Here is an 84,985-nt window from a genome sequence, read left to right on the forward strand (position 1 = left end):
CGACCATCAGCAGGCTGTGGTCGCCGTCCAGGAACTCCTTCTCGATGCCCGCGGCGTCGAAGCCGGTCATCGGGCCGGCGGCCAGGCCGGCGGCGCGGACGCCGACGATGAAGTACGCGGCCTGCAGGGCGGCGTTCAGCGCGGCGGACGACTCGCGGACCGGGCGCTCGGAGAAGAACGCGTCCTTGGCCTGCGGGAAGTGCGGCATCAGGGCCGGGAGCTCCTCGTGGAACTCGTTGTCGGCGGCCAGGATCGCGATCAGCGGAGCGGTGGAGGTCTTCGGCTGGTTGCCCTCGGCCATGTGCTTCACGAGGCGCGCGCGGGCGTCGTCGGAGCGGACCAGGACGACGCGCAGCGGCGACTGGTTGAAGGCGGTCGGGCCGTACTTGACCAGATCGTAGATCGCCTGGACCTGCTCGTCGGAGACCGGCTCGTCGGTGAAGGTGTTGGCGGTGCGGGCCTCGCGGAAGAGGAGGTCCTGGGCGGCGGGGTCAAGAACGAGGGACATCTTGCGGAATACCTTCCGGACGAATACGGGTCGAGCGACATGGCGACCGTAAGCGATAGGTAGGTTAACGTTCAACTAAAACCGGACCGGAGTGAGCCACTCCACAAACCTGTGAGAAGTGCGCCAGGCCGCCCCGGCTTCTGACGAGGCGCACAACCACCGGGCGCGCCGGCCCTATTCCGGGCCAGGGCTCAGCCTGCGTCGCCCTGCCTGTCCGGCTGCTCATTCCCGGGCTGGGCGAGCGCCTCGTCCAGCCGGGCCCGGGCGCCCTGAAGCCAGTGCCGGCACACCTTGGCCAGCTCCTCGCCGCGCTCCCACAGCGCGAGCGACTCCTCCAGCGTCGTGCCGCCCGCCTCCAGGCGCCGCACGACCTCGATCAGCTCGTCGCGCGCCTGCTCGTACCCGAGCGTGTCCGTGGCGGCAGGTGCCTTTGTCGCGTCGTCCGTCATGTGATCCACCCTATGTGTGAGGTACGACAACCAGGTCCGAGCCGAAACGGCGGGGCGGCGCGTCCGTCACTCGGCCACCCGCACGGTGAACTCGCCCTCCGACACCCGCGCCCGCAGCTCGTCGCCCGGCGCCCCGGCGTCCGCGGGGGAGCGGACCACATGACCGTCCGGCCGCTGCAGCACCGCGTACCCGCGCTCAAGCGTCGCCGCGGGCGACAGCGCGACCACCCGTGCCCGGGTGTGGGCGAGCTCCGAGTCCGCCCGGTCCAGCAGATGGCCCAGCACCCGGCGGCTCCGCCCGATGAGCGCGTCGACCTCCGCCGCACGCTCGTCCACCATCCGCTGCGGCTGCTGCATGGAGGGCCGGCCCAGCGCATGGGCCAGTCCCCGCTCCTCCCGGTCAAGCAGCCCTCGCACGGTCCGCAGGGCCCGGTCCCGCAGCTGCTGCACCCGGTCCAGCTCCTCGCCCACGTCCGGCACGACCTTCTTCGCCGCGTCCGTCGGCGTGGACGCCCGCAGATCCGCGACCAGGTCAAGCAGCGGGGAGTCCGGCTCGTGCCCGATCGCGGACACCACCGGCTTGCGGCACTCGGCGACCGTACGGATGAGCTGCTCGTCCGAGAACGGCAGCAGGTCCTCCACACTGCCGCCGCCGCGCGCCACGATGATCACATCGACACCGGGCAGGTCGTCCAGCTCCTTCACCGCCTGGACCACCTGGTTCACCGCGTGCACGCCCTGCACCGCGGTGTTGCGCACCTCGAACCGGACCGCGGGCCAGCGCCGCCGCGCGTTCTCCAGCACGTCGCGCTCGGCCGCCGACGCCCGACCGCAGACCAGACCGATCAGCTGCGGCAGGAACGGCAGCGGTTTCTTCCGGTCCAGGGCGAAGAGTCCCTCCGCGGCCAGGGACTTCTTCAGCCGCTCCAGCCGGACCAGCAGTTCGCCGATGCCGACCGGCCGTATCTCGGTGGCCCGCAGGGACAGCTGGCCGCGGGGTGCGTACCACTCGGGCTTGGCGAGGATGACGACCCGCGCACCCTCCGTCACCACATCCGCGATCCGGTCGAAGACCTGACGAAAGCAGGTCACGCTCACGGAGATGTCGTGCGACGGGTCGCGCAGGGTCAGGAACACCACCCCGGCACCCGGCCGTCGCGACAACTGCGTGATCTGCCCCTCGACCCAGACGGCGCCGAGCCGGTCGATCCATCCCCCGATCAGCCGTGACACCTCGCCGACGGGCAGCGGAGCTTCCGCGGACGTATTGAGAGCCATGCGAGCGAGCGTATCCGCCACCACGGACAACGAGGCAGCCCCACGACACGCGAGAGGAGTGCGGGGAGGCCGTCATACAGCCGGGCGCCGCCCGAACTGCAACGCCAGCACCACCAGCCCCACCGCCAGCCAGAAGACCCCCACCACCTGAGCGCTTGCCGTCGCCTCCGCGATCACCGCGACCAGCACCCCCGCACCCACCACCGGCACCAGCACGTGCCGCCACCAGCTGGGCGGCCCATTCATCCAGCGTACGGCGAACCAGCCGATCACCGACGCGTGCAGCAGGACGAACGCCGTCAGCGCCCCGATGTCGACCACCGAGACCAGACGGTCGAGGCCGTCGGCGCGCCGGGCCGCCCACACCGCCGCCACCAGCGTCACGCCCGCGGCGATCAGGATCGCGGTCCGCGGCACCCCGGACCGCGGGTCGACCCGGGCCAGCAGCGTGGGCAGCCGCCGCTCCCTGGCCATCGCGAACAGCAGCCGCCCCGCCGCCGCCTGCCCGGCCAGCGCCGCGAACGCCGCCCCGATCGCCTTGCTGACCGCCACCAGGTCGTGAAGCCAGGTGCCGACGGCGAAGTCCACCGTGTCGTAGAAGGCGGACCCCTGCCTCGCCGGAGCGGCGGCCAGCTCCGCCGACGTCATCGGTTCCAGCAGGGCCGCCAGATAGCCCTGCGCCACGAACAGCGCCCCCGCGAGCACCAGACAGAACAGCACCGCCCGCGCCACTTTCTCCGAGCCGCCGGTGGCCTCCTCCGCGAACGAGGCGATGGCGTCGAAGCCCAGGTACGAGAGCACGGCCACCGATACCGCGCCCAGCACCGCCGTCGTCGAAAAGCCGGAGTCCCCGGTGAGCGGCGTCCACCAGCCGCGTTGCGCCCCGTCCCGCACGAGAACGACCACCGCCGACACCAGGAACAACGCCAGCACCACGATCTCCATCGCGAGCACCGCGAAGCCGACCCGGGCGGCAGCCCGCACCCCCCACAGGTTGAGCAGCGTGGTGACGACCACCGCGAGCGCCGTCCAGACCCACCGTGACACCGACGGCACCAGTGCGTTCATCGCGATCCCGGAGAAGAGATAGGCGACCGCCGGGATCAGCAGATAGTCCAGCATCGCCATCCACCCGGCGATGAACCCGGGCCCTTCCCCGAGCCCCTTGCGCGCGTACGCGAAGACCGAACCGGCCAGCGGCACGACCCGCACCATCTGGGCGTAGCTGAAGGCGGTGAACGCCATGACGACGGTCGCCACGACGTACACGAGCGCGACCGCACCGCCCGATTTCGCGTCGAGCGTGCCGAAGATCCCGACGGGCGCCATGGGCGCGATGAACAGCAGCCCGTACACCACCAGATCCCGGAACCCGAGCGTCCGGTGCAGTCCCGCCCGGTCCGTGCTACTGCCGGCCATGAGCCCTCCGTAGATCGCGCGGACACGGTCGCGTACGGGGCGTACGGGGCGTACGTCGCGTATGGGTAAGTCTCCCGACCCAGCTGATCCCGCGCCTGTTCGGCACGGCCTTACGATGGGACGCATGACTGCTACGCCCAGCCCGTCACCCGCCACCGACCCGAGTGCGGGCGCCACGCGCCGCGTCCTGCTCGCCGCGCCCCGTGGCTACTGCGCGGGCGTGGACCGTGCCGTGATCGCCGTCGAGAAGGCCCTGGAGCAGTACGGGGCCCCGATCTACGTCCGCCACGAGATCGTGCACAACAAGTACGTCGTGCAGACGCTGGAGAAAAAGGGCGCGATCTTCGTCGACGTCACCGCGGAGGTCCCCGAGGGCTCCATCGTGATGTTCTCCGCGCACGGCGTCGCACCGACCGTCCACGCCGAGGCCGCCGAGCGGGGGCTCGCCACGATCGACGCGACGTGCCCGCTGGTCACCAAGGTCCACAAGGAAGCGGTCCGGTTCGCCAAGGAGGACTACGACATCCTCCTGATCGGCCACGAGGGCCACGAGGAAGTCATCGGCACGAGTGGCGAGGCGCCCGACCACATCACCCTGGTCGACGGCCCCGAGGACGTCGCCCATGTCTCCGTGCGCGACGAGTCGAAGGTCGTCTGGCTCTCCCAGACCACGCTCTCGGTCGACGAGACGATGGAGACGGTGGACGCGCTGAAGGAGAAATTCCCCCAGCTCCTCTCGCCGCCGAGCGACGACATCTGCTACGCCACGCAGAACCGCCAGATCGCGGTGAAGAAGCTGGCCGAGGACGCCGAGCTGGTCATCGTCGTCGGCTCCAAGAACTCCTCGAACTCGATCCGCATGGTCGAGGTCGCCCTCGACGCGGGTGCCCCCGCCGCCCATCTGGTGGACTTCGCGCACGAGATCGACGAGGCCTGGCTGGAGGGCGTCACCACGGTCGGCCTCACCTCCGGCGCCTCCGTCCCCGACGTGCTGGTTGACGGCGTCCTGGAGTGGCTGGCCGAGCGTGGCTACGCAGACGTGGAGACGGTGAAGACGGCCGAGGAGTCGATCACCTTCTCGCTGCCCAAGGAGCTCCGCCGGGACCTGCGCGCAGAGGCCGAAGCACTCTCCGCGAAGTAACGGCTTCCCCCGCGACAGGGAGTGGGCTCTCGATCGCGGGGGAGACCGTAGGAGGCCCCGGGGACGCGGGTCCGTGCCCCGGGAAGTGGGGCGCGGCGCGGCGCGGGCCCGTACCGTGGGTCGCATGCAGATCTTCGGCGTGGACATCGGCGGATCCGGGATCAAGGGTGCTCCCGTGGACCTGGACCGCGGAGACCTGGCGCAGGAGCGCCACAAAGTACTGACACCGCAGCCGGCCACGCCCGAGGACGTGGCCGACAGCGTGGCCGAGGTGGTCGGCCACTTCGGCTGGTCGGGACCGGTCGGCATCACCTTCCCGGGCGTTGTCACCGGCGGTGTCACCCGCACAGCGGCCAATGTCGACAAGGGCTGGATCGACACCGACGCCCGCACCCTCCTCAGCAACAAGCTGAGCCTTCCGGTGACCGTCCTCAACGACGCCGACGCGGCGGGAATCGCCGAGATGGCGTTCGGCGCCGGGCGCGGCCGCAAGGGGACCGTGATCATGCTGACGTTCGGTACGGGGATCGGCAGCGCTGTCTTCATCGACGGGCAGCTCGTGCCCAACACCGAACTCGGCCATCTGGAGCTGAACGGACACGACGCCGAGAAGCACGCCTCCACGAAGGCCAAGGAGGACGAGGACCTGAGCTGGCACCACTGGGCGCACCGGGTGCAGAGGTACCTGACCCACGTGGAGATGCTGTTCTCGCCCGAGCTCTTCATCATCGGCGGCGGAGTCAGCCGCAAGGCGGACAGGTTCCTGCCGCTGATCGACCACGTCCGGGCCGAGATGATCCCCGCGGAGCTGCAGAACAACGCGGGCATCGTCGGCGCGGCCATGGCCGCGGCAGACAGCTAACCCTTCGGACGCCGGGTCCGCGCCGCCCGCGCGGCCAGCAGCATCCGCCGCCGGCGCTGCCGCATCAGCCGGACCTTGCGCACGGTGGCGATGAGCCCCGCGACGAGCGTGCCGCCGTACAGCCAGCCGGCATGGACGGCGAGCGCGGTGACGACCGCCATCGCCTGCCCGCCGAAGCCGCCCGTGCCGCCGGAGATCGGAATCACACCGAGGGCGAACGCGATCGGCACGCTGATCGGTGCGGTCACCAGGTCGGCCGGCCGTACCCACAGTGCGGTCAGCGCGCTGACCGGCAGGAACAGCACCCCGTACACCACCGGTGAACCGTCGAACAGCAGCCAGTCGAGGCACGCCAGCGAGAACATGGCGGCGGCGGCGAACAAGGCGGCACCGATGCCGGTGAGCCGAGGACTGGGCAGCCGGCGCAGCGCGAGCACGGCGGGCGGCACCGGGCGTGCCCGCGGGCCGGGCGAGCCCACAGCCCGATAGACGGTGTCGGCCTCGTCGAGGGTGCCCTGCGGGAACTGCTGCGACGACTGCCGGTGCCGAGGGGGACGTGTTCTGGGCTGCTCCACCGGGACAACGTAGGTCGCGAAGCGGGAGGACAGACGCGTGGGACACGCCCTTTGGGTGACCTTGGCGATGAGTTCGATGCCACATGGCCGAACGGGAACCGGATCGCCCTCGCGCCAGACCTGTGACTACCCGCTTGCCCCCGCCCGTAAACTGGAGAATCGGCCCATCCATCCTTACTGCAGGAAGTCGCCAACGTGTCGCTCACGATCGGAATCGTCGGTCTGCCGAATGTCGGCAAGTCGACCCTGTTCAACGCCCTGACCAAGAACGACGTGCTGGCGGCCAACTACCCGTTCGCCACGATCGAGCCGAACGTCGGCGTGGTCGGCGTCCCCGACGCGCGTCTGAACAAGCTCGCGGAGATCTTCAACTCCCAGAAGCTGCTCCCGGCCACCGTCGACTTCGTGGACATCGCCGGCATCGTGCGCGGCGCGAGCGAGGGCGAGGGCCTCGGTAATAAGTTCCTCGCGAACATCCGCGAGTCCGACGCGATCTGCCAGGTCATCCGTGCCTTCAAGGACGAGAACGTCGTCCACGTCGACGGCAAGGTCTCGCCCAAGGACGACATCGAGACGATCCACACCGAGCTGATCCTCGCCGACCTCCAGTCCGTCGAGAAGGCCGTCCCGCGCCTCACCAAGGAGTCCCGCCTCCAGAAGGAGAAGGTCGCGGTCCTCGCCGCGGTCGAGGAGGCCCAGAAGATCCTGGAGTCCGGCCAGACCCTCTTCCACGCGGGCATCACGGCAGGCACCGAGAAGGGCAAGCTCCTCCACGAGCTGCACCTCCTCACCACCAAGCCCTTCCTCTACGTCTTCAACGTCGACGAGGACGAGCTGGTCGACGAGGACTTCAAGAACGATCAGCGCGCCCTGGTCGCCCCCGCCGAGGCGATCTTCCTCAACGCCAAGATCGAGTCCGAGCTCATCGAACTCGACGACGACGAGGCCCTCGAACTCCTCCAGTCCATGGGCCAGGACGAGCCCGGCCTGGCCACCCTCGGCCGCGTCGGCTTCGACACCCTGGGCCTCCAGACCTACCTCACGGCAGGTCCGAAGGAAGCCCGCGCCTGGACGATCAAGAAGGGGGCCACGGCCCCCGAGGCGGCCGGTGTCATCCACACCGACTTCCAGAAGGGCTTCATCAAGGCGGAGATCATCTCCTTCGAGGACCTGGTCGAGACGGGCTCGGTCGCCGAAGCCCGCGCGAAGGGCAAGGCCCGCATGGAGGGCAAGGAGTACGTGATGCAGGACGGCGACGTGGTGGAGTTCCGCTTCAATGTGTAGCGCCTGATTCCTTGATCGCCGGAAGTGGCTGGTCGGGGTAGGAAACCCCAGGTCAGGGGCCAGATCTTCGGGTCTGGCCCTTCCTGTTTTCTCCTGCGGATTCGGGCCGTTTCCGGGTCGTGTGCTGACTTGGTGCTGACCCTCTGGCAGGGTGTCGGCCGGGGATCACGGGAGGTCAGACGGTGCGGATGACGGGGGCGGGCTTGATGTCCTGGGCGTCGATGAGGGTGCGGACGTCGTCCGGGTCGGAGGTCCAGATGATGGCGCCGAGGGTGGCGGCCATGACGACGACGGTGGCGTCGACGACGTCGGCAGTGCCTGCCTTGCCGCACAGGATGCCCGCAGCCTTGGCGGTCTCCAGGCCCACGGGCGCGACATCGCATCCGGCGAGGAACTTGCCGAGCCGGACCTGGCGCCGGGCGTCCCGCCACGCTTGGCTCACGACGACAGAGGGGACGTGGATGTCCCGGCCGTCCTCCAGAGCCAGATGGTGGCGGGCCCACATGTGCCGGTCGCCGTTGTCGATGGCGATGAGCGCACCGGCGTCGTACAGGTAGGGGATGTTCACGCGGCCGAGGCCCTCGAGCTGCTGAGGTACTCGGCGTCGGCGTCGGCCATCTCGGAGCGGGCGGCGGCGAGCTCTTCGGGGGTGAAGCCTCCGTGCTCCGCCTGCCACTCCTGGACCACGGCCCGTCCGGCTCGCAGCCGCAACTCTCGCTCAGCTGCTCCGGCGACGAGCCGGGACAGCGGGATGCCTTCTTCCTCGGCGGCGCCCGCCAGGGCCGCGACCAAGGATTCATCGAGGGTGATCGTCACCTTCTTGGTAGCCATACCAACACCATACCCCTGTATGGCGTCGATGTGGGGCGGGTTTCGAGGGGGCCTGGCCGACGCCGAGCAGGTGGCGGGCTTCGGCGAAGGTCACCTCGATCGACCAGCGCCATGCAACCGGGTCCCCTTGAGGGCGGGGCGGCCGCGCTTTCCGGTGCGGGGTGGGGCGAGGTCGTAGAGGACGGCGGTGGCCGACAGGCGGGTGGTGAAGGTGACGTTGCGGGGCAGATCGCGCAGGGATTTGCCGTGGTAAGCGGCGTCCGCGACGACGTGCAGGCGCCGGCCGTGGTGGCAGGCAGCCAGGAAGCGGAGCATCGAGGCGGCGATGTCGACCTTGGACTTCTTCTGTTTCGGGCGCCACGGCCGGGCCATCACCGGCAGGCACACCGGCCGCTCCAGCATGGGCAGTTCGACGACCAGGCCGACCACGACGAAGCAGGTCCCGCGCCCGACCGGCTTGGGCCCCGTCGCGGCGCCGTCGCGCTGCCAGGCCGCACCGAATACCTTCTTCCCGCGCCGCTTGAACAGTGTGTCGTCCACCGCCACCGTCAGCACCGCGCCCTCGGGCAGCAGCCGGCGCACGATCAGGTGGGACAGGGAGATGCCCAGGATGTCAGGGTTCCAGCGGGCCCGGGAGAAGAACGCGTGCGCCCGGTCATGCGACCAGAGCCGCGTCAAGCCGGCGCCGCTGAGCATCCCGGTCACCGTCCCCCTGCCGGTCTGCGCGGTCAGCCCGGTGACCAGCGCGACGAACGTACGGAACGTCGGCGTCGTGAAGCTGCCCCCGACCAACTCCAGGACAGCGAGCAGCGAAGTGGGTACGGTCGGATCCGGAAGCATCGGCGGGTCCCTCCTCGGAGGTGGCGTAAGCACCGCCGATGCTTCTCTGCTGTCTCCGGCCCGCGGGCCCAGACGCCCCCACATCACCCCACCGAGCGACCCACACGACGATCAGCGAAAACGTCGAAAGTCGAGGGGTTCGGGTGTGTCAATTTAACGGCCATGTCTCACATGCGGTGGTAACGGAAAGTCATTGCTGATGTGCCTGGTCCGAGCTTCAAGGGGAGCAGTCGCAGACGCGCCATCGAGCAGGACCAGCACGGTGCCGACGGTCGGTCGTTCGCGCGGGAGCGGTGCCCGCTGTCACTACGATGGTCAGGGAAGCCGGGGTGTCCCCCGGTGGCACGAAGCGGGGCGTGGACGTGAAAAGGGGACGGGGCATGGCGATCTCGGCACGGGAGCGGCTGGCGCGACTGCTCGGTGGCTCGGACCCGGGCGGCTCGTTCGCCGCCCGGATGAACGCGCCGGCCGACGCGCTCCGGCTGGACGTGGAGGGTGTTGGGCCGGTGGCGCTTCCGCTGCGCGCGCCGCGTACGAAGAAGCTGATCGAGGTGGCGCGGCCGGCGAAGTTCGGGCGTGGTGAGGAGACGTTGAGCGACCCCGGTGTCCGCGACACCTGGGAGATCGCTCCGGACCGGTTCGAGCTGGGCGGGACAGGGTGGGTGCCGATGCTGGACGCCGCCCTGGAGTACTTCCGTGACGAGCTCGGGCTGTCGGCGAAGACCCGGCTGCGGGCAGAGCCGCACGCGCTCCTCGTGTACGGCAAGGGCCAGTTCTTCCTCCCCCACCAGGACTCCGAGAAGGACGACGCGATGGTGGGCACGCTGGTGGTGTCGCTGCCTTCGGCGCACACCGGCGGCGAATTGGTGGTGGAGCACGGCGGTGAGAGCAGGGTCTACCAGGCGTCGAAGGAGCGGCTGACCTTCGTCGCCTTCTACGCCGACTGCCGGCACGAGGTCAAGCCGGTGAAGTCGGGCTATCGGGTGACCCTCACCTTCAATCTGCTCGCCGAAGCCGAGGACGAGGACGCGTCCGGGGACGTCGGCCCGGTCGCCGACCTCGCGGATTGCCTGACCGAACACTTCGCCGAGCCGGCCCTCCCGCGCTGGGGAGGCCGGGAACTGCCTCCGCCCAACCGGCTGGTCTACCTGCTCGACCACGAGTACACCCAGCGCGGACTGTCCTGGAGCCGCCTCAAGGGTGCGGACGCCGAGCGCGCCGCGCTGCTGCGTGCCGCCGCGGCGCGGGCCGGCTGCGAGGCGGTGCTCGCGCTTGCCGAGGTGAAGGAAACCTGGGACGCCTACCCGCCCGGCGGCGGTGACCCGTGGGACCGCGACTACTACGACGACTCCTATGACGAGGAGGACGAGGAGGACCTGGCCCCCGGCACCGGGAGCGGCGCCCACGACGACTATGCGGACTACGAGCTCAACGACCTGATCGACGACGAGATCACTCTCGGCTGGTGGACCCGGCCGGGCGGCGGGGGCGGCGAGGCGATCTGTCTGCCCGTCTCCTACGAGGAGCGGTGTGCCTCCACGCCGAACAAGAACCTGGAGCCCTTCCGGTCGGAGTACGAGGGCTACATGGGTAACTACGGCAACACCCTTGACCGTTGGTACCGACGTTCCGCGGTCCTGCTGTGGCCGCGCGAGCGGGCGTTCGCGGCCCGGGCCGAGGCCGGATCCGAAGGCGCGCTGGCCGAGCTGCGCGACCGGATCGCGGCTGGGGAGCTGGACAGGGTCCGGGCCGATGCGGCCTCGCTGGCGTCGTTCTGGCCGCAGACCGCGCCGCGGGCCGAAGCGCTGGGTACGGCCCTTGAGGTCGCGGCCGGCCTGGGCGTGCCCGGGACGGCGGCGATGCTGCTGGAGCCGTTTCGCGCGGAGGCGCTCACTCCGGACCACGCGGATGCGCTGGCCGCGGTGGCCGGGGCGTACGGCAGAAAGTGGACACGCGAACTCGTCGGGGGATGGTTCCCCGCACAGCGCGTCTGGCGCGTGTCCGGGGCCGACCGTGGAGAGTGGGTGCAGGGCTTGCCCCAGCTGTGCGACGCACTGCGCGCCGCTGGGGACTCGTACACGGCGCGGCTGTTCGCGGACGCTGCCTGGCGCTGGCTGGAGGAAGAGCTGGGCCCGTGGTGCGCCCGGGCGCGGGCCGAGGAGCGCGGGCCGCGCCTGGCCGAACTCGGCCTGCCCTTGGCGCGCGTCTGGCAGGCGGCCGAGGACGAGCGGCGGGCCGCGATTGCGCAGGCGCTGCGCGGATACCCGGACACCGTCCTGGAGTGCGTGGTCCCGGCCCTGCGCGCGGCGGCGAAGCTGCCGGCACAAGTGCGCGGGGCGGCGGGGGTCGCGTTGCTCGCGCGGGACTGCGTCGGGCGTCTCGAGGCGTTCCTCGCCACCCCGCAGCGCGCCGAGGGCGACTGGTCGATCACCTGGGCGGGCCGTGGGCCCGTCGCCGGGAGAGGGCGGACGCACGCGGGCGGGTGCGAGCTGTGCGACACGTTGGCCGCGTTCCTCGCTTCCTCCACCGAGCGGGTTCGGGAGTGGCCGCTGGCCAAGGACGGACGGCGGCACGTGCACAGTGCCATCGACCTGGCGGGCCTTCCGGTGAGCCACTCGACCCGGCGCCAGGGCCGCCCGTACACGCTTGTCCTGACCAAGACCGATGCACTGTTCACGCGCGAGCGGCAGACTCGGCGCACTGCGGGCACGGACCTGACCTGGCTGAAGGCGACCTGGGCGTAGGCCGGAAGGCAAAGGTGGGGAGGGCGCGAGCACGCAGGCGTCTGCCGGCGGATCCGCCATGTATTTCCAGGCAGGTGGAGGACCAGCCAGTCCGCACACAGTCCGCAGGACGCTCGTAAACGTCCGTCGGAGGCCAACGCAACCAAACGGCGAAACCGCAGGTCAGCGCCCTGGTTTGGACTCCGCCGCAGGTCAGGCTCGGCCCTCAGGCATTCCGCTTCAACGTGTGACCGCATACCCGGAGGCGGGCTGACCTGCGACGATGTAGGTCAGCCCGCTTCGCTGTCCGCAGCAGTCCGCAGAACTCCAACGTGCAGCGCAACGCTGCGGCAACTTGGCCGTCAGTCACCGCAGCCTACCGAGATGATCAGTGCGTAGGGGAGTCATTCTCAGACGTGCGGATCGTGAGCGGCGGCCAGGGTGGCGGAGGCGGAGAGTACTCGCCAAAAGCTGGCTACAGCCGCCTTGTCCAAGTGCTCAATCACCCCACGGAGGCGCTCCTCCCAGTCGAGGTGGAACTCGTACGCGAGCAGGTGTCCCTCTCGGTGGGTGGCCGGCTGATGCCGAGCAGAGCGTCCAACGCGGCTGCCGGGAAGACTAGTTGATCGATTCCAAGGGGTTTAGTGGTCGTAGGCGGTCAGTGCGCGCAGGACCGGCCGGCCGGTGTGGTCGTTGTGCCAGATGGCGGCGGTGAGTGCGAGGATGCGTTGCAGGACGCGGACCGCCACGCCTGCGGGTGTGCGACCGCGGTGGCGTTCGAGGTCGAGCTGGCCCTTGAAGGTCTCGTTGATCGATTCGATGACTTGCCGCAGCGGCTTGAACAGCTGTGATCCGGCCCGTTCGGCTTCACCTTTACGGGCCGGCCGCAGCAGCCGGATGTCCAGCTCGGCCAGCTGCTGCTCGAACTCGCGGCCGAAGTAGTTCTTGTCGCCGATCAGTGTCTGGCCCGGGCGGCCGGCGGTGAGCTGGGGTTCGACGGCGAGCAGGTCCAGCAGGGTCTCGCGTTCGTCTGCCTTGGCGCCGGTCAGGGCGAAGGCGACGGGCAGGCCGCGCAGGGTGCACACCAGGTGCAGCCGCAGTCCCCAGAAGAACCGGCTGTGGCTGGCGCAGTAGCCGTACTGGGCCCATCCGGCCAGGTCGGAGCGTTTGACGGTCTCGCGGGAGCGCCCGCACTCGACGGGCGTGGAGTCCACCACCCACACGTCGTCGGTCCACAACGTGGTGTCGACGGCCAGCGCGCGGGTGACGCGCCGGATGAGCTCGGCGGCCTTGCGCAGCCGCTTGTTGTAGCCGGGTTGCTGAGGCAGGTAGGGGAACAGGTGCCGCAGGTGGGCGCGGGCGTGCCGCAGCCACCGGGCCTCGGAGGTGAAGCCGAGCATGGCCTGCATCATCGCCAAAGTCACCAGCTCGGCGTCGCTGAGCTGCGGTGCAATGCCCACGGCCGGCCGCCACGGGGCAAACTGCGGCGAATCCTTCAACAGGTCGTCGGTCTTCACATAGAGTGCGGTCGCGAGGGAGTCCAACTCTGTCTTCACACACTGACGTTGGACTCCCTCCTCCTATGCGCGCAGGCGAGCCCTTGGAATCGATCATCCTAGCCTGGGCGGGCGGCGGCGGATGTCGGTGTGGAGAGGTGGAGGGGTGGGCGTGGGGCCGGGTGGGGAGTGGGGATGGCCGAGTCGGAGTCTACTCGGGGTGTTGTCCGCTCCCGCGCGGGCCGAATTGCTGGGGTTGGGGTCGGAGTTGACGCTCGGGTCCGGGGGTGTGCTGCTCACCGAGGGCGCCACGGATCGGCATCTGTACGTGATTCTCGGCGGGTTCGCCAAGGTCACCGCGACTGTGGAGAACGGGCAGGAGTCGCTGCTCGCCGTCCGGGTCGGGGGTGACAGTGTGGGAGAGATGGCCGCGCTCGACGGCGCGCCGCGGTCGGCTGGGGTGGTGGCCTGTGGGCCGTTGCGGGCGCGGGTGATCGGACCCGGGGCCCTGCACGGGCTCATGGTGCGGCGGCCCGAGGTGGCGATGGCGCTGACCCGAATCGTGGCCGACCGGCTGCGCTGGGCCAACCGGCGGCGGCTCGAGTTCCGGGGCTATCCGGTCAAGGTGCGCCTCGCCCGGCTTCTGGTGGAGCTCGCCGTGGCGTACGGGCGGCCCGAGTCGGGCGGTGGTCATGTGATCGGCTTCCAGCTCACCCAGCCCGAACTCGCCGCGCTCACCGGCGCCGCCGAGACCACCGTGCACAAGGGGTTGCGCGAGCTACGGGACGAGGGGCTGCTCGGCACCGGATACCGGACGACCACCGTGCACGACCTCGCCCGGCTCGCCCGGGTGGCCGAACTGGCCGAGCTCGTGGTGCCGCCCGCCCCGCGCCGGCCCCGGAGGTCAGCCGAGGAGCGGCCGTAGCAGCAGACAGAGCCCGGCGGTGGTTCCCATCACCGCGGTGCACACCACGGCGGCCGTCACACAGCGGTACTTCCGCAGGGCCACGTCGGAGAGGAAGCGGATCATCGCGCGCAGCTGCCGCTCGTCCTCGTCGGACGGCGTGGGTACGGGAGTGGTGGGCGGCGACGGGTCGGAGGCGGCGGCCAGCCGGACGAAGCTGTAGTCGTTGGGGCCGGTGGGCCGCCAGACGCGCGGCCGGAGCGCCAGCGCGAGCGAGGCCGCGCCGCCGAAGAGGCCGCAGGCGAAGAGGATCAGCAGCACCCCCGCCATCCAGCCGAGCGGGCCGCCGCGCCGCCAGCCGTCGAGCGCCGCCTCGCTCCACGCGCCTGCTGTCCCCACGAGCGCCGCCTGCACGGCGGAGAGGATGCCGGCCTTGGCGTCGGCGTGCTGGTGCGCCGTCTGCAGGACGGGCAGCATCGTGTGCGAGGTGGGGACGAGCGCACCCTCGGAGGGGGCGGGCGCCGCCGTGGGTGCAGTGGGTGGGGAGGATGTCACGGAACCTCCAACGCGGCTCGGATGGACTTCCATTGAGCCGCCGACGCGCCGGGCGGACCAGGCACTTCTACGGGATTGGGCGACTGCGCGAGATCCCATACTTCCACGGGGTGCGGGTGCCCGGTTCCGGTGTACGACTGGCAGGGCGACCGGTGCTCCACGGGGGTGGGCAACGGTCCGGGAGCAGCATGCCGCATCGCCTTGCACCTTCTAACTCTCCTGATTCGCAAGTGAGTTGGAGGTGCGGCATGCTGTCCTTCCCGATGTGACGGACGAGGAGGACGAGATGTCCGTAGGTGCGATGGGCGTGTTCGACAGGCGGCTTCTGCTCGCCATCGACGCGCGAGGATACGGCAGCGCGGACACCGCGCGACAGCGCGAGATTCAGACAGTATTGCCCCGGCTCCTCTCCGAGGCGGCCGAGGCGGCCGGGCTGGACCGCGCCTCCTGGGTACGGCAGCCTGCCGGAGACTCCGAGTTCGCCGTGCTCCCGGCCGGTTCCGACGAGCAGGCGCTCGTCGAACCGTTCATGCGCCGGCTGGACGCCGGGTTGCGCGCCCACAACCGCGACCGGGTGCCCGGCGCGCGGCTCGCGCTGCGCGCCGCCGTGCACTTCGGTCCGGCCTCCGAGGCCCCGAATGGCTTCGTGGGCCCCGGGCCTGTCGAGGTCTCCCGCATCCTGGAGAGCGACCACCTACACCGGGCCCTCGCCGAGGCCCCGGACGCCGGGCTCGCCGTCGCGCTGACCGCGCCGGTCTTCACGGAGCTCGTCGCCCAGGGGTACACCAACTTCCGGCCGGAGGAGTTCCGCGAGGTCGTCGTTGAGAAAAAGGAGTACCGGGGCCGAGCCTGGCTGTGGGTGCCGGGGTACGACGTCCACGCTCTGGACCTCGGCGATGTCAACTCCAGTTCCGGCGCGGACTCCGGCTCCGGCTCCGGTTCTGGTTCCGCTGCGGGCTCCGGTGAGCCCGCAGCGCCCGCAGCGCCCGCAGCGCCCGCAGCGCCCGCAGCGCCCGCAGCGCCCGCTGCGAGCGGAGGCGACTCCGCCACCAACAACCTGTACGGAACCGTCATCAACGGGAACGTCGTCTTCGGCATCTCCAAGTGAGCGGAGTGGACGGGGTGACGGGGTGCACACGTGAGGTCCACGGATCGGCCGACGGAGAGTCACGGAAGCGGTGGGGAAGGAGGCGGCGTGTCCGGCGAGCCCCGACAGTTGACCGATGAGGCGAAAACCGCCGATCCCCGCCCCGCCCCCGAGTCGCCCACGACCCCGTCCACGCCCGCGTCCTCCTCCGGAGCGAACTCCGGAGCCGGTTCCTCCGACGGCGACTACCGCGTCTACAACAACTTCTACGGCCCTCAGTACCACGGCCGCGCCCACTTCGGCATCGCCACCGCCACCGAGCGGTCCGGGCGGGCCCGCGCCACCGGCCTCCTCGAAGGCGACGAGATCGACGCGCTGCTGCGCTCGTACATCCGCCCCGACTGCTTCGACGACGCGGCCCGCGAGCTGTCCCGTACCGGCGTCGTCGTCCTGACCGGCCCCCAGGGCACGGGCAAGCGCTCCGGCGCGGTCGCCCTGCTCCGGGAGACCGTCGGACCCTCCGCCGACTACGTGGTGCTCTCACCCGACATCGGCCTCGACCAGCTCGCGGAGCGCACCTTCGACGCGGGCGTCGGCTATGTCGTCCTCGACCGCACCGGGACCGCTGGGACCGCCGGAGGTGCCGCCGGTCCGTCCTCGGACTTCGACTGGCGCCGGGTGCGCGACCAGCTGCGCCACCACCGCGCCCATCTGGTGATCACCACCGTGCACGGCGTGGCCGGGCGCCCCCCGGAGGCCGTACGCCATCTGCCGTGGCGGCCCCCGGCCCTGGACAAGGTGGTTCGGGCCCGGCTGGTCCAGGCCCGTACCCCGCAGGAGACCGTCGACCGGGCCGTGGCCGGCATCCCGCCCCACTGCCCCATCGCGGTCGTCGCCGATGCGGCGCAGCGGATCGCGGCGGGCGCCAACCCCGACCAGGCGTGGAAGGAGCACAGCGGCAGCGCGCCGCAGGCGGTCCAGGAGTGGTTCGGCGTAGAGGAGGAGCGGAGCCTGCGCGAGATCGCCGAGGTCACCACCCTCGCCTTCGCTCCCGGCATCGGACGGCGCGCCTTCGAATCGCTCCAGGAACTTCTCGAGCGGCTCCTCGAACCCGTCTATTTCACGCCGGAGGCCGCGCCGGCCTCTGCCGACAGCGCAGCCCCTGACACCACGGGGCAGGCCGCCACCCCGAACGGCCAGGACCCGCAGCAGCGCTGCCGCGCCCGCCCGGTGGACCGGCGCCGCTCACTCGCCCGCAACACCCTGATCACCACCGAGATGCAGATCTATGGCGCGACCACCCGTGAGGTCATGGTCTTCGCCGACGCCGAGCTGCGCCGCTGGGTGCTGCAGGCGCTGTGGCGCGATCACCCCACCGAGTACTGGGACGCGGTCCGCCACTGGCTGGGGGCGGTCGTCGACGCCGACCCCGACCCCGTCCTCCAGCTCTCCATCGCCTCCGGACTCACACTGCTCGGGCACATCGCCTTCGACGAGGTCGTGCAGAGCTACCTTGATCCGTGGGCGCGCGGGGAGAGCGGCGAGATCGGGCAGACCCTCGCGGTGTACGTGCTGTGGTACATGTGCCTGGAGGAGACCCAGGCGGCCGCCGCGCTCACGCTGGCCCGCACCTGGGCGCAGTCCACCCACCCCGCCCTGCGGGGCACCGCGCTCGACGCCTTCAGCGGCCAGCTCGGCGTCACCTTTCCCACCGACGCGGTGAAGTGGATCTGGGCGGTGCTCCGCAGCGGCGTGCTCGACAAGCGGGAGGAGCGCGAACTCGGGCTGCAGGCGTGGGTGCAGCTGTTCCTGACGCTCGTCGACTGCCAGGAGGACGCCAGCATCGTGCTCGACGCCCTGGCGCACCAGATCAGGAAGGAACAGCGCACCCGGTCCGCCGCCTACTCGGCGACCGGCCTGCTCGTTCTTGAAACCACCCTGTGGGTCTTCACCGCCACCGAGCGGCTCTCGGGCCGCCCCGCCGTCGCACGATACGTCGCCGACCGGCCCAAGGAGGCCGACGTCGTCGCCGAGCTGTGGGCGGCGATCCTCTGCTACCGGCCGCTGCGCCGGAACGCCCTGTCCGCTCTGCTCGTCACGGCCCGTGCCCTGCCCGCCGTGACCTCCGACCCCACCGCGGCGGCCGCGCGACTCGGTCACGCCCTCGCCGCCGCGCTTCCGCAGGTCGAAAACCCCTTGCTGGCAAGTGAGTTGGGCCGACTCGCGGTCTCCCGTCCCGCTCGCGCCACGGGTCCCGACTACATCGCGATCCTGCTCGGCGCCCTGAACTGTGTGAAGGACAGTCACCCACGATGACCACGATCCGCAGGACCTATCCCCTGGTCGAGGAGCGCGTGCTCGCCCCCGCGCCCCGCACTGGTCGCCGCTTCTGGAACCGGCCGACCCGCTCCCACGACGAGCTGCCCCGCGTCGCCGCCCACCAGGTGCTCGTCTACCGCACCGGCGACCAGTACCTCACCGACCACGGCGTCCGCGGGCCCCAGGACGAGGCCGTCCTGAACGCCGGCTCGGTCACGGTCGTCGACTGCCGTACCGCCGTGCTCGTCACCGTCGGCACCGACGTGCCGTCCGCTGAGACCGACGGCTTCACCGTCCAGGTCGCCTTCCACTGCACGGTCACCGACCCCGTGGCCGTGGTCCGCGAGGGCGTCACCGACGTGGAGTCCCGGCTGCTCGGCTACCTCCGAGCGCTGCCCGGACTCACTGACGTCACCCAGGAATGGCCGCTCGAAGCGGGCAAGGAGGTGTCCCGGCGGCTGACCGCCCGCCTGATCTCGTACCTGGAGATGGAACCGCCGCGGATCGCCGGGCTCTCCGTCGGCGACCCGTACCTGACGGTGCTCACCCCGGAGGAGTTCGCCGCCCAGCAGCGCCGTGCCGACGAGGAGCGGCGCGAACGCGAGCAGGACCGCGTGAAGGAGGCGGTGCGCCGCGAGCGCGAGCTGATGGAGCACGAGCGCGAGAAGGAGCTGGAGCGGATGGACGCCGAGCGCAAGGCGCTCGAAATGCGGCACCAGCAGGAACTCGAGGACCTCAGGCGGGCGTACACCCACCGGACCGACGCCGAGGACCAGCACTACACCCAGAACCTCAAGCGCAAGGACAACGAGTTCGAGCGCACCGAGGTGCTCAAGGACATCGACGACTTCGGCACCGACCCGGCCAACACCGACATCCTCGCCCAGCGCAGGGGCGAGATCGCGTACTCCGAGCTGGCCGAGCGGCAGCGCGAGACCGACCGGCTGCGGCGCGAGCGGCAGCGCGAAGACGAGGAGCGACACTGGGAGTACGCCGAGCGGCGGCGCCACGCCGAACGGGAGGACCTCCGCTACAGCCTGGAGCGCGAGGACAGGCACCGGGAGGTCGACCGCCAGGATCAACGTGCCGCGCTCGACGCCGCCCGGGAGGAGCAGCGCGAGCAGCGGGCCGCGGACCGCGAAGACCGGCTCCGGCGGCGCGCGGAGCAGCGCGAGGACGTGCTGGCTGACCGGGCCGAGCGGCATCACCGGGCCGACCGGCGCGACAGCATCAACCAGGAGCTGGGCCGCCAGATGATCAACCGTGGCCTCCTCGACAACGCGCCGCTCGACGCCCGTGCCTTCGTCGAGCGCCTCAGTTCCGGGCAGGGTCTCCTCGACCAGGACCCGCGCGCCGCCGCGCAGGTGGCCGGCGCCGCCGACGCCCCGCAGCTGGAGGAGGGCGAGGGCGCGTCGTCCCCGGACCGCTCGAACGAGCGCCGCCGGTCAGACGACGAGGAGGCGTCGTACGAGGAGGCGTCGTACGAGAAAGGGGAGTACGCCCCGCGCGACGGCCGGCGTGACGATCCGTACGGGGGTGACCGGTACGGCGATGGGTACGACCGCACCGACCGGCCCGCTCGCGACGGCGACACCGACCGGGACCGCGACCGGGATCGCCACCGCGACCGCGACCGCGACTGGGACCGCGACGGCGACATCGACGCCGACCGCCCCACGCGCCGGCCGCTGATCGCCGACGACGACCTCGGTGAAGCGGGGAGGGAGGAGCGTGGCCGCTGAGACGCCGGTACGCCCGCCCGAGGGGAGTTATGACGCGTGGGCGGCCGAGACCGGGCCCGCCCACCGTCCCCGGGGCGGCCGCCGGAGCGGTCGCGGCCCCGCCGCGCTCCTGCGCCGTCTGATCGGCATCCGCGAGGAGATCCTCGACCGCGAGAGCGCCGAGCGCGCCCGCTACACCTGGTACGGCGCCATCGTCCTCAACACCGCGCTGCTCGGCGGGGCCTCCATGGCCATGGCGATCAGCACGATCCGCGAGGGCACGCCGGTCGCGGTGGCGGTCGTCGTCGGCGTGGTGTGGGCGTGGATTGTGCTGGCCCTGGACAGCTGGCTGGTCTCCAGCACCCACGGCTACACGGGCGGGCGGGCGGTCCGCATGCTGGTGCCCCGGCTGTTCCTCTCCGTGGTGCTCGGGCTCACGATCGCCGAGCCGCTGCTGTTCCAGATCTTCGACCGGGAGATACGCCAGGAGATGGCGGTCACCAGGGAACGCGACCTCGCCGACTTCCGGGGCAGCCTCACCGCCTGCAACCCCCTCGACGGCAAGGACACGACGAGCCGCGCGGAGTGCGGCGACTTCCATCTGACGGTGAAGGGCGCGCCGGCATCGATCAAGGAGGACATTGCCGACAACACCGCCGCCGTCGCCCGCCTCGACCAGCAGATCAAGACCTACAACGACGCCCTCGACAAGAAACTGGCCACCGAGCGCCGCGAGTGCGCCAAGGACCGGTGGATCTGGCGCGGCAACGGCTGGGACACCACCGAGACCTGCGAGCGCGCCCGCGCCGACACCAGCGCGTACAAGCGGACGAGCAAGGTCGCCGAGTACGAGGTGAAGCGCGCCGAACTCGTCGCCAAGGGCAACGTCCTGTCCGAGCAGCTGATCAACACCGGCACCGCCTACCGCACGGACGTCAAGAAGGCGATCGACGCCAAGGTCGCCGAGCGGGGGAAGTCGCAGCAGCACGACGGGCTGCTGCTGCGCGCCGACGCCCTGTCCACGGTGGCCTGGTCCGACGGTTTCGCGCTCTTCATGATGTTCCTGCTGCACGCCGTGCTGCTCCTGGTCGACGCCATGCCGGTGCTCGCCAAGCTGATGAGCGGCCCGTCCGAGTACGATCGCAGGCTCGGCGAGCGGCGCAAGGCCAACCAACGCATCCACCTGGAGGACCAGGACGTGCAGCGCCAGGTCGCCGCCATCGACCACGAGGTCCGGCGGTACGCGGCCGAGGTACGGGCCGAGGAGGACAAGGCCCGGCTGGGTCACGCCCGCTACAAGGCGCGCGCCGAGCACGCCCGCATAGTCCGCGAGGAACTCGACGCCCGTACCACCCGGCTCCTGGGCGAGTGACGCCCAGACCTGCGGGGGACCCGGCAGTCCGCAGACAGTCCGCAGGACGCTCGTGAGCACCCATCGGAGGCCAACGCAACCAAACGTAGAAAGTGCTGGTCAGAGCCATGGGCGGGGTTCCGCCGCAGGTCAGGATCGGGGCTCAGACATTCCGCTTCAACGTGTGATCAGCTCGTTACTGCACGCTAGGTGATCCGTCAAGCGCGCAGGTCAGAAGGGGTCGACTCCTCCGGGAGTCGGCCCCTTCGTTGTCACCGTGCTGGATGGGTGCTGGATGTTCTGACGTGATGTCAGCGGCGGTCGGGCCTGGCCCTGCTCAGTAGACCCTTCGAGCATCGGCTCGAAGGCGGACCCTTCCTCATCGGGAACGTGCGGGAGGAATCCGTGGGAGACGGTGCGGGCGGCGGTGGTGAGTAGGTGGTCCAGGACCTCGCGGTCGGTGGCCGGGGGGAGTCGAAGTGCGGCGAGGAGACGGTCGCGGACGGCGGGGTGGTCCGGGTGGTCGTCGAGGTAGTCGGCGTTGAGGGCGGGGGGTCGGAAGCCGGCCAGGGCGTCGTGCCAGGACGGGAGGGCGATGGCGAGGGTCAGGGCCTCGGCGAGGGACTCGGCGATGAGGGAGGCCCGGCCCTCGGAGTCGGTGTAGAGGACGGGGCGGGGGCCGTCTGGGACGGCCGGGCCGCAGAGGTAGTGGGTGCCTCCCGCGTTGCAGCCGGCGACGGGCTCCACCGAGAGGCCGTTGGGCAGAGCGATCGACTCGATCGGGTCGGTGCGGGCGAGGTCGAACTCGCCGTCGCAGGACAGGTAGGAGGCGACCTCGGGATGTGCGGCGATCCTGTGGAGCAGTGCGCTGTCCGAGAGGACGGCCGGGTTGAGGGCCCCGGCGATCGCTGGGGCGAGGGGGTGTCCGGCCAGGATGTGGCGGATGGCGTCGATGGGGACGGGGCGCTCGTAGTAGTCCTCGAAGTGGGCCTGGACGGCCTCGGGGGACCGGTCGGTGAGGAGGTGGAAGAGGAAGCCGGAGCCGTCCGGGTCCTCGCTGTCGGCGGGGAAGGCGATGGTCGAGCCGGTGTGCCAGACAGTGTCGCCGGTCTCCCGCCACAGGCAGGCGGTGACCCGAGGGGCGTCGATGCCCTCATCGCGGAAGGCGGGCTCGTCCAGGAGCGGGCGCAGCGCGGCGGGCACGTCATCGATGACGCCGGGCCAGACCCGCTCGTCGTCCGTCCCGTACGGACTCATCTGCGACTCGTGGTCGAAGCCGCGTATGAGCACGCCGGCCGGGGTGAAGAAGACGGAGAAGTCGTCCCCTGAGCCGGTCTCCATCAGGGCCGCCTCCGTGCCGGGGCCCCAGGCGGTGTCGAAGGTGTACTGGCAGAACCGCGGATCGCCGCCGATCCCGGTGTCCAGGACGGCCAGTGCGTGCAGATGGGCACGGAGTTGGGCCGGGTCGGGGAGAAGGGCGGCGGTCTCGTACACAGTGCTCATGGCGCTATGGAAGCAGCCGCCACTGACAGTCCGGCGCGGCCGGTCCGGACGCTGGTGCCGCTGCCTTCAGCGGCTTCCAGTCGGCTGCATGTGTTCCTGGCGCAGGGTCAGGTGTCGTAAATGGTGGAGCGATGCCCGACGTGCACGACCCACACCACCAGCTCGCCGTTGTCGATCGTGTAGACGACGCGATAGTCGCCCACTCGTAGGCGGCGGCGTTCGGGCTGGGACACGAGTGCGGTGGTGTTGAAGCCGAGTGGGTCACTCTCCAACTCGGTCAGCTTGGCCAGGATGCGGAGCGCCATATCGCGAGGGACCTTACGAAGCTCCGCCTGCGCCTCGGGTCGGAAGACGGTTCGGTACTCACTCACCGCGCGCCAGCGTCTCCCTCATGATGTCCTCGATCGGGATACCAGGTGCCGGATTGGCCATGCGCTCGTCGATGATTCGGTTGATTTCGCGCTCTTCCCATTCCTGGTACTTGCGCAGCACCTCAATGGACACCACGGCGGCGACTTCCTTGCCTCGGCGTGTGATCACGGTGGGCACGTCGTCGCGGTCTGCGCGTTCCACGACCTCGGCCAGGTGAGCGCGCACATCACGGATGGACTCTATGGGCAGTGGCTGTGTCATGCGCTCAAGAGTACCGAGTGTCTCATGTGTACACAATGCCGGAAGGTGGACGGGCTTCGCTCCCTGCCGGTTGTGCGTGCCGGATGTGCTGGATGTATTCGCACCGTGCTGGACAGGTGCTGGATAAGATCGCCGGAAATCGCGTTTTCGCAGGTCACGGCTCTGTGTCGAACGTTCCGCTTCAGCGTGTAGCCATCACGTTGCTGTGTGTGAGGTGATTTCGTCACATGCGCAGGTCAGAAGGGGTCGGACTTCGGCGGCGAGTCCGACCCCTTCTGTGTTCCCGTGCTGACGTGGTGCTGACTTCTCAGCTGCTTCGGGGCGGTGTGAGCTTGTCGAGGTCCAGGCTGATGGCGAAGGGCACCGGGCGTTGGAGGGTGCCCCGGAAGATACCGGCGGGCGCGTAGGCGCCGGTGGGTTCGTCGAGCTCGTAGACGTGGACGACGGGTGCCCCGTCCTCATCCTCGATGCACCAGTAGTGCGGGATGCCGGCCTCTGCGTACTTGCGAAGCTTTACGGTGCGATCGCGGTGGGCGGATTCGGGGGATACGGCCTCGACGACGAGTTTCACGTCCTCTGGGGCGTACCAGGTGCGGTCGGGGTCGTAGGGCAGGCCCGTCAGCAAAAGGTCCGGCTCGGGGCGGTTGCGGGCATCGAGGCGGATCGTCATCTCCCGCTCGACCTCGAAGCCGGCTGGCGCCTGCGCCATGAGTGTGGTGGTCAGGGCGGTGACGAGGCGGCCATGCCAGGACCGCTGGGGCGACATCATGAAGACGAGTGCTCCGTCGATGAGCTCGGTGTGGCGTGGTGCCTCGGGGAGACGGTCCAGGTCCTCCGCGAACCAGCCTTCCGCGCGCGGCGGGCGCATCCAGTCGGGCAGTGCGGTCATGAACCAACCCTAGCGATTGTGCCGTCAAGAGGGGTGTTGTGCTGCTGATCCATCATCGGCACGTGGATGTCGTCGGGATACTTGAGGCCGCCTCGCTGCTGGTGCCCGAAGGCGTTGCCACCGACAACGACGTCACCGTTTCCGATGTCTGGGACTACCTCGCACGCGACGAGTGGGAAGTGGCGCTCGACCTGCTCGAGGAACTGGGTGAGGGATGGGCGGCACCGAAGGGCTTCTGGGGGCAGCTGGAACGCGTGGCGGTGATGCTGGGGCTCGAATGGAGCGGGGGGGTGATCGCCCCTGCTCACCTCCACCGTGCCGGGTCGGTGGGGCTGCGACGGTGCATCACACGGCGCCCAGGGCGCCACAGCGGAAGATGCGGCGGTCCACGGGATTGTCCCGCAGGATCGCCTCCCGCAGATCCTGCAGCTCGCGGCTCAGATCCAACCCCAGCCGCGCGGTCATTCGTGCTCGCGCCGAGGACAGCACTCGCAGCGCATCCGCGCGACGGCCGCACTCGTAGAGCGTGGCCGCACGGAAGGCCAAGAGCATCTCGTGTTCCGGATAGTCCTCGGTGAGCCGCGCGAGCTCCGCGGCGAGCGACCAGTAGTTACGCAGCTTGAACTCCGCCGCCACACGCAGCAGTTGCGCCGAGATCAGTAATTCGTCGAAAGTGGTGCCGACACCTCGGCGGGTCCGCTCGGTTGCGACGTCCTGCAGCACCGACCCCCGCCACTCGGCCAGGGCGGACGAGGCGAGTCGTGAAACCTCCTGCGGCTCGGTGCACTGCTGAGCCCGGTTGACCAGCCGAGTGAAGCGGTGCAGATCCACCAGTTGCGGATCGCCGGTCAGGGCGTACGTCGAACCGCTCCGCACCAGCCGCACCGACCCGTCGCACCCGCCCTGGCGAAGGCTCGCCCGCAGCCGGCAGACATCCACATACAGATCGGCCCGGGACCGCGGCCGTTCGTCCTCGTCCGACAGCAGATCGACCAGCCGGTCCATCGGGAGCGGCCGGCCCATCTCCAGCAGGAGTAAACCCAGCAGCAGACGCTCGCGGCGGCGACCGATGGTTCTGGGGCGTCCGTCGACGGTCCACTCAACTCTGCCGAGCACTCGAAAATGCGACCCCGTGGCGAGCATGGTGGCAATGATGCTCAGCTCGTCATGTTCCTGGCAAGATCTTGGCATCCTCGCGACAGGCCTCATGTATCACACTGCTCCCCCGTGCAACCGCGCCAGGGGGTCGAAACGTGCCTTACGTCATTGCCGGTCTGGTGCTCGTCGGAGCCGCCGCCCTGCTCAACCTCGTCCTGCTCATGGTCATCCTGCGCCGCTGGCAGGAGCTCGAAGTCGTACGCCGACGCGACGACTTCGCAGCCCAGGGGCCGCAACCCGGAGACGGGCTCCCGGACTTCACCGCCACCGCGCTCAGCGGCCGGACCCTGACCCAGGACGACTTCCGCTCCGGGGAACTGCTGCTGGGCGTCTTCGCCCACGACTGCCCGTCCTGCACCGACAGCCTCCCCGGCTTCGCCGAACGGGCCGACCGGACCCGGGCAACAGGCGGCCGGGTCCTGGCCCTGGTGATCGGCGCCGAAGCCGGCGAGAGCAGCCTGACCGCCCAACTCGTCGGGCCGGCGGACGAGGTGGTACTGGAGCCCGAGGCGTCACCACTGTTCCGCGCCCTGCGCGTCCCTGCCTTCCCCACGATCCTCAGCTACCAGGACGGCGTCGTCGCCGCTCCCTCCGCCGCCGGCCGCGAGCCGGTATCGGCGGCCTCCTGAACCCCGGTGCGACCGCGGACCGCGGTCGCACCGCGGAGTACGCATTTCCCATCCACACAGGAAGAGGAGAACCATGCGCACACTCAAAGCCGGTGCGGGCCGCCTGATCGCGCGGATTCTGCCCAAGGCCGAAGCCGAGGCGGGCTGCGCGCCGGACTGCTGGACCGAGTGGAGCACCAGCGCCCAGCGGTGCCGCCGCTGCTGCTACACCGGCGCGTGCGGGGTCAGCTGCGGCAGCTGGAACTACTGCTGAACGACCACGGGGCGGGCCGCGTGCGGCTCGCCCCGTGCCCGCCGGCCCAGGACCCATTCCTTCGGAGTCATCCTTGTCCGACCTGCTGCTCGTCTGCCGCCTGACCCTGATCTGCGTGCCGGCCGTGGCCGGCCTCGCCAAGCTGTGCGACCGCCGCCGATTCGCCACGCTCGCACCGGCGAACGCTGAAAGGACGATCACAGAGTGAGCTACGCCATCACCGGCCTCGCCCTTGTCGCCGCGGTCACCCTCGTCAACGCCCTCCTCACCTTTGCGGTCATCAAACGCTGGCGCGCCACGATGGCCGCCCCCGCCTCGGCCGCCGCGACCTCGGGCCCTCCAGCCCTTGCCGTACACGAAGGTGACCGCACCCCTGCTTTCACCGTGCACACTCCCCGAGGCGAAGTCACCGAATCCGCCCTGGCCGGGCACCCCGCCCTCATCTGCTTCCTCCGTCCCGACTGCGGGCCCACCAGGGAAAGCCTCCCCGAGATCCAGCGGTGGGCCGAGGCGAACACCCCGTCAGGCGCGCATCTCGTCGCCGTCATCAGTGGGCAGCCCGCCGAAGCCGGCCCCCTGCTCGAAGCAGTCGGACCGCTCACCGAACTCACCGCCACCGAACCGCCGAACGGTCCCGTCGCCGGCACCTTCGGCGTGCGTCACCACCCCACCTTCGTCCTCCTCGACGCCGACGGGACCATCACAGAGACAGGCATCGGCCAAGGTTCCCTGCCCGCGCTCAACCTCCTCACCGCATGAGCGGGCAGTCCACCTCCCGCACGGCCGAATTCCTGCGGGGCCTCACCGCCGTACTCGCCCTCACGCTGCGGTCCTGCCCCGGGGCCCTCGCCGTCCGATGCGCCACCGTCGTCATCGCGGGGACAGCCCCCATAGCCGCCTCCTGGCTGCTCAAGTACGTGGTCGACAGCCTCACCGCGGATGAATTCCGCGCCTCGGACCTCAACTGGGCCGCGGCCGGCATCGGCCTGCTCAGTGTCCTCCTCGCTGCTGCCTCAGCCATCTCCTCCTACGCAGACGGCCGCATCCGCCGCGCCACCTCCACCCGGGCCCAGAGCGACCTGCTCACGGCTGTCAACCGACTCAGCGGCCTGTCCAAGCTTGAACAGCCCGCCTTCCACGACCGTGTCCAACTCGCCATCCAGAGCGCGCAGGGGGCCGAGCGACTCGTCGGTGCAGCACTCCAGGGCGCCCAGGGAGTCCTCACCCTGGCGGGCTTCCTGGGAAGTCTCCTGCTCATCAGCCCCACCCTGGCCGCCATCCTCATCGCCGCGGCCGTTCCGGCCCTCTTCGCCCACCTGGCCAACAGCCGGCATCGCGCGGACATGTTCTGGCGCACCAGTAACCTCGCCCGCCGCCAGATCTTCTACCGAGGGCTGCTCACCGGCACGCAAGCGGCGAAAGAGATCCGCCTCTACGGCCTCGGCGGCTACTTCGCGCAGCGCATGCGTACCGATCTCGACAGCATCAACCAGCAGGAGGAACGGCTCGACCGCCGCCTCGCCACCTACGAGACGGCCCTCGCTGCCCTCGGAGCCGGCGTCTCCACCGGCGCACTCGTCTGGGGCGTGCACCAGGCCGCCGCCCACGCCCTCACCGTTGGTGACGTGTCCCTCCTCGTCGCCGCCCTCGCCGGCATGCAGACGGCACTCATCGGCCTGGTGGGGTGCATCGCCCAAAGCCACCAGACGGCCCTGCTGTTCAGCCACTACCTGCATGTCACCCAGGTCCGGGACGACCTCCCCGCCCCGGCCGCCCCGATCGCCCCACCGCCCCTGAGCCACGGCATCGAACTCCGGGACGTCTGGTTCCGCTACACCGCCGACGGACCGTGGATCCTCCGCGGAATCAGCCTGACCATCCCGCATGGCACCAGCCTGGCCATCGTCGGTCTCAACGGGGCAGGCAAGAGTACCCTCGTCAAACTGCTGTGCCGCCTCTACGACCCGCAGCGGGGCAGCATCCACTGGGACGGCATCGACCTCAAGGCCTTCCCTGCGGACCAGTTGCGCAGGCGAGTCAGCGTTGTCTTCCAGGACCCGATGGAGTACGACCTCACCGCCGGGGAGAACATCGGCCTCGGTGACCTCGGCTCTCTCCACGACCATGGGCGCATCCATGCCGCCGCCACCGCCGCGGACATCCACACCGCCCTCGCCCGCCTCCCGCAGGGGTACGACACCATGCTCAGCCGGATGTTCTTCCCCGACGACACCGAAGACACCAGCCCTGGCGTCCAGCTGTCGGGCGGCCAGTGGCAGCGCCTCGCCCTCGCCCGGGCCCTGATGCGTTCCGAACGGGATCTCATGATCCTCGACGAACCCAGTACCGGCCTCGACGCGGTCGCCGAACGCCACGTCCACGACCGGCTCACCTCACTCCGTCAGGGCGCGACGAGCGTCCTCGTCTCCCACCGCCTCAACACCGTCCGCGCCGCAGACGCCATCGTCGTCATCGCCGACGGAACCGTGCAGGAGGCAGGCACCCACGAACAGCTCATGACCGCCCACGGCACCTATGCCGAGCTCTTCACCACGCAAGCCGAGGGCTACGAGGAGACCGTCCGGTGACCGCCACAGCCCTGGTGCTCCTCGCCGTCGCAGGACTGTTCGTCCTCGCCGCAGCCCTGTTGCTGGCGCGTGGGCGGCTGGTGGCCGTGACCGTACGCGGACACAGCATGTCGCCGATCCTCATGCCCGGCGACCGGATCCTCATGCTCCGCGGCAGACGCCGTGTCGCCACGGGCCGGGTGGCCGTCGTCGTCGCACCCCACCCCGAGCACGGCTGGCACGCCCCCACGGGCACCACGCCCGAATCGTGGTACGTCAAACGCATCGTCGCCGTCGCCGGAGAGCCCGTACCGCACTGGGCCGGCCGATGTCCCGGTACCCACGTGCCGCCGGGCATGCTTGTCCTCCTGGGCGAGAAGCCGGGCTCGACGGACTCCAAACAGTGGGGCTACTGCCCCGAGGACAAGCTCATCGGAACGGTCCTGTTCCGCCTGCGGGCCGCTGCGCCTTCTGGTGAGTCTGCTTCGCTTCCTTCCTGAGGCCGGGACGTACCGTACCGGGACGGTGCTGGGACGGCCCACGTCAGAACGACACCGTGACCGGCAAGAGACGAAAAACACCTCTGCCCGACGGCTCGAGCCGTCGGGCAGAGGTGTTTCGGCGCTGCTGCCCCGAGCTCAGAACAGTGAGTTGTTGCCCTTGAGCCGGCGGCGCAGGAAGGTGGCGAAGGTCTGGTCCTCCAGGTGCGTGAGCGCGGTGCCGTCCGGCTCGATATAGGCGACGCGCCAGTCCTGGGGATCGCTCTTCACGGTGAGCCAGCCGAACGCCTTGCCCTCCAGCTCTCCCCACTGCAGGAACAGCCGTGTTGGTGAGGGTGAGGTCCACCGTGTAGGTGGTGTTCGGGGTCATCCGCGCCGGGGTTTGCGGCGCGTAGTACGTCGACTCGGTGGTGGAGTCGATGTACGTGACCACGATGCGCGGACGCAGCCGCTCCTCGGTCGCCTCCGAGGAGAGGAAGATGCTCCGCTCCTGGGAGGCGGCCTCGTCGGCCATCTTGATGACGACGCCCTGCTGGGAGGCCGGGGTGGTGACCCAGCCCTGGGCGAGGGAGGTGACGTTCCAGTCGTGGCGGGCCGGGTCGTTGGACATGGCCGGGGCCGTGTCGGCCACCGCCGTGCCGTAGTCGCCTCCTGCCGTGGTCCAGTTGGTGGTGGCGTTGGCCTTGACCCAGGTGGCTGTGGCCTCGTCGAAGTCCTTCGTCAACGGCCGCAGCTCGTAGCTGGCCCCGGCGTTGGAGAAGGTGGTCTGCGTGCCCCAGAGCCGCACCTTGGCGGCCAGGACGCGGGCGGTCGACGGAATGCCCAGGTCGGGGAACTTCAGCAGGGTGCGGGTCTTGCCATAGGTGGCCGAGTTGTTGCCGACCGTGACCCAGTTCTGCGGAAGCCCGTCCTGCACGGTGTCATGCGGAAGCGTCGACTCGGTCGAGGACAGCGTGGTGTCCTGCGCGGCTTCGAACACCTTGGTGGTGCGTCCGGCCTTCGGTAGGCGCACCAGCTGGGTCGGTGCCGGGGTGACCTTTCCGTCCTTGGTCTTGACCGCGATCATGTAGTAGTACGCGCGGCCGAAGGGGTCCGCGTCGTCGGCCTTGGTCGGTACCGCCGTGGTGTCCGTGAACTTTGTCGTACCCGGGGTGACCGGGGCCACGAGGGTGGACGCGGACGGGGTGAAGGTCTGGTAGACCGACCGGTGGACCTGGTACTCCACGAGGTTGTCGCCGGAGGCGATCGGGTCCGGGTCCTGGTACGCGGACCAGTTCAGCTCGGCACCGGTGTCGTGGATCACCGAGGGGGCGTCCAGGGTCACGCCCGGGCGGCCGTAGGTGAGGACCAGCTTGGGGTAGTTGACGGTCTCGCCGCCGTAGCCGAACTCCGAGGCCTCGTAGCGCGGGCCGCCCTTGGGGGCGCCTGCTGCCTCGTTGGTGGCCTTGATGACGAAGCCGTTGTTGGTGCTGGTGCCGTCGAGCCAGGACTGGACGGTGTCCTTCACCGAGAAGGAGTGCCACGTGTTGTACGTGTTCGCCGGCATCGAGACGGTGCCCGGCTTGGTGAAGCGCACGGCGTCCGCGATCACCGCGGTGGAGGTGGAGGCGGGTCCGTCACCGAGGACGATCTTGCCCGCGGTACCGGCCTTGAAGGGGTGGGCGCCCAGCGGCTTCCAGATCCCGCCGGTGCCGGTCTGCTGGTCGACCGTGTAGGCCTTGGTGCCGCCGCTGTAGGTGACGGTGTACGGCACCGCGGTGGAACGGTCGTTGGCCGGGACGGAGTGGACGTCGACCTGATAGGTGCCGTCCTCCGGCAGCTTGGGCTGCCAGGTGTAGGTGTCACCCGCGACCGAGTCCTTGTTGTACAGGTAGTCCCGGTTGATCGCGTACTGCGTGAACGCCGTGTTTCCGGAGGCGGGTCAGGCACCCACCGCCGCGGTCGTGCCCTCATCCCCGTCGTCCAGCTCGGCGAAGGCGCGGCCGACATCTCCTACCGCGGGTCCGGCGGCGACAAGGCGGACGTCGTGACCAATGTCGGCCTGCCGTGGAAGAAGACCGTGAGCGTTCCGCTCGGTGCTTCCCCGATCGTCAACGTCACCCTCGGCAAAAAGGGCGGCACGGCCAGCTGCACCCTGACCGTACGTGGCAAGCACGTCCAACGCGCCACCGCCACCGGCGCCTTCGGCCGGACCACGTGCAGCAGTGAGCTCCCGACCCCCGAAGCGTCCGCAGCCCTTGGAGGAGCCCAGTGAACCCACACCTCTTCCGCCGTACCACCAGGGTCGTGGCGGACCGCCCTCACCCTCGCGACCCTCGGTCTCACCGCCCCGGCGACTGAGAGGTGCTCACAAAATGGGCGCCCGGCTCGCGGACCCGCGCGCCGAGCTAGGCGGCACGGCACAGGTCCGTACAAGCGACAGTGTGACCGGTGTCTGGTCCGGCCGGCGTGACCTCGAACTCGACGCGCGTACGCCCGAGATCGGGGCCGACACCGGAGCCGGCGAGGTGCGCGCCGGCATCCAGCCGCTGTGGACGGGGCCGTCCGACGGTGTGCAGGTCAGGGTGACTGGCTGAGCGTGTCCCCGCCGGTGTCAGTGGGTTTAAGATGCTGCGCGAGGCGGGCCTGATCTGGCAGTACTACGTCGGGACCTCGCGCATGAACACCCTGCGTCGCACCGAGATGAGCGAAGCGTTCCCCGGACTGCCCGACGCCCTCAGTGCGCACCGGCGCAGCGGGCGTTGATTCCGAGTCTCGGCAAAACGACCGTTTGCCTCTGGCGCCGACTCGGCCACGTCGAACGCGACCGCTGCCTCTCGGGGTGCCCTGGGCTTCCGGAGCGTGCCCGACCCGTGGACAATCGCCTTCGTGGATCAGCCCAGGGCGTCCGGATCAGAGGCCAGGCCCGTCTTGAGTCCAGCCCCGCAGAGGGGTACGACCACACTGCGGTCCGTCCAGTCGCCGACCGCTGCCCAGCAGGCGACCCCGGTCGTCTCGACGTAGAAACCGCGGGCCGCCAGGTCCCTTTGCGCGGTACGGATCTGATCCTCCGTCACGGTGAGGAAGGTGCCGCCCGACTCCCGCACCGCCGCCAGGATCTGGCGGGCGCGCGGCGGGCGGGGGATGGCGATGCCCTCGGCGAGCGTGGGGGCGGCGGAGGCGGCCCGGCCGGACTGACCGTCCGCGCCCCGGTGGAACGCGGTGGCCAGCGGCGACACGGCCTCGGCCTGTACGGCGATCAGGGCGGGAGGCGCGTCGATCAGGCCCTGGGCGAGGAGTTCCGCGGTGGCCAGCGCCGCGCCGAGCAGCAGCGTGCCGTTGCCGACCGGTACGGCGATGGCGTCGGGGAGTTTTCCGCCGAGGTCTTCCCACATCTCGTACACGTACGTCTTCGTGCCGTGCAGGAAGTACGGGTTGAAAACGTGCGAGGCGTAGAAGGTGCCAGGGGAGTCGGCGGCGGCCCTGGCAGCCTGCGCGGTGGCCTCGCGGTCGCCGGGGACGATCTCCAGGCGGGCGCCGTGGGCCCGGATCTGCTCGGTCTTCTTGGGGGAGGTGCCCTCGGGGACATACACCGTGCAGGGCAGTCCGGCCCGCGCGCAGTACGCGGCGACGGCCGTTCCCGCGTTGCCGCTGCTGTCCGCGACGACGCGATCGGGGGAGAGACGGCGGGCCAGCTCGGCGAGCATCACGGCGCCGCGGTCCTTGAAGGAGAGAGTCGGCATCAGGAAGTCGAGCTTGGCGGAGACCGTGCCGGTGAGCGGCACGAGCGGTGTGCGGCCCTCGCCGAGGCTGGTGGTGGGCGAGGAGAGGGGCAGCACCTCTTCGTAACGCCACAGTGAATTGACGCGCCCGGCAAGCGCGTTGACGGAGAGCGGCGCGTCCGGCTCGAAGTCGAGATCCCAGGGACCGCGGCAGACCGGACAGCACCAGGTCAGGGATGTGGCGTCGGCGCGGGTGCCGTCCTGCGGGCAGAGATACGTGGCCATGCCCGCCAGGATGTCAGCCGTGCGGCGGGTGAATGGCGAAGATCGCCGGACCGCCCCTCACCAAGATCTTCATCGGTCTTCTGGTCATCACTTCGGGTGAAACTTTGGCCCGTGCTTGCGGTCCACAACCGACGGTTGCAAGGCTGTTGCAGACTGTCAACCTGTTGGGAGTGCCTTGTGACTTTCGGTGAGCAGCCGGCCTATCTGCGCGTTGCGAGCGATCTGAGAGAGAAGATCGCCAATGGTTCGCTGCCGCCGCATACGCGCCTGCCGTCGCAGGCCCGTATCCGTGAGGAGTACGGAGTCTCCGACACGGTCGCGCTGGAGGCGCGCAAGGTGCTGATGGCCGAAGGGCTGGTCGAGGGACGCTCCGGTTCCGGTACGTATGTGCGCGAGCGCCCGGTCCCGCGTCGCATCGCCCGTTCCGGATACCGTCCGGGCGCCGGTGCCAGCCCGTTCCGCCAGGAACAGACGGCGGACGGGGCGCGGGGGACGTGGGAGTCCCGCAGCGAGCAGGAAGGAGCGAGTCCGGAGATCGCCGAACGGCTCGGTATCGAGGCGGGTGACCGGGTGATGCGTACGAGATACATCTTCCGGGAAGCGGGGGAGCCGATGATGCTTTCCACCTCCTGGGAGCCCCTCGCCGTCACGGGGCGCACGCCGGTGATGCTGCCGGAGGAGGGCCCGTTGGGCGGCTGTGGGGTGGTCGAGCGGATGGCCGCGATCGATGTCGTCGTGGACAACGTGGCCGAGCAGGTGGGCGCGCGCCCGGGGCTGGCGGAGGAGCTCCTGGCGCTGGGCGGTGTGCCGGGGCATGTGGTGATGGTGATCGGGCGTACGTACTACGCATCGGGGCGGGCGGTCGAGACGGCGGACGTGGTGGTGCCCGCCGACCGCTACCGGATCGCCTACCACCTTCCTGTCAGGTGAGCGGCGGTTCGGCGCGCTGGCGGGCTTCGTCGCGCGCCCGCTGCCGAGCTCGGCGCCGGTCTCTTTGCGCAGCGCTCCCGAGGGACTTTTCCGGGTCCCGGCGGGCTCGCGGCCGGGATTTCTGCCGAGTGACCGATACCCGGACGGACTGCCCTGGGGCTGTGACGACGGGTTAAGACCGACCGGTACATGGGGGGGCGGTGCCCAAGCTCACTTGGTTCCCGTAACCGAGAGGTCATCACTGACCGTAACGAGTTGTCATGTCCCGCTCCTGGCTTCCCGTTCGTTTCCGCACGCCGGGCGGACGAACGGGAAGCCGGCGATGACGGACCCAGCCCCCACGCCGGCGGGGCTCAGGAGGCGCAGCCCGACGGGGCCTCGGGTTCCGACGGGGCCCCCGGGGCGCCGGTCGCCGACCCGCCGCCTCCCGGACGCGGCTGTGCCGAACGCCGATCTGCGAGGCACTGGGGCGTATCCGAGTGGGTGCGCGCCTTCGCGCTGGCCGGATCGGTATCTCTTTGTGTCATTACTTATCCGTTGCGTAAAGGTCAGGCGTACGCTCGGGCATATGCGTACCGCGGTTTCGTGGGGGATCCTTAGAAACGTGCACGCCGTTCAGGGGAGGGGTTCAATGCTCGGGAGGGACACGATGAGCGACGGCGGTGCCGTGCTCCCTTGGCTGGTGATACGGCAGGACGACAACGGCAATCGGTATCGCGTCGGCAGGTATGCCACGCAGGACGAGGCGCAGAAGATCGCCGACAATCTCGACGACCGCGGACACAAGCAGCTCTATTGGGTGGAGCGCATCGGGCAGAGCGCCCGGCCGTGACCGGCGGCCGACTGCGGGGGTGGTACGGGGCGGGGCGGGGCCCGTGAGGGGTGGAGCCGGGGACTACGCTCCGGGCTATGAGTGATCGCGTGGTGGTGGCCGGAGCCGTCTATGACCAGGGGCGCCTGCTGGCCGCGCGTCGCAGTGCCCCGCCCGAGCTGGCCGGCCGCTGGGAGCTGCCCGGTGGAAAGCTGGAGCCGGGGGAGAGTGGCGAACAGGCGCTCGTACGTGAACTCCGCGAGGAACTCGGCGTCGAGGCCGAGCCGCTGGAGCGCATCCCCGGCGAGTGGCCGCTGGGGCCCGGATACGTACTCCGGGTGTGGACCGCTCGAGTGGTGTCCGGAGTGCCGGCGCCGCTCCAGGACCACGACGAGCTGCGCTGGCTCGGGCCCGGCGAGGACGACGAGGTCGACTGGCTGGAGCAGGACCGGCCCGCGGTTGCCGAAGCCATGCGCCGCCTCCCGACAGGATCCGCGTCGACCGGGACCGCGCCGACTGGATCCGCGCCGACCCGGGGCCTGCCGGGCGGCGCGTGCCGCTGACCGGGCGCACCCCCTCTGGCGCGCGGTGCGCGCACGTCGCCGTACGCCCGTACGCCCTACGCGTCGATTCCGGCGATAGGCCGCCCTGAATATCGGGTATGTGCTGATTAGCCCCCCATAAACAGGACGTTCCTCGCTGCTGGTCTTGGGAAGTGATCGGCGTGATCGATACCGAAGGCGACTGCGCCGAGTGGACCTTTCCGGCAGTGCCCGGCGCCGTGCGTACTGCTCGGCATGCGGTCCACGAGACGCTGCGGGGGTGGGGGCTCGACGCGGCCGTGGGTGATGTGACCGTCCTGCTGGTCAGCGAGCTGGTGACCAATTCCTTGCGCTACGCCTCGGGCCCCATCGGGGTGCGGCTGGTGCGCCCCCGCCTCGATGGCGAAGCTCCGGACACCCGCCCCGGACTGCTGGTGGAAGTTTCCGATCCGCTTCCGGATCCGCCCACCGAACGTGCTGCCGCACCTGACGACGAAGGTGGCCGAGGGCTGCAGCTGGTGGCCTGTTCCGCACGCCGCTGGGGGACCCGCCGCGGAAAGAGTGGCAAGACGGTGTGGTTCGAGCTCGCTCTCCCTGGTTAGAAGTGGGGTGGGACGCACAGCGATCACCAGAGGTCGCGCAGATCCTGGCTGGAAGGGACTGTGGCCGTGCTGTGATCGTGAACGCCGTGTCGGTAAGCGCCGTAGTGCTGAATACTGCGGGCAGGACCGGTCCGGTGTGTGAGCTGGAGGGGACGGTCGCGTGAGCGAAATACCTGGGACGGCGGGCGATGTCGTGTGGCAGAGCAGCCCGCCTGGCTCGATCTATGACTACATCAGGGTCGCCTCCTTCTCGATCGGCCCCGACGGGCTGATCGAGCAGTGGAGCCGCCGGGCCGCCGGCCTCTTCGGCATTGCCGCGCACGAGGCGGTGGGCAGGGACCCGGTCGAGACCTTCATGCCCGCAGAGCTGCGCACCGGCGGTCATCGCCGGGTCGGCGAGATACTCGACGGCAAGGAGTGGACGGGCCTCGTCCCCTTCCGGATGCCGGGCGAGGACGCCGTGCACGGTCTCGCCGAGGTCTATGTCATGCCCAGCGAGACGGAGAGCGGGGAACCGGCCGCTCTCTGCATCGTCGTGGACGTCCGCGCCTTGCGGTGCATCGAGACGGACCTTGCGGCATCGCAGGCCATTTTCGGTCAATCTCCCTTCGGTTTCGTGCTGTTCGGCACAGACTTCACGGTCGTACGCGCCAACCAGCGCTTCGCCACCGTCTTCGGCGGCCAGGCCGCCGACCACCGCGGCCGCACGGTCGACGACTATCTCGCCCGCCCCGAGGCCGAGCGGCTCACCGCCACGCTCAGGCGGGTTCTGGAGACCGGGGACTCCGTCACCGATCTCCAACTCGTCGGCACCGCACCGGGTGACACCGAGAACCACCACTGGTCGATGAACCTCTACCGCGTGCACAGCGGAGCAGGCCGCCCCATCGGCATAGCCGGACTGGCCACCGATGTCACCCGCCGACACATCGCCGCCCGAGAGGCCGCCAGCGCCCGCCGCAACCTTGCCCTGCTCAACGAGGCCGGCGCCCGTATCGGCAACTCCCTGGACCTGGAGACCACCGCCCGCGAACTCCTCGGCGTCGCTGTACCCGGCTTCTGTGACCTCGCCTCGGTCGACCTCTACCAGGGGCTGCTCACCGGTGACGAGGCACCGCCCGGCAGTTGGGGCTCGCTCCACCACGAGTCCGTCGGCGGATCCGCGGAACTGCGCCGTGTCGCCTTCGCCAGCGCCGTGTCGGATGTCCTGCCGGCCACTGCCTCGGACAGCACCTCGACCGACGGTGCCACCGACCCGCCCGCCCTGGGCGCCGTCCACCGCTACTCCTTCAACTCCCCCTGCTCCATGGCCCTGCGGACCGGCCACATCGAGGTCGTCCCCGGCGACGACTGCGGCTTCGTCCAGTCCACCCTTGCCGTTCCGATGGTCGCCCATGACACCGTCGTCGGCCTCGTCCAGTTCTCCCGTACCAAGGGCAGCGAACCCTTCGGCGAACGCGACCGGGCCCTCGCCACCGAGCTCGCCGCCCGCGCCGCCGTCTGTATCGACAACGCCCGCCTCTACCGGCGCGAGCACGAACGCGCGCTCATCCTCCAGCGCAGCCTGCTGCCACCGGGCGATCCCGAGGCCGCCGGTCTCGACATCGCCTGCCGTTATCTCCCCGGCAACACCGCGACCGAGGTCGGCGGCGACTGGTTCGACGTGATCGAACTCCCCGGACACCGCACCGCCCTGGTGGTCGGCGACGTCATGGGCCGTGGACTGCGAGCCGCCGTCGCGATGGGTGAACTGCGCACCGCAGTAAGGACCCTGGCCCTCCTCGACCTGGAACCCGCCGAGGTGCTCTCCGCGCTCGACGAGGTTGCCCGCGGTCTGGGCACCCCCGGTGTCAGCACCCCCTCCGACGGCCTCGGCGGCGCCCAGTGGCCGTCACGGGCGTCCCACAAGGCCCGGGATGCAGATCTCTCCGAGGTCTACCTGGCGACCTGTGTCTATGCGGTCTATGACCCGGTCACCCGGCGGTGCACCTTCGCCAACGCCGGACACCTCCCCCCTGTTGTGGTCGAGCCGGGCGAACCTGCCCTGCTGCTCGACGTCCCACCCGGGATGCCGCTCGGCGTCGGCGGCGAACCCTTCGAGGAAGTCGAGGTCGAACTGAAGGAGGGCGCCCTCCTCGCCCTCTACACCGATGGCCTCGTCGAGTCCCGCGACCACCCGCTCGACGAAGGACTGCAGGCACTGCGCAACGCCCTCATCGAACCCGAGCTCCCGCTCGAGGACGTCTGCGACCACGTACTGACCACCCTCGACACCCGGCACGGTGAGGACGACATCGCCCTGCTGATGGCCCGCATCCAGGGGCTGCCGGTCGACGCGGTCGGCGACTGGCGGCTGCCGCGCGAACCCCGCTCCGTCGCCCGTGCCCGCGAACTGGCCCGTCGACAACTGCTCGCCTGGGAACTCGATGACCTGGTGGACACCACCGAACTGCTCGTCAGTGAGCTGGTCACCAACGCTTTGCGCTACGGCGAGGGCGAGATCCGGCTCAGGCTGCTGCGTGACCGTACGCTCGTGTGCGAGGTATGGGACGCAGGCCTCGTCCAGCCGCGGCGACGCCGAGCACGCGACACGGACGAGGGCGGGCGCGGGCTGCAGCTGGTCGGACTGCTGAGTGCGGCTTGGGGTTCGAGGCGGACTCCGCGCGGCAAGACCGTCTGGTTCGAACTGCCGCTGCCCGACGGGGAACCGGCCGCAGAGCGCACGGTCGAGCAGCTGCTGAGCATGTTCTGAACGCGGGACCGGGACGTGGGCAGTACGGGCGCTGCTCCGGGTGCGGCGGTCATGATGCCGTATTCGGAGCGGCGAGCCGGGCCTCGGCCTCGGCGCTGTCGCCCAGGCTGTCCAGCCGCTCGAACTGGGCGGGGGAGTCGCGACGAGCATCGGCGTCGGGTCCACCGCCCGGAACGCAGACGAGCACGGCTGCAACGTCACCGTCGTCACGGACGCGGTCACCGACAAGGACGGCGGCTCCCACACCGACAGCATCAGGAAGATCTTCCCGAGGCTCGGCGACACGGACACCACCGAGGCGATCGTCAAGCTGCTCGGCTGACCGGTCTCAGCGAGCCTCCCGCCGACGGATCCTGTTCCCCAGCCACACCAGGGGGTCGTACGTGCGGTCCACCGCCCGCTCCTTCAGCGGGATCAGCGCGTTGTCCGTGATCTTGATGTGCTCGGGGCAGACCTCCGTACAGCATTTCGTGATGTTGCAGTAGCCCAGCCCGTGCTCCTCCTGCGCCGTCGCCTTCCGGTCGAGTCCCGACTCGGCGGCGGCGTCCAAGGGGTGCATGTCCAGCTCGGCGACCCGCATCAGGAAGCGCGGTCCGGCGAACGCCGCCTTGTTCTCCTCGTGGTCGCGGACCACATGGCAGGTGTCCTGGCAGAGAAAGCACTCGATGCATTTTCGGAACTCCTGCGAACGCTCCACATCGACCTGCTGCATCCGGTAGTCGCCCGCCTTCACCCCTTCCGGCGGTACGAAGGCGGGCACTTCCCGCGCCTTGGTGTAGTTGAAGGTCGCGTCCGTCACCAGATCGCGGATCACCGGGAACGCCCGCAGCGGAGTGACAGTGATCGTCTCGTCCCGGTCGAACACCGACATGCGGGTCATGCACATCAGTCGCGGCCGTCCGTTGATCTCCGCGCTGCACGACCCGCACTTGCCCGCCTTGCAGTTCCAGCGCACCGCCAGATCGCCCGCCTGGCCGGACTGGATCCGGTGGATGATGTCGAGGACGACCTCGCCGTCGTTCACCTCGACCGAGAAGTCCTGCAGGTCACCGCCGTCGGTGTCGCCGCGCCAGACCCTGAACCGGGCTTCGTAGCTGCTCACTCGTACAGCTCCTCTTCGGCGAGGTACTTGACCAGCTCCTCCTTGTCGAAGAGGGAGAGCAGGTCCGGTCGGATGGGTTCGGTCGTCTTCCGTACGAGTTCGATCCGGCCGCCCAGCGGCTGGGCGCCGTCGTCGGACAGTCGGCAGAGCAGATTGACCGGCCGCCAGGAGCGCTCCATCGTCGGACAGTCCTCGCGGGTGTGGCCGCCGCGGCTCTCCGTGCGTTCCAGGGCGGCCCGGGCGATGCACTCGCTGACCAGCAGCATGTTCCGCAGGTCCAGGGCGAGGTGCCAGCCCGGGTTGAACTGGCGGTGGCCCTCGACCCCGGCGCGGCGCGCCCGCTTCCGCAGCTCGGCGAGGGTCTCCAGCGCCTGTTCCATCTCGGGTGCCCGCCGGATGATGCCGACCAGGTCGTTCATCGTCTGCTGGAGTTCCTGGTGGAGGGTGTACGGATTCTCCGTGGGCCCCCCGGCGGCGTCAGGCTCCTCGGTGCTGAACGGACGCAGGGCCTCCGCCGCCGCCGCGTCGATCTGTTCCTCGTCCACCACCGGCGGGTCACCGATCCCGCTCGCGTACTCGGCGGCGTGCAGCCCGGCGCGTCGGCCGAAGACCAGCAGGTCGGAGAGGGAGTTCCCGCCGAGCCGGTTGGAGCCGTGCATGCCGCCCGCGACCTCGCCCGCCGCGAACAGACCGGGCACGGCGACGGTTGCCGCGGTGTCCGAGTCGACGGCGATTCCCCCCATCACGTAGTGGCAGGTCGGGCCGACCTCCATCGCCTCCGCCGTGATGTCGACATCCGCCAGCTCCTTGAACTGGTGGTACATCGACGGCAGCCGCCGCCTGATCGTCTCGGCCGGCATCCGGGTGGACACGTCCAGGAAGACGCCACCGTGCGGTGAGCCGCGGCCCGCCTTCACCTCGGAGTTGATGGCGCGGGCGACCTCGTCGCGCGGCAGCAGCTCGGGCGGGCGGCGGTTGTGGTCCGGGTCCTCGTACCAGCGGTCGCCCTCCTCCTCCGACTGCGCGTACTTCTCCTTGAACACATCGGGGACGTAGTCGAACATGAACCGCTTGCCGTCGGAGTTGCGCAGCACCCCGCCGTCGCCGCGCACCGACTCGGTGACGAGGATCCCCTTCACCGACGGGGGCCAGACCATGCCGGTCGGATGGAACTGTACGAACTCCATGTTCAGCAGAGGCGCGCCCGCCAGCAGCGCGAGGGCGTGGCCGTCGCCGGTGTACTCCCAGGAGTTCGACGTGACCTTGAAGGACTTGCCGATGCCGCCGGTGGCGAGGACGACCGCGGGCGCCTCGAGGACGAAGAAGCGGCCGGACTCGCGCTCGTAGCAGAAGGTCCCGCTGACCCTCTCGCCGTCCTTGAGCACCCGCGTGACGGTGCACTCCTGGAAGACCTTCAACCGGGCTTCGTAGTCGCCGTGCTCGCGGTGGTCCTCCTGCTGCAGCGAGACGATCTTCTGCTGGAGGGTGCGGATCAGTTCGAGGCCGGTACGGTCACCGACGTGGGCGAGCCGAGGGTACTCATGGCCGCCGAAGTTGCGCTGGGAGATCCTTCCGTCCGGCGTACGGTCGAAGAGCGCCCCCCAGGTCTCCAGCTCCCAGACCCGGTCCGGCGCCTCCTTGGCGTGCAGCTCCGCCATCCGCCACTGGTTGAGGAACTTCCCGCCGCGCATGGTGTCGCGGAAGTGCACCTGCCAGTTGTCCCCGGAGTTCACGTTGCCCATGGAGGCGGCAATTCCGCCTTCCGCCATGACCGTGTGTGCCTTGCCGAAGAGCGATTTGCAGATGACCGCGGTACGGGCCCCGCGCTCCCGCGCCTCGATGGCGGCGCGCAGCCCGGCGCCACCGGCACCGACCACGACGACGTCCCACTTCTGCCGTTCGAGCTCAGTCATTCAGAAAAACCTCGGATCGTCGAAGGCGCCGGAGGCGACGAGATACACGTAGAAGTCGGCGAGCGCCACGCTGATCAGGGAGGCCCAGGCGAGGAGCATGTGCCGGGCGTTCAGCCGGCCCACCCAGCCCCACAGCCGGTAGCGCACGGGGTGCTTGGAGAAGTGCCGCAGCCGGCCGCCGATGATGTGCCGGCAGGAGTGGCAGGACAGGGTGTACGCCCAGATCAGCGTGATGTTGATCAGGAAGATCAAGGAGCCGAGGCCCATGTGGCCCCAGGCGTAGTGCTCGTCGCGGAAGGAGAGCACGGTGTCGTACGTGAGGATCCCGGCGACCGGCATCGCGGCGTAGAAGAAGTACCGGTGGATGTTCTGCATGATCAGCGGGAAGCGGGTCTCGCCGGTGTACGTCGTGTGCGGCTCGGCGACCGCGCAGGCCGGGGGTGAGGCCCAGAAGCCCCGGTAGTAGGCCTTGCGGTAGTAGTAGCAGGTCAGCCGGAAGCCGAGCGGGAAGACCAAGATCAGCAGGGCGGGGGAGAGGCCCCACCAGCTGCCGAGGATTTCCCAGTTCGGGCCGTGCCGCATGGGCGCGCAGTTCTCCGCCAGACAGGGCGAGTAGAACGGCGACACATAGGGGGCGGCGTAGTAGTCGGCGTTCGAGAAGGCCCGCCAGGTCGAGTAGACGATGAAGGCGAGGAGCCCGCCCGCGGTGACCGCGGGGGCCAGCCACCAGCGGTCGGTCCGCAGATGGCGGGCGGCGATGGCGGCCCGCGAGGCGTCGTGCACGCCGGACGGCCGGGTGGTGCGTGCGCCGTGCCGCGCGGGGGCCTTGCGCCGGGATGGTTCCGTACCTGGTTCTGTGCCGGTGGCCAAGGAACCCTCCTGGGGCGCGTTTCGAAAGGAGCGTCGTCCGGCCGTAGTGCGAGCCGGGCGGCGTCTGAGCGTGCGGGCCAGGCGTCGCCTGGCAGGCGGGACTTTCGCAACACGCCCTAGGGGGCGTGCCTGCCGCGGACGCCCAGACCCTCGTCGTCCGAGTCCGTCCACAGGGTGGCGTCGTACGGCGCTTCGGTGATCGTGATGACGCCGTCGACGGGGTGGGTGCCGGCGGCGGGCCCGGGTGGCTGCGGACCGGTGTCGGCCGTGCGCAGCCGCGCAAGGCTCCGCTCCAGCCGTCCGACGGTGCGGACCAGGTCGTCGAGGCAGTGCTGAACAGCAGTCAACTCGTCCTGCAGTGACATGACTTGCTCTCACCTCCGCAGTAGCGGGTGGCAATGCTCATGCGCATGCGAGTGTCGCGCGTCACATCCCCTTTGGGAAGGGAGCGGGCCGCCCCGTCTTTGCCCAGTGCTCCGCCGCACAGGTGAGGTTCGCGGGCCGTGCGCCGTGTCTGCGCCGTCTCGCGCGCGTGGGCACCTTCATTGGATGAGCGGAACCAGTGTGATCAGCAGCCAATGCCACCAACATACGCATCATCTGGTCCATTCGAGTACGGGTGGGCCGGGCCGGCCCCGGAGGTATCAGCCATGTCCCACGTCGGCGTCCCGCGCGGGATGGTCCGAAAGCGCCGCCCGCTCGCACTCCTTGTCGCGGGTGTGCTCACGATGCCTGCGCTCGCCGGGTGCGGCAGCTCGGACGAGGAGGGCACCGCAGCCGTCGCCGTTCCGCAGGACGTAGCCCCCGCGGGCCGGGGCCAGATCGCCGAGGGCGGCACGGTCAACTGGGCGATCGACGCGATGCCCGCGACCTTCAACGCCTTCCAGGCGGACGCCGACGCCACCACCACACGCATCACCGGGGCACTGCTGCCGACGCTCTTCCCGCTCGACGCCAAGGGCACCCCGCAGATGAACCGGGACTATCTGAAATCGGCAGAGGTTGTCGAGCGCGAGCCCAAGCAGGTCGTGCTCTACCGGCTCAACCAGCAGGCGGTCTGGAGCGACGGCCGGGAGATCGGAGCTCCCGACTTCGTCGCCCAGTGGCGGGCGCTGAGCGGCAAGGACTCGGCGTTCTGGACCGCCCGCAATGCCGGCTACGAGCGGATCGAACGGATCGAGCGAGGCGCCAACGACCTGGAGGTCCGGGTCACCTTCGCCAAGCCGTACGCGGACTGGCGCGCCCTCTTCTCCCCGCTGTACCCCAAGGAGGTGACCGGCTCCCCGAAGGCCTTCAACGACGGAGCGCGGACCATGCTGAAGGCCACCTCCGGACCCTTCCGGCTGCGCAGCGTGGACCAGGAGAAGGGCGCCATCACCCTGGTCCGCGACCCGCGCTGGTGGGGCGGCCAGGCGAAGCTCGACTCGATCGTTTTCCGTGCGGTCAAGCCGCAGGACCGCACCGCGGCGCTGGTCGAGGGCAAGATCGACGTCGCCGATGTCGACGCGGCGGCGGCGCACCGGATCGTGGCGGCGGGACGGGACAAGGGGGGCAACGGGCAACCGCTCACCCACGGCCCCGGCTGGGAGAGCGGCCCGGCCGCGGCGATGCGCTCCTGGGCCGTGGCGCATGGCTCGGACGAGAAAGCGGCGGCGGTCGCCCGGGCGGCCAGGGAGAAGGTCAGGGCGGCCGCCGAGGTGTACGCCTCCGAGCAGGACAGGCTGCGCGCCTACGTTCTGCGCAAGTCGCTGGAGCCCGCCTACACCCAGCTCGCGCTGAACGGCGAGTCCAGGCCACTGGCCGACAATCGGGTGCGCCGCGCGGTCGCCCGGGCCCTGAACCGCCAGGAGCTCGCCGACGTCGTACTGAGTCCGCTCGGCCTGCCCGCTGCCCCGCTCGGCAGCCACCTGGCAGTGGCCGGACAGCGCGGCTACCACGACAGCAGTGGGGCGCTCGGCGACCAGGACACCGGGGCGGCGCAGGCGCTGCTGGCGGACGCCGGCTGGACCCGGGACGGCGCGGCGAAGAAGCCCGGCGGCACGAAGGCGGGCAGCGCGGGCGAGAAGACTAAGGGCAAGGCAGCTGAGGAGAAGGCGGGCGAGGCCACGAAGGAAGCGAAGGCCACGAAGGAAGGGAAGGCCGCGAAGGAAGGGAAGGCCGCGAAGACCGACGGCGACAACAAGCCGGGTGACGGTGAAGGAATCAGCCGCGTCCTCGCCCCCGCTCCGGCCGCCGCCGTCCAGAGCGCCGCGCTGCTGCGCCAGGCCGGAACCTTCTCGGACGCGTACGCCGAGGCCCGTACCGTCACCGATACCCGTCCTGCCGAGGGCACCCGGGAGAAGGTCACCGCCCAGGAGCGCGGGCCGGGCGGCGCCGTCGGCGCCTACGCCCCCGAGGGGACTGCGGCACCGGCGGCCCCGGCCAAGGGGGGCGCCGAGTCCGTCCGCGGCCCCCTCGGCAAGGACGGTAAGTTGCTGACCTTGCGTTTCGTCCTGCCGTCCGGACCCGGCTCGGAGTCGCTGCGGACCGTGGGGGACAAGATTTCGGCCATGCTCGATTCGGTCGGCATCCGCACCGAGATCATCAAGGTCTCGGACGCCAGCTACTTCAAGGACCATGTCGCCTCCGGCGACTACGACCTGGCGCTGTACTCCTGGCCCGCCACCGCCTACCCGGCCACCGACGACCGGCCGATCTTCGCCAAGCCGGTCCCTGCCACCGACGGTTCGCTGCTCGTCGAGCAGAACTACACCCGCGTCGGTACGGACCACATCGACCAGCTCTTCGACCAGGCGGTCTCCGAACTCGACGAGGGGGCTGCCGAGGACCTGATGAAGCAGGCGGACGCCCGGATCTGGGCGGCCGCAGGGTCGATTCCGCTGTATCAGCGCCCACAGCTCGTGGCCACCGACAAGAAGCTTGTGAATGTCGGCGCCTTCGGCTTCGGATTCCCGCACTACCAGGACATCGGTTTCAAGAAGCCGCAAGCGGCAGGATCTCCCGCGAATCGTAAGAAGTAGCAGGTCAGGGCCGCAGTAGAAGCTCAGAAGTGACTCAATTCCCTTGCCCGCCGAGGCACTCGGCGGGCAAGGTCGTGGCTACCTGTTGACCCGGGCGCCCCATGCGCGGACACCCCCCACACCGCGCATCCCCTCTCCCTCCGAAGTCGCTCAACTGCCGCGTTGAGGCGCTCCCCGGCCGGGGAGTCCGTGGCCGCCGGTGAAATTCGCCGGAAGACACGACGACGGGGGCAGAAACACGAAGCGCGAGGGCGATGGGCTGCCATCGCGTCCGAAGGGCGGGGGAGGCGGCTCCGGTCCGGGAGGCGGCAGACAGGGGCCCCGGCCGCGCGGCCGGACGGCCGGTATGTGGCGTACAGCACCCTCCGGCCGGTCGAGGCCGATTTCCGCTTCTTCGCAGCGGGGGGAGCGAAGGGCGAGCAGACCGTCGGACATGTGGCGAACTGAACGGTTTCGGGTGCCTGAGCAGTCGGCTGTGACGAGGCGTTCGGCGGGAACGGCCCGGCCGCGGCCCGCGCAGCCGACGGCGCCGGTCGCCGTCTGTGAGCGGCCGGTAACCCTTGCCCAGGAAGCCGCTACGGCGCCAGCCCCGTACCATGGGGGGTAGCCGTGGCGTGTCCGCCCGGCGGGCGTACGAGGACTTGAGACCGACTAAGACGCCTGATCCCACGATCCGAGAGAAGCGCAAGCCACCCATGCCCACGCGCCACGACATCCGTAACGTAGCCATCGTCGCCCACGTCGACCACGGCAAGACCACGCTGGTCGACGCCATGCTCAAGCAGGCCGGCGCCTTCGCCGCGCACGCCGCCGAGCACCTCGACGACCGCATGATGGACTCGAACGACCTGGAGCGTGAGAAGGGCATCACGATCCTCGCCAAGAACACGGCGGTGAAGTATCACCCCAAGGACGGCGGGGAACCGATCACGATCAACATCATCGACACCCCCGGCCACGCCGACTTCGGCGGCGAGGTCGAGCGCGGTCTCTCGATGGTGGACGCGGTCGTGCTGCTCGTCGATGCCTCCGAGGGCCCGCTCCCGCAGACCCGCTTCGTGCTGCGCAAGGCGCTCGCCGCGAAGATGCCGGTCATCCTCTGCATCAACAAGACGGACCGTCCGGACTCGCGGATCGCCGAGGTCGTCGACGAGACGTACGACCTGTTCCTGGACCTGGACGCGGACGAGGACCAGATCGAGTTCCCGATCGTCTACGCCTGCGCCCGTGACGGCGTCGCCTCGCTGACCAAGCCGGAGGACGGCACCGTCCCGGCCGACAGCGAGAACCTGGAGCCGTTCTTCAGCACGATCCTGGCGCACGTCCCGGCTCCGGAGTACGACGACGAGGCGCCGCTGCAGGCCCACGTCACCAACCTGGACGCCGACAACTTCCTCGGTCGTATCGCGCTCTGCCGCGTCGAGCAGGGCGAGCTGCGCAAGGGCCAGACCGTCACCTGGATCAAGCGCGACGGCACGATGTCCAACGTCCGCATCACCGAGCTGCTGATGACCGAGGCGCTCACCCGCAAGCCGGCCGAGAAGGCGGGCCCGGGCGACATCTGCGCCATCGCCGGTATCCCGGACATCATGATCGGCGAGACGCTGGCCGACCCCGAGAACCCGGTCGCGCTTCCGTTGATCACGGTCGACGAGCCGGCCATCTCGATGACCATCGGTACGAACACCTCGCCGCTCGTCGGCAAGGGGGGCAAGGGCCACAAGGTCACCGCCCGCCAGGTGAAGGACCGCCTCGACCGCGAGCTGATCGGTAACGTGTCGCTCCGCGTCCTGGACACCGAGCGCCCCGACGCCTGGGAGGTCCAGGGCCGCGGCGAGCTCGCGCTGGCCATCCTCGTCGAGCAGATGCGCCGCGAGGGCTTCGAGCTCACGGTCGGCAAGCCGGAGGTCGTCACCAAGCAGATCGACGGCAAGACGTACGAGCCGATCGAGCGCATGACGATCGACTCCCCCGAGGAGCACCTCGGTGCGATCACGCAGCTGATGGCGACCCGCAAGGGCCGCATGGAGACGATGACGAACCACGGTTCGGGCTGGGTCCGCATGGAGTGGATTGTCCCGTCCCGCGGCCTCATCGGCTTCCGTACGGAGTTCCTGACGCAGACCCGCGGTACGGGCATCGCGCACTCCATCTTCGAGGGCCACGAGCCGTGGTTCGGCGAGCTGCGCACCCGTCACAACGGCTCGCTGGTCGCCGACCGCGCGGGTTCCGTGACGCCGTTCGCGATGGTCAACCTCCAGGAGCGCGGTGTCATCTTCACCGAGGCCGGCACGGAGGTGTACGAGGGCATGATCATCGGCGAGAACTCCCGCGCCGACGACATGGACGTGAACATCACCAAGGAGAAGAAGCTCACCAACATGCGTGCCGCCTCCGCGGACACCACGGAGAACGTGGTGCCGGCCCGGAAGCTGTCGCTGGAGCAGTCCCTGGAGTTCTGCCGCGAGGACGAGTGCATCGAGGTGACTCCGGAGACCGTGCGTATCCGCAAGGTCGTCCTGGACCAGAAGGAGCGCGGCCGCGCCGCGTCGCGCGCCAAGCGCTGACCTGACGCACGTCCGGTTCGAGACCCGGCCCCCCGCACGCTGTGCGGGGGGCCGGGTCTTTTCTTGCCACTTCAGCACTTGTGTGCGACAGGGAATGTTCTTTCGGCTCCATGTTCCCGATCGTGATGTGTGCACTCGTCCCCCATGACGCCCGGGAGTCCCTCAACTCGGCGTCCTGGGTCGTCTCCAGCCTCGACGTGAACGTCAGCGGCACGCCGGCAAAGGCCGGCGAGAAGACCGGGGAGAAGAGCGAGAGCGTCACCCTGAACCTGAACAAGTCGGGTACCTGTGTGGCCTTCCATGCCGCGTACAAGGCCTCCGGCTACTACAAGGCCAAGACCTGCAACGGCCGTCGCACGGGATTCAGCACGATGGGATACGGCAAGGTGGTCAGCTGAAGCAAGTCGGCGGAGGGCGCCATCAATTGCGTCACGAAGACCAAGTCCGGCACGGTGCAGCGCGCGGTCAAGGCGTACTGCCCGTAGCGGCTCCGGGTTGAGCGGACCGTAGTTGACGGCCCGGCGTCCGTCCCTGTGAGGGAGGGGGGCCGGGCCGGTGTCCTGTGCTCGGCGAGGCCGTACGGGCACTTCCGGGCGTGGTCGGTCAACTCGGTTTCGTGGCTCGATCGTCCGGTTATCGACCGTCGCTCTCCGAATCGCGTATTAACAGTCCGTTTCAGGGGTGTCTGTCTGGGATTACTTTGTCCGGATTTCGAGCCGCACGCACGACTGATGTTGTCAAACCGAGACCCTTTAAGTGTGGTTTACAGCCTGGCTGTACTCAATAGTTGGCTCCATTGAGCTCGGGTCAATGGGTCACGCGCCTTGGGGAGCGCCGACTCACGAGCACACTGGGGTAACGGATCTTCGCCGTCAGGGGTGTCGGCGCGGCATCGGTTGCCCCCTCTTGCAGTGAACAAGTGGACTCATGAGGAGGAAACCCATGCGTGGTGCCAACAGCGCCAAGTGGGTCGCGGGGGCGATTGTTATCGCGCTGGCCGCGACCGCCTGTGGTGGCAGCGACAGCGGTGACAAGAAGAACGAGGGTTCCAGCAAGTCTGGCGGCACCTTCAAGCTCGGCATCACCGAGCCGGTCGCGATCGACCCGTACAACGCGCAGGAGTCCGAGGGCATCCTCGTCACGGACAACCTCTTCACCGGCCTGTACGAGCCCACGGCCGACGGCAAGGTCATCCCGGCGCTCGCCGAGTCGAAGGAAGTCAGCGACGACGGCAAGACCTGGACTTTCAAGATCAAGGCCGGCACCAAGTTCACCAATGGTGAGCCGGTGAACGCCGAGGCGTTCATCCGTGGTTGGAACCGTGTGGCGCAGAAGAAGTCCGCCTCGGACGTGGCCTACCACCTCGGCGGCATCGATGGCTTCGCCGATGTCCAGGCCGGCAAGTCCGACGCCCTCTCCGGTCTGAAGGCCGTGGACGAGAACACCCTTCAGGTGAAGCTCTCCGCTCCGGACTTCGAGTTCGACACCAAGACCACCCACACTGTGTTCAGCCCCGTGCCGAAGGTGGCGGGTGACGGCAAGAACGCGGCGTTCAACGTGGCCCCGATCGGCAACGGCCCCTTCAAGCTGCAGGGCAAGTGGGAGCACAACAAGAAGATCACGCTCGTTCGTAACGACGACTACGGTCTGACCAAGGCGAAGATCGACAAGGTCGAGGTCAGCATTCTGAACTCGAGCAACGGCGTGACCCTTGAGTACCAGGGCTTCCAGTCCGGCCAGTTCGACTGGGCCCGGATGCCGGTTCCGCAGATGCCGGCCGCCAAGGCCAAGTACGAGCCCCAGGGCGAGTGGATCGCGGTTGACGCCAATGGCATGAACTATCTCCTCCCGATCGCCGACAACGGTCCGCTGAAGTCGGCGAAGGCGCGTGAGGCCGTCTCGTACGCGATCGACCGGGACGCCATCATCAAGGGCGTCTTCCAGGGCACGATGACCAAGTCGACGACGATCCTGCCGCCGGCCTTCGCGGACGTCTACACCAAGGACCTCTGCAAGTCCTGCATCCAGCAGGACAAGGTGAAGGCCAAGGCGCTCGCCGCCGAGGCCGGCCTGAAGCCGGGCACCACGGTCGACATCGGCTACAACACGGGCGCGGGCCACGAAGAGTGGATCCAGGCCGTTGCGCAGCAACTGAAGGACGTCCTCGGCCTCAAGGTCAACGCGCAGGGCAAGCCCTTCGCCGAGCTCCTGAGCGACCAGCAGAAGCCGAAGGCGACCGGCATGTACCGCTTCGCCTGGGGCGCGGACTACCCGACGCCGGACAACTTCCTGTTCCCGCTGCTCGACACCGCGTCCATCAACAAGGACGCGTCGGGCAAGGTCACCGGTGACAACCGCGCCCGCTACAGCAACAAGAAGTTCGACGCCCTGCTGACCAAGGCCCGTGGCGAGAAGGACCTGGCGGCCCGCAACGTGATCTACAAGGAGGCCGAGAAGGTCGCCATGGACGACGTTGCGCTGATTCCGCTGTGGAACCGCACTCAGCTCCGTCTCGCCAACACCAAGAAGTGGGCGAACCTCAAGATGGACTTCCACGAGGACCCGAACCTCGCTGAGATCAGCCTGAAGTGATCAACCGCCGCTTGTGAATGCGGCGTAACCGGGGGCCGTGGCGTCAAGCTCGAGTTCGGGCTCGCTCGCCACGGCCCCCGACGACCGTCGGGAGCGGTGCGATCCGCCCTCCCGTCCCGACCCCGTCCCCACCCGGGGCGCGGATGGCTGCTCAGGTGTGGCAGTGAGGTAGAAAGGCAAGTCATGGGTAGGTATGTGGCGCGTCGGCTGGGCCAGTTGGTTGTGGTCGTGCTCGGCGCGACGATGGTCCTGTTCGTGTGCCTGTTCGTGCTCCCCGGAGACCCCGTGGGTCAGATCGCGGGCAGCGACAAGGCGCGCGACCCGGCCGTGATCAAGGAGCTGCACGAGCGGTACGGGCTCGACAAACCCTTGGTCGTGCAGTACGGCAATTACGTGACCAAGCTGGCAAAGGGTGACCTCGGCGAGGACTTCACGCAGGGCCGCCCGGTCACGGAGATCCTGCAGCCGAAGCTGGTGAACACGGGCAAGCTCGCCGTCACGGCGATCGTGTTCGACATCGTCATCGGCATGGCCGCCGGCATCGTCGCGGCGATGCGGAGATACTCGGTCTGGGATGTGTCGGTGACGTTCTTCACCACCGCCGCCATCGGTATCCCCACGTTCGTTCTGGGTATGCTGATGCAGAGCATCTTCGTGATCAAGCTGGGCTGGTTCGAGCTCCTCGCCGACGGCAGCTTCAAATCGATGATCCTTCCCGCGATGACGCTGGCCATCATCGACGCCGCACTGGTGGCGCAGCTGGCCCGGAGCTCCATGCTCGAAGTGCTGCGCGCCGACTACGTCAAGACGGCCGTGGCCAAGGGCCTTCCCCGCCGGACCATTCTCACTCGGCACATCCTGCGGAATTCGGTCATCCCGGTCATCACCTATCTGGGCATCTCCTTCGGAACCCTGCTCGGTGGCGCGATCCTCACCGAAACGATCTTCAACTGGGACGGAATCGGGCTCGCGCTGATCCAGGCGATCCAGCAGAACAACAACCCCATCATCGTGGGGGTGGTGACGATCAGTGTGGCGATCTTCGTCGTGCTGAACCTGATCGTCGACCTGCTGTATGCAGCCCTCGACCCGCGCATCCGCCTCTCCTGACCCGGCAGGGTCGTCCCGAACTAGGAGTCACACCATGACTGAGCTCGTCACGGGCACGGAGGAGCCGACGGCGGCCGATCCCGCCGCGGCGGCACAGGGTGCCGAGCCGAATGTCGCGAAGGTCAGCCAGTGGGCCGACATCCGCGCCCGGTTCTTCGCCAACAAGCTGGCAGTTGTCGGCCTGGGCATCCTGACCGTCCTGATACTGGTGGCGATATTCGCGCCACTTCTCGCCCCCCACGATCCGCTGAAGCAGGACCTGACAGCAACCCTGCAGTCCCCCGGCGGCGCACATCTTCTCGGTACCGATTCCCTCGGCCGGGACCAGTTGTCCCGTCTGATCTACGGAAGCCGCATCGCGGTGATCGTCGGCGTCACGTCGATCCTGGTCGCCGCCGGGCTCGGCATCATTTTCGGCGCCCTGGCCGGCTACTTCGGCCGGATCACGGACTCGATCATCATGCGCGTCGCAGACGTCTTCTTCGCCTTCCCGCTGCTCATCGGCGCCATCGTCATCATCCTGCTGATGGGACGCGGCGTGCTCCCCGTCGTGCTCTCGCTGGGCATCTTCTCCTGGGCCACCTACGCCCGACTGGTGCGCAGCCAGATCCTCTCGGTGCGCGAGATGGACTATGTCCATGCCGCCGCCGCGCTGGGGGCCGGCAAGGCGAGGATCATCCGTAAGCACGTCCTGCCCAACTCGCTGACTGCTGTACTGGTCTACGCGACCAGCAACGTCGGTATCGCGATCGTCGCGGAGGCCTCGCTCTCCTACCTGGGCGTCGGCGTCAGCCCCGAGGTCGCGGAGTGGGGCAACATGATCGCCTCCGGCAAGGACTTCATGGGCGTCAAGGACTTCATGTGGACCTACCCGAGCATCGCGATCGTGGTCACGTGCCTCGGCTTCATCCTCCTCGGCAACGGTCTGCGCGACGCGCTCGACCCGAAGCTCCGGTGAGGTCCCCCCATGAGTCGAACCAATGTGAGCAAGCAGGACGAAGGTGACGGCATGACCACGGTCGACATGGCCACCTCGAGCACCGGGGCGGCCGGCACCGCGCCCCTGCTCGAAGTGCGCGATCTGCATGTGGAATTCAAGGTCCGTGACGACATAGCCAAGGCCGTCAACGGAGTCAGCTACAGCGTCAACGCCGGTGAGACGCTCGCCGTGCTCGGCGAGTCGGGTTCCGGCAAGTCCGTGACCGCGCAGGCGATCATGGGCATCCTGGACAGCCCGCCCGGACGTATCTCGCGCGGCGAGGTGCTCTTCCATGGCGAGGACATCCTCAAGCTGCCGGAGAACGAGCGGCGCAAGCTGCGCGGCGCGAAGATGGCGATGATCTTCCAGGACGCGCTGTCCTCGCTGAACCCGGTCCTCTCCGTCGGCTTCCAGCTCGGCGAGATGTTCCGGGCGCACCAGGGGCTCTCCCGCAAGGACGCCAAGATCAAGGCGATCGAGCTCATGGAACGGGTCCGCATCCCCGCCGCCAAGCAGCGGGTGGGCGACTACCCGCACCAGTTCTCCGGTGGTATGCGCCAGCGCATCATGATCGCTATGGCGCTGGCCCTGGAACCGGACCTGATCATCGCGGACGAGCCCACCACGGCCCTGGACGTCACCGTTCAGGCCCAGGTCATGGACCTGCTGGCGGAGCTGCAGCGTGAGTACAACATGGGTCTCATCCTGATCACCCACGACCTCGGTGTGGTTGCCGATGTCGCGGACAAGATCGCGGTGATGTACGCGGGCCGGATCGTCGAGACCGCGCCGATCGGCGAGCTGTACAAGCGGCCGGCCCACCCGTACACGCGTGGTCTGCTCGACTCGATCCCGCGCCTGGACCAGAAGGGGCAGGAGCTCTACGCGATCAAGGGCCTGCCCCCCAACCTGCTGAAGATTCCGACCGGTTGCGCGTTCAACCCGCGGTGCCCCAAGGCGCAGGACATCTGCCGCACCGATGTTCCGGACCTGCTGCCGGTCACCGAGCTCGACGGTGGCGAGCTGGTCGGCCGCGGCAGCGCGTGCCACTTCTGGAAGGAGCAGCTCCATGGCTGACCTCAACAAGGCCGATGCGCCCATGGACGCCACGCCGAACGTCACCGAGGTCGAGACGGTGGATGCCGCGACGGCCGAGGAGGCCGTGGCCGCCATCAACGCTCCGGTCGAGCGCGGCGAGCCGATCCTGCAGGTGCGCAACCTGGTCAAGCACTTCCCGCTGACCCAGGGCATCCTGCTCAAGCGGCAGATCGGCGCGGTCAAGGCGGTCGACGGCATCTCCTTCGACCTGCACCAGGGCGAGACTCTCGGCATCGTGGGTGAGTCCGGCTGTGGCAAGTCCACCGTCGCCAAGGTGCTGATGATGCTGGAGACGGCGACCGCGGGCGAGGTCTTCTTCAAGGGCCAGGACATCACCAAGCTGTCCGGGCGCGCGCTCAAGGCCGTACGCCGCAACATCCAGATGGTGTTCCAGGACCCGTACACGTCGCTGAACCCGCGCATGACGGTCGGCGACATCATCGGGGAGCCCTTCGACATCCACCCCGAGGTGGCCCCGAAGGGCGACCGTCGGCGCAGGGTCCAGGACCTGCTGGATGTCGTCGGCCTCAACCCGGAGTACATCAACCGGTACCCGCACCAGTTCTCCGGCGGCCAGCGCCAGCGCATCGGCATCGCCCGCGGCCTTGCGCTCAATCCGGAGATCATCATCTGCGACGAGCCGGTCTCGGCTCTGGACGTCTCCGTCCAGGCGCAGGTCATCAACCTGATGGAGAAGCTGCAGGACGAGTTCAACCTCTCCTACATCTTCATCGCGCACGATCTGTCGATCGTCCGGCACATCTCCGACCGGGTCGGCGTCATGTACCTCGGCAAGATGGCCGAGATCGGTACGGAGACGCAGATCTACGACCACCCGACGCACCCCTACACTCAGGCGCTGCTGTCGGCGGTCCCGGTTCCGGACCCGGAGGCCCGCGAGAGCCGCGAGCGGATCATTCTGACCGGTGACGTCCCGTCACCGGCGAACCCGCCGTCGGGCTGCCGCTTCCGCACCCGCTGCTGGAAGGCCGAGGACAAGTGCGCGACGGAGGAGCCGCTGCTGGCGATCCCCGAGCGCTTCAAGGCCTCGGAGACCGCGGCCGCGCATGAGTCGGCCTGCCACTTCGCCGAGGAGAAGAACGTCGTCGGCGCGGCATGATGCTGCCTCGACAGGCATAACAACGACAGGGCGCCCGGAACACGGTTCCGGGCGCCCTGTCGTGTGCCCGCGCAGTCACTCCGGGCGGTCCCGGCAGGCGTATGTCCAGGTGCCGGACTTCGACCGGGTTGCTGCGGCCGTTCCGGTGACGGGGCAACACAGACGGCTGTCGTGCTGATGCGTTGATCTTTTGATGAGGTGATATTTGGCGCTACATGCGATGTGGACCGATAAGGAGGCTTTCCATGCGCGGAGCCACACAAGCCAAGTGGGCCGCCTGCGCGGTTGCCGTCGCCCTGACGGCGACGGCCTGCGGCGGGGGCGGCGGTGGTGGCGGGGGTGGTGGCGCCCATGGGATTGTGAGCTCCTCCTGGGGTGACCCGCAGAACCCTCTGGAGCCCGCCAACACCAACGAGGTGCAGGGCGGCAAAGTCCTCGACATGGTCTTCCGTGGGCTGAAGAAGTACGACCCGAAGACCGGTGCGGCCACGAACATGCTGGCCGAAAAGATCGAGTCCACCGACTCGCAGAACTTCACCATCACAGTGAAGGACGGCTGGACCTTCAGCAACGGCGAGAAGGTCACGGCGAACTCTTTCGTGGACGCCTGGAACTACGGTGCCCTGCTGAAGAACAATCAGAAGAACGCCTACTTCTTCGGCTACATCGACGGCTACGACAAGGTCCACCCGAACACCGGCAATGCCTCCGCGGCCACGCTGTCCGGCCTCAAGGTCGTCAACCCCAGGACCTTCACCGTCAAGCTGTCGCAGAAGTTCTCGCTCTGGCCGGACACCCTCGGCTACCCGGCCTTCGCGCCCCTGCCGAAGAGCTTCTTCACCGACCACGCCGCCTGGCTGTCCAAGCCCGTCGGCAACGGCCCTTACACCATTGAGTCGTACACCAAGGGCTCCGTGATGAGCCTGCGCAAGTGGGACGGTTACCCCGGGGACGACAAGGCGCGGAACGGCGGCATCGACCTCAAGGTCTACACGGACAGCAACACCGCCTACACCGACCTGGTCGCGGGCAATCTCGACCTCGTCGACGACGTACCGGCCTCGCAGCTGAAGAACGTCAAGGCGGACCTGGGCGACCGCTACATCAACACCCCGGCAGGCATCATCCAGACGATCGCCTTCCCCTTCTACGACAAGAAGTGGGACACCCCCGCGGGCATCAAGGTCCGGCAGGGCCTGTCGATGGCGATCAACCGGGACCAGATCACCAGCCAGATCTTCCAGAAGACCCGCACTCCCGCCTCCGACTGGACCTCCCCGGTCCTCGGCGAGGGGGGCGGCTTCAAGAAGGGGCTGTGCGGTGCCCCGTGCGAGTACAACGCGGCGGACGCCAAGAAGCTGGTCCAGGAGGGCGGCGGGATCCCCGGCGGCCAGCTGAAGATCTCGTACAACGCGGACACCGGCTCGCACAAGGAGTGGGTCGACGCCGTCTGCAACAGCATCAACAACGCGCTGGGCAACAACAAGGCCTGCGTCGGCGCCCCGATCGGCACCTTCGCCGACTTCCGCAGCCAGGTCTCCCAGCAGAAGCTGACCGGCCCCTGGCGTGCGGGCTGGCAGATGGACTACCCGCTGATCCAGAACTTCCTGCAGCCGACCTACTACACGAACGCCTCGTCCAACGACGGCAAGTGGAGCAGCAAGCAGTTCGACTCGCTGATCGACAAGGCCAACGCCGAGTCCGACAAGGCCAAGGCCGTCTCCACGTTCCAGGACGCGGAGAGAGTCCTCGCCGAACAGATGCCCGTCATCCCGCTCTGGTACCAGAACGGCAGCGCCGGCTACTCGGACCGGATCACCAACGTCTCCCTGAACCAGTTCAGCGTCCCGGTGTACGAGCAGATCACGGTCAAGTAGGACCCGGAAGCCGGGTGGCCGGTGCACCCCCGCACCGGCCACCCGGCTTCCCCATCCCGAGCAACTGCCCCCGCGACCCCCGGAGCCCCTCATGGGACGTTATGTGATCCGGCGGCTGCTGCAGATGATCCCGGTCTTCTTCGGCACCACGCTGTTGATCTTCCTCATGGTGAACGTGATGGGTGACCCCATTGCGGGTCTCTGCGGCGAGCGCCAGTGCGATCCTGCGACCGCCGCCCGACTCCGCGCGGAATTCGGCCTCGATAAGCCGGTCTGGCAGCAGTACGTCACCTACATGGGCAATGTCTTCACCGGCGACTTCGGCACCGCGTTCAACGGCCAGAAGGTCACTGAGCTGATGGCCACCGCCTTCCCCATCACCCTCAGGCTCACCATCGTCGCGATCGTTTTCGAGATCGTCATCGGCATCAGCCTCGGCGTCGTCACCGGCCTGCGGCGCGGCCGGCCCGCCGACACCACCGCGCTGGTCCTGACCCTCGTCGTGATCTCCGTCCCGACGTTCGTCACCGGTTTGCTGCTCCAGCTCCTCCTCGGTATCCAGTGGGGCATCGTCAAGCCGTCCGTCTCCCCACAGGCGCCGGTCAACGAGCTGCTCGTCCCCGGATTCGTTCTCGCCTCCGTCTCCCTGGCGTACGTCACCCGGCTCACCCGGACCTCGATCGCCGAGAACGCCCGCGCCGACTATGTCCGTACCGCCGTCGCCAAGGGTCTCCCCAGGCGCCGGGTCGTCGTCCGGCACCTGCTGCGCAACTCGCTGATCCCCGTCGTCACCTTCATCGGTACGGACGTGGGCGCCCTGATGGGAGGGGCGATCGTCACCGAGCGCATCTTCAACATCCACGGCGTCGGCTACCAGCTCTACCAGGGCATCCTGCGCCAGAACTCCCAGACCGTCGTCGGGTTCGTCACCATCCTGGTCCTCGTCTTCCTGGCGGCCAACCTGGTCGTCGACCTCCTGTACGCCGTACTCGACCCGAGGATCCGCTATGCCTGAGCAGACGCCGGACGAAGCGATCTCCGCGGGAGGAGCGGGTGCGGGGATGGGCCTTGCGGTCGAGGAAGGGGAGACGCTGGAGAAGACCCCGGGCGGCCCCGAGGGGACGGGACCCGCGGAGAAGCCGCGCAGTCTCTGGTCGGACGCCTGGCGCGACCTGCGCCGCAACCCGGTCTTCATCATCTCCGCCCTGATCATCCTCTTCCTGGTGATCATCTCGATCTGGCCGTCGCTGATCGCGGACCAGGACCCCCTCAACTGCGATCTGGGCAAGGCCCAGGAAGGCTCCCAGCCCGGCCATCCGTTCGGCTTCGACGGACAGGGCTGCGACGTCTACACCCGTACCGTCCACGGAGCCAGGGCCTCGGTCACCGTGGGCGTCTGCGCCACCCTCGGGGTCTCGCTCCTCGGCGGCATCCTGGGCGGGCTGGCCGGCTTCTTCGGCGGCTGGTGGGACTCGGTCCTCTCCCGTATCACCGACGTCTTCTTCGGCATCCCGGTCGTCCTCGGCGGTCTGGTCTTCCTCTCCGTGGTGACCGGCTCCACCGTGTGGCCGGTGATCGGCTTCATCGTCCTGCTGGGCTGGCCGCAGATCGCCCGTATCGCCCGCGGCTCGGTCATCACCGCCAAGCAGAACGACTACGTGCAGGCGGCCCGCGCGCTCGGCGCCTCCAACAGCCGGATGATGCTCCGCCACATCACCCCGAACGCCATCGCTCCGGTCATCGTCGTCGCGACCATCGCCCTCGGTACGTACATCTCGCTGGAGGCGACCCTCTCGTACCTCGGTGTCGGACTGAAACCACCGGCGGTCTCCTGGGGCATCGACATCTCCGCAGCCTCCCCGTACATCCGCAACGCCCCGCACATGCTGCTCTGGCCCGCCGGGGCGCTGGCGATCACCGTGCTCGCGTTCATCATGCTCGGCGACGCGGTCCGCGACGCCCTCGACCCCAAGCTGCGCTGAGGAGCCCGCCGCGATGTTGCTCGAAGTGCGCGATCTGCACGTGGAGTTCCACACCCGGGACGGGGTGGCCAAGGCTGTCAACGGGGTCAACTACTCGGTGGCCGAAGGTGAGACGCTCGCCGTGCTCGGCGAGTCCGGCTCCGGCAAGTCGGTCACCGCGCAGGCGATCATGGGGATCCTCGACATGCCGCCCGGGAAGATCAGCGGCGGCGAGATCGTCTTCAAGGGCCGCGATCTGCTGAAACTGAAGGCGGAGGAGCGCCGGAAGGTCCGCGGTCAGCAGATGGCCATGATCTTCCAGGACGCCCTGTCCTCCCTCAACCCCGTGCTCAGCGTGGGGGAACAACTCGGCGAGATGTTCGTGGTGCACCGAGGGGCGTCCCGCAAGGACGCCAGGCTGAAGGCCATCGAGCTGATGGACCGGGTCCGCATCCCCGCCGCGAAGGAACGGGCCGGGAACTACCCGCACCAATTCTCCGGCGGCATGCGCCAGCGCATCATGATCGCCATGGCGCTGGCGCTGGAACCGTCGCTGATCATCGCGGACGAACCCACCACCGCCCTCGATGTGACCGTCCAGGCCCAGGTGATGGACCTCCTCGCCGAGCTCCAGCGCGAGCTCAACATGGGCCTCATCCTGATCACCCACGACCTGGGCGTGGTCGCCGATGTCGCCGACTACATCGCCGTGATGTATGCGGGCCGGATCGTGGAGTCGGCCCCCGTCCACGAGATCTACAGGGCGCCCGCCCACCCGTACACCAAGGGCCTGCTCCAGTCGATTCCGCGGCTGGACCAGAAGGGCCAGGAGCTGTACGCCATCAAGGGACTGCCGCCCAACCTGCTGCGCATCCCGCCCGGCTGCGCCTTCAACCCGCGCTGCCCGATGGCCCAGGAGATCTGCCGCGGCGAGGTGCCGCCGCTGTTCGAGGTGGCCGAACACCGCGAGAGCGCCTGCTACTTCTGGAAGGAGACGCTCGATGCGCGCTGAACAGGGGGGCATTCGCACGGGCGGCGAACCCATTCTGGAGGTCATCGACCTCGTCAAGCACTACCCGCTGACCCAGGGCATCCTGTTCAAGAAGCAGGTCGGTGCGGTCAAGGCGGTCGACGGTGTCTCGTTCGAGCTGGCCGTGGGCGAGACCCTCGGCATCGTGGGGGAGTCCGGCTGCGGCAAGTCGACCGTCGCCAAGATGCTCGTCCATCTGGAACAGCCGACGTCCGGCGCGATCAAGTACAAGGGCGAGGACATCACCAAGCTGTCCGGACGAGCGCTGAAGGCCGTGCGGCGCAACATCCAGATGGTGTTCCAGGACCCGTACACCTCGCTCAATCCGCGGATGACGGTCGGCGACATCATCGGGGAGCCGTACGAGATCCACCCCGAGGTCGCGCCCAAGGGCGAGCGGCGGCGCAAGGTGCAGGACCTGCTCGATGTGGTCGGCCTCAACCCGGAGTACATCAACCGCTATCCGCACCAGTTCTCCGGCGGCCAGCGCCAGCGCATCGGCATCGCCCGCGGGCTGGCCCTCCACCCCGAGATCATCGTCGCCGACGAACCGGTCTCGGCCCTCGACGTCTCCGTACAGGCCCAGGTCATCAACCTGCTCGACCGGCTGCAGGCGGAGTTCAACCTGAGTTACGTCTTCATCGCGCACGACCTCTCGATCGTCCGGCACATCTCCGACCGGGTGGGCGTGATGTACCTGGGCAGGCTCGCCGAGATCGGTACGGACGAGCAGATCTACGATCACCCCACGCACCCGTACACCCAGGCTCTGCTGTCCGCGGTGCCGGTGCCGGACCCGAGGGCGCGCGAGTACCGCGAGCGGATCATCCTGCACGGCGACGTGCCCTCCCCGGCCAACCCGCCGTCCGGCTGCCGCTTCCGTACCCGCTGCTGGAAGGCGCAGGAGCGGTGCGCAGTGGAGGTGCCGCTGCTCGCGGTCCCGGCCGTCTTCCGCCTGACGGACACCGCGGCAGCACACGATTCGGCGTGCCATTTCGCGGAGGAGAAGCAGGTGGTGCCGCCGGAGGAGCCCGGCGGGTCCGGTGAGCCGGCTGCACCTGACGACTGAGCCGGCTGCACCCGACGACGGCACGAGCGAGGGCGACGGGCCGGCACCCTCGCCCGGAGCTGCGCACGCCGACTGACCGCGGCCGGGAACGCGACCCCGGATTCGTTGACGCGCGGGCAACGTGACCGTCGCGCGTCCGATGTACGAACGCGCCGGCATGGACGACGTACGGCCGTGCGGGTGTCGGGAACCGGCCGGGAGGCTGTCATGTCCCTCCGGCCGGTTCCGACACCCCGCCCCCACCGCCCAGGACCGGCGCTGCGGCTACCCGCAGCCCGGTGTGTTCGGGCCCCTGCCGCCCTCCCAGCCCCCACCGGGCTGGGTAGGCCCGCCGGGCCGTCGGAAGGCGTCGAGGGGCTCCCTCAGGGCCTTCGAGCCCGGAGGGAGACCGAGGGCGGAGCGCCCGCCTACCTGTCCAGCCCCAGTGCCCGCTTCAGGAAGTCGACCTGCAACAGCAGCAGATTCTCCGCAACCTGCTCCTGCGGAGTCATGTGCGTGACCCCGCTCAGCGGCAGCACCTCATGCGGCCGCCCGGCCGAGAGCAGCGCCGATGACAGCCGCAGCGAGTGCGCGACCACCACGTTGTCGTCCGCCAGCCCGTGGATGATCATCATCGGCCGGACCTGGTCCGCGGCCTCGGACAGCCCGTCGTCGGTGAGGAGCGAGTTGTACGCGTACACCTCGGGCTGCTCGGCCGGATCGCCGAGATAGCGCTCGGTGTAGTGCGTGTCGTACAGCCGCAGGTCGGTCACCGGCGCACCCACCACTGCCGCATGGAAGACGTCCGGCCGCCGGAGCGCGGCCATGGCCGCCAGGTATCCGCCGTACGACCAGCCGCGGATGGCCACCCTGGAGAGATCCAGCGGGAACCTTTCGGCGAGCGCGTGCAGCGCGTCCACCTGGTCGTCGAGGCTGAGGGCGAAATTGTTCTTGACCGCCTTCTCCCAGCCGGGTGAGCGCCCCGGTGCGCCGCGGCCGTCCGCGACGACGACCGCGAAGCCCTGATCGGCGAACCACTGCGATGTCAGGTGCGGATTATGGGCGGCGAGGACCCGACGCCCGTGCGGTCCACCGTACGGATCCATCAGGACCGGAAGCGGACCATCCGACTCCTGATAGCCGGTGGGGAGCAGCACGGCGCACGGAATCCGCCGTGCGCCCCCCTCGGTGAACTGCACCCGGGCCGTCAGAACCGGCTCCTCCGCGTGGTTCGTGACCGTCGCGACCTGCTTGCCGCTCCGGAGCACCCGCACCTCCGTGCCGGGCCGCTCCGGCGACGCCGAGACCAGCACGGTCACCTCGCCCGCCCGGACCGCGGAGTGCACCCCCGCCCCCTCGGAGAGCCGCTCCACGCCCAGCTCATTGACCCGGTAGACATGGCTCTGCCCGATCTCCGGCTCCGCCGCGTCCTCGCCCGCCGAAGCCGACACCAGGACGTCCGACTCACCGATGTCCAGGACCGCCTGGATCTGCAACTGCGCCCCGGTCAGCGGCCGGTCGCCGACCGCGAGGACCCGCGCCCCGCCCTCGTCCGCGATCCGCACGAGCCGCCCGTCCGGCGCCCACGCGGGCACCCCGGGGAACAGGTCCAGCCACACCGGGTCCTCGTCGACGTGAACCGTGCGCGTCGCACCGCTCTCCGTGTCGACCGCGAGGAAGAGCTGACTGCGCTGGTCACGGGCCTGCACCAGGATCAGCGGGGCGCCGTCCGACGACCAGTGCACCTGCGCCAGATACGGATACCGGGCCCGGTCCCACACCACCTCGGTACGGGCCCCGTCCAGGTCCGTCACCAGAAGCCGTACCTCCGCGTTGGGTGTCCCCGCCGCCGGGTACGCGACCTCGGCGGGCTTGCGGTCGGGGTGTGCCGGGTCGGCGATCCACCACCGCTTCACCGCACTGTCGTCGACTCTTGCCACCAGCAGCCGGTCCGACTCCGGCGACCACCAGAAGCCGCGCGAACGCTGCATCTCCTCGGCCGCGATGAACTCCGCGAGACCGTATGAGACGTGCGCGTCCTCCGGCTCCGCGAGCGCCCGGTCCCCGTCACCCTCCGCCCCCACGACGCGCAATGCGCCCTTCGATACGTACGCGACATGGCGCCCGTCGGGCGACGGGCGCGGGTCCAGCACCGGGCCCGGCACCGGCAGCGCGCGGGCCGTCCCGGCCCTCAACTCGGCGACGTACACCTTTCCGGAGAGCGCGAACGCCGCCAACTCGGCTGCGGAGTCGACCGCATAGCCGACGATCCCGGCGGACCCCTCGCGGCTCCGCTCGCGCCGCGCCCGCTCCTGCGGGGACAGCTTCTCCGCCGAACCGCCCAGCAGCGCCTCGGGGTCGGCGACGACCCGCTCCTTCGGCGTGGAACCGTCCGCCAGGTCCAGCACCCACAGCCGGTTGGTGCGGTCCGTGCCGGAGGCCGACCGCAGGAAGATCACCCGCTCCCCGTCCGGTGAGACGGTGAACGCCCGCGGAGCACCGAGGGTGAACCGCTGTGTTCTGGCGTGCTGACGGGGAAACGAGAGCTTCTGCGAAGTCATACCCCCGAACCCTAGGGCCTGATCGGAGCGGGAACCACGGAACCGGATGCGGCGCCCGACCGTCCGGTCGTGCGCCCCTCGTGCTGCTGTGCCCCGATCAATGCGATGGCACGGATAGTTATGATCCATAGCGCTCGGTGGGTATGAACCTGCTGGCTCCATGTGTGCTGCCCGTCCCGACCGTACTGATGGAGGTGAACCGCCGTGGCACTCTCGATTTCGGCGGTGGTGCTGCTGGCGATCGTCGTCTTCCTGCTGATCCGGAAAGCCGGACTGAAGGGCGGACATGCGGTGGTCTGCATGCTGCTCGGTTTCTATCTCGCGAGTTCGTCCATGGCACCCACCATCTCGGAGCTGACCACGAATGTGGCCGGCATGATCGGCGACATCAGGTTCTGACCCGGGACCCCTTCGGATCATGCCGGGCGCGCGGGGCCCGGCAGGCGTGGCTGCGACGGGCTCCGGCCCCCTCCGTGGTCGGCCCGCAGGGCAGTCGGCTCGTAGGGTGGGTCCCATGACGGACCTTCCCGCCCGTCGTCTGCTCCTGGTGCATGCGCACCCCGACGACGAGTCGATCAACAATGGCGCCACCATGGCCCTGTACGCGGCCCGGGGCGCCCGGGTCACTCTGGTGACCTGCACGCGCGGCGAGGAGGGCGAGGTCATCCCGCCCGAACTCGCCCATCTCGCGGCCGACCGGGACGACACCCTGGGCGACCACCGCATCGGTGAACTCGCTGCCGCGATGAAGGAGCTCGGGGTCACCGACCACCGTTTCCTCGGCGGACCCGGACGGTTCCGCGACTCCGGAATGATGGGTGCCGAGCAGAATCACCGCCCCGGCGCCTTCTGGAACACGGACGTGGACGAGGCCGCCGGGTACCTCGTGGAGGTGATCCGCTCGGTACGCCCGCAGGTCCTCGTCACGTATGACCCCGACGGCGGGTACGGGCACCCCGACCACATCCAGGCGCACCGCGTCGCGATGCGCGCCGCGGACCTGGCAGCCGACCCCGCGTACCGTGGCGGACTCGGTGCCCCGCACGCCATCGACAAGATCTACTGGAACCGGGTGCCGCGCTCCGTCGCCGAACACGCCTTCGCACGGCTGCGCTCGACGGCTCCCGACGCCTTCCCGGGGATCGCCGCGATCGACGACGTACCGGGTGTGGTGAACGACACCCGGATCACCACGGAGATCAACGGTGCCGCCCACGCGGGGGCCAAGACGGCTGCGATGCGGGCACACCGCACCCAGATCGCTGTGGACGGCCCGTTCTTCGCCCTCTCGAACGATCTGGGTCAGCCCGTCTTCACCACCGAGTACTACGAGTTGGTACGCGGAACATCCGGAGCGCCCGAGGGTGCACGGGAACACGATCTCTTCGCAGGCGTACCGGGCGTACCGGGCGTACCGAGCGCATCGTGCGTATCGGGCGCATCGGGTGCGGAGAACGTGCCAGGGGCTGAGTCGGGAGCACGGTCATGAGCAGCGACAAGCAGCGTCGGCCCCGCACCGGCACCCCACCCCGGGAGCCCGCGCCCACCGGTCTCGCCGCACCCCTGAAACCGGGCCGCGTCGGGGCGTACCTGGGCCTCGCGGTCCTCGGTGCGCTCGTCGGGCTCGCCGGAGCGTTGGTCCAAGCCGCCTGGTTCCCGGGCGGTTTGCTGCTCGCACTGGTGGCCTGCGCCGGACTGTTCTACGGAGGCCGCCTGCTCATCGGGACCCAGGCCGGCGCCCTCGCGCCCGCCGCGGGCTGGCTGATTTCGGTCATCGTTCTGCTCGGCGGACGGCCGGAGGGCGACTACGTCTTCGGAGACGAACTGGGGCTCACCCTCTTCATGCTGGGAGGGATGGCCGTCGCTGTGATGTGTGCCACCATGTCGCGGTCGCCCCAACAGGGCGCCGACAACGGCCGACCTGGCAAGTAATGTGCCACGTCCGATCCCGTAATGCCCCCTGTCCATCCGGGAGGCGCACCGTCGTTTCCCCCGGTCGCGGGGTGTCTGTCGGTGGCGGCCAGTATGGTGGTTCGCGCGCCGAGCCGTCCCCTGGCCTGCGGCATGGGGGAAGTACGGGCGGCGGAGCCAATCGGGAGAACCTGCTTTGAGTCGTGAAACTGACAGTTCGTCCACCGGCGCCCAGGGGCGCGGGGGAGCCGCGTATCCCTCGGGTACGCCGCCGTACGGATCACGCCAGTATCCGTCGCTGCACCCTTCGCAGGACGCCCCGGAGGAGACCCCGGAGCCTGCGAGCCCGCCTCAGTCCGAAGAGCCGAGGACCGAGACGACGCTGACGACGCGTATCCGGATCAACATCCCCGGCTCGCGGCCCATCCCGCCGGTCGTGATGCGTACGCCGATGAGCGACGCCGACACGGACGCCTCGCGTGAGCGCACGGTCAGCACGCCGCGCCCGGGAGCACCCGCGTCCGGCGGTGCGCCCAGTGCGTCGAGCGGGCCAGGTGCGTCGGGCGGACCGGCCACCGACGGGGGAGACGGCTCCGCGAGCGCGGAGCCGAGCGCCGAGAAGCCTGCCAAGGAGAAGAGCGGCAGCGACTGGTTCGCCCCGCGCAAGGCACCGACGAACACGTCGGTGGTCGACGCTGCGGCCGGCCCGGCCGGCAGTGCCGCCGCTGCCGGACCCGCCGGTGCGGGCGGGGGTGCCGGGTCCGGTGCTCCCACCCCGCCGCGCGCCGATCTGCCGTACTTCTCGGACGGGCCGCAGCGCACCGGCGACCAGGACGCACCCCGCCCCGGCGACGACTCCGCGGCCCCGGGCGGGCCTCGCGCCACGCCGAATCTCGGTGTGCGTACGCCGGGCCCGTCCGGCCCGACGACCGGCCCGGTCACCGGCACCTCGTCGCTGACTCCTCGCCTCGGCGGACCGGACGGCTTCGGCCCCGGCTCCGGCCCGGCGGGTCCGGGTGCGGGCCAGACGCGCCCCGGCGGACCGTCCGCTCCCGGCGCCCCCGGTGGCGTACCCCCGCGGATGTCCGACGACACGGCCGTCCTCACGCCGCAGTTCGCACCGCCCGGCCCCGGCGACCATGTCTCGGGGGAGACGCTCAACAGCGGCATCCCTGTCGTCCCGCCGGAGCGCCGCTCGGCGGCCGCCCCGTCCCCGTTCTCGAACGCGGGCGGCCCGGGGGGGCCCGGTCCGCGTGCCGACCTGTCGCCCCGGATCCCGAACGACCCGATGGGCGGCGGACCGGCAGGACCGGGCGGCCCCGCCGCGCGGACGCCCGAGCCCGCCCACCCTGCCCCGGCCCCCGCGAAGAAGAAGGGCCGCTCGAAGCCGGTCCTGCTCGGCGCGGGCGTCGTCGTCCTGGCCGGTGTCGCCTACGGCGCGGGGTTGTTGATGAACCACTCCGAGGTTCCCAAGGGCACCACTGTCCTCGGCGTCGACATCGGCGGCGGCACGAAGGAGCAGGCCGTCGCCAAGCTGGACGCGGCTCTCGGCGAGCGCGCCAAGACCCCTCTCCAGCTCTCCGTCGACGGCAAGAACGAGAAGCTCGCCCCGGAGAAGGCCGGTCTCACGCTGGACAGTGTGGAGACTGTGCGCGGCGCCGCGGGCAGCGACTACAACCCGGTCTCCGTGATCGGCTCCCTCTTCGGTGCCGAGCGCAAGGCCGACCCGGTGATCCCGGTCGACGAGGAGAAGCTCGGGGTCGCGCTGACGGACCTGGCGGGAGTGTCCGGCTCCTCCAACGACGGCACGATCAAGTTCGAGCCGGGCAGGGCCGTCGCGGTCCCCGGCAAGGTGGGCAAGACGCTGGACGTCAACAGGTCGATGATCTCGGTGCGGGACGCGTACCGCGCCCAGGTGCAGACGGGCAAGCCGGCCACGGTCCAACTGCCCGTCACCACCCGCCAGCCCACCATCGCCCGGGCCGAACTGGACCGGGCGATGAAGGACTTCGCGAAACCCGCGATGTCCGGCCTGATCACGATCAAGGCGGGGGCGAAGCAGATCCAGTTCGGACCGGCAAAGTCGCTGCCGCAGATCCTCTCCATGAAGGCGGTCGACGGCCGGCTGGTCGAGGTCTACGACAAGACCGCGATCGACACCCTCTGTGACGGCGTCTTCGACGGCATCATGATCACCAAGGGTGACGGCCAGAAGCACCAGCTCAGTGCGGACGACGTGGCACACGCCATGCAGACCGCGCTGCTCGGCAAAACCCCCACCGAGCGCACCGCCACCATTGCCCTCGACGGCAACGGATAGCACCACCGAAGCGCGGATCCCCATGACGCCGTCTCCCGTTCCGGGGGGCGGCGTCATGCGTGGGGCATGACATCTGTCATCCCCGATTCACGACCCGTGACCCTGCCGGGCGGACACCCCGCTTCGCCAGGCTGTGCGCATGACAACGACAGCCACCGAAGCCACCACCGCGCACGCCGCAGTGGTCAGCTTCGACCAGGTCAGCAAGGCGTACGGAGACGTACGCGCCGTCGACGGGCTCACCCTCGACCTGCACCCCGGCGAGACCGTGGCGCTCCTCGGCCCCAACGGCGCCGGCAAGTCCTCCACTCTCGACCTGCTCCTCGGCCTGCGCACCGCGGACTCCGGCACGGTCCGGCTCTTCGGCGCGTTCCCGCAGGAGGCGATCGCCAAGGGCCGGGTCGGCGCGATGCTGCAGACCGGCGGCCTGATGGAGGACGTCACCGTCGAGGAGCTCGTCCGGCTCGTCTGCGATCTGCACCCGCGGTCGTACCCGGTCGGCGACGTGCTGGCCCGCGCGGGCATCGCGTCGATCGCCGACCGGATGGTCAACAAGCTCTCCGGCGGCCAGGAGCAGCGCGTACGGTTCGCGCTCGCCACCGCCGGGGCCAGTGACCTGATCGTCCTCGACGAGCCGACCACCGGCATGGACGTCACCGCCCGCCAGGCGTTCTGGGCCACCATGCGGGAACAGGCCGAGCAGGGCCGTACCGTCCTGTTCGCCACCCACTACCTCGAAGAGGCCGACGCGATCGCCGACCGCGTGCTCGTCCTCCACAAGGGCCGGCTCCTCGCCGACGGCACCGCCGCCGAGATCAAGGCGAAGGCCGGAGCCCGCCGGATCTCGTTCGAACTGGAGGGCGCGATCGACGAATCGGCCCTGCGCGGCCTGCCGTTCCTGTCCGTGCTCGACGTCAGCGGCAACCGGGTCCGTATCCAGTCGCACAACGCCGACGCGACCGTCCACGCGGTCTACGCACTCGGCCTGTACCCGCGCGAACTCGAAGTCGCAGGACTCGGCCTGGAGCAGGCCTTCGTCGCCATCACCGAGGCCGAGGAGGCCAGGACCGCATGCTGAATTTCTTCTCGTGGGCGCTCATCAAACTCGAAGTGACCCGCACCCTGCGGAACAAGAAGTTCATGTTCTTCTCGATCATCTATCCGTCGTTCATCTACCTGCTGATCTCCGGCACCCGGAACACCACGGACAAGGTCCCGCACACCGATCTGACCATGCAGGCGTTCTTCATGGTCTCGATGGCCTCCTTCGGCGCGCTGACCGCCGTCCTCATGGGTAACAGCGAGCGCATCGCCAAGGAGCGCGAGAAGGGCTGGGTCCGCCAGCTGCGCCTCACCCCGCTGCCCAGCCGCGGCTACGTCCTGGCGAAGATCGCCAGCGCCGCGATGGTCACCCTGCCGTGCATCGTGGTCGTGTTCCTGGTCGCCGCCGTCGTCAAGCACGTACGGATGGAGACCTGGCAGTGGTTCGCGCTGATCGGGGTCATCTGGGCCGGATCGCTGGTCTTCGCCGCGCTCGGGGTCGCCATCGGCTACATCGCCAGCGGGGACGCGGTCCGCCCGATCACCATGATCATCTATTTCGGTCTGTCGATCCTCGGCGGCCTGTGGATGCCGAGCGCGACCTTCCCGCAGTGGCTCCAGAACATTTCCGAGTGGCTGCCCACCCACGCGTACGCTGCACTTGGCCAGGCAGTCGAGATGGGCGGCTCGCCGCATGCCAAGGACGTCGCCATCCTCTGCGCCTACTTCCTGCTCTTCACGGGTGGCGCGGCCTGGCTCTACCGGAAGGACACCCTGAAGGCGTGAACGACGACGAGACGTTCGTGGGGATCGGGCGCTCGCCGACCAACCGCCGTCAGGTGGGCGTCAAGCTGCTCTGGATCGGCATCTGGCTCGCGTTCATGAGCGCCCCGGTCAAGGACCTCATCGATGGCAACCACACCCCGTGGGCCGCTGCGCTCGGCGCCCTCGGCCTGCTGGTCTTCGTCGGGACGTACCTGGTCCTGGTCTTCCGCCACACCTCGAAGGCGCTGGACCGCCGCCGGGTCGGGGCGACGGTCGCCTTCCTCGGAGCCCTGGCAACCGTCCTCTCCCTGACGCTGGGCACCCCGTGGCTGGTCCTCTTCGTGTACGTCTCCGTCACCGTCGGGGCCACCCTGCCCCCGCGGACCGCCGGCTGGCTGATCCCCGTCGTCACCGCCGTACTCGTCGGCATCGGCCTGACCGGCGACCATCCGCGTGATGTCATCACCGCCCTGGTCTTCCCCGCTCTGCTCGGCGGGTTCGCCATGACCGGCGTACGGCAGATGATCCGCACGACGATCGAGCTGCGCGAGGCCCGCGCCACCGTCGCCCAGCTCGCCGCCAACGAGGAGCGGCTGCGGCTCGCCCGCGATCTGCACGACCTGCTCGGTCACTCCCTCTCCCTGATCACGCTCAAGAGCGAGCTGGCGGGGCGGATGCTTCCCGACCGCCCCGACCAGGCGGCGCTCCAGGTCGCCGACATCGAACAGGTCAGCCGCCAGGCGCTGGTGGACGTCCGCAGTGCGGTCACCGGCTACCGGCGGCCCACCCTCCCCGGCGAACTCGCTGGGGCCCGTACCGCACTCGCCGCCGCGGGCATCGTCGCCGACATCCCGGCGGACGCCCCCGCCGAGCTCCCCGAGAAGCCGGAGGAGGTCCTCGCCTGGGCGCTGCGGGAAGCCGTCACCAATGTCGTACGCCACAGCGGCGCCCGCCGCTGCGCGGTCACGCTCACCCCTCGGCAGACGCTCGACGGCCGGGTCCTCGAACTCACGGTGGAGGACGACGGCCGGGGCGGCTCCGGAACGAAGCCGGGCAACGGCCTCACCGGCATCAGCGAACGACTCGCCACCGTCGACGGCACGCTGACCACCCGGGCCACCAGCTCCGTTTCCGGCAAAGGCTTCACCCTCACCCTCAGTGTTCCGCTCGGATCCGCCCTAGGATCCGGTGAATGAGCATGATCAGACTCCTCCTTGCCGAGGACCAGTCCATGGTGCGCGAGGCCCTCGCGGCGCTGCTCGGCCTGGAACCCGACATCGAGGTGGTGGCCCAGGTCGCCCGCGGTGACGAGGTCCTCGCGGCGGCCCGCGAGAATGCCGTCGATGTCGCCCTCCTCGACATCGAGATGCCGGGCATGACCGGCATCGAAGCGGCGGGCGTGCTGCGCCGGGAGCTCCCGGCCGTGAAGGTCGTCGTCGTCACGACCTTCGGCCGCCCCGGCTATCTGCGCCGAGCGATGGAGTCGGGCGCGGACGCGTTCCTGGTGAAGGACGCCCCGGCGTCCCAACTCGCGATAGCGGTACGGAAGGTGCTCGCCGGCGAACGCGTCATCGATCCGACCCTGGCGGCTGCCGCGCTTGCCGACGGCGCGAGCCCACTGACCGAGCGCGAACGCGACGTGCTGCGCACGGCGGCCGACGGTTCCACCAACGCGGAGATCGCCACAGCCCTCCATCTCTCGCAGGGCACGGTCCGCAACTACCTGTCCACAGCGATCCAGAAGACGGCGGCACGCAACCGGGCGGAAGCGGTGCGTATCGCGAGCGAGAAGGGCTGGCTGTAGCGTCCGCCCCGGGCGTGCGGCAGCCCTCGGCGCTCCCTGACCTGGAGAAGTTCCGGCTTCGCAGGATCGGTGGAGCTGGCACACTCCTGCTTCATGACGACTGGACGGAGCGCGGGCGTGAACCTGCGCGTCGGTGCGGAGGACGCGGAGCTCTCCGCCCGGCTGAGCGAAGAGCTGACCGCCTTCAACAACCATGCGACGGGCGCCCACGACGACCGGGGGCTCTCGGTGCGGGTCACCGACGAGGCGGGTGACCTGGTGGCGGGGCTGGTCGGCTGGACCTGGGGCGGGTGCGCCGGGATCTCCGAGGTGTGGGTGCGGGCCGACCGGCGTCACGAGGGGTGGGGCGCCCGACTGGTGCGCGCCGCCGAGGACGAGGCTCTGGCGCGCGGCTGCATCTCCGTGATCGTCTCGTCGATGTCCTTCCAGGCGCCCGGTTTCTACCGCCGACAGGGCTACCTGGAGACCGGGAGTGGCGGTGGGCTCCCGGGCGGCCACACCCGCCATCACTTCTTCAAGGAGTTGGAACGGACGGAGAACGTCGGCTAGGTCCTGTCCCGGTGTTTCAGGCGCGCGTCTCCTCGTCGAGATGGGCGAACACCACCACGTTGTCCTTGTAGTCCTTGGCCTTCCTGTCGTAGGTGCCGCCGCACGTGATCAGGCGGAGCTGGGCGGACGGGGTGTCGGCGTACACCCGCTTGTCGGGGAAGTGCGCCTTGCTGAAGGTCTCCACCGAGTCGACCTTGAACGAGGCGACGCTGCCATCCGCCCTCGTGATGTCGACCGTGGCCCCCGGTTTCAGGAACCGAAGCTGCAGGAACACCGCCGGGCCGGTCGTCGTATCGACGTGACCTGCGACGATGGACGCGCCGCGCTCACCGGGCGTCGCGCCGTCCTTGAACCAGCCCACCAGGTTCTTGTCGTTGGGGGGCGGGGCGTCGAGCTGTCCGGTCGGACCGATGGACAGGGGGGTGAAGGGGGCGTCGACGGCGATCGTCGGGATCCGGAGCCGCTTCGGCTTGGAACGGGGCATGGACGGCCCCTGGCGGGAAGCGGAGGCCGAGGGGGCGCCGGAGGCCGAGGGGGCGCCGGAGGCCGAGGGGGCGCCGGAGGCCGAGGGGGCGCCGGAGGCTGGGGAGCCAGCTGCCGGGGCTCCGGGAACGCCGGGCCCGGGGACGGCGGGTGCGAGCACCGCGGGGGTGGTCAACGGCTTGTTGTCGTCCGAGATGCCGAGGGAGTTGTAGATCAGGAGCAGGCCCAGCCCTGTCGCTGCCGCGGGCCAGAGCAGGGCGCGGCCGATGGCGGGGGAGCCGGGCCGGGAGGGGGCGGAATCGGACGACTGCGGGGCGGCCATGAGAGCGTGCCTTTCTTCTTTCCTTCTGCTGGGTGGCATCAGTCAGTTGGTGCTCGGTCAGCCGGTGGAACCGGGGAAAAGCAGCCGCCGCGGTCGCCGTCCCGGGGGACGGCGACCGCGACAGCTGCGCGAGATCAGCGGTTCAGCTCCTTCAGGCCACCGCGCCGCCCGTGGCCTGACGGCGGCGCATCTTGTACGCACCGACGCCGAGCCCACCGATGAGCAACGCCGAACCGGCGGCCAGACCGCCACCGGTCACCGCGGTCCCACCACCTCCGGTGTGGACGCCGCCGCTGGGCTTGTCGCCTTGGCCCCAGCTGCCCTTTTCGCCCTTGCTGCCGTGGCCGCCGCCGTAGCCGCCCTCGTCGTCGCCGCCCTCGTCTCCGCCCTTCTTCGATTGGTCGTCGGAGTCGTTGCCGGGCTGCCACTCCTTGGCCACCGTCATGGCCATGGCGCCGCCACCGGTGTGGACGCCTCCGCGGGGCTTGTCGCCGTGGCCCCAGCTGCCCTTTTCGCCCTTGCTGCCGTGGTGGCCCTTTTCGCCCTTGTCGCCCCAGCCGCCCTTCTCGCCCTTGTCGCCCCAGCCGCCCTTTTCGCCCTTGTCACCCTTCTCGCCGTGGTGGCCCTTTTCCCCCTTGTCGCCCCAGCCGCCCTTCTCGCCCTTGTCGCCGTGGTCGCCCTTGTCGCCCCAGCCGCCCTTCTCGCCCTCGTCGCCCTTGTCGCCGTGGTCGCCCTCGTCGCCCTTGTCGCCCTCGTCGCCCTTGTCGCCGTGGTCGCCCTTGTCGCCCTTGTCGCCCTTGTCGCCCTCGTCGCCGTGGTCGCCCTTGTCGCCGTCGCTCCAGTCGCCGTCGCCCCAGGTGGCCTCGTTGCCGCCTTCGTCGCCGTCGTCGGAGTCGTTGCCGGGCTGCCACTCCTTGGCCACCGTCATGGCCATGGCGCCGCCTCCGGTGTGGACGCCGCCGCTGGGCTTGTCGCCGTGGCCCCAGCTGCCCTTTTCGCCCTTGCTGCCGTGGTGGCCCTTGTCGCCCCAGCCGCCCTTCTCGCCCTTGTCGCCGTGGTCGCCCTTGTCGCCCCAGCCGCCCTTCTCGCCCTTGTCGCCGTGGTGGCCCTTGTCGCCCCAGCCGCCCTTCTCGCCCTTGTCGCCGTGGTGACCCTTTTCGCCCTCGTGGTCGCCCTTCTCGCCCTCGTCGTCGTGGTCGCCCTTCTCGCCCTTCTCGCCGTGGTCACCCTTGTGGCCGTGGTGGCCCTTTTCGCCGCGGTCGTCGCCGCGGTCGCCGTGCTCATCGCCGCGGTCGTCGCCGCGGTCGCCGTGCTCATCGCTGCTGGAGGAGGAACCGCCGTCCCAGCCATCGGTCAAGCCGATGGCATGGGCAGCGGGACTCGTGATGGCGAGGGCCGCGGTGATCGCGGCCGAAGCGAACAGTGTGCGGGCAGAGCGCATCTGAACACATTCCTTTCGACGCGACTGCGATGAGTGACTGGCTGTCGACTCAAAGTGACGCAGTTGCGACGTGATCCACCGTTAACCGGAATGCGACTCGGCGCCATCGGGAATCTGTGCATTGGGGCTACGTCATGAGCCCTTCGAGTGGCGATTTACAGATAATCACCCATCGGACTGCATATCATGGCGTAATCAGGTTTGGTGCAGCATGCCCACCCATTTGCTGACATTCCTTCATGGTGACGCGCCGTGCGATCGGGGCGGCGAGACCCTTGCAGTTGGCTCGAACTCGCTTACAGCGACGCCTGGTTGACGATGTCCTGTACGTGAGTGATCCCCGGGGCTGCCCTCCGCGTCGCCCCAGCGGCCCTGCAGTGCCGGGGAGGCGCCCGGCCCGCGCTCCCATGGTGTCAGCTCCTCTAATTCAGCAAGGCCCGCGCCGCCCGCGCCCGCCCCCGAACCATCTCCGCCGCCGTCGGCTCCACCGCCTCCACCAGCTCCGCGTACTCCTCCATCTCCTCCGCCCCGCGAAGGAACTCCCCGCTCTGTACGAGCAACTGCGCCCGCTCGTAGCGCAGCCGCGCCGGATGCGAGGGAAGCAGCAGCGACAGGTCCACCGCCCACAGCGCCACTCGCGTGCACTCCGGGCGGGCCGCCGCCCACGCCCTGATGTTGTTCAGGATCCGCAGCACGATCTCCAGCGGCCGGGCCGGCACCAGCATCGACGGCTCGAGTGGTGCCCCGGTTGTCCCCGTCACCAGAAGCTGCGCGTCCTGGCCGGTCATCGGCCTGCCGCCGGCGAACGGGTCGGCCAGCACCTGTTCCGCCGGATCGCCGAACCCGACGACGAAATGACCCGGCAGCGCCACCCCGTACACCGGGGCGCCCGCCCGCCGCGCCACCTCGATCCACACCACCGAAAGCAGGATCGGCAGCCCGCGGCGGCGCCGCAGCACTTCGTGCAGCAGCGAGGACTGCAGCCGTTGGTAGTCCGTCGATGAGCCCTCGAATCCGCAGCGTTCGCCGAGTAGTTCGGCCACCGCCGAGGCCCAGGCGCGCCCGCTCCGTGCCCCGTACGGAAGCAGTCCCGCCAGCCGGTCCAGTTCGATCTGCGCAGCGTCGATCCCGTCCGCGTCCAGCGCCGGGTCGGCCTCCGCGGCCAGCAGCAGGCAGAGCAGGGCGAGGTCGGGGCGTTCGGCGCGGGCCTCCTCGGCGAACTGCCGGCGTGGGTTCAGTCCTGGGTTCATGGGGGACATGCTCCTGCCCCTACGCGGACCGGAAGTGGTGGTACAGGTGATGGGTCACGAAACCCATGCGGTCGTACAGCGCGTGTGCCCCCTCATTCTCCGCCTCCACCTGCAGCCACGCCGCCGACGCACCCTCGTCCAGCGCCTGCCGGGCCAGTGCGGTCATGACGGCGGAGGCCAGGCCCCGCCGCCGGTACGCGGCATCGACCTCGACGGCCATGAAGCCCGCCCAGCGCCCGTCCACGACACATCGCCCGATCGCGGCAGGCGCCTCGCCCGCCGCGTCACCCGGCACGGTCGCGAACCACACCGAGGGCCCGCCGGCCAGCACCTTCAGTACACGCGGGCTCGGAGTGCGGAGGCGCTGGTACCGGGAGAGCCATGCCTCGTCGATCTCCCGGCTCAGCCGCACCCCTGCAACGTCTGCATCCAGATCGCCGATCGGCGCCAGAGCCGCGATCCGCACCTGTGCCGTGACCTCGCGCCGCCACCCGTGCTCCTCCAGTTCCGCGCACAGATTCTCCTGTGTGCCTTCCGCGCCCGTCGCGGTCTGGATGTACGCGGGCAGCCCGCGGGCTTCGTACCAGCGCTCCACCCGCGCGAGCGCCTCGTCGAGCGGTACCCCCGGATCGCCGAGCGGCAGTACGGAGTTGGCACGCCGGGTGAACCCCTCCGCCGCGCGCAGCTGCCAGTGCCCGAGCGGTTCGCTCTCCACCGGCTGCCAGGCGCGGGCACAGACGTGGGCGAGTTCGGCGAACGTGGCCGACGGACCCCGGCGCCGGGCCGGCGCGGACGGGACGACCTTGCCCGCCACCAGCGAGGATTCGTCGATGTGGACGGATTCACCGCTCTTCGGTGTGATGGACAGCACATGATTGTTCCAGGATGTGAGAACCCCGACGGTGTCGGTGAACTTCCAGCCCGCCGCGCCGTCCTCCGAACGACGTCGGACTGATACCCGTTTGCCCACGTCAGCCGGGGTGATCCGGACCTCAGCCTGTCCGCCGATGGTGAATTCCACAGCTCTCTCAGCCCCTCCTGTTCGGTTCGTGCCCAGGAACGGAGATACTAGGTGCGGGCATCGACGACGCCGCGCTCCCGCGCGAGAGCCAACGCCCTACCGAGGAGGAACGACAGCGTGACCTACGTCATCGCGCAGCCTTGTGTCGACGTAAAGGACAAGGCCTGCATCGAAGAGTGCCCCGTCGACTGCATCTACGAGGGCCAGCGGTCCTTGTACATCCACCCGGACGAATGCGTCGACTGTGGAGCCTGTGAGCCGGTCTGCCCGGTCGAGGCGATCTTCTACGAGGACGACACCCCGGAGGAGTGGAAGGACTACTACAAGGCGAACGTCGAGTTCTTCGACGACCTCGGTTCGCCGGGTGGTGCCTCCAAGCTGGGTCTGATCGAGCGCGACCACCCGTTCATCGCAGCGTTGCCGCCGCAGAACCAGTAACCAGCGGCCAGCACGTGCGCCGCCCCGGTCCCGTACGGCTCGTCACCGTGCGGGACCGAGGTGTTTCCGGTCCGGGCCGCAGGCGGACCCGGCGCTGCACGAACCACCCGAACCATCCTCGTCACCCTCGTACGAGAAAGCAGAGAGCCGTGTCCGCAGCAGTCTCCTCCCGCCTCCCGGTCTTCCCCTGGGACAAGCTCGCGCCCTACAAGTCGACCGCTGCGGCCCACCCGGACGGCATCGTCGATCTTTCCGTCGGCACGCCCGTCGACCCGGTGCCGGAGCTGATCCAGCAGGCGCTCGTCTCCGCCGCGGACAGCCCCGGCTATCCGACGGTGTGGGGGACGACGGAACTCCGCGACGCCCTCACCGGCTGGGTGGAGCGGAGGCTCGGCGCGGTCTCCGTGGCGCACGAGAACGTGCTGCCGGTCGTCGGCTCCAAGGAACTCGTCGCCTGGCTGCCGACGCAGCTCGGCCTCGGCGCGGGCGACAAGGTGGCGTACCCGCGGCTCGCCTACCCGACGTACGAGGTGGGTGCCCGGCTCTGCGGCGCCGAGCCCGTCGTCTACGACGACCCCACCGAGCTCGACCCGGCCGGACTCGAGCTGCTCTGGCTGAACTCGCCGTCCAACCCCACCGGCCGGGTCCTGTCCAAGGACGAGCTGATCCGGATCGTGGCCTGGGCGCGCGAGCACGACGTGCTGGTCTTCAGCGACGAGTGCTACCTGGAGCTCGGCTGGGAGGCCGAACCGGTCTCCGTGCTCCACCCCGATGTCTGCGGCGGCACGTACGAGGGCATCGTCGCCGTCCACTCGCTCTCCAAGCGCTCCAACCTCGCCGGATACCGCGCGGCGTTCATCGCGGGCGACGCGGCCGTCCTCGGCGAACTGCTGCTGATCCGCAAGCACGGCGGGATGATGACGCCCGCCCCGGTCCAGGCCGCCACTGTCGCGGCGCTCGGAGACGACACGCACGTGGCGGAGCAGCGGACCCGGTACGCGGACCGGCGTACCGCGCTGCGGACGGCGCTGGAGGCCCACGGCTTCCGGATCGAGCACAGTGAGGCGAGCCTCTATCTGTGGGCGACCCGCGACGAACCCTGCTGGGACACCGTGGCGTACCTTGCGGAGCTCGGCATCCTGGTGGCGCCGGGCGACTTCTACGGACCGGCGGGCGACCACTTCGTACGGGTGGCGTTCACGGCGACGGACGAACGTGTGGCAGCCGCGGTCACGCGGCTGTCCTGACCCCGTACCGGACAGGCGCGAGGGCCTCGGGAGCACGCACTTCCGAGGCCCTTTTGCGTGTCCGGTACGGGGTCAGCCGATCGGCAGACCGTGGGTGGGCAGGCCCTGCGTCGTCGGCAGACCGCCACCGGCGAGACCGCCGGCCGGCAGACCGCCCTCGGCCGCCGCGCCGGTGGCCCCGCCGACCAGCTCACCGGCGGCCTTCCGCGCGGCGGGGGCGGCCTTGCTGCCCGTGCTGCCGACGGTCTTGCGCGCGGCCGGGACGGCCGTCCCGACGATCTTGCCGCCGGCGGCACCCGCGACCTTGGTGCCCTGCTCGGGCGCGCCGTCGAGGGTCTTGCCGAGACCGGCGCCGTCGACGGTCGTCAGACCGCCGAGCTCCGGGGCATGCGGGAGCTCCGCGGCACCTGCGGCGCCGGCCGCACCGACCACGGGGGCTGCACCCGCCGCGATCAGCAGCGCGGCACGGGCGATCCGACGGGTCAGGGGGAGGGACATGATGCTCCTTCGACGGGATGTGGAATCTGTCTGTCCGTTGACCGGACGCAGTGACAACCGTCGTGGGGGCGGGGGAGGTTGCGGTGGACCGAAGTAAAGAGTCGGTCATGCGTCACATAATCCACAACGGAGGAACCCGGGCAAACATTGCATTTCCCGAACGCCGGACGAGCCGCCACTTCCCTTTTGCCGCAAGGGAAATGGCGTATGAAGGGGAGAGTTTCCCAGGCGTGTGGTGACGGCAGCTTCCGGACGGGCTGGATGGCCCCTACGAGGGATCCTTCGCACTGATGTCCCTCCCGGCAGGCTGTGCCCCGTCGCACCGTCCGGCATACCCGCTCGCAAGGCGGAGGGGCGCCCCGATACGTCCGGTATCGGTCCGAGCCCGACAACGTGGCGAGCGTGCGTGCCAGGCGCCGCCTGGCAGGCGGGACTTTCGAAACACGTCCTAGCGAACGAGCTGTATGCGGACCTGCGTGGTGCTTGATTCCTCACGGTCCGTCCGCCAGCCCGATCCGGTATTCCACACCCGGCCCGCGTACGCGACCTCGTCGATGCCCAGCGATTCGGCCTGCGCCACCGCCCAATGCGCGAGCTCCCAGCCGCGCTGCGCCCTGCCGCCCTCCCCGGCGGTCCGCGCCGCCTTCACCGGCACCGTGACCGTGCCCGCGGCCGGCGCCCCGGCCGACACCCCGTCACCCGCCCTCCCCGAGGGGGACAGCACACCCTTGCCGAAGGCCCGTACCAGCGCCGACCGCACCTGTGCCGCATCGGCGGGCCCCGCTGCCGTCTGCGTCGGCGTGCAGGTCAGCGCGGCGGGCGTACGGCCGGTCAGCGCGGCGGACAGCAGCGCGGCATCCGGCTCGTGCTTCGCGTACGCCTGCGGGAAACCACTGCGCTGCACCCGCTGCGCGGCGACCGTCAGCGGCAAGCGCGAGTAACCGGGCACCTCGGCCAGATGCTGGTAGAACATCCCGGCCGAGTAGACCGGGTCCAGGATCTGCTTCTCGGTGCCCCAGCCCTGCGAGGGACGCTGCTGGAACAGTCCCAGCGAGTCCCGGTCGCCGTGCGAGATGTTGCGCAGCCCGGACTCCTGCATCGCCGTCGCCAGTGCGATCGTCACCGCACGCTCAGGCATCCCCCGCGTGGTGCCGACCGCGGAGATCGTCGCGGCGTTCGCGGCCTGCTCCGGGCTCAGCCGGTACGTACGTCCCCGGCCCGTCGAGCCGTCGGGGGACTGCACGGTGCACCGCTCGACGCCCTTGTTGCCCGAGATGTACTGAATGGCCAGATAGCCGGCCAGGGCCACGAGCACGGCAAAGGCAGCTGCGATACGCAAGAGGCGGCTGCGGCCGGTGTGTCGGCGGGCGGAGGAGGGGGTCCGGGGCACGCGCCCACCGTACTGGAGGGCCCGGCCGGGTCCGAGGGCGAAGTCCCTCAAGGGTTTTCCTTCCGGATCACGCCGGGCTCGCGGGGTCCCCGATCGGGCTCGATCCGAAAGACGGTCCCTGGGCCCGCCCGGCGGATCAGGGCCGGACAGGCCTTAGGGTCGGGACCATGCCCGAAAGCACCCTTGACCTCACCCTGGACGGCCCGGCCCTCACCGCCCGCCTCGTCGACTTCCCGTCGGTCAGCGGGGACGAGAAGGAGCTGGCCGACGCGATCGAGACGGCCCTGCGCACGCTCCCGCACCTGACCGTCGACCGGCACGGCAACAACGTCGTGGCCCGGACGAACCTCGGTCGCGACGAGCGCGTCGTACTCGCCGGACACATCGACACCGTGCCGATCGCCGACAACGTGCCGTCCCGGCTCGACGAGAACGGCGTGCTCTGGGGCTGCGGAACCTCCGACATGAAGTCGGGCGTCGCCGTCCAGCTGCGGATCGCCGCGACCGTGCCCGAGCCCAACCGCGACCTCACCTTCGTCTTCTACGACAACGAAGAGGTCGCCGCGCACCTCAACGGGCTCGGCCATGTCGCAGACGCCCACCCCGACTGGCTGGTGGGCGACTTCGCCGTCCTCCTCGAAGGGTCCGACGCCCAGGTCGAGGGCGGCTGCCAGGGCACCCTGCGGGTCTTTCTCCGTACGGAAGGGGAGCGGGCGCACTCCGCGCGCAGCTGGATGGGGTCCAACGCCATCCACGCGGCCGCTCCGATCCTCACCCGCCTCGCCGCCTACGAACCGCGCCGACCGGTCATCGACGGGCTGGAGTACCGCGAGGGCCTGAACGCCGTCCGTATCGAGGCCGGCGTCGCCAACAACGTCATCCCGGACGCCTGCACCGTCGTCGTCAACTACCGGTACGCCCCCGACCGCAGCCCCGAGGAAGCCCTCGCCCACGTCCACGAGGTCTTCGCGGACTGCGGCGTCGTCGAGTTCACCGTCGACGACCACTCCGGCGCGGCGATGCCCGGCCTCTCCCACCCGGCGGCCAAGGCGTTCGTGGAGGCCGTCGGCGGTACCGCGAAGCCGAAGTTCGGCTGGACGGACGTCTCCCGCTTCGGTGCGCTGGGCGTCCCCGCCGTGAATTACGGGCCCGGTGACCCGGTCCTCGCGCACAAGCGCAACGAGCACGTGGCGGTCGACCGGATCACCCACTGCGAGGACCGGCTGCGCTCCTGGCTCACCAGCTGACCGACGGCATTCCCCTGCCGGTAACCTCCATGGATCTACCCTGATCTGACACAGCACGTCGTCATGGCGTCACGTCGTCGGAGGGAGCAGGCCATGGGCAACCCCGAAGAAGCTCACGTCCCCGAGGAGCAGCGGCTCGGTCCAGTACTGCGCCGCAGGGAACAGGTACAGCCGGGCACCACCGATCAGCGGTTGCTGGACTCCGAGGGCGATTCCGAGTGGGTGCACACCGATCCCTGGCGGGTGATGCGCATCCAGTCGGAGTTCGTCGAGGGCTTCGGCGCGCTGGCCGAGCTGCCGAGCGCGATCAGCGTCTTCGGCTCGGCCCGCAGCCCGGCGGACGGCCCGGACTACGAGGCGGGCGTACAGATCGGCAAGGCGCTGGTCGAGGCCGGTTTCGCGGTGATCACCGGGGGCGGTCCCGGAGCGATGGAGGCGGCGAACAAGGGGGCGCGGGAGGCGAAGGGCATCTCGGTCGGCCTCGGTATCGAGCTGCCCTTCGAGTCCGGGCTCAACCCGCACGTCGACATCGGCGTGAACTTCCGCTACTTCTTCGTCCGCAAGACGATGTTCGTGAAGTACGCGCAGGGCTTCGTCGTCCTGCCCGGCGGCCTCGGCACACTCGACGAGCTCTTCGAGGCGCTCACCCTCGTCCAGACGGGCAAGGTGACCCGCTTCCCGATTGTGCTCTTCGGCACCGCGTACTGGGGCGGCCTGGTGGACTGGCTGCGGAACACGGTGGTGGCGCAGGGGAAGGCGTCCGAGAGGGACATGCTGCTGTTTCACGTCACGGACGACGTGCACGAGGCGGTCGAACTGGTCACGAAGGAAGTCGGCCACTGGCCACGGTGAGGTCCCTCCGGCGGCTGAGACCGACGGGCACATGGGGGGTGGGTGAAGGAGCCGGATCCGGGGCGGCGCCCGGATCCGGAAAAGGCGGGCAGGGGGACGCGTCGCGCGCAGCGGCCCCGCCGCCCCGGGCCCGGCTCGCGCCCGCCCCGCCGCCGCTACACCAGCCCGCGCCGGGCCACCGCCGGCGCCCGGTGCCCTGCGATCGACGCCACCATGTCCAGCACCTGCCGCGTCTCCGCCACCTCGTGCACCCGGTAGACCTGCGCGCCAAGCCACGCCGAGACCGCGGTCGTCGCCAGCGTCCCGATGACCCGTTCCTTCACGGGCCGGTCGAGCGTCTCCCCGACGAAGTCCTTGTTGGACAGCGATACGAGGACGGGCCAGCCGGTCTCCGTCATCTCACCGAGGCGACGCGTCGCCTCCAGCGAGTGCCGGGTGTTCTTCCCGAAGTCATGACCGGGGTCGATCATGATGCCGTCCGGCCTGACGCCGAGCTCCACGGCCCGCTCGGCCAGCCCCACCGTCACCCGCAGGATGTCCGCCATCACGTCGTCGTACGCGATCCGGTGCGGCCGGGTCCGCGGTTCGGCTCCGCCCGCGTGCGTACACACCAGGCCCGCTCCGTGCCGCGCGGCCACCTCCGCGAGCTTCGGGTCGACACCGCCCCACGCGTCGTTCAGCACATCGGCACCGGCCTCGCAGACCGCCTCAGCGACTTCGTGGCGCCAGGTGTCGACGCTGATCACCACATCGGGGTGACGCCGCCGCACCTCGGCGACGAACCCGACGGTGCGGCGGGCCTCCTCCGCGGCGGTCACCTCCTCGCCGGGACCGGCCTTCACTCCGCCGATGTCGATGATCGCGGCGCCGTCGGCGACAACCTGCTCGACCCGGGCGAGCGCGGGCTCGTCGCGGAAGGTCGCGCCCTGGTCGTAGAAGGAGTCCGGAGTACGGTTCACGATCGCCATGATCACTGGCTCGTGCGCCCCGAATTCGCGCCGCCCCAGCCTGAGCACACCGCTTTGCATCCTGTGTTTCTCCTCTGGATAGATCCCCCGCCGCCGCCTGCGACCCTAACTGTCAGTACCGCATGGCACGATCGGAGGCGGACAGGTTTCCGCCCCAGGGGAGATGCGTGTGTTCTGGTTCTTGCTGCTGGCGATGGTGGTGGTCGTGGCCGCGGTCACCCTCGCGGTGGTCGGCGGAGGGAAGAGCGCTGTCCTGCAGGACGTGGCGCCCGAGCAGCTGACCGACCCGCTGCCCGCGACCCGTCCGGTCGGCCGCGCGGACGTCGAGGCGCTGCGGTTGCCGGTGACGGCACGCGGATACCGGATGGCCGACGTCGACGAGGCGCTCGGCCGGCTGGGCGCCGAGCTCGCCGAGCGGGACGCGCGGATCGCCGAGCTGGAGTCGGCGCTCGCCGGAGCGCAGGCGACGGCGGTGGGCGGTGTCGGGCTCCTCAAGGAGCCGCAGGACCGGCCGCGGCCCGAGCGGGCACCCCGGTCGGCGCCGCAGTCCGAGGAGCAGCCCGACCGGCAGCCGGAGCCGCGCTCCTGGCCCCCGTCCGGCCCCCAGTCCGGGCCCCGGTCCGGCGAGGAGCCGCCGCCCGGTCCGGAGTCCGGGCCCCGGTCCGGCGAGGAGCCGCAGCGATGAGCGGCGGCGCCGAAGCGGGGGCGGACGGCCGGCTGCGCTGCCCGTGGGGACTGTCCACCGATGACTACCTCGCCTACCACGACACGGAATGGGGCCGCCCCGTCCGCGGCGACGACGCCCTGTTCGAGCGCCTCTGCCTGGAGGCGTTCCAGTCCGGGCTGTCCTGGCTGACGATCCTGCGCCGCCGGGAAGGATTCCGCAGCGCCTTCGCCGGGTTCAAGATCCGTGCGGTGGCGGAGTTCACCGACGCCGACAAGGAACGCCTCCTTGCCGACGCCGGGATCATCCGCAACCGCGCGAAGATCGAGGCGACGCTCGCCAATGCCAAGGTGCTCGCCGCATGGCCGGACGGCGAGTTGGACGAACTGATCTGGTCGTACGCCCCGGACCTGGCCACCCGGCCAGCCCCGCGCACCCTCGGCGACGTCCCGGCGGTCACGCCGGAGTCCACCGCGCTCGCCAAGGATCTCAAGAGGCGCGGCCTGCGCTTCATCGGCCCCACCACGGCCTACGCCCTGATGCAGGCGTGCGGCCTGGTCGATGACCACCTGGCCGACTGCGTGGCCCGCGGCACGGGGGCGTAGCCGCGCAGCGGGGTCGGCGGTGCCGTGGAGGAAGCCACCCACCGGTGAGCAACCGTCCACGCCCCCCGGCCCGGACCGACCCCCGCGAGGCCCTAGGGTGTGTTTCGAAAGTCCCGCCTGCCGGGCGACGCCTGGCACGCACGCTCGCTGCGTTGTCGGGCTCGCCCCGATACGCCCAGTATCGGGGCGACCCTCCGCCTTGCGATCGCACGCACCAGACGCC

80 protein-coding genes and 1 pseudogene (1 of these 81 cut by a window edge) are annotated in these 84,985 nt (G+C 69.8%); 52 read left to right on the forward strand and 29 right to left on the reverse strand.

All coding sequences use genetic code 11. The features are described 5' to 3' along the window. The 4 genes from AB0N06_RS08070 to AB0N06_RS08085 all read right to left on the reverse strand — a co-directional run. Nucleotides 1–508, reverse strand: partial view of a malonic semialdehyde reductase gene (locus AB0N06_RS08070; protein ID WP_366133851.1) — the 5' portion only. Its footprint begins 83 nt before the window's first position; 508 of the gene's 591 nt are visible here — the first part of the coding sequence; its start codon is at nt 506–508; its stop codon lies beyond the left edge, outside the window. Between the two features lie 191 nt (nt 509–699). Further along, nucleotides 700–957, reverse strand: a complete 258-nt coding sequence (locus AB0N06_RS08075; RefSeq protein ID WP_366133852.1) for an exodeoxyribonuclease VII small subunit — start codon at nt 955–957, stop codon at nt 700–702. A gap of 66 nt (nt 958–1,023) precedes the next feature. Then, a complete protein-coding gene (gene xseA, locus AB0N06_RS08080) occupies nt 1,024–2,235 on the reverse strand; it encodes an exodeoxyribonuclease VII large subunit (protein WP_366133853.1) in 1,212 nt (403 codons plus the stop codon). 72 nt (nt 2,236–2,307) lie between these two features. Next, the gene (locus tag AB0N06_RS08085) at nt 2,308–3,654 is read right to left on the reverse strand and encodes an APC family permease (protein WP_366133854.1); all 1,347 of its coding nucleotides are present in this window, start codon (nt 3,652–3,654) and stop codon (nt 2,308–2,310) included. A 124-nt stretch (nt 3,655–3,778) separates the two neighbouring features. On the opposite strand from AB0N06_RS08085, the gene AB0N06_RS08090 reads away from it, so the two are divergent. Then, on the forward strand, nt 3,779–4,795 hold the full coding sequence (locus AB0N06_RS08090) for a 4-hydroxy-3-methylbut-2-enyl diphosphate reductase (protein ID WP_366133855.1): 1,017 nt from the start codon (nt 3,779–3,781) through the stop codon (nt 4,793–4,795). Nucleotides 4,796–4,919: 124 nt separating this feature from the next. Further along, entirely contained in the window at nt 4,920–5,657 is a 738-nt protein-coding gene (gene ppgK / locus AB0N06_RS08095; RefSeq protein WP_366133856.1) for a polyphosphate--glucose phosphotransferase, read from the forward strand. On the opposite strand, the gene AB0N06_RS08100 is transcribed toward ppgK, so the two are convergent. Then, on the reverse strand, nt 5,654–6,136 hold the full coding sequence (locus AB0N06_RS08100; RefSeq protein WP_366133921.1) for a DUF6542 domain-containing protein: 483 nt from the start codon (nt 6,134–6,136) through the stop codon (nt 5,654–5,656). The genes ppgK and AB0N06_RS08100 overlap by 4 nt on opposite strands. Nucleotides 6,137–6,427: 291 nt before the next feature. Between AB0N06_RS08100 and ychF the strand changes: the two genes are divergently transcribed. Beyond that, nucleotides 6,428–7,516 carry a redox-regulated ATPase YchF gene (gene ychF / locus AB0N06_RS08105; protein WP_366133857.1) on the forward strand — a complete coding sequence of 363 codons (1,089 nt, stop codon included), beginning with the start codon at nt 6,428–6,430 and terminating at the stop codon, nt 7,514–7,516. A 175-nt stretch (nt 7,517–7,691) separates the two neighbouring features. Here ychF and AB0N06_RS08110 read toward each other — a convergent pair whose 3' ends face one another. The 3 genes from AB0N06_RS08110 to AB0N06_RS08120 form a co-directional block, all read right to left on the reverse strand. After that, nucleotides 7,692–8,084 carry a twitching motility protein PilT gene (locus tag AB0N06_RS08110; protein WP_366133858.1) on the reverse strand — a complete coding sequence of 131 codons (393 nt, stop codon included), beginning with the start codon at nt 8,082–8,084 and terminating at the stop codon, nt 7,692–7,694. Then, nucleotides 8,081–8,347, reverse strand: a complete 267-nt coding sequence (locus tag AB0N06_RS08115) for a hypothetical protein (RefSeq protein ID WP_109376801.1) — start codon at nt 8,345–8,347, stop codon at nt 8,081–8,083. Before AB0N06_RS08115 ends, AB0N06_RS08110 begins: the two co-directional genes overlap by 4 nt. Before the next feature lie 90 nt (nt 8,348–8,437). After that, nucleotides 8,438–9,187 (reverse strand): transposase, encoded by a 750-nt coding sequence (locus AB0N06_RS08120; RefSeq protein ID WP_366133859.1) that lies wholly within the window; start codon nt 9,185–9,187, stop codon nt 8,438–8,440. A 380-nt stretch (nt 9,188–9,567) separates the two neighbouring features. Between AB0N06_RS08120 and AB0N06_RS08125 the strand changes: the two genes are divergently transcribed. Then, nucleotides 9,568–11,931, forward strand: coding sequence for a 2OG-Fe(II) oxygenase (locus AB0N06_RS08125; protein ID WP_366133860.1), 2,364 nt, complete (start codon nt 9,568–9,570; stop codon nt 11,929–11,931). Nucleotides 11,932–12,551: 620 nt separating this feature from the next. Here AB0N06_RS08125 and AB0N06_RS08130 read toward each other — a convergent pair. Continuing rightward, nucleotides 12,552–13,466 (reverse strand): IS982 family transposase, encoded by a 915-nt coding sequence (locus AB0N06_RS08130; RefSeq protein ID WP_366133861.1) that lies wholly within the window; start codon nt 13,464–13,466, stop codon nt 12,552–12,554. 160 nt (nt 13,467–13,626) lie between these two features. Between AB0N06_RS08130 and AB0N06_RS08135 the strand changes: the two genes are divergently transcribed. Further along, nucleotides 13,627–14,331 carry a Crp/Fnr family transcriptional regulator gene (locus tag AB0N06_RS08135; RefSeq protein WP_366133862.1) on the forward strand — a complete coding sequence of 235 codons (705 nt, stop codon included), beginning with the start codon at nt 13,627–13,629 and terminating at the stop codon, nt 14,329–14,331. Here the strand turns inward: AB0N06_RS08135 and AB0N06_RS08140 are convergent. Continuing rightward, nucleotides 14,311–14,865, reverse strand: coding sequence for a Pycsar system effector family protein (locus tag AB0N06_RS08140; protein WP_366133863.1), 555 nt, complete (start codon nt 14,863–14,865; stop codon nt 14,311–14,313). The two genes, AB0N06_RS08135 and AB0N06_RS08140, sit on opposite strands and share 21 nt — an antisense overlap. 241 nt (nt 14,866–15,106) lie before the next feature. Between AB0N06_RS08140 and AB0N06_RS08145 the strand changes: the two genes are divergently transcribed. The 4 genes from AB0N06_RS08145 (at nt 15,107) to AB0N06_RS08160 (ending at nt 21,364) form a co-directional block, all read left to right on the forward strand. Further along, the gene (locus AB0N06_RS08145) at nt 15,107–15,973 is read left to right on the forward strand and encodes a hypothetical protein (RefSeq protein ID WP_366133864.1); all 867 of its coding nucleotides are present in this window, start codon (nt 15,107–15,109) and stop codon (nt 15,971–15,973) included. Nucleotides 15,974–16,060: 87 nt separating this feature from the next. Further along, nucleotides 16,061–18,268, forward strand: coding sequence for a hypothetical protein (locus tag AB0N06_RS08150; RefSeq protein WP_366133865.1), 2,208 nt, complete (start codon nt 16,061–16,063; stop codon nt 18,266–18,268). Then, nucleotides 18,265–20,013 (forward strand): hypothetical protein, encoded by a 1,749-nt coding sequence (locus AB0N06_RS08155; RefSeq protein ID WP_366133866.1) that lies wholly within the window; start codon nt 18,265–18,267, stop codon nt 20,011–20,013. The genes AB0N06_RS08150 and AB0N06_RS08155 overlap by 4 nt, the downstream gene beginning before the upstream one ends. After that, nucleotides 20,003–21,364, forward strand: a complete 1,362-nt coding sequence (locus tag AB0N06_RS08160; protein ID WP_366133867.1) for a DUF4407 domain-containing protein — start codon at nt 20,003–20,005, stop codon at nt 21,362–21,364. The genes AB0N06_RS08155 and AB0N06_RS08160 overlap by 11 nt, the downstream gene beginning before the upstream one ends. 210 nt (nt 21,365–21,574) lie before the next feature. Here AB0N06_RS08160 and AB0N06_RS08165 read toward each other — a convergent pair whose 3' ends face one another. The 5 genes from AB0N06_RS08165 to AB0N06_RS08185 form a co-directional block, all read right to left on the reverse strand. Continuing rightward, entirely contained in the window at nt 21,575–22,846 is a 1,272-nt protein-coding gene (locus AB0N06_RS08165) for a hypothetical protein (RefSeq protein WP_366133868.1), read from the reverse strand. 107 nt (nt 22,847–22,953) lie between these two features. After that, nucleotides 22,954–23,217, reverse strand: coding sequence for a type II toxin-antitoxin system RelE/ParE family toxin (locus tag AB0N06_RS08170; protein WP_352180826.1), 264 nt, complete (start codon nt 23,215–23,217; stop codon nt 22,954–22,956). Continuing rightward, on the reverse strand, nt 23,210–23,479 hold the full coding sequence (locus tag AB0N06_RS08175) for a type II toxin-antitoxin system Phd/YefM family antitoxin (RefSeq protein WP_019434848.1): 270 nt from the start codon (nt 23,477–23,479) through the stop codon (nt 23,210–23,212). The genes AB0N06_RS08170 and AB0N06_RS08175 overlap by 8 nt, the downstream gene beginning before the upstream one ends. A 307-nt stretch (nt 23,480–23,786) precedes the next feature. Next, a complete protein-coding gene (locus AB0N06_RS08180; RefSeq protein ID WP_366133869.1) occupies nt 23,787–24,368 on the reverse strand; it encodes a Uma2 family endonuclease in 582 nt (193 codons plus the stop codon). A gap of 345 nt (nt 24,369–24,713) precedes the next feature. After that, entirely contained in the window at nt 24,714–25,511 is a 798-nt protein-coding gene (locus tag AB0N06_RS08185; protein ID WP_366133870.1) for an AfsR/SARP family transcriptional regulator, read from the reverse strand. Nucleotides 25,512–25,621: 110 nt separating this feature from the next. Between AB0N06_RS08185 and AB0N06_RS08190 the strand changes: the two genes are divergently transcribed. The 6 genes from AB0N06_RS08190 to AB0N06_RS08215 all read left to right on the forward strand — a co-directional run bounded on the left by AB0N06_RS08190 (nt 25,622) and on the right by AB0N06_RS08215 (nt 29,475). Beyond that, a complete protein-coding gene (locus AB0N06_RS08190) occupies nt 25,622–26,155 on the forward strand; it encodes a redoxin domain-containing protein (protein WP_366133871.1) in 534 nt (177 codons plus the stop codon). A 73-nt stretch (nt 26,156–26,228) separates the two neighbouring features. Next, a complete protein-coding gene (locus AB0N06_RS08195) occupies nt 26,229–26,408 on the forward strand; it encodes a hypothetical protein (protein ID WP_366133872.1) in 180 nt (59 codons plus the stop codon). Between the two features lie 73 nt (nt 26,409–26,481). Then, nucleotides 26,482–26,616 (forward strand): hypothetical protein, encoded by a 135-nt coding sequence (locus AB0N06_RS08200; protein WP_366133873.1) that lies wholly within the window; start codon nt 26,482–26,484, stop codon nt 26,614–26,616. Further along, on the forward strand, nt 26,613–27,167 hold the full coding sequence (locus tag AB0N06_RS08205) for a redoxin domain-containing protein (protein ID WP_366133874.1): 555 nt from the start codon (nt 26,613–26,615) through the stop codon (nt 27,165–27,167). Before AB0N06_RS08200 ends, AB0N06_RS08205 begins: the two co-directional genes overlap by 4 nt. Next, entirely contained in the window at nt 27,164–28,996 is a 1,833-nt protein-coding gene (locus AB0N06_RS08210; protein ID WP_366133875.1) for an ABC transporter ATP-binding protein, read from the forward strand. Before AB0N06_RS08205 ends, AB0N06_RS08210 begins: the two co-directional genes overlap by 4 nt. Then, a complete protein-coding gene (locus AB0N06_RS08215; RefSeq protein ID WP_366133876.1) occupies nt 28,993–29,475 on the forward strand; it encodes a S26 family signal peptidase in 483 nt (160 codons plus the stop codon). Before AB0N06_RS08210 ends, AB0N06_RS08215 begins: the two co-directional genes overlap by 4 nt. A gap of 43 nt (nt 29,476–29,518) precedes the next feature. On the opposite strand, the gene AB0N06_RS08220 is transcribed toward AB0N06_RS08215, so the two are convergent. After that, a complete protein-coding gene (locus AB0N06_RS08220) occupies nt 29,519–31,228 on the reverse strand; it encodes a DNRLRE domain-containing protein (RefSeq protein WP_366133877.1) in 1,710 nt (569 codons plus the stop codon). Nucleotides 31,229–31,501: 273 nt separating this feature from the next. Between AB0N06_RS08220 and AB0N06_RS08225 the strand changes: the two genes are divergently transcribed. The 3 genes from AB0N06_RS08225 (at nt 31,502) to AB0N06_RS08235 (ending at nt 32,220) form a co-directional block, all read left to right on the forward strand. Further along, entirely contained in the window at nt 31,502–31,729 is a 228-nt protein-coding gene (locus AB0N06_RS08225; protein ID WP_366133878.1) for a hypothetical protein, read from the forward strand. A gap of 100 nt (nt 31,730–31,829) precedes the next feature. After that, a complete protein-coding gene (locus tag AB0N06_RS08230; RefSeq protein WP_366133879.1) occupies nt 31,830–32,051 on the forward strand; it encodes a hypothetical protein in 222 nt (73 codons plus the stop codon). Between the two features lie 31 nt (nt 32,052–32,082). Then, nucleotides 32,083–32,220 carry a hypothetical protein gene (locus AB0N06_RS08235; RefSeq protein WP_366133880.1) on the forward strand — a complete coding sequence of 46 codons (138 nt, stop codon included), beginning with the start codon at nt 32,083–32,085 and terminating at the stop codon, nt 32,218–32,220. A gap of 128 nt (nt 32,221–32,348) precedes the next feature. On the opposite strand, the gene AB0N06_RS08240 is transcribed toward AB0N06_RS08235, so the two are convergent. Further along, a complete protein-coding gene (locus AB0N06_RS08240) occupies nt 32,349–33,461 on the reverse strand; it encodes a threonine synthase (RefSeq protein WP_366133881.1) in 1,113 nt (370 codons plus the stop codon). A gap of 177 nt (nt 33,462–33,638) precedes the next feature. On the opposite strand from AB0N06_RS08240, the gene AB0N06_RS08245 reads away from it, so the two are divergent. From AB0N06_RS08245 to AB0N06_RS08270, 6 genes and pseudogenes are all read left to right on the forward strand, one after another. After that, nucleotides 33,639–34,391 carry a GntR family transcriptional regulator gene (locus tag AB0N06_RS08245; RefSeq protein ID WP_366133882.1) on the forward strand — a complete coding sequence of 251 codons (753 nt, stop codon included), beginning with the start codon at nt 33,639–33,641 and terminating at the stop codon, nt 34,389–34,391. A gap of 631 nt (nt 34,392–35,022) precedes the next feature. Beyond that, nucleotides 35,023–35,223: an SPOR domain-containing protein gene (locus AB0N06_RS08250; RefSeq protein ID WP_366133883.1), complete on the forward strand. Its 201-nt coding sequence runs from the start codon at nt 35,023–35,025 to the stop codon at nt 35,221–35,223. 77 nt (nt 35,224–35,300) lie between these two features. Next, entirely contained in the window at nt 35,301–35,765 is a 465-nt protein-coding gene (locus AB0N06_RS08255; RefSeq protein ID WP_366133884.1) for a (deoxy)nucleoside triphosphate pyrophosphohydrolase, read from the forward strand. A gap of 152 nt (nt 35,766–35,917) precedes the next feature. After that, nucleotides 35,918–36,346, forward strand: a complete 429-nt coding sequence (locus AB0N06_RS08260; RefSeq protein WP_366133885.1) for an ATP-binding protein — start codon at nt 35,918–35,920, stop codon at nt 36,344–36,346. Between the two features lie 193 nt (nt 36,347–36,539). After that, a complete protein-coding gene (locus AB0N06_RS08265) occupies nt 36,540–39,098 on the forward strand; it encodes a SpoIIE family protein phosphatase (RefSeq protein ID WP_366133922.1) in 2,559 nt (852 codons plus the stop codon). A gap of 133 nt (nt 39,099–39,231) precedes the next feature. Next, nucleotides 39,232–39,420 (forward strand): annotated as a pseudogene (locus AB0N06_RS08270) (isochorismatase family protein); the annotation flags it as partial. Nucleotides 39,421–39,426: 6 nt separating this feature from the next. On the opposite strand, the gene AB0N06_RS08275 reads toward AB0N06_RS08270, so the two are convergent. The 4 genes from AB0N06_RS08275 to AB0N06_RS08290 form a co-directional block, all read right to left on the reverse strand. After that, complete coding sequence (locus AB0N06_RS08275) at nt 39,427–40,200, reverse strand: succinate dehydrogenase/fumarate reductase iron-sulfur subunit (protein WP_366133886.1); 774 nt, start codon at nt 40,198–40,200, stop codon at nt 39,427–39,429. Further along, nucleotides 40,197–42,113 carry a fumarate reductase/succinate dehydrogenase flavoprotein subunit gene (locus tag AB0N06_RS08280; RefSeq protein WP_366133887.1) on the reverse strand — a complete coding sequence of 639 codons (1,917 nt, stop codon included), beginning with the start codon at nt 42,111–42,113 and terminating at the stop codon, nt 40,197–40,199. The genes AB0N06_RS08275 and AB0N06_RS08280 overlap by 4 nt, the downstream gene beginning before the upstream one ends. Then, complete coding sequence (locus AB0N06_RS08285) at nt 42,114–42,896, reverse strand: hypothetical protein (RefSeq protein ID WP_366133923.1); 783 nt, start codon at nt 42,894–42,896, stop codon at nt 42,114–42,116. 203 nt (nt 42,897–43,099) lie between these two features. Next, entirely contained in the window at nt 43,100–43,348 is a 249-nt protein-coding gene (locus tag AB0N06_RS08290; RefSeq protein ID WP_366133888.1) for a hypothetical protein, read from the reverse strand. A gap of 285 nt (nt 43,349–43,633) precedes the next feature. Between AB0N06_RS08290 and AB0N06_RS08295 the strand changes: the two genes are divergently transcribed. From AB0N06_RS08295 to AB0N06_RS08355, 13 genes are all read left to right on the forward strand, one after another. After that, nucleotides 43,634–46,003 carry an ABC transporter family substrate-binding protein gene (locus AB0N06_RS08295; protein ID WP_366133889.1) on the forward strand — a complete coding sequence of 790 codons (2,370 nt, stop codon included), beginning with the start codon at nt 43,634–43,636 and terminating at the stop codon, nt 46,001–46,003. Between the two features lie 695 nt (nt 46,004–46,698). After that, nucleotides 46,699–48,570 carry a translational GTPase TypA gene (gene typA / locus AB0N06_RS08300; RefSeq protein WP_366133890.1) on the forward strand — a complete coding sequence of 624 codons (1,872 nt, stop codon included), beginning with the start codon at nt 46,699–46,701 and terminating at the stop codon, nt 48,568–48,570. Between the two features lie 110 nt (nt 48,571–48,680). Beyond that, nucleotides 48,681–48,968 carry a hypothetical protein gene (locus AB0N06_RS08305; protein WP_366133891.1) on the forward strand — a complete coding sequence of 96 codons (288 nt, stop codon included), beginning with the start codon at nt 48,681–48,683 and terminating at the stop codon, nt 48,966–48,968. Between the two features lie 544 nt (nt 48,969–49,512). Next, a complete protein-coding gene (locus AB0N06_RS08310) occupies nt 49,513–51,162 on the forward strand; it encodes an ABC transporter substrate-binding protein (protein ID WP_366133892.1) in 1,650 nt (549 codons plus the stop codon). A gap of 183 nt (nt 51,163–51,345) precedes the next feature. After that, nucleotides 51,346–52,272, forward strand: coding sequence for an ABC transporter permease (locus tag AB0N06_RS08315; protein WP_366133893.1), 927 nt, complete (start codon nt 51,346–51,348; stop codon nt 52,270–52,272). A gap of 34 nt (nt 52,273–52,306) precedes the next feature. Continuing rightward, the gene (locus AB0N06_RS08320) at nt 52,307–53,230 is read left to right on the forward strand and encodes an ABC transporter permease (protein ID WP_366133894.1); all 924 of its coding nucleotides are present in this window, start codon (nt 52,307–52,309) and stop codon (nt 53,228–53,230) included. Between the two features lie 51 nt (nt 53,231–53,281). Then, a complete protein-coding gene (locus AB0N06_RS08325; RefSeq protein ID WP_366133924.1) occupies nt 53,282–54,328 on the forward strand; it encodes an ABC transporter ATP-binding protein in 1,047 nt (348 codons plus the stop codon). Beyond that, complete coding sequence (locus AB0N06_RS08330; RefSeq protein WP_366133895.1) at nt 54,321–55,469, forward strand: dipeptide ABC transporter ATP-binding protein; 1,149 nt, start codon at nt 54,321–54,323, stop codon at nt 55,467–55,469. The genes AB0N06_RS08325 and AB0N06_RS08330 overlap by 8 nt, the downstream gene beginning before the upstream one ends. A gap of 245 nt (nt 55,470–55,714) precedes the next feature. Then, complete coding sequence (locus AB0N06_RS08335; RefSeq protein ID WP_366133896.1) at nt 55,715–57,346, forward strand: ABC transporter substrate-binding protein; 1,632 nt, start codon at nt 55,715–55,717, stop codon at nt 57,344–57,346. A gap of 91 nt (nt 57,347–57,437) precedes the next feature. Further along, complete coding sequence (locus AB0N06_RS08340; protein ID WP_366133897.1) at nt 57,438–58,361, forward strand: ABC transporter permease; 924 nt, start codon at nt 57,438–57,440, stop codon at nt 58,359–58,361. Continuing rightward, complete coding sequence (locus AB0N06_RS08345; RefSeq protein ID WP_366133898.1) at nt 58,354–59,328, forward strand: ABC transporter permease; 975 nt, start codon at nt 58,354–58,356, stop codon at nt 59,326–59,328. Before AB0N06_RS08340 ends, AB0N06_RS08345 begins: the two co-directional genes overlap by 8 nt. Before the next feature lie 13 nt (nt 59,329–59,341). Further along, entirely contained in the window at nt 59,342–60,319 is a 978-nt protein-coding gene (locus tag AB0N06_RS08350) for an ABC transporter ATP-binding protein (protein ID WP_366133899.1), read from the forward strand. Next, the gene (locus AB0N06_RS08355; RefSeq protein ID WP_366133901.1) at nt 60,309–61,406 is read left to right on the forward strand and encodes a dipeptide ABC transporter ATP-binding protein; all 1,098 of its coding nucleotides are present in this window, start codon (nt 60,309–60,311) and stop codon (nt 61,404–61,406) included. Before AB0N06_RS08350 ends, AB0N06_RS08355 begins: the two co-directional genes overlap by 11 nt. 407 nt (nt 61,407–61,813) lie before the next feature. Here AB0N06_RS08355 and AB0N06_RS08360 read toward each other — a convergent pair whose 3' ends face one another. Next, nucleotides 61,814–63,946 (reverse strand): alpha/beta fold hydrolase, encoded by a 2,133-nt coding sequence (locus AB0N06_RS08360; RefSeq protein ID WP_366133902.1) that lies wholly within the window; start codon nt 63,944–63,946, stop codon nt 61,814–61,816. 204 nt (nt 63,947–64,150) lie between these two features. Here AB0N06_RS08360 and AB0N06_RS08365 point away from each other — a divergent pair, with 204 nt between their 5' ends. From AB0N06_RS08365 to AB0N06_RS08405, 9 genes are all read left to right on the forward strand, one after another. Then, nucleotides 64,151–64,345 (forward strand): hypothetical protein, encoded by a 195-nt coding sequence (locus AB0N06_RS08365; RefSeq protein WP_358861943.1) that lies wholly within the window; start codon nt 64,151–64,153, stop codon nt 64,343–64,345. 115 nt (nt 64,346–64,460) lie between these two features. Next, complete coding sequence (gene mshB, locus AB0N06_RS08370) at nt 64,461–65,435, forward strand: N-acetyl-1-D-myo-inositol-2-amino-2-deoxy-alpha-D-glucopyranoside deacetylase (RefSeq protein ID WP_366133903.1); 975 nt, start codon at nt 64,461–64,463, stop codon at nt 65,433–65,435. Further along, a complete protein-coding gene (locus tag AB0N06_RS08375; RefSeq protein WP_366133904.1) occupies nt 65,432–65,878 on the forward strand; it encodes a DUF6113 family protein in 447 nt (148 codons plus the stop codon). The genes mshB and AB0N06_RS08375 overlap by 4 nt, the downstream gene beginning before the upstream one ends. Before the next feature lie 175 nt (nt 65,879–66,053). Beyond that, a complete protein-coding gene (locus AB0N06_RS08380) occupies nt 66,054–68,177 on the forward strand; it encodes a hypothetical protein (protein WP_366133905.1) in 2,124 nt (707 codons plus the stop codon). A 139-nt stretch (nt 68,178–68,316) separates the two neighbouring features. Continuing rightward, nucleotides 68,317–69,255 carry an ABC transporter ATP-binding protein gene (locus tag AB0N06_RS08385; RefSeq protein WP_366133906.1) on the forward strand — a complete coding sequence of 313 codons (939 nt, stop codon included), beginning with the start codon at nt 68,317–68,319 and terminating at the stop codon, nt 69,253–69,255. Continuing rightward, a complete protein-coding gene (locus AB0N06_RS08390; protein WP_366133907.1) occupies nt 69,249–70,004 on the forward strand; it encodes an ABC transporter permease in 756 nt (251 codons plus the stop codon). Before AB0N06_RS08385 ends, AB0N06_RS08390 begins: the two co-directional genes overlap by 7 nt. Beyond that, entirely contained in the window at nt 70,001–71,179 is a 1,179-nt protein-coding gene (locus tag AB0N06_RS08395; protein WP_366133908.1) for a sensor histidine kinase, read from the forward strand. The genes AB0N06_RS08390 and AB0N06_RS08395 overlap by 4 nt, the downstream gene beginning before the upstream one ends. After that, nucleotides 71,176–71,787 carry a response regulator transcription factor gene (locus AB0N06_RS08400; protein WP_358861936.1) on the forward strand — a complete coding sequence of 204 codons (612 nt, stop codon included), beginning with the start codon at nt 71,176–71,178 and terminating at the stop codon, nt 71,785–71,787. The genes AB0N06_RS08395 and AB0N06_RS08400 overlap by 4 nt, the downstream gene beginning before the upstream one ends. A 93-nt stretch (nt 71,788–71,880) precedes the next feature. Beyond that, on the forward strand, nt 71,881–72,336 hold the full coding sequence (locus tag AB0N06_RS08405) for a GNAT family N-acetyltransferase (protein WP_366133909.1): 456 nt from the start codon (nt 71,881–71,883) through the stop codon (nt 72,334–72,336). A gap of 16 nt (nt 72,337–72,352) precedes the next feature. Here AB0N06_RS08405 and AB0N06_RS08410 read toward each other — a convergent pair whose 3' ends face one another. The 4 genes from AB0N06_RS08410 to AB0N06_RS08425 all read right to left on the reverse strand — a co-directional run bounded on the left by AB0N06_RS08410 (nt 72,353) and on the right by AB0N06_RS08425 (nt 76,853). After that, complete coding sequence (locus tag AB0N06_RS08410) at nt 72,353–73,141, reverse strand: class F sortase (RefSeq protein WP_366133910.1); 789 nt, start codon at nt 73,139–73,141, stop codon at nt 72,353–72,355. 151 nt (nt 73,142–73,292) lie between these two features. Beyond that, entirely contained in the window at nt 73,293–74,582 is a 1,290-nt protein-coding gene (locus AB0N06_RS08415; RefSeq protein ID WP_366133911.1) for a hypothetical protein, read from the reverse strand. Between the two features lie 422 nt (nt 74,583–75,004). Then, nucleotides 75,005–75,841 carry a transglutaminase-like domain-containing protein gene (locus AB0N06_RS08420; protein ID WP_358861932.1) on the reverse strand — a complete coding sequence of 279 codons (837 nt, stop codon included), beginning with the start codon at nt 75,839–75,841 and terminating at the stop codon, nt 75,005–75,007. A 10-nt stretch (nt 75,842–75,851) separates the two neighbouring features. Further along, nucleotides 75,852–76,853: a GNAT family N-acetyltransferase gene (locus AB0N06_RS08425; RefSeq protein WP_366133912.1), complete on the reverse strand. Its 1,002-nt coding sequence runs from the start codon at nt 76,851–76,853 to the stop codon at nt 75,852–75,854. 117 nt (nt 76,854–76,970) lie between these two features. Here AB0N06_RS08425 and fdxA point away from each other — a divergent pair, with 117 nt between their 5' ends. After that, nucleotides 76,971–77,291 carry a ferredoxin gene (fdxA, locus tag AB0N06_RS08430; RefSeq protein WP_037688837.1) on the forward strand — a complete coding sequence of 107 codons (321 nt, stop codon included), beginning with the start codon at nt 76,971–76,973 and terminating at the stop codon, nt 77,289–77,291. Nucleotides 77,292–77,440: 149 nt separating this feature from the next. Next, nucleotides 77,441–78,538: a succinyldiaminopimelate transaminase gene (dapC, locus tag AB0N06_RS08435; RefSeq protein WP_366133913.1), complete on the forward strand. Its 1,098-nt coding sequence runs from the start codon at nt 77,441–77,443 to the stop codon at nt 78,536–78,538. A gap of 72 nt (nt 78,539–78,610) precedes the next feature. On the opposite strand, the gene AB0N06_RS08440 is transcribed toward dapC, so the two are convergent. Next, the gene (locus AB0N06_RS08440) at nt 78,611–79,036 is read right to left on the reverse strand and encodes an ATP-binding protein (protein ID WP_366133914.1); all 426 of its coding nucleotides are present in this window, start codon (nt 79,034–79,036) and stop codon (nt 78,611–78,613) included. Between the two features lie 448 nt (nt 79,037–79,484). Further along, the gene (locus tag AB0N06_RS08445; RefSeq protein ID WP_366133915.1) at nt 79,485–80,426 is read right to left on the reverse strand and encodes a hypothetical protein; all 942 of its coding nucleotides are present in this window, start codon (nt 80,424–80,426) and stop codon (nt 79,485–79,487) included. Between the two features lie 167 nt (nt 80,427–80,593). Between AB0N06_RS08445 and dapE the strand changes: the two genes are divergently transcribed. Beyond that, complete coding sequence (gene dapE, locus AB0N06_RS08450; protein WP_366133916.1) at nt 80,594–81,673, forward strand: succinyl-diaminopimelate desuccinylase; 1,080 nt, start codon at nt 80,594–80,596, stop codon at nt 81,671–81,673. A 93-nt stretch (nt 81,674–81,766) separates the two neighbouring features. Continuing rightward, the gene (locus AB0N06_RS08455) at nt 81,767–82,525 is read left to right on the forward strand and encodes a TIGR00730 family Rossman fold protein (protein ID WP_366133917.1); all 759 of its coding nucleotides are present in this window, start codon (nt 81,767–81,769) and stop codon (nt 82,523–82,525) included. A 155-nt stretch (nt 82,526–82,680) separates the two neighbouring features. On the opposite strand, the gene folP is transcribed toward AB0N06_RS08455, so the two are convergent. Next, nucleotides 82,681–83,541, reverse strand: coding sequence for a dihydropteroate synthase (gene folP / locus AB0N06_RS08460; RefSeq protein WP_366133925.1), 861 nt, complete (start codon nt 83,539–83,541; stop codon nt 82,681–82,683). 115 nt (nt 83,542–83,656) lie between these two features. Here folP and AB0N06_RS08465 point away from each other — a divergent pair, with 115 nt between their 5' ends. Further along, a complete protein-coding gene (locus AB0N06_RS08465; RefSeq protein WP_366133918.1) occupies nt 83,657–84,178 on the forward strand; it encodes a DivIVA domain-containing protein in 522 nt (173 codons plus the stop codon). Beyond that, nucleotides 84,175–84,762 (forward strand): DNA-3-methyladenine glycosylase I, encoded by a 588-nt coding sequence (locus tag AB0N06_RS08470; protein ID WP_366133919.1) that lies wholly within the window; start codon nt 84,175–84,177, stop codon nt 84,760–84,762. The genes AB0N06_RS08465 and AB0N06_RS08470 overlap by 4 nt, the downstream gene beginning before the upstream one ends. Nucleotides 84,763–84,985: the final 223 nt, after the last annotated feature.

This window comes from Streptomyces sp. NPDC051020 (assembly GCF_040683105.1).
Taxonomy (GTDB): Bacteria; Actinomycetota; Actinomycetes; order Streptomycetales; family Streptomycetaceae; genus Streptomyces.

Coding starts and splice junctions, on each gene's coding strand:
- AB0N06_RS08075 (WP_366133852.1), bottom strand. CDS start 957: ATGACGGACGACGCGACAAAGGCACCTGCCGCCACGGACACGCTCGGG.
- xseA (WP_366133853.1), bottom strand. CDS start 2,235: ATGGCTCTCAATACGTCCGCGGAAGCTCCGCTGCCCGTCGGCGAGGTG.
- AB0N06_RS08085 (WP_366133854.1), bottom strand. CDS start 3,654: ATGGCCGGCAGTAGCACGGACCGGGCGGGACTGCACCGGACGCTCGGG.
- AB0N06_RS08090 (WP_366133855.1), top strand. CDS start 3,779: ATGACTGCTACGCCCAGCCCGTCACCCGCCACCGACCCGAGTGCGGGC.
- ppgK (WP_366133856.1), top strand. CDS start 4,920: ATGCAGATCTTCGGCGTGGACATCGGCGGATCCGGGATCAAGGGTGCT.
- AB0N06_RS08115 (WP_109376801.1), bottom strand. CDS start 8,347: ATGGCTACCAAGAAGGTGACGATCACCCTCGATGAATCCTTGGTCGCG.
- AB0N06_RS08120 (WP_366133859.1), bottom strand. CDS start 9,187: ATGCTTCCGGATCCGACCGTACCCACTTCGCTGCTCGCTGTCCTGGAG.
- AB0N06_RS08125 (WP_366133860.1), top strand. CDS start 9,568: ATGGCGATCTCGGCACGGGAGCGGCTGGCGCGACTGCTCGGTGGCTCG.
- AB0N06_RS08155 (WP_366133866.1), top strand. CDS start 18,265: ATGACCACGATCCGCAGGACCTATCCCCTGGTCGAGGAGCGCGTGCTC.
- AB0N06_RS08165 (WP_366133868.1), bottom strand. CDS start 22,846: ATGAGCACTGTGTACGAGACCGCCGCCCTTCTCCCCGACCCGGCCCAA.
- AB0N06_RS08175 (WP_019434848.1), bottom strand. CDS start 23,479: ATGACACAGCCACTGCCCATAGAGTCCATCCGTGATGTGCGCGCTCAC.
- AB0N06_RS08180 (WP_366133869.1), bottom strand. CDS start 24,368: ATGACCGCACTGCCCGACTGGATGCGCCCGCCGCGCGCGGAAGGCTGG.
- AB0N06_RS08185 (WP_366133870.1), bottom strand. CDS start 25,511: ATGCTCGCCACGGGGTCGCATTTTCGAGTGCTCGGCAGAGTTGAGTGG.
- AB0N06_RS08195 (WP_366133872.1), top strand. CDS start 26,229: ATGCGCACACTCAAAGCCGGTGCGGGCCGCCTGATCGCGCGGATTCTG.
- AB0N06_RS08210 (WP_366133875.1), top strand. CDS start 27,164: ATGAGCGGGCAGTCCACCTCCCGCACGGCCGAATTCCTGCGGGGCCTC.
- AB0N06_RS08230 (WP_366133879.1), top strand. CDS start 31,830: ATGGGCGCCCGGCTCGCGGACCCGCGCGCCGAGCTAGGCGGCACGGCA.
- AB0N06_RS08235 (WP_366133880.1), top strand. CDS start 32,083: ATGCTGCGCGAGGCGGGCCTGATCTGGCAGTACTACGTCGGGACCTCG.
- AB0N06_RS08240 (WP_366133881.1), bottom strand. CDS start 33,461: ATGGCCACGTATCTCTGCCCGCAGGACGGCACCCGCGCCGACGCCACA.
- AB0N06_RS08250 (WP_366133883.1), top strand. CDS start 35,023: ATGCTCGGGAGGGACACGATGAGCGACGGCGGTGCCGTGCTCCCTTGG.
- AB0N06_RS08255 (WP_366133884.1), top strand. CDS start 35,301: ATGAGTGATCGCGTGGTGGTGGCCGGAGCCGTCTATGACCAGGGGCGC.
- AB0N06_RS08280 (WP_366133887.1), bottom strand. CDS start 42,113: ATGACTGAGCTCGAACGGCAGAAGTGGGACGTCGTCGTGGTCGGTGCC.
- AB0N06_RS08290 (WP_366133888.1), bottom strand. CDS start 43,348: ATGTCACTGCAGGACGAGTTGACTGCTGTTCAGCACTGCCTCGACGAC.
- AB0N06_RS08295 (WP_366133889.1), top strand. CDS start 43,634: ATGTCCCACGTCGGCGTCCCGCGCGGGATGGTCCGAAAGCGCCGCCCG.
- typA (WP_366133890.1), top strand. CDS start 46,699: ATGCCCACGCGCCACGACATCCGTAACGTAGCCATCGTCGCCCACGTC.
- AB0N06_RS08305 (WP_366133891.1), top strand. CDS start 48,681: ATGTTCCCGATCGTGATGTGTGCACTCGTCCCCCATGACGCCCGGGAG.
- AB0N06_RS08310 (WP_366133892.1), top strand. CDS start 49,513: ATGCGTGGTGCCAACAGCGCCAAGTGGGTCGCGGGGGCGATTGTTATC.
- AB0N06_RS08315 (WP_366133893.1), top strand. CDS start 51,346: ATGGGTAGGTATGTGGCGCGTCGGCTGGGCCAGTTGGTTGTGGTCGTG.
- AB0N06_RS08320 (WP_366133894.1), top strand. CDS start 52,307: ATGACTGAGCTCGTCACGGGCACGGAGGAGCCGACGGCGGCCGATCCC.
- AB0N06_RS08325 (WP_366133924.1), top strand. CDS start 53,282: ATGACCACGGTCGACATGGCCACCTCGAGCACCGGGGCGGCCGGCACC.
- AB0N06_RS08330 (WP_366133895.1), top strand. CDS start 54,321: ATGGCTGACCTCAACAAGGCCGATGCGCCCATGGACGCCACGCCGAAC.
- AB0N06_RS08335 (WP_366133896.1), top strand. CDS start 55,715: ATGCGCGGAGCCACACAAGCCAAGTGGGCCGCCTGCGCGGTTGCCGTC.
- AB0N06_RS08340 (WP_366133897.1), top strand. CDS start 57,438: ATGGGACGTTATGTGATCCGGCGGCTGCTGCAGATGATCCCGGTCTTC.
- AB0N06_RS08345 (WP_366133898.1), top strand. CDS start 58,354: ATGCCTGAGCAGACGCCGGACGAAGCGATCTCCGCGGGAGGAGCGGGT.
- AB0N06_RS08350 (WP_366133899.1), top strand. CDS start 59,342: ATGTTGCTCGAAGTGCGCGATCTGCACGTGGAGTTCCACACCCGGGAC.
- AB0N06_RS08355 (WP_366133901.1), top strand. CDS start 60,309: ATGCGCGCTGAACAGGGGGGCATTCGCACGGGCGGCGAACCCATTCTG.
- AB0N06_RS08360 (WP_366133902.1), bottom strand. CDS start 63,946: ATGACTTCGCAGAAGCTCTCGTTTCCCCGTCAGCACGCCAGAACACAG.
- mshB (WP_366133903.1), top strand. CDS start 64,461: ATGACGGACCTTCCCGCCCGTCGTCTGCTCCTGGTGCATGCGCACCCC.
- AB0N06_RS08375 (WP_366133904.1), top strand. CDS start 65,432: ATGAGCAGCGACAAGCAGCGTCGGCCCCGCACCGGCACCCCACCCCGG.
- AB0N06_RS08385 (WP_366133906.1), top strand. CDS start 68,317: ATGACAACGACAGCCACCGAAGCCACCACCGCGCACGCCGCAGTGGTC.
- AB0N06_RS08390 (WP_366133907.1), top strand. CDS start 69,249: ATGCTGAATTTCTTCTCGTGGGCGCTCATCAAACTCGAAGTGACCCGC.
- AB0N06_RS08400 (WP_358861936.1), top strand. CDS start 71,176: ATGAGCATGATCAGACTCCTCCTTGCCGAGGACCAGTCCATGGTGCGC.
- AB0N06_RS08405 (WP_366133909.1), top strand. CDS start 71,881: ATGACGACTGGACGGAGCGCGGGCGTGAACCTGCGCGTCGGTGCGGAG.
- AB0N06_RS08410 (WP_366133910.1), bottom strand. CDS start 73,141: ATGGCCGCCCCGCAGTCGTCCGATTCCGCCCCCTCCCGGCCCGGCTCC.
- AB0N06_RS08415 (WP_366133911.1), bottom strand. CDS start 74,582: ATGCGCTCTGCCCGCACACTGTTCGCTTCGGCCGCGATCACCGCGGCC.
- AB0N06_RS08420 (WP_358861932.1), bottom strand. CDS start 75,841: ATGTCCCCCATGAACCCAGGACTGAACCCACGCCGGCAGTTCGCCGAG.
- AB0N06_RS08440 (WP_366133914.1), bottom strand. CDS start 79,036: ATGTCCCTCCCCCTGACCCGTCGGATCGCCCGTGCCGCGCTGCTGATC.
- dapE (WP_366133916.1), top strand. CDS start 80,594: ATGCCCGAAAGCACCCTTGACCTCACCCTGGACGGCCCGGCCCTCACC.
- AB0N06_RS08455 (WP_366133917.1), top strand. CDS start 81,767: ATGGGCAACCCCGAAGAAGCTCACGTCCCCGAGGAGCAGCGGCTCGGT.
- AB0N06_RS08465 (WP_366133918.1), top strand. CDS start 83,657: ATGCGTGTGTTCTGGTTCTTGCTGCTGGCGATGGTGGTGGTCGTGGCC.
- AB0N06_RS08470 (WP_366133919.1), top strand. CDS start 84,175: ATGAGCGGCGGCGCCGAAGCGGGGGCGGACGGCCGGCTGCGCTGCCCG.